Raw genomic sequence first — 113173 nt, forward strand, 5'->3', positions numbered from 1 at the left:
CGCTCACACCTCCGGGGAAGTCTTGAACATCTCACAAGGAGAAACCACAATGCGTAAACGTCTCACAGCCATCACCCTTGTCGCGATCGCGGCGTCCATTGTGCCCAGCGCGGCTCAGGAGGCCAACACGACGTTCGGCCTACTCGACTGCGTTGTCGAAGCTGGCACACGCTTCATCATCGGCTCGAAAAAAGCTCTGACATGCACCTTCACGTCGGGCAACCCGAAGGTCGCGCCCGAAACATACATAGGGGTCATCACGAAGTTGGGGCTGGACGTCGGCCCGACGCCGAGGGCAGTGCTGCGGTGGCGGGTCCTTGCGCCAGCCGGTAACGTCTACGCGCCCGGCGTGCTGGCCGGTGACTACAGCGGCGTCGGCGCCGAAGCAACGGTCGTTGTAGGCGTCGGTGCAAATCTTCTGGTTGGAGGATCCAACAGGACCTATACGTTGCAGCCACTCAGTGTCCAGGCGCAGACTGGCCTGAACGTTGCAGCCGGCGTGATCAGTTTCCAACTTCGCGCAGCCAAGTAGAGAGTTGGGCCCCTCGGCGCGTTCACACCGCCACGCCCGAGCCTATCACCTGCGTGGTCTATCGGTTCAGCGACAATCGGCGCGGGCAGGACATGTTGACGTCCAAGGACGAAGCGAAGGCCTCGCCTACATGTCCCTGTCCGCGATAGGTCGCCTCGACATAAGCTGCCTTTCCGGTGAGGCCCTTGGCTAGACCTTGCGCAAAGTGCTCGTGGCTCAATACGGGAACGGCTGCCACCTCACGGTCCGATGGCCCACCTGACGGAGATGACGACATGCACGGTGCCGTCATGCGAGTTCCTCCTCATTGTGTGCCTCTGGCGAAGCCGGCGGCGTTGGCCGTGGCTTGGGGCAACGCAGGCGAGGCCGGCGCTCGTCGGGATCGTTGCACCAAGGACAGTAGCGCCTGCGGATATCATCGGGATGGTAGGTCGTGCGCCTGCATTTCGGGCAGGTCCAGCTTCGCCGTTTTGGCATCGTCGGCTCCAATAAATCGAAAAACGCCTCAAGACGAGGTGACAAAACTGGCAAAACTCCCTACAGGCGTGAAGGTTTTGTCGGTTTTGTCAGTTTCTTCCTTGGCCGAATTTGAATTTTCTTCAGGTCGTTCCTCCTTCCAGCCTAGGGTTCCACTCGAATGCCGATGTCGGCCTTCCGACTGCGAATCCGGCAGGCTTGGGGATTTCTCGGCAATAGTTGGTTGTCACCAGAAGCTCGATCGCCGCCACCACCGCGTCGCGGTCGTGACGGCTGCCTCCATGGCATCACGCCTGACGCGCGCCTCAGCGATCACGCGTCCTTCTGGCGCGGCGGAGCCGATTGCATTAGCATCGCATCATGGATCCTGAGGTACAGCTTTAGCGGCGCGCAGAACGCCAGCTGCTGGGCACGTTCGGACCGGCAGTTGGATGCCGCGCGGGGAGGAAGGCCAGATGCAGAAACTGCAATCGCAAGGCGTTCATCACATCACGCTGGTCGGCGCCGGGCGACAGACCTCGATCGACTTTTGGGAAGGCGTGCTCGGCATGCCGTTCATCTTCGAGCAGCCCAATCTCGACAAGGCCAAGGAAAGCCATCTCTATTTCGATCCGGGCGACGGAAGGCTGATCACCATCTTCACCGATGAGAGCCGCACGCCGGAGAAACGGCGCACGCCAACCGATCCGGGCTGCGTCCACCACATCGCCTTTGCGGTGTCGCGCGTCACTTTCCTGCAGGCGGTCGCGCGGCTCGACGAGCGCGGCATCAAGCACAGCGGCGTCAAGGATCGCGGCTTCATGGATTCGATCTATTTCGAGGATCCGCTCGGCCTGCTTATCGAACTGGCGTCCTACCGCTTCGAGCCGCCGGCAGGCTTCACCCATGCCGACGTGCTGATGGAAGCGCACAGACTGCGCGTGGCGCGTGGCGACTACAACATTGCGGAAGCGCATCTCGCCGATGCGATCCAGGCGCTCGTCGAGCGTTCCCGCGCCACCTTGTCGGACGACCGGGCACCGAAGAACCCATATTGAACAAAAACCAGTGGGAGGAACACATGGCCAAGACAGCGACGAAGACTGCGAAGAAACCCGCGGCCAAGGTAGCCGCCAAGCCAGCCGCCAAGCCGGCAGCGAAAGCGTCGGCAAAGCCAGTGGCCAAACCGGCCGCGAAGGCGACGGCAAAAGCCGCGCAGGCGACGGCAAAAGCCGCGGCTAAGGCCAAGGCTAAGCCGGCGAAGAAACCTGCCGTGAAACTCAGCATGCTGAAGCCCAGCGTCAACAACATGACCGTTCGGGTGTTCACGCGCGCGGCCGGGCTGGATGCCGCGGAGACCGACGCCTGGGGCCACACCCGCTCGCCGGAATTCATGGCACGCAACCCGGCCCATCTGACGCCGATGATCGAGGACAAGGGCCTTCCCAGGGGCGTGCTGTGGGAAAGCTGCGCCATCATGCAATACCTCTCCAACAAGCATGGGCTGGAGAAATTCTATCCCAAGGCGCCAGCCAAGCGGGCGATGATCGACAGCGCCATGTTCTACCTGGTCGGCACGCTCTACCCCTATGTGGCGCGCGCCACATATCCGTTCCTCGGCTTCCCGCAATATGCCGGCGAGGTCGGCCACAGCGACGCCCACCCCGACAAGAAGTCCGAAGCCCAGAAGGCCGCGATGGCCGCGATCGCCGAGCCGCTGGAGGTGTTTCACAGCTTCTTCAGGGACGGCAAGCCGTTCATCGGCGGCAAGAACCCGTCGATCGCCGACATCCGTCTGGCGGCAACACTCGAATTCCTGGCCGTCATCGACTACGCCTTGCCCAAATGGGCGAAGGACTATGTGGCGGCGGTCGAGAAGAAGCTCGGCAAGGCCTATGCCGAGCCGGCCGCCGACGTCCGCGGCTATATCGCCTATGTGAAATCGCAGGCCAAGGCGTGACGGCGCGGCTCGAACGATAGGGATTCGTTAACCAAAGCCCTGTCTACTGAATGGCAATTCACCTCCGGCTTGCGACCACGGATGTACTGGCGCGATCGAGAGGTGGAAGGAAAGGTCGGCCAATGCGCCGGCCTTTTTGCTTTTCGGGGCCTTGTCCCGGGGGCGGTGAGCAGGCCAGTCAAGCGCTGCCGACTTCAAGTCCTTGCGAAGCATATTGTCATTGCCGGCGTCGACCCTATCATCGATTTCAGTTGTCCTGTGCGGACTGGCAACCGGTGGAAGAAACGAGGACCTGCAAATGAAAAGCGGCGCAGCACTGTCGGCGATTGTGGGAACAGTATTGATGGCGGCAATCGCTCAATCGAATGCCGCATCGCTAAACACCATGAACGATGTCGGAACGGCGATCCAGGCGTGCTGGACGCCGCCGGCGGATGCCGGCAATTCGACGGTGACATTGAGCTTCAGCTTCAAGCGCGACGGCACGCTCATCGGTCCGCCCAAGCCGACGGCCATCAAGGTGGCCGGTGATGAAAAGGCGCGCAAGGCCTTTGTCGATGCCGCGACTGCCGCGTTGCGGAACTGCCTGCCGCTGAGCTTTTCGCCGGCGCTTGCCAAGGGCATTGCGGGTAATGTCTTTACGCTGCAGTTCAAGTCGCCGAAGCAATAGGCGGACGCCTGCCGGCGCAGACCGCTCGTTTCACGACCTGGCTCAGTGGTGTGCGCGCCTGGCGTTGACGTGCCGTTGCAACTCGGGCGTCTCGAACACGTAATCGCTCCAGGCCGATTCCGGTATCTGGCCGGCCAGATAGCATTCCACCAACAGTTTCTGCTCCGGGGTCAGGGCTCTTGGCCACCACTGATGATCCAGTCCAAGTGAGTGGATCAGGTTCTTGGTCAGCCCCGAGACGGTGAAGTGTATAGACATCTTCGCCCTCCTTTTTACCTACAACGCGGGATGTCGGACAAAGGTTTCACAGGAAGCGGCGGACCACAGTGAAATTGGTCACGGTCGAAGCCGACGGTCGCGCGGCCGGTGGTCGGCCCGGCCCTTTTTCCCACCGGACTGACTTTTCGGCGGATGGCTGGCCGGCCGTCGCCCCCGATCCAGGCGAACGGGCTCCGCGCCGGAACGGCTTGCCGGCTGCCGCGTTGTGGCAGACGACCAACCGGAGCCATCGCCATGGTCACATTCAGGGAAATGAAGGTGCAGGAGATTGTCGAGGACCAGTCCCTGACCACGGAACAGAAGATCGCCAGGCTTCGCGACATCGAATCCGAAGCGCGCGGGTTGCAGCGTGCGGCGTCGGAAGGACCGATGGGCGACGATGACGGCTGGCAGGACGAGTTGCGGCAGGTTCGCATCGCGCTGGACAAGCTTGGCGCCAAGGAGCCCAAGAAGGGCGCGGCGTCGCTCTGACCCTGTCGAGCAAGTCTCGCTCGCCGAATCTAATCGCAGACGACGCGGTAGCGCGTGCCGGGTTTGCTAACATTCCTGCAGGCGAGCGTCGTGGCCGGGTCGGAAGAAGAGAGGGGTGGGGGACCGGATGTAACCTGTCTTGTCCGGGTGGGCGGCGGGGCGAGCCTGCGGGCCGCCGAGCGTGCTGGCGCCTGCGGTGGTGCGACCGGAAAGACACCCATCTGCGACTGGCTGGCTTGCGCATGGGGTGGAGGCTTGTCCCAGATACGCCTGACGTCGAGCGGCTTCGGGATGACCACCGTGCCGTCGCCGCTGCGCGCGCACCCGCCCGCTGCAAGCAGCGCCGGGCAAAGGAAAACAAGCAGGATCCGTCCGAACATTAGCAACACCCCAATATACTTATAACGCGGCTGAGCCGTGGCCGACAACCGATGCAATGCCGCAATCGAGACCGATCCGGAACCCCCAGCCGGAGGCCGGCCGCGATTGTTATGGTTAGCGGTCCGTTAATGCTTCTCGGGCACATTCCGCCGACGGGCCGCGAAGGGGGTTCGGTCCTGGGGGTGGGAGCGGCATGGCGGAAGTGGACGAAACAGTCGGGACGGCTGGCAAGGGCGGTCCCCGCAAGCCAGCGACACGTGGCGACGACGCGATTGCGCCCGCCGGGCAGGCGTCTTCGCCCGAGGCGCTTCGCGAGCTGCTCGACGCGGCTGCGGACTGGACCTGGGAAACCGATACCGAGCTGCGGTTTTCCCGGCTTTCGGACAATTATCAGGCGGCCACCGGCATTGAACCCGCCAGCGTTCTCGGTCGCTTCCGTTTCGATTTTCTCAAGCAGGTGCTGAAGGGTAGCCATAGTGCTGCCGCGCATCTTGAGGATCTGCAGGCGCACCGGCCGTTTCGTGACTTCGTCTATGAGCTGAAGGGCGGCCGCAGCGATTGCCGCTGGATCTCGATCACTGGCCTGCCACGCTTCGACGGCGAGGGTAAGTTTGCCGGCTATCGCGGCATCGGTCGCAACGTGACGGCACTCGCCGGTGCCTTCGAGGAACTCGGTCGGAACGACCTGCCCAGCGATGAGGGCAGCGAACAGCATCTCGCCGATCTCGAGCGGACGATGGATGCCATGCACATGGGCGTCGTGCTTCTGGACGTCAGGCTCGACACGCTGATCGTCAACAAGGCCTATCGCGAACTTTCCAGGATTCCGGACGGCGCCGTGACCGTCGGTGCTCCGTTCAGCCTGTTGATGGAGCTCAACCGCCACAACGGCATCTATGGCGACCTCGACGAGCAGCAATGGCAGCGTTACCTCGCCACCCGCATCGAGGAAATTCGCGCCGGCTCCGTCGCGCCGCGCGAGTTTCTCCACGCCAACGGCAGGACGATGATGTTCTCGGTCACCGCCTTGTCAGGCGGCAGGCGGCTGCTGACCTACTACGACGTCACCGAGGTCAAGCGTCGCGACGCCGAGATCGAGAGCGCCAACGCCAAGATCGCCGAGACCTTCGCCAATCTTCGCACCTTGGTCGATCAGATGCCGATCGGTGTCCTTGTCCTCGATGCGGATATGCGCGCGGAGGTGATCAACCACGCCTTCTATGACTTCTGGAAAATCGATTCCAGCAGCGCCGGGATCGGCTGCGGCTTTCGCGAGCTGATGCAGGCCAGCCGCGATATGGACCCGTACGGCGCCGACGACGCGGTCTGGCAGGGCCACATGGCCGAGCGCGAGGCCGAAATCATGGCCGGCGTGGCGGGCTCCAGGCAATTGCCGCGCAATGACGGCCGTACGTTGATTGCGTCGCTGGCGCCGCTGGCCGGCGGCAAGCGGCTGATCTCCTATGTCGACGTCACCGAGATGAAGGGCCGCGAGGCCGAACTCGCCGAGGCGCTGGAAAAGTCGCGGCTGGCCGAGGCGGTGATCAAGCGGCGCGAGACGGAAGCAGAGGAGGCCCGCAAGAACCTTGCCACCGTGCTGGAATCGCTGCCGGCCGCCGTCATCATCTACGACCGTGACGACAAGTTCGTCTTCGCCAACCGCAAGCTGCAGGACACGCTGCCGGCGCTGAAGCCGGCATGGCAGCCCGGTCGCAGCTTCCGCGAGGCGCTGGAACTTGGACATTCGGCCGGTTATTTCCGGCTTAGCGGCGATGCAGAGATCGACAGGCTCTACGATGGCGATCTCGACGTCTGGCTGGACGCCATCCTCGCCCGCTACCGCCTGCCGAACTCGTCCTACGAGCGCCTCAATCCCGACGGCCGCTGGTACCAGGTCTACGACATGCGGACCGACGACGGCACCTTCATCGGGGTGCGCGTCGACATTTCCGACATCAAGAGCCGCGAGAAGGCGCTGCATGACTCGATGCGCCAGATCGATTTGTTCCGCCACGTCATGGACGAATTACCGGTGGCGGCCTTTATCAAGGCCCACGATCTGAGCATCGAGTTCGTCAACAAGGCCTGGTGCGCGCTGACCGGCCTGACCAAGGACGCGGTCATCGGCCGAACCGACCGCCAGCTTTTCGGCGCCGCGGATGCCGAGAGCTACAGCCACGACGACACCGAGGTGGTGGTCACCGGCAAGGTGAGGGAGGTCGAGGAGCCGGTTACCCATCGCGACGGCACTGTGCGGCAATTGATGACGCGCAAGAGCCGGCTGGTGGCGCTCGACGGGTCGGTGCATCTGGTCGGCTCCAGCACCGACATCACCGACGTCAAGGCGCGCGAGCGGGCGCTGGAAGAGAGCATGCGCGAGAACGAGGTGTTCCGCAGCCTCATCGACAATGTGCCGGTGTCGATCTACGCCAAGCGCTCCGACCTCAGGCAGTTCTACGTCAACAAGGGTTGGTGCGATCTTACCGGTCTCAGCAGGGAAGACGCGATCGGCAAGACCGACATCGAGATATTCGGCAAGGACGGCGAAGCCTTCGTCGCCAGCGACCTCGCGGTGCTGCGTACGGGCGAGACGCAGGAGATCGAGGAGACGGTGACGATAGCCGATGACAGCGTGCGGCATCAGTTCGCGCGCAAGGGCGCGATGATCGCGTCCGACGGGTCGCTCTATCTGATCGGCTCGACCACCGACATCACCGAGCTGAAGCAGCGCGAGGCCGAACTCAGCGAGGCGCGCCAGCGCGCCGTGCTTGCCGACCGCGCCAAGTCGGAATTCCTGGCCAATATGAGCCACGAGATTCGCACGCCGATGAATGGCGTGCTCGGCATGGCGGAGCTGCTCGCCAAGTCCGACCTCGACCCGAAGCAGAAGACGTTCACCGACATCATCGTCAAGTCGGGCAACGCGCTCTTGACCATCATCAACGACATCCTGGATTTCTCCAAGATCGATGCCGGCCAGCTCGTGCTCGATCCGGCGCCCTTCAACCTTGCCGAGGCCATCGAGGACGTGGCGACGCTGGTGTCGACACGCGCCAAGGAGAAGGATCTCGAGCTCATCGTGCGCGTCCAGCCCGGCCTCGAAAGCCAGCTCATCGGCGATGTCGGGCGCGTAAGGCAGATCGTAACCAACCTGCTCGGCAATGCGGTAAAGTTCACCGACGAAGGCCATGTGCTGGTCGACGTCACCGGCGTCCGGGTTCCCGCGGGAACGAAGCTGACCATCTCGGTCACCGACACCGGCATCGGCATTCCCGAGGAGAAGCTGAAAGCCGTCTTCGAGAAATTCAACCAGGTCGACACCTCGTCGACCAGGCGGCATGAAGGCACCGGGCTCGGCCTCGCCATAACGTCGCGGCTGGTCGAGCTGATGGAAGGCGAGATCGGCGTGGAGAGCGCCGAAGGCAAGGGCTCGACCTTCTGGTTCACGGTGACGCTGCCCAGGGCAGAGCAGCAAAGCGGGCAACGGATCATGCCGGTGGACGTGACCGGCGCACGGGTGCTGATCGTCGACGACAATGCCGTCAACCGGTCGATCCTGAGCGAGCAGATGGCCTCCTGGACCTTCGATTCCTGCGCGGCCGAAAGCGGTGCCGAAGGGCTGAAGGTGCTGATCGCGGCCGCCGCCTATGGCGTTCCGGTCGACTGCGTCGTGCTCGACTACCAGATGCCCAACATGAGCGGCGCCGAAATGGCGCGGATCGTGCGCAACACCGCCGGTCTCGCCCATACGCCGATCATCATGCTGACCTCCGTCGACCAGTCGCTTGCCAACACCAGCTACCGCGACCTCGGCATCGACGCCCAGTTGATCAAGCCGGCGCGATCCTCGGTGCTCCTGGAGACGCTGGTCGCCACCATCCAGCGTCACCACCACAGCACGGAGGCCGGCCGCGTGCTGCCCTCGGCGAGCGGCAGGGGCACTCAGGTACCGTCGCCGGCACAGCCGTCCTCGGCGGCCTCGGTGCGGGCCCAGCTGCAACCGCCGCCGGTTCGGGCGCGCGCCCGGGCCACGGGCGAGCGCGGGCTCGACATTCTGGTCGCGGAGGACAATGAGGTGAACCAGATGGTGTTCACCCAGATCCTCGGTGAGACCGGCTATGGCTTCGAAATCGTTGGCAATGGCCGCAAGGCGCTCGACGCCTTCGGCAGGCTCAACCCGCGCATGATCCTGATGGACGTGTCGATGCCGGAGATGAACGGGCTGGAGGCGACAGCAGCCATCCGCCGGCTCGAGGAAGAGACGGGCACGCATGTGCCGATCGTCGGCGTCACCGCGCATGCGCTGAAGGGCGACCGCGAACGCTGCCTGGAGGCCGGCATGGACGACTATCTGCCCAAGCCGATCAGCCCAAGGGCGCTTCTCGAAAAGCTTGAGCGCTGGATCGGCGCGGACAGCCAGGCCCAGCGCAGCGCCGGCTAAGATCTTATCTCCGCGTGCGTCGTTGCACCGTCTGCAAGGCCGGTCGCCGTCGCACGCGATTTGCTCGCGGCGCCCCGGAAAACGCCGGGTGACCCAAAGGTATGGTGCGATCGCACCATACCAAAATCGGCGACCAGCCGTGACAATGGGTGCATCGAATTTGGCTCCCTCGGTTACGGGCGGGAGCAGCGACCGCCGACTAGAACAGCGTCGAATCTACCCCAACGGACCTGTTTTCGGCGATGGCTCGGCCATGACACGCTCTGGCCACGGGCAACGCGTTTCCGTCCGGCTTTTCTTTTCTCGGCGGCGCGGCTCGTGCCGCCGAGGCAGACGAGGCTAGAAAATCCCGCAAGTACCTGATTCCTGCGGCAAACCTCCGATGCGCCGCCAAGGCTGGAAGCCGGCGGTTTCCGACATGGCTGTCAGACGTTACCGGGCTGACATGAAACTGTCATGCGACTGTAATAATCGGGAGCTATTGGCCTCACCGGGCGCCTAGGACAAGGGTGCCGAGAGACCATCTTCCGAACAGGAGCAGGCCACATGAAGAAATTTCTCCTCACGGCGTCGGCCGCAGCGCTTGCGCTCGCCGCGTCGTCCGGCTTCGCCGCCGCGCGCGACCAGATCCAGGTCGCCGGGTCGTCGACCGTGCTACCCTATGCCAAGATCGTCGCCGAGCAGTTCGGCGAAACCTTCACCAACTTCAAGACCCCGGTGGTCGAGTCCGGCGGCAGCGGCGCCGGCATCAAGGAATTCTGCAAGGGCGTCGGCGAAGACACCATCGACATCGCCAACTCCTCGCGTCCGATCAAGAAGGACGAGCTGAAGTCCTGCGCCGACGCCGGCGTCAAGGAAGTCCAGGAAGTCCGCATCGGCTATGACGGCATCGTCTTCGCCACCGACATCAAGGGTCCGGACTGGGCGCTGGTTCCCGCCGACATCTACAAGGCGCTCGCCGCCAAGCTGGTTGTCGACGGCAAGCTGGTCGACAACCCGAACACCAAGTGGAGCCAGGTCAATCCGAAGCTGCCCGACTGGGATATCGCCGCCTACATTCCGGGTGAAAAGCACGGCACCCGCGAAGTGTTCGAGACCAAGCTTCTCGACGCCGGCTGCGACAAGGACGCCATCAAGGCCGCCGGCGTTGCCGACGCCAAGGAAATCGGCAAGACCTGCATCGCCATCCGCAAGGACGGCAAGGCTGTCGACATCGACGGCGACTACACCGAGACTCTCGCTCGCATCGACTCCAACAAGACCGGCGTCGGCGTGTTCGGCCTCTCCTTCTACGAGAACAATGCCGACAAGCTGAAGGTCGCCACCGTGGAAGGCGTCGTGCCTTCGACCGAGACGATCGCCAGCGGCAAGTACCCGGTTTCGCGCCCGCTGTTCTTCTACGTCAAGAAGGCGCATCTCGGCGTCGTTCCGGGCCTGAAGGAATATGTCGAATTCTTCCTCGACGACCAGATGGTCGGCCCGGAAAGCCCGCTCGCCGAATACGGCCTCGTGCCTGCTCCGGACGCCGAGCGTCAGGCCCAGCGCGACGCGTTCGCCGCCGGGAAGTCGATGTAATCTATCTTCCAAACCAGGGCGCGGACAAAGTCCGCGCCCTGGTTTTATCGCCTGCCGCATTGGCGCTAAGCTTCCCCGGGGGTGGGTCCATGTCGTCCTTGCTCGTACTGGCCGTTATCGTTGCCATCGGCCTGGTTGCATTCTTCATCGGCCGGCAGCGTGCCTCCACGCATGATAATGGTACGGTGAAGCCACATTCACGCGCCCACTATCACGGCTGGTGGGCTTTCCTGCTCGCCGTCCTGCCCGCCCTTTTGCTGCTTGCCGTCTGGACCATTGGCTCTTCCGTCTATCTCGACCGGCACATTCATGCCGCCCTGCCGGAGCGTACGGCCGACAGCAAGGTTGCCAGCGAGGCGCTTGATGTCAGCCTGGTGAAGAGCCTGGCCAAGGGCTTGCGCCAACTCGACGGCAACACTGTGCTGCCCGCCACCTTTGCCGAGCTGCAGCCGCTGCTTGCTGCCAAGGGCGTGGCGCTGGCATCGGATACGCAGGACTACATGATCCCGATCGCCGTCGAGACGAACAAAGTCCAGGGCATGCTCGGCCTGTTCGGCGCGGTCATCACGCTTGCTTTGTCGATTGCCGGCGCCCTTTATGCGCTGAGGCAGATCGCACCGCGGGCGCGCGCCAGGAACAATGTCGAGAAGCTGATGCTGTGGGGGCTGCTCGCCGCCTCGACCATCGCCATCCTGACCACTGTCGGCATCGTGCTGTCGATGCTGTTTCAGACGATCACCTTCTTCGAAAGCGTGTCGCCGATGAGCTTCTTCTTCGGCACCGTGTGGGATCCGCGCTTCGCCGCCGCGGGTTCGGGCGGCAGCCAGGGCCAGTTCGGCCTGATCCCGCTGCTCGCCGGCACGCTCTACATCGCCGCCGTTGCCCTGCTGGTGGCGGTGCCGGTCGGGCTGATGTCGGCGGTCTACATGGCCGAATACGCAACGCCCAAGGTGCGCGGGGTGGTCAAGCCGGCGCTTGAACTGCTCGCCGGTATCCCGACCATCGTCTACGGCATCTTTGCCGTTGTCACGCTCGGGCCGTTCCTGCGCGATCTCTCGGCGGCGCTGACCGGCGGCTCGCCCTTCATCCAGGGCCAGAGCATCTTCACCGCCGGCCTGGTCATGGGCGTCATGCTGATCCCGGTCGTGTCCTCGCTGTCCGACGACATCATCACCGCGGTGCCGCGCGCCATGCGCGACGGCTCGCTCGGTCTCGGCGCAACGCGCTCGGAAACGATCAAGCGGGTGATCCTGCCGGCGGCACTTCCCGGCATCGTCGGCGCCATCCTGCTGACCGCTTCGCGCGCCATCGGCGAGACGATGATCGTCGTGCTGGCGGCCGGCGTCGCCGCCAACCTCACCGTCAACCCGTTCGAAGCGATGACCACCATCACCGTCAAGATCGTCAACCAGCTTACCGGCGACCTTGAGTTCAATTCGCCGCAGACGCTGGTCGCCTTCGCGCTCGGCCTCACGCTGTTCGCGCTGACGCTGGTGATGAACATCGTCGCGCTGTACATCGTGCGCAAATACCGGGAGCAGTACGAATGACCGACATCCCCATGGATACGATGGTCCGGGCGGCGGCTCATCCGCGCCGCGACATCGGCCTCAAGGCCCGCTACGCCGCCGAACGCCGCTTCCGCATCTATGGCGCGCTGGCGATCTCGGTCGGCCTGGCGTTCCTCGCCATCATGCTGATCACCATCGTCTCGAAGGGCTACACCGCCTTCTGGCAGACGACGGTGACGCTGCCGATCAGCTTCGACGAGAAGCTGATCGATCCGTCCAACAAGCGCGCTACCGATCCGAGCGTGCTGATCAAGGCAAATTATCCCAAGCTCGCCGAACGCGCGCTGGTGGCCAAGCTCGGCATCGATCCCAGCAACAAGCCGATGGTCATGAAGCTCAAGGGCTTCCTGTCGGAAGGCGCCCGCGTCCAGCTGCGCGACATCGTCGCCGCCGACCCGTCGGTCATCGGCACGACGCGCGACGTCAACATCCTCGCCGCCGCCAATCTCGACTCCGCCTTCAAGGGCCAGATCGACCTCAGTGTCGAGGAGGCGCGCCGCAAGGTCTCGGACCAGCAGATCACGTGGATGAACAAGCTCAAGGCCGACGGGGCGATGGCCGAGCACTTCAACACCGGCCTGTTCTCCTATGGCGCCTCCAGCCGCCCGGAAACGTCGGGCATGGGGGTGGCGATCATCGGCTCGTTCTACATGATGGTGATCGTGCTGCTCTTGGCGCTGCCGATCGGCGTCGCCGCCTCGATCTATCTTGAGGAATTCGCCAAGAAGAACCGCCTCACCGACCTGATCGAAGTCAACATCAACAATCTGGCAGCGGTGCCGTCGATCGTTTTCGGCCTGCTCGGGCTTGCCGTGTTCATCAACTTCCTCGGCATGCCGCGTTCGGCCGCTTTCGTCGGCGGCCTGGTGCTGACGCTGATGACGCTGCCGACGATCATCATCGCCACGCGCGCCGCCCTTGCCGCGGTGCCGCCGTCGATCCGCTCGGCAGCACTCGGCCTCGGCGCGTCCAAGATGCAGATGGTGTTCCAGCATATCCTGCCGCTCGCCGCCCCCGGCATCCTCACTGGCACCATCATCGGGCTGGCGCGTGCGCTGGGCGAGACCGCGCCGCTGCTGCTGATCGGCATGGTCGCCTTCGTCGCCGACTATCCGAAGACGCCCTTCGATCCGGCGACGGCGCTGCCGGTGCAGATCTACATGTGGGCCAACGAGGCCGAACGCGCCTTCGTCGAGCGCATGTCGGGCGCCATCATCATCCTGCTCGTCTTCCTCATGGCCATGAACATCACAGCGATCGTGCTGCGGCGCCGCTTCGAACGGCGCTGGTAAAAGAAGGCATCTGGTATGAACATCATGACCGAACAGTCCCTCGAAAATGCAGTGGGCGACAAGATGAACGCCAAGTCGAACGAAGTGATCAAGATGCGCGGCGACAAGGTCGGCGTGTTCTATGGCGACAAGCAGGCGCTGTTCGACGTTAATCTCGACGTCCGCCTCAACCAGGTGACGGCGCTGATCGGCCCTTCCGGCTGCGGCAAGTCGACCTTCCTGCGCTGCCTCAACCGCATGAACGACACCATCGACTCGGCGCGGGTGACCGGCAAGATCACGCTGGACGAAGAGGACATCTACGACAAGAACATCGACGTCGTCGAACTCAGGGCCCGCGTCGGCATGGTGTTCCAGAAGCCCAACCCGTTCCCGAAGTCGATCTACGAGAACGTCGCCTACGGCCCGCGCATCCACGGGCTGGCCAAGCGCAAGGCCGACATGGACCAGATCGTCGAATCGAGCCTGAAGAAGGCGGCGATCTGGAACGAGGTGAAGGATCGCCTGCAAGAGCCCGGCACCGGCCTTTCCGGCGGCCAGCAGCAGCGCCTGTGCATCGCGCGTGCCATCGCCGTGTCGCCGGAAGTGATCCTGATGGACGAGCCCTGCTCGGCGCTCGACCCGATCGCCACGGCCCGCGTCGAGGAGCTGATCGACGAGCTGCGCCAGAATTACACGATCGTCATCGTCACGCACTCGATGCAGCAGGCGGCGCGCGTGTCGCAGCGCACGGCCATGTTCCACCTCGGCTATCTGGTCGAGGAGGGCGCCACCGACAAGATGTTCACCAACCCCGACGACAAGCGCACGCAGGACTACATCACCGGCCGGTTCGGCTGAGCGGTCCGGCGGCAATTTTCAGGCACGAGGACAGGATCATGGGTGAACATCATACCGTCGCCTCTTTCGACGAGGATCTCGGGGCGATCAGCAAGCTGATCTCCGACATGGGCGAACTGGCCGGCTCGATGGTCGGCGGGGCAACCCGTGCATTGCTGACATCGGACAATGCGCTGGCGCAGCGCGTCGTCTCAGACGACGCCATCATGGATGCGCGCCAGCGCGAGCTGGACGACCGCGCCATCACGCTGATCGCCAAGCGCCAGCCGATGGCCAACGATCTGCGCGCGGTGGTCGGTTCGATCCGCATGGCCGGCGATCTTGAGCGCATCGGCGACCTTGCCAAGAACATCGCCAAGCGCGTCGGCACCGTCGGCCTCAGCGTCACGCCGCGCGACCTCTCGCACTCCATCGATGTGATGGCGCAGCTGGTGCTGGTCCAGGTGCAACGGGTGATCGAGCAATACGCCGCCGCCGACGCTGCGGCACTCGCCAAGCTTCGGAACGACGACGAGCGCATCGACGTCAAGTACACGTCGGTGTTCCGCGAGCTGCTGACCTACATGATGGAGGATCCGCGCAACATCACGGCCTGCACGCATCTGCTGTTTTGCGCCAAGAATCTGGAGCGCATCGGCGACCATGTCACCAACATTGCCGAGAACGCCTACTACGTTCTGACCGGCTCGCAATTGCCCGCCAATCGTCCCAAACAGGACGAGACGGCGATGTCCGCGCCGGCGGCATGACAGGGGTAACCGACCGATGATCGCGCCACGCATCATGGTGGTGGAGGACGAGGAGCCGCTGGGGGTGCTGCTCCGCTACAATCTGGAGTCCGAAGGCTACCAGGTCGAGGTGGTGACGCGCGGCGACGAGGCCGAGATCCGCCTGCAGGAGAATGTGCCCGATCTTCTGGTGCTCGACTGGATGGTGCCGGCGGTTTCCGGCATCGAGCTTTGCCGGCGCCTGAGGATGCGGCCCGAGACCGAGCGGCTGCCGATCATCATGCTGACGGCGCGTGGCGAAGAGAGCGACCGCGTGCGGGGCCTCTCCACCGGCGCCGACGACTATCTGGTCAAGCCGTTCTCGACGCCGGAATTCATGGCCAGGGTCAAGGCGCTGCTGCGCCGCGCCAAGCCGGAAGTGCTGTCCAGCATGCTGAAGGTTGGCGACATCGTGCTCGATCGCGAGTCGCACCGGGTCTACCGCAAGAAGAGCGAGATCAGGCTCGGACCGACCGAGTTCCGACTGCTCGAATTCATGATGCGGCATCCGGGCCGGGTGTTTTCGCGCAGCCAGCTGCTCGACAATGTCTGGGGCGAGACGATCTATATCGACGAGCGCACGGTCGACGTGCATGTCGGCCGGCTGCGCAAGGCGGTCAACAATGGCCGCATGCCCGACGTCATCCGCACCATCCGCGGCGCCGGCTACGCCATCAGGGAAGATTAGGACCCTTCCATCCCGACAGATCGGGATTCACGCGCTACTTTCTAAGCGAGACAGTACAGCCCACAGAGCATCGAACTCGGGTTTGGTGGTCTCGCGGGTTTGCGCGCCATCTGGGTCGTCGACCTCTCCCACCGGCGGCAGTTCCCCTTCGGGCAAGTGATCGCCGTCGAGACCGCCGGGATAGGCGAGGAGCACGCGACCATCTGCGTAAATGTGCATTGCCCGACAACCAAGATTTTCGGCGTCGCATTCGAAGTAGGACACGACGGGAAGATCAGTTTCACGGGACGAGACATCGGCGCAAGAAAGCCAACGGACTGGCGGGCCGAAGTCCGGCAGGTAATATGTCACGCCATGCCGGTTACGGTAGCTCTTCATCATAGACGCTCACGATTGGGGGTCTGACGTTTCAGGCAACGCTCTTGCCGGCGACCGTTCGCTGCTGGACGCCCGGCGCAAAAATCTCCTGGTCGACGAAGCCGAGCGCGCGCATGGCGCAGCCCTCGCGGATCAGCGGCAACTCATTCGGCTCGGTGTCGAAGGAGATCGATTTCGAGTGCTGGCCGCCGGCAGTCTGGGCAATCGCCTCGCGCAGCGCCGGTTCGATCAGATCGAAGGCGGCGGCGCCGACGCCGACCATGGCGACCGGTGCCGGGTCGATCAGTGCGAACAGGCTGCCAAGGCCGAAGCCGAGCGCCTCGCCGGCCTTGCGATAGGCTTCGCGCTCCGGGCCGTCGGTCTCGCGCGCCCGCGCGGCGAGCGCGCGCATGTCGGCATCGCCGACATCGACCGGTTCGGCATCCTCGCTCATCATCCTGGCGTTGCGCCAGATGGCATAGTTGCCGGCATAGGCCTCGACGCAGCCGCGCCGTCCGCAGCGGCAGAGCGCACCGCCCGGCCGGTGGATCATGTGGCCGAACTCGCCGCCGGACGAATGAGTGCCGGTGAACAGTTCGCCCTTCAGCACCAGCCCCATGCCGATGCCGTGCGAGAGCAGGATGGCGATGAAATCGTCGCGGTAGCGGTCGGGATCGCGCCATTGCAGCGCCACCGCCATCATGTTGCAGTCGTTTTCCATGGTGGCGGGAATGCCGAATTCGCCTTCCAGAATGTCGGCAAAGGGGATGTCGGTCAGCGACGTGATCGGCGACCACAGCATGGCGCGGGCATGGGTGTCGGTGATGCCCTGGATGCCCATCGCGATGCGGGCGACGCTGCGCACATCGAGGTCCGGATCCTCGAACCGGCGCCGGACTATTGCCGTGCATTCGCCGATCAGCTCGTCGCGCGGCATGGTCAGCGTGTCGAGGCGGCGCTGTTCCTCGGCAATGACCTGTCCGGCATAATCGATGACGGCGACGGAGAGGAAGTTCAGCGACAGCACCACGGTCATCACCGCCGTGGCTTCCGGATTGAGGCCGAGGCCGACCTGCGGCCGGCCGCGCTTCAGTGAAGCCGTCTCGCTCGGCTTGCTCTCGGTGAGGATGCCTTCCTGGATCAGGTCCGACGAGATCGCCGAAATGGTCGAATGGCTGAGGCCGGTGGTCGCGGCGATCTCAGTCCGTGACGGCTGGCCGGCCCGGCGCACAGCCGAAATCACCATCGCCCGGTTGCGCCGGCGTAGATCGTCGTGGCGGATTCCAACCGACATGGCCTGCGTTCCTCCCTGCCGCCGCAGCCTTTCGTGACGTCGAAAGCCGTCGACGCGCTCATTGAATATTGGCAGAAGTGGGAAGCCCTGTCATTTATTTATTCCGAGACTCGAAAAAAAGTCACCGACCCATCAAAATCCATCAGAATCGATGTTGACAGCGCTTCATCGTTGCATCAGTATTTTTTCGAGGCTCGAAAAAATAGAGCCTTGTGCCGACCTTCGGGTCAGTTTTGTCGCGCCGCGCGCGGCGCAGGGAGGATATCATGAAGAAATTTGCAGTCGCCATGCTGGCGGGTGTCGCCATGTCGCTGACACTGGCGTCGGTCGCGCAGGCGAAGGACAAGGTCATTGGCGTGTCATGGTCGAACTTCCAGGAAGAGCGCTGGAAGACCGACGAGGCGGCAATGAAGGCGGCGATCGAGGCTGCCGGCGACAAGTACATTTCCGCCGACGCGCAGTCCAATCCCGGCAAGCAGCTGACCGACGTCGAAAGCCTGATCTCGCAGGGTGCGAATGCGCTGATCGTGCTGGCGCAGGACGCCTCGGCCATCGGGCCGGCGGTGCAGAAGGCGCTTGACGAAGGCATTCCGGTCGTCGGCTACGACCGACTGATCGAGAACAAGGACGTCTTCTACCTGACCTTCGACAACAAGGAAGTCGGCCGCATGCAGGCCCGCGAAGTGTTCAAGGTCAAGCCGGAAGGCAACTATGTCTTCATCAAGGGTTCGGGCGCCGATCCGAACGCCGATTTCCTGTTCGCCGGCTCCATGGAAGTGCTGAAGGAAGCCATCGACGGCGGCAAGATCAAGAATGTCGGCGAGGCCTATACGGATGGCTGGCTGCCGGCCAATGCGCAGAAGAACATAGAACAGTTCCTGACCGCCAACGACAACAAGGTCGATGCGGTGGTGGCGGCCAATGACGGCACCGCCGGCGGTGTCGTTGCCGCGCTGACGGCTCAAGGGTTGGCCGGAACCGTTCCGGTCTCGGGCCAGGACGGCGACCACGCCGCGCTGAACCGCATCGCGCTCGGCACGCAGACCGTGTCGGTGTGGAAGGACGCGCGCGAGCTCGGCAAGAACGCCGCCGAGATAGCCTCGCAGCTGGCCGACGGAAAGCAGATGACCGACATCGCCGGCGTCAAGGACTTCACCACGCCGGGCGGCAACACCGTCAAGTCGCTGTTCCTGACGCCGGTCGCGATCACCAAGGACAACCTCAATGTCGTCATCGACGCCGGCTGGATCAAGAAGGACGAGGTCTGCGCTGGTGTCGCCGCGGGCAGCGTCGCGGCCTGCAACTAAAGCCGGCCGATACCGGTAGCGAGTTCGGCGCCGCGGCCCTAAAGCCGCGGCGTTTCTCAAAGGGGCTTTCCGCTTCAATTGAGCCGGGAAAGCAAATAGCATCGTGTTCCGGCAACCGCGCCAGACGGCAGACCGGTGGGAGGACATCATGACCGATACGGCTTCCAACACGCCGGTCGCCAATGCGGCCGCGGATCGGGCGCGGGCTGCCGAGCTCAGCGCCGTCGGACGTTTCCTCAAGGCAACCGAACTCGACACGCGCATGCTCGGCATGGTCGGCGCGCTGCTGGTCATCTGGATCGGCATCCACCTCCTGTCGGGCGGCCTTTTCCTGACGCCGCGCAATCTGTGGAACCTGTCGGTGCAGACCTCGTCGGTGGCGATCATGGCGACCGGCATGGTGCTGGTCATCGTCATGCGCAACATCGACCTTTCGGTCGGCTCCGTCGAAGGCGTGATCGGCATGATCATGGGCGTGGCGCAGGCCGAATTCCTCATTCGGGTCATCGGCTTCCAGCTCGGTAATCCCTGGCTCTGGATCATCGCACTCGCCGTCGGCGTGGCGCTCGGCCTTTTGATCGGCGCGTTCCAGGGCTTCATCATCGCCTATATGGAGGTGCCGGCCTTCATCGTGACACTGGGCGGCCTGCTGGTCTGGCGCGGCATGGCGTGGCTGATCACCAGCGGCCGCACGGTCGCGCCGCTCGACGCCACCTTCCAGCTGATGGGCGGCGGCCCGCGCGGCTCCATTGGCGCCACCGCCAGCTGGATCGTCGGTGTCGTGGCTTGCGCGGCAGTCGCCTTCGCGTTGCTCAACGGCCGCTCGCAGCGCAAACGGTTCAACTTCCCGCTGCGCCCGGTGTGGGCAGAGACATTCCTTGGCGTGGTCGCCTGCGCCGCCATCCTTGGCGCGGTGTGGATTGCCAATTCCTATCCATGGCCGGTCGGCATCGTGCGCCAGTATGCGCAGCAGAACGGCATCACCATTCCCGAAGGCGGCCTGTTCATCGCCCATGGCATCGCCATCCCGGTGCTGATGGCGGTCGCGGTAGGCATCGTCATGACCTTCATCACCAGGCGCACCCGTTTCGGCCGCTACGTCTTCGCCATCGGCGGCAATCCGGAAGCGGCGGAACTCGCCGGCATCAACACCCGCTGGGTAACGATGAAAGTGTTCATGATCATGGGCGTGCTGGCGGCGATCAGCGCGGCGATCTCGTCGGCGCGCCTCAACGCCTCGACCAATGCGCTGGGCACGCTGGACGAGCTTCTGGTCATTGCCGCCGCCGTCATCGGCGGCACGTCGCTGGCCGGCGGCTCCGGAACCGTGCTTGGCGCCATGCTCGGCGCGCTGCTGATGCAGTCGCTGCAGTCCGGCATGGTGCTGCTCGGCATCGACTCGCCGCTGCAGAGCATCGTCGTCGGTGCCGTGCTGGTCGTCGCCGTCTGGCTCGACACCGTCTATCGCAAGCGAGTCTGAGGAGGACGCGCCATGGAAAAGACTACTCCCACGGGCACCCCGCTGATCGACATGCGCAACATCTCGATCGCCTTCGGCGGTATTCGCGCCGTCGATGATGCGTCGATCGATCTCTTCCCGGGCGAGGTGGTGGCGCTGCTCGGCCATAACGGCGCCGGCAAGTCGACGCTGATCAAGATCCTGTCCGGCGCCTACAAGCGCGATGCGGGCCAGATCTTCGTCAACGGCGAGGAGGCTTCGATCTTCAACCCGCGCGACGCCAAGAAATACGGCATCGAGACGATCTACCAGACGCTGGCGCTTGCCGACAATGTCGACGCCGCCGCCAACCTGTTTCTCGGCCGCGAGCTGATGACCGGCTGGGGCACGCTCGACGATGTCGCCATGGAGGCCGAGGCGCGCAAGGTGATGGGCCGCCTCAATCCACGCTTCCAGCGCTTCAAGGAACCGGTGGTCAAGCTCTCGGGCGGCCAGCGGCAGTCGGTGGCGATCGCGCGCGCTATCCTGTTCAATGCCCGCATCCTGATCATGGACGAGCCGACGGCCGCACTTGGGCCGCAGGAAACAGCCCAGGTCGGCGAACTGGTCAGGCAGTTGAAGGCCGACGGCATCGGCATTTTCCTGATCAGCCATGACATCCATGACGTGTTCGAGCTTGCCGACCGGGTCTGCGTGATGAAGAACGGCCAGGTCGTCGGCACAGCGCGCACCAGCGACGTCACGCAGGACGAGGTGCTCGGCATGATCATCCTCGGCAAATGCCCGCCCGGTGCCATTCCCGGGCCAGGCGCACTGAAAATTGCGGCCTGAAGCACAAAGTAAGCCGGCTAATTATCTTCTATGCGATATGCCAGCCGTCATGATGGTTTGGCCGCGCCATTGTGTTGGCGCGGGGACTTGCCCATAAAAGGGGTCCGAATCGCCCATGGACAACACCATCCATTGAAGAAGTTTTTCCCGATCGTCGCCTTCATCGCCGTCGCGCTGATCAGCCTGACGATGGCGGGCTTTGCCTATTTCGCCACGCAGGAGGCGGCGCGCATCAAGTTCGCGGCGACGGCGGATGACGCGCTCAATCGCATCGAGAGCCGCATCGATCTGCATCTGTCGCTGCTGCGCTCGACCCAGGCGCTGTTCGACGTCCGCAACGGCGACATTTCGCGCGGTGAGTTCAAGGCTTTCTTCAGCGCGCTCGATGTCGACAGCAATTTCGCCGGACTGCGCGGCATCGGTTATCTCAGGCTGGCCAAGACCGGCGACGAGGCCGCGGTCGAGCGCGACATACTGCGCGACCAGGGTGTCGCGCATGCGGTCTATCCGGCGACGACGCAGCCATGGCGCACACCGATCGTGCTGTTCGAACCGATGGACCCGTCCAACGAGGCCAGCATCGGCTTCGACATGTTCACCGAACCGGTCCGGCGGGTGGCGATCGAAAAGGCGATGGCCGACGACCAGCAGCACGCAAGCGGCCTGATCCAACTCGGCCAGGGGACGGGTGCCGCGCAAACCTTTACAGGCTTCCTGGTCTTCGTGCGGCTCAATGTCGAGACCGCGCCTGATGTCATCAACGCCACGCGCTCCTCGACGGCGGGTTTCCTCTATGCTGCCTTCCGCGCCCGCGACCTGTTCCAGATCGCGCTTAGCCGCGCGCCGCTGCTGCCGGTCAATACCGAAATCTATGACGGCGAGGTGGATGCCGGAAATCTTCTGTTCCAGTCTGAGACGCCGCCGGTTTCGATATTCGGCGACCGGCTGCTGGTCACCCGCAAGATCGTCGTGGCCGGGCGGCCATGGACCGTCCTGTTCAGGCCGACAAGCGCCTTCTCGCAGCCCTCGTCGCGCGCCATTCCGGTGATGCTCGGCCTGTTCGGGCTACTGCTTGCCGGCGCCATCGCGTTGGTGGCCCGCTTTCAGGAGCGGGCCTATGACGCGGTTTCACTGCTGCACGAGACGACCGAAAAGAGCCTGCTCGAAAAGGACCTGATGCTGCAGGAGATGAAGCATCGCATCAAGAACTCGATCACCAGGGTGCTGGCAATCGCCCGCCAGACGGCCTCGCACGCCACCGACGTGAAGGAGTTCTCGTCATCCTTTTCGGCCAGGCTGCAGGCGATGGCTGCTTCGCAGGACATGCTGACGCGCTCGCGCTGGCAGAAGGCCGATCTCGGCGACCTGCTGCGCATCGAGCTTGGCCAGGTGTTCGGCAAGGAGCTTCCCGAGGGGATATTGTCGGGGCCGGAAGTGCTGCTCGACGAGACGACGACGCAAGCGCTCGGCCTGACCTTCCATGAGTTGGCGACGAATGCGCTAAAATATGGCGAGGCCGGCAATTCGGTCGGCGCGCTCAAGGTCGACTGGTCGGTCGAAGGCCGTGGGCATGACAGGACGCTGGCGCTCAACTGGCGTGAAACCGGGGGCAAGAGGCTGGAAGCGCCGGTCAAGACCGGCTTCGGCACCAAGCTGATCGATCTCAACGTCACGCGCGAATTGCGCGGTACGATCAAGCGAGACTTTCAGGCCGACGGGCTGAGGGTGAAAATCAGGATCCCATTGGTCTGAATCGCTGGCCGGCTCTAGAGCGGTTCATCGTTGCACGGAAACGCAGAACCGCTCTATCTGTTTGTTTTGACGCAATTCCGGACGGAAAACCGTTTCACACTTTTCCTGGAATTGCTCTAACTATTTGTTTTTATGCAATTCCGGACGGAAAACCACGACGCAGAAAAACGGAGACCGGACGAACCGGTCTCCGTTGCTATGCTTGCATGCTGAAGCGGATCAGCAGCGGGCCGTGTAGAGACGACCGCGATTGTCGCGGTACTGGCAATAGCCATTGCGCAGGTTGCGCACGAGCAGACCGGATCCGGCACCGACGGCTGCGCCGATGAGCGCACCCTTGCCGCCGCCGATCAGGCCGCCGGCCACTGCGCCGACACCGGCGCCGACGCCAACGTCCTGCTCGGTCGTGCTGCAGCCGCTGATTGCGACCACGGCAACCATGGCAATAATCACTTTCCGCATAGAGTCTCTCCTCACTTTGTCCTCACTTTAGCGAGCACCAGCCGTCATTTAGCATGAAACATCGGCCTTTGCCCGCCCGATTTTACTGTTGGCTAAGATAGTCTTTTTCGGGGCGCGCAGCGTTCGATGCAACCACAAGGTTGGAAACCTGCAAGGAGGCGTCGAGCGTGCCGTCCGGGCGCACGTTCCAGACGATCTGGTCATAGTCATCCTCCAGCGCCGGATCGACAGCGAGGCACTCGGCAACGATATGCGGAGCCTGGCCCTGGACATCGGTCAGGGCAAAAGGCCTTTCGGCGGTGCATTCCGCGGCGGTCTCGAAGACACTGACCGGCACGGACAATTCATGGCACTCGGTCATGGTGTTCGAGCAACCGATGACCAGGAGCAAAGCAGCGATGTGTTCCATGGCGACAAACCTCTCGCCATAAGAACGGTCGAAATCAGCCAAAGTTCCTGCGCCGGCGGCGCGGCAGCCAACAATTGGAGGCAGCAGTTCGCCGAAGGCTCCGCAGCGATTTCAGACGAGCGCGAGATTGTTCGGGTTCGACGTCAGGTCAGTTGCCAAGCCGCCGCCAGCACCGCAGCAGCGACCAACACGACAGCGGCGAAACGAAGCATAGGGTGGAAGTGCCGCGAAGCCGCGGCCGAGGTCTCGGGATCCTGGAATCCACTCATCGAGACGCGGGCGGCTTGCTCAAGCCTGTTCATGTCGGCAACCGTCAAGACCAATCCTCCCCTAGAGCGGTTTTGATAGAAACGCTGCTCCGCTCTAAGTATTTGTTTTTGCGCAAATCCGAACGGAAAACCGCTGCGCACTCTTCCTGAATTGCTCTGTTGCGCTGCGACCGCGGCGGGACATCCGGCGGGTCGGCAGGCTCCAGCGCAATCCGGGTAAGGCAGCATCCAATTTTATGGTGAACAGCCGGTTAAGAACTGCAACTTCTCGGCGATATCCGGTCAGTCCGTTTCGAAATTGCCGTGCGGCACGACGAGGCGGTATTCGACACGGTCGCCGGTGATCTCGAGCGTCGCCGTTCCGTTCAGCGATGTCGGCACGACACGCTCGAGCGCAACGCTGCCGAAACGCTTCTCCCTGGGTTGCCGGTCACGGGCGCCGATGGCTTCGGCCCATGTCAGCGACAAGGCAGGCTTGTCAGCGGAAGCGGCGGTCAGTCTGGCTGTGACCTCGACAAAGCCATCCGGCCGCGACAGGGCGCCGTAGCTCACCGAATTGACGGCGAGTTCGTGCATCGCCAGGCCGATATGCAAGGCGGCATTCGGGTTGAGGTAGGGATTCTCGCCGGCGAAACGCAAGCTTCGCCGGGGGTCGGAGCCGTAGCGCGCAACCTGTCCGGAGACCAGCTCGCGCAGGGCTGCACCCCGCCAGTTGGAGGACGTCACCAGATCCTGGGATGAGGCCAGCGACTGCAGCCGGCCGCGAAAGCGCGTCAGGAAATCGCCGAGTGTCTCGGAATAGCGGCCGGTCTGGGTAGCGATGCTCTGGATGATGGCCAAAAGGTTCTTCGAGCGATGGCTGACCTCGCGCAGCAGTGTCTTCAAGGTCTGCTCGCGGCGTTTCTGCTCGGTCGTTTCCACCATGGTGGTGACGACGCCCTGTACGGCGCCGTTTTCGCCGTGATCGGCATCGATCCACACCTGGAACCAGCGTATGCCGTCCTCGGCGGGAACACCGAGTTCGAGACGCTCCGGATTGCCAGAGGCGATGACGTTGCGCTTGGCGGCGCCGATGCGCTCTGCCTGCGCCGGCGGCAATATGCCGTTGCTGTCGGCGCTGTCGGACGCCCATGGCGCGCGCATGTTGCGCGCCCACACGGTCTTCATCTCGCGATCCTGGTAGAGAACCGAAATGCCGGCATTGTGCAACGCGTGGAGAAGAGCCCGGCCAAGCTGCATTCCGCTTTCGGCTGGATGCAGAGCGATGACTTCATCACTCCGCGGGCTGTCGATCATTTCTGGCGCCTTGGAACGCATCGATCATTGCCACCGATCCCAGGCTGAACGGTTCACTGTGAATTGGGTTCCCTCAAACGGTCCGCCGGGCGGCACCTCGTTGGAGTGCACCGCCCGGCGGTGGCTGGAAACCGTTTGAGGGGTGCGGCTTCCAGTGTCCGTTCGCGCCTGCCCTCACGCCCGTTTGAACAGGCCGGCAAGCAGCGAAATGATCAGGAAGGCGAGAAAGATGAAGAACAGTATCTGTGCAATGCCGGCCGAGGTGCCGGCGATGCCGCCGAAACCAAGCGCGCCGGCGATGATCGCCACGACGAGAAATACCAGCGCCCAGTAGAGCATGATCCGTCTCCTTCCAATGCTGAGGCAAAACGTGGTTGGTTGGTGTTTGTTCCACCATTTGCCGAAAAAGACGATCCCTGGAAAACCGCTCGGGCGCGAAATTCAGTCGTGCAGCGCGAACCGCCAACTTGGCGGGCACCGAGGCACGAAGAAAGGTCATTTCATCTGGGAAACAGGCCAGCGCCGCGATGGCGCGGGCCTCGGCCCTATGCGGCCGCCTTGGCTTGCCTGTCGAAGAACAGCGCCTGGCTGATCAGCGCCTTGACCATATCCGGATTGAACGGCTTGGTGACGAGGAAGGCTGGTTCAGGCCGTTCGCCGGTCAGCAGGCGTTCTGGAAAGGCGGTGATGAAGATCACAGGCACCGATGTGGACGACAGGATCTCGTTCACCGCTTCGATGCCCGAGCTGCCGTCGGCAAGCTGGATGTCGGCCAGCACCATCTTCGGTCGCGTCTTGCCGAATATCGTCACCGCCTCGGCATGGGTGCGCGCCGTTCCGACGACGCGGTGGCCAAGGCTCTCGACCATTTCCTCGATGTCCATGGCGATCAGCGGCTCGTCCTCGATGATCAGCACATCGGTCGCCACCTGGCGGGAAATCTCGTTGCTGGCCTGGGCAAGCAGGTCCGAGAACTCCTGTTCGTCGGCATCGAGGATTTCTGCCGCCTCATCCTCGCTGAAGCCTTCGACGGCGACCAGCAGGAAGGCCTGGCGCGGGCGCGGGGCGATCGCGTTCAGATTGGCCGCCGCGCGCTGCTCCCATGCCGATTGGGCATGCTCCTGCGGAACACGGATGGCGATCGAGGTGAACAGCCTGGCGAAAACCTTGTACAGCGCAATGCGGTCGTTCGATGCATCGGGAAAGACATCGACGTCGGCGATGATGGCTTCGAGCATCGCGGCGACCAGTGCATCGCCACTTTCCTGTGATCCGGAAACGGCGCGCGAGAAGCGGCGCAGGAACGGCAGGTGCGGCGCGATGGTGGCGGACAAGCTCATGATGGACGTCTCCCTCAGATGACGCAATTGCATAGATCGCAGGTCAAGCCGAATGCAAGTCCCGAAGACCCAAACGCCAGCTTCCCGAAAAAGTTCCGATCAACGTGGAACTAACATAAGAGGAGGGCGTTCTGGGCTGGGATGGGCAAACCAGACGAGGGTGCCGCTTGCCTTGTGTTTTGTGTTGTTGGGGTGCGGCTCGGGTGCTGGAATCAAGGGCGAAATGAAAGATATGACGAAAAATACCAGGGCTGGCGCCGCAGGCAGGCGCCGGGCCGGTTCCGGTGACCCGCTCGGGCCAAACTCGGAAATCGGCCGCAAACTCAAGCAATATTACGATGAGCTGGTCTCCGATCATGTGCCGGATCGCTTTGCCCAGCTGCTCAGCCAGCTGGAGCGGACCGAACCCGCACCGAAGAAGGACTGAGCATGACGGCCGTTTCCCAGAGCTTCAAGACCGATCTGCTCGGCTCGATCCCGAGCCTGCGCGCCTTTGCCGTGTCGCTGACGCAGAACGCCGACAAGGCCGACGACCTGGTGCAGGAAACGCTGGTCAAGGCCTGGGACAAGCATGAAAGCTTCCAGCCGGGCACCAATCTCAAGGCCTGGCTGTTCACCATCCTGCGCAATGAATTCTACTCTCAAATGCGCAAGCGCGGCCGCGAGGTGCAGGACAGCGACGGCATCATGACGGCGAGGCTCGCGGTGCATCCGGCCCAGCACGGCCAGCTCGACCTCAAGGATTTTCGCGGCGCGCTCGAGCAACTGCCCGAGGACCAGCGCGAAGCCATCATCCTGATTGGTGCGTCGGGCTTTTCCTACGAGGAGGCAGCCGAGATCTGCGGCTGTGCGGTCGGGACGATCAAAAGCCGCGTCAGCCGCGCCCGGACACGGCTGCAGGAGATCCTGAAGATTTCCGGCGAAGACGAGTACGGTCCGGATGCCATCTCGGCGCAGGTGACAGGGTCGAACGCCGCTTGAATGGCGACGGGGCTTCGAAGCCGGGTTTCAGCACGTTCAGACGAGTGGTCCACGGCCGCAGGCCGCGGCCACGGCCTCGACGAGATCGTCTCCGGAATAGGGCTTGGCGACCAATCTGATGCCCGGAAAGGACGCCTTGATCTCGTCGGCGTCCGAATGGCCCGAAGCGAAGATGAAAGGCACGCCCTGCTGGCGCAGCCGCGAGGCAAAGTCGAGCGTCGAAGCGCCGCCCAGCATGAGGTCGACAATGGCCGCGTCGAATTGCGCAACGACATCCTGGGGCTCGATTTCCGTGAGGTCGCGAGCAATCACCACGTCGCCGGCGCCATAGTCGCGGCACAGCTGCTCGACATCCATGGCGATCAGGAATTCATCTTCGAGGACGAGGATCCGCAATCCGTCGAGCAATGAGGGCACAGGGCAATGTCTCCTTGAAACGGAGCGAGTCATGAGCGCTATTTGGCGGCCTGTCATTTAAAAAAGACATGGCCGGTTGAAAGGCTTGGTGATTGCCGGAACCTCGATCCCTTGCAAAGCGTTGCTGTCCACCCTCTTAAGGTGAGGGTTGGAAGAAGGGTCGAAATGTCCGGGCAAAACGGTCGTTCTTTTTCCAGCCGTCAGTATTCCTGCGAAAACTGCCCGCTGCGGCCGCTGCCTGCCTTTCGCGAATTCGAGAAGCAGGAACTGCTGTTCGTCAGCACGTTCAAAAAAGGAGAGCTGGCTGTCGACAAGGGCACCACGGTCCTGGTCGAGGGCAGCCACAGCGCGCATCTCTACACTGTGCTCTCGGGCTGGGCCTTCCGCTACAAACTGCTGTCGGACGGCCGCCGCCAGATCCTGAACTATTCGATGCCCGGCGATCTCATCGGCCTGCAGGGCAGCCTGATGGGCGAGATGCAGCACTCCGTCGAGGCACTGTCGCCGATGCTGCTTTGCGTCTTCGAGCGCGAACAATTGCATGAGCTCTATCGCAACCATCCCGGCCTTGCCTACGACATCACCTGGATCGCGTCGCGGGAGGAACGCATGCTGGACGAGAATTTGCTCAGCATTGGCCGTCGCACGGCGATGGAGCGCGCCGCCTATCTCATCGCCTTCATCTCCAGCCGCGCCCGCGCGGTCGGGCTGAACGGCAAGGCTCCGGTCAGCATCCCGATCACGCAGCAGCACATCGCCGATACGCTCGGCCTGTCGCTGGTCCACACCAACAAGACGATCCGCAAGCTGATGGACCGCAAGCTGATCGTCTGGCGCGATGGCGGCTGCCAGGTGGTCGACCACGAAAGACTGAAGGAGCTGGCGCACTGGGAAGGGCTGGGCGAGGATCGACGGCCGCTGATCTGAACATCGGGCCGGACTGGACTCGCAGGCGCAAACAGCCTTTCATGAAGCCGGATCCGATTTCGGAACCTTGGTGTGTGTAGGGCGTTTGAAATCAAGCAAACGCAAGGAGTTAAGCAATGGCGACTGCCACTGGAAAGAGCGCGAACGAAAGCCGGGCGAATTCGGATCTCGAAGCCGACATCAGGCAATTGAAAGCCGACATCGAAAAACTCACCAAGCAGTTGGCCAAGACCGGCGAACATGGGTATGGCACGGCGCGCCGTGCCGCCACCGAGAGCGTCGAGCAATTGCGCGCCCAGGGCGAAGCCGCCTTCGACAGCCTGCGCGGCAACGCCAAGGACATCGAAGCGCAGATCGCTGCGAACGTGCGCGAAAAGCCGGTGACCTCGCTGGCAATCGCCGCCGGGGTAGGCTTTCTTTTCGCGCTTCTGGCGCGGCGCTAGTTTCCGCACAGATGGGAATGCTGGCATCGCTGATCTCAGCCCTCGCCACGGGCGAAACGGTTGCGGCCCTGCACCGCGCGCGCACGGCCGCAATCGCGTATGCGGTTGCCGCGATAGCCGCGCTGTGCGGCCTCGGCTTCCTGATCGGGGCGGCCTATATCTGGGCGGCCGAACGCTATGGCCCGTTGCCAGCCGCCATAGCCTTCGGCTTCGGCTTCCTCGCGGTCGCAGGACTTCTCCTCATCGTCTATCAGCTGTCGGCCGGTGCGCGCGCACGGCGCCGGGCGCGCAGGCGTAGCGCCGACATGAAAGCGATCGGCATCACGGCCGCCCTTGCCGTATTGCCGGCGCTGCTCAAGGGCAAGGGCGGCCTGGGTGCCATTCTCGGCCCGGCGGTCGCGCTTGCCGCCTACGCCATCTACCGCGAGAACGTGAAACCCGATGCCGATGACAAGGATGGCGGCGAAGCGGACTGAAGCAATGCCAGGAAAAGTGTGTAACGGTTTTCCGTCCGGAATTGCGTCAAAACAAAGAGATTTGGGGCTTACTTCGGCAGATCCTCAAGCGGCATCGAGATTTCGGCGAAGACGCCTTCGGGGCGGAATTCGTGGGTCACCTCGCTGGAAATGACCTTGGCCAGGCTGCGGCGGATCAGGATCGAGCCGAAGCCGTGGCGGTCGGGGGGCTCCACCTGCGGGCCACCGCTTTCTCGCCAGGTCAGCACCAGGCGCCGCGCGCCCCGTTTGCCTTCGGCCTTCCAGGTTAGATCGACCTTTCCGGACGCCACCGACAGCGACCCGTATTGCAGCGCGTTGCTGGCAAGCTCGTGCAGGATCAGGCCCAGCCCAACCGCCTGATCAGGCGTAAGCAGGAGATCGGCGCCGGAAATGGTCATGCGCGGCCGCTCAGTGCTGTCGAACGGTTTGACCTCGATCTGCACCAGTTCCCTGATGCCGATGCCGCGCCATTCGCGGTCCGACAACAGATTGTGGGCGACGCCAAGCGCCTGCAGCCTGGCGCCGAAGGCTTCGAGGAATTCGCTGGGCTGGCGGGCATGGCGAACGGTCTGTGTCGCCAGCGCCTGCACGGTCGCCAGCGTGTTCTTGACGCGGTGGTTCAGCTCGCGCAACAGCAGCCGTTGCCGCTCGTCGCCGAGCTTGCGCTCGGTGATGTCGTAGTTGACGCCGAAGATCAGCGTCGGCTTGCCGTCGCCGTCGCGCTCGATGACGCGGCCGCGTGTGGCCACCCAGCGCGGCGGATGCATGCCCTTGACGCGATATTCGCCAAAGTAGTCATCGCTGCCGGTCAGCGCGTCGCGAAAGCGCGTCTCGGTCTGGTAGACGTCGCGCGGGTCGATGGCGGCCAGGATGTCGCGGGCTCGCAGCCGGTTGGAGCGCGGCAGGTTGAACAGCTCCGACAGCAGCACATCGCATTCGATGATATCGGTGCGGATGTCCCAGGCCCAGCTGGCGAGCGATGCGGCGTCGAGCGCGATGGCGCGGCGCTTTTCCTCGCGCTCAAGTGCGGCCGCGGCGATGGCGCCGCTGCGAGTGGCGTCCTTCAGCATGAACAGGCTGGCGGCAAGGCCGGCAAGCGCCTTCAATTGCTCGAGCTTGGCGGCAGACGGAAAGGCGTGCGGTTTGCGGTCGAGCACGCAGAGCGTGCCGATGCGGGTGCCGGCCACCACCATCGGCGCGCCGGCGTAGAAGCGAATGTGGTGCTTGCCGGTGACCAGCGGATTGCCGGCGAAGCGAGGGTCGAGGGTAGCGTCGGCCACCACCATCGGCTCGTCGCCAGCGGCGATCGCATGGGCGCAAAACGATATTTCGGTCGCCGTCTCAGTCTCGTCGAAGCCAATGCAGGATTTGAACCACTGCCGCTCGGCGCCAACCAGGGTGATCAGTGCAACAGGCGCCTGCATGACGGCCGCGGCGAGGCCACTGACGCGATCGAAGTCCGGATCGGCCGCAGTATCGAGCGCATCGAGGCCATGAAGCACGGCAAGCCGGTCCGGCGCGTTTACGGCGCCAAACACATCAGCCGGCAATGCCGGTGCGTTCTCAACCCTGTTGTCCACCGAGCCCCCGAATACCCGGGTTTGTGGTCGCAGGCCGCCACGCCGTCAGACGCGGCCGCCCGCGGAACCTTCGTAGCAAGGAATCGTTACCCGACCATGCTTTGCCAGACGCGCCTGCCGGCGCCGAACCATACGAAGGCCGATGATGATCAAGATCATTCCTGAAGACAAAGCTCGCCAGGGACATTGGGGGCGGCGTGTCTTGACCATCCTGATCGCAGCCTTGCTGCTGGCGTTCGTCGCCTGGGGCGGTGCCGAGATTTATGGTCGAATGATCGACCACACGCCGCCAGGTCAGGGGCAGTCGCCAGACGGCTAGGGTTCGAAATTTGGCCGGTTGGCGCATCACGCGGCCCTGGCCTGGGCGGTACGCGCGGGCACAAGCACGTTCAATGCGCCGGGGTGGATCTGGATTTCCGTTTCACGGTCGAGCCTGACCAGCTCGCCGTCCATGACGGCGCGGAATTTCTTCGCTGCCGAATGGATTTTCAGCATCGCCCTGTCGGCCTGGTGGATTTCGACATGCTCGCTGTCGCGCCATCTGCCGCGCACCATGTCGAGGAAGAACCTGGCCAACTCGCCACGCTGCCGCGCCACCGCAATGTAGATGCCGAGCATGCCACCGGTGGGATTGTCGGCGTAGGGCAGGTGGCCTTCGCCGAACAGGTTGTTGGTGATGCCGATGCCGGTGGTGCGGGTGATGATCTCGGCTTCGCCGATGGTCAGCGTCACGTTCATCGCCGGCGGGTTGTTGATGGTTGCCCAGGCGGCACGCACCGAGGCCCGCATCTTTCCCAGGCGTGAGCCGAACTCCATCTTCTGGCGCAGTTGCACCACTTTTGCATGCAGGCCGATCGAGAACTGATGCACGAATGGCCGGCCATTGGCGCTGGCAATGTCGACGGCGATCACCTCGCTATCGGCAAAGGATTTCACGGCAGCGTCGAGCGTTTGCGGGATGCCGAGCCCACGAGCGAAAAGGTTCATGGTGCCGGCGGGCAGGATGGCCAATGCCTTCTTGCGGTTCATCAGCAGGGCCGCCGCGGCCGAGATGGTGCCGTCGCCGCCACCGGCAAGCACGACGTTGACACCGCGCCTCGCCGCGGCTTTCTGCAGCGCGGCCTCGATCTCGCCACCGGCAACGATGTCGATGTCGATGGAATGGCCCGCTGCCTCCAGCGTCTTGCGCATCTGCTCGGAAAAGGCCGGGAGATCGGTCGTGCGCAAGGTGCCGCCGTCCCGGTTCAGCACCGCCGCAAATCGCATGCCCGCTCCGATTTTCTTCACAATCCATCGGGCCGGGAAGGCCCCAGCCACAGGCTGAAACGAAATGGCCGATGAAAGGTTCCCCTTGGCTCGGGCGAAATCCCGCAAGGTTTCCGGCGACTTATCCGGATGTGCCGAGCACGCCTAATTTCGGAACAACAGCGTGGTCACGACGTTGTGAACCAGTAGGAGGATGCCGAGGCTGACCGCTCGTCTGGCTCGGCGTGCAGAAATCAGGCACGAGGAGAGACGATCATGATCCGCACTCTTTTGGCGACGACAGCGTTGGCAACGCTGATTGCAACCGGCGCTTTCGCACAGACGGCAACAACCCCAGCGCCTGCACAGGCGCCCGCCACCGAGAATGCTCCCGCGGCTCCGGTGATGCGCGCGGAAGGCAGCCTGATGACCAACATCATCGGTGAATCCGTCTATAACGGTACGGCCGACGATGCCCAAAGCATCGGCCAGGTCAGCGATGTTGTCTTTGACGAAAACGGCAAGGCGAAATCCGCTGTCATCGGCGTCGGCGGCTTTCTTGGCATCGGGGCGAAGGATGTCGCGTTCGACTACGACAAGCTGCAGTGGGTCGAGAAGAACGGCGACCGCTGGCTCGTTGCGGAGACTTCGAAGGAAGCGCTGACGGCTCTGCCGGACTTCGACAGGAAGCCTTATGACCCAGCCCCGGCAGCCTCGACCGATACGTCGGCGACAGCGCCGACGGCTTCTACGGACGCTACCGGAACACAGAAGCCCGTCGACATGAACGCGGCGCCGGCTGAACCCGTTGTAAAGAAGGCAGATGGGAACCTGGCTACCAACATCATTGGCGAATCCGTCTATAACGGCACCGCTGATGACGCCCAGAACATCGGCGATGTGAACGACATCGTTTTGACCAAGGACGACAAGGCGCAGTCGCTTGTCATCGGCGTCGGCGGGTTCCTTGGCATGGGCGAAAAGAACGTCGCCTATGACTTCGCAAAGACGGAATGGGCCGAGCGGAACGGCGATCGCTGGCTGGTCGTGCAGACGACCAAGGAAGAGCTGGAGGCGCAGCCGGACTTCAACCGCAAGGCCTATGATCCGGCACCGGCGGCCAGCACGGCCTCGAACGAGGTCCCGAAGGCTGCCGCCCCAACAGCGACCGCTCCGGCCCCGGGGGAAAAGACAGCTGAGGCTCCGGCCACACCCGCGCCCGATGTGAAGGCAACCGACCCCACGCAGACCGCGGCGATCGACAAGTCGGCGCTGACAGAGATGCCGGTCGGCGAAATCAGAGGTGATGACCTTAAAGGGACGACCGTCTACGGCGCCAACGACGTCAAGGTCGGCGAGATCGGCGATGTCGTGCTGGCGCCGGACAACAAGCCTGACGCGGTCATCGTCGACGTTGGTGGCTTCCTCGGCGTCGGGGAGAAGGAAGTGGCTGTCGGCATGGACAATCTCAAATTCATGACCGACAAGGACGGCAAGAAGTATCTCTATACCACCTTCACCAAGGAGCAGCTCGAGGCACAGGCCGCCTACGACAAGGGCAGCTACGCCGAGAAGCGCGACCAGCAGCGGATGATGGTGAAGTAGGGAAGTAGGGAAGTAGGGAAGTAGGGAAGTAGGGAAGTAGGGAAGTAGGGAAGTAGGGAAGTAGGGAAGTAGGACTAGCTTAGTTCCTATTCCCTACTCCCCTATCAACGTACCCCACAACGCCGTCCTCCGTCAGTTCGGCCAGCGCCAGAGACTGGTCGAGATGGGCGGCCCGCCAGCCGAGCAGTTTTTCGGCAAACTCCAGCCGCACCGCGACATAGGCCGGATCGGTGGCGACGTTGGTCAGCTCGCCAGGGTCCTTCGCCAGGTCGAACAGCAGCGGCGGCAGGCCGCCTGCGAAATGTACGTACTTGAATTTTTCCGTACGGATGACGGCCAGATTGCACTGGCGCGGGCCGATGCCGAAATGGCGTTCGGGTTCGCCGCCGGCGATCGAGCGGAAATCGAATTCCCAGTGTGCCGCGTCGCGCCAGTCCTCGGGCGTCTCGCCCCCCAGGAACGGCTTCAGCGAAAATCCGTCGAGATGCGGCGGCGATTGCTCACCGAGAAGGTCGAGCAGCGTCGGCAGTATGTCCACGGCCTCGGTGAAGCGGTCGACCTGGCTGCCTGATGCCTCGCTGCGACGCGCGTCGCGGATGATCAGCGGGATGTGAAAGCTGCCGTCGAAGAAGCCGCCTTTGCCGAGCATCAGATGATCGCCCATCATCTCGGCGTGGTCCGACGTCAGCATGATGACGGTGTCGTCCCAGGCACCGGCCGCCTTGAGCGCTTGCCAGAGGCGGCCGAGCTGCGCGTCCACTTCCGAAATCATGCCGTAGTAGAGTGCGCGGATGGCGCGAAAATTGTCGTCGCCCCAGTCGCGCACCTTGCCTTCGCTGCCAGGGCGGAAGTTTTTCCGCTTCTGCCGGTCGAGAGCGTAGGCAAGATAAGGATGGCTCGCGGCCTCGGCCTGCCAGCTCTCGGCACGGCGGAAGGCGGGGCCGTCGGCGGGATCGTACATAGTGTTGTAGGGCTCCGGCACGATGAAGGGCGGGTGCGGGCTGATGAAGGAGAGGTGTGCGAACCATGGCGCGCCGCCTTCCTGTTCGCCGAGCCAGCGGATGAACTCGCCGGCGAGGAAGGCCGTCGGTGTCTCGTCCTTCGAATAGACGGGCGGCGTGGTGGTCACATCATCGCCGGCCTCTCCGCCGACGGGGCGATGGATGTCGGGAAAGCCAGCGCCGGTTTCGACGCCACGCGCCTTCAGCCATGACAGCCAAGGTTTTTGGTGCTCTGGCAGGAACTGCCGCACGCTGAAGCCGGGCAGCACGCCCTCGTAGCTCTTCAGCCTGGGGTCGCCAGGCGCCAGGCGGCGCGGATCGAGCGACACGTCGGTATAGCCGAACAGGGTCGGGTCATAGCCGAGGGCCCTGACCGCGAGCGCGATGTTGCCGTGGCGGGCATCGAGCGGCGTGCCGTTGCGGCAGACCCGGTTGTTCATCTGGTAGAGGCCGGTGTAGAGGCAGGCGCGAGCCGGCGAGCATGGTGCGGCCCCGCCATAGTGGCGCCGGAACAGGACGCCGTCGGCGGCAAGCGCGTCGGCGTTCGGAGTCTTCACCACGGGATGGCCGGCGGCGGACAGGCAATCGCCGCGCCATTGGTCGCAGGTGATGAGGAGAATGTTCGGGCGTCTACCGGACTTGGCCAATCTGGGTCTCCTCGCTGGATGAAGGCGCGCCGCTCATGGAGCCGAAATTCCGGACCGTTGCAAGCCGGAGTAGGTTCGTTGGTTGGTGAACAAAATGGGCTTCTTCGTTCACTTTTACAGCACAGTCCATTCTGTGTTTGCGTCCTTTGCCGCCGACGTGCCTATCCTCATATTGGCGTGGACAGCGGCATGGGCCGCACAAGTACCAAGGGAAGGAGCAAGACAATGCTCGACCAGATCAAGGGCCTGCATCACGTCACTTCGATGGCCAGCGATGCGCGCCAGAACAATGCGTTCTTCACCAAGAAGCTCGGCCTGCGCCGGGTCAAGAAAACCGTCAATTTCGACGCGCCCGACGTCTACCACCTCTACTATGCCGACGAGGTCGGCACGCCGGGTTCGGTGATGACCTACTTTCCGTTCCCGAACATCGGCAAGGGCCGCCATGGTGTCGGCGAAGTCGGCACCACCGTCTATTCGGTGCCCGAGGGCACGCTTGCCTATTGGGAGCAGCGCTTCGCCGATGCGGGCGTCGCCGGGCTGTCCCGCGAAGAGACTTTCGGCGAGAAGCGGCTGGCCTTTGCCGGTCCCGATGGCGATGGCTTCGCGCTGGTCGAGGACAGGGCCGACAGCCGCGCGCCATGGGTGAAGGGCGGCGTACCCGCCGAGGAAGCGATCCGCGGTTTCCACTCGGTATCGCTCAGGCTGAAGGATGGTGGCGCCACCGAAGAGCTCTTGAAGTTCATGGGCTATGAGGAGGTCGACAAGTCCGGCAATGTCAGGCGGTTGGCGGTCAAGAACGGCAACGGCGCCGATGTCGTCGACATCGAATCGTTGCCCGGTGCCGCCTTCGCCAATCTCGGCGCCGGCTCGGTCCACCATGTCGCCTTTGCCGTCGAAAACCGCGCCAAGCAGCTCGAAGTGCGCAAGGCGCTGATGGACACCGGCTACCAGGTGACGCCAGTGATCGACCGTGATTATTTCTGGGCGATTTATTTCCGCACACCGGGTGGCGTGCTGTTCGAGGTCGCCACCAACGAGCCGGGCTTCGATCGCGACGAGGACACTGCCCATCTCGGCGAGGCGCTGAAGCTGCCGACGCAGCACCAGCATCTCAGGCCATATCTCGAACAGCATTTGCAGAAGCTGGAAGGCTGACGGTCATGAGCAAGGACGCATACATCCACAAGCTGCTACCAGGTTCGCCTGGCGGCCCGCTGCTCTTCGTCTTCCACGGCACGGGAGCCGACGAGAACCAGCTTCTGTCGCTGGGGCGCGAACTCGCGCCCCAGGCGACGATCATATCGCCGCGCGGTGATGTTTCCGAACAAGGTGCCGCGCGTTTCTTCCGCCGCACCGGCGAGGGCGTCTACGACATGGACGACCTTGCGCGGGCGACCGGCAAAATGGTTGGCTTCGTCAAGGCGCAGGTCGAGGCAGCAAAGCCGTCGTTTGTGTTGGGCCTCGGTTACTCCAACGGCGCCAATATCCTGGCTTCGGTGATGTTCGCGGCGCCCGATCTGTTCGATGCATCGGTGCTGATGCATCCGCTGATCCCCTTCGAACCGGAGGTCAAGGGCAGCCTTGCCGGCCGCCACATACTGGTCACCGCCGGCAAGCGCGACCCGATCTGTCCGCCCAACCTGACGTCGCGGCTTGAGGCCTATTTGCGCGCCGATGGCGCCGATGTCACTTTGGAATGGCATGAGGGCGGGCACGAGGTGCGGCCGAATGAAATCGAGGCGGCGCGGCGGTTCTTCGCCGGCGCGCCAGTTGAAGGAGCCTAAGCAATGCCTGACCAACTGCCTGAGATCGAGCTCGAAGATCGTGGCTCCAAAGGTCGTTATCTCTTGCGCGGACCTGGCGGCGCCGAGGCGGAGATGACTTTCACCAAGATCGGCGAGCACCAGCTAATCATCGACCACACCGAGGTGCCGGATGCGTTTCGCGGCCAGGGCGCGGGGCTTCGGCTTGTCACCCGCGCCGTCGAGGACGCGCGCGCGGCCGGCAAGAAGATCATCCCGCTCTGCCCTTTCGCCAACGCCCAGTTCCGCCGCCACCCGGAATGGGCCGACGTGCTGAAGCAATAGGCGTTTGCCCGCGCGGGGACAAACGGCCGAGCGGGCAGTCACAAGTGCAATCACCCGTCTGGCATTTGCGCGATTTGGCCATCTTGCCTAAGTAGAGGTATTGCCCGCGGGCCGGTTCACGGTCCGCGGCCCTGCTTACCTCAACCGAATGGCTTCCTGATGACCGAAACCGATCTCGTCCCCGTCTTCGACGGCCACAACGACACGCTGCTCAGGCTCTATCAGTCGAAGGACGCGGATGTCGAAAAGCTGTTCATCGAGGGGACGCAGGGCGGCCATATCGATCTGCCGCGCGCCAAGAAGGGCGGCTTTGCCGGCGGCATGTTCGCGATCTTCCCGCCGCCGGCCGAGAAAACCAAACGCGCCGCGGTGCCGCCGGCGCCGAGCGACAACGAGCCCTTGCCGCCCGAGCTTCCGCGCGGTGAAGCCCTCACCTCGACCATCGCCATGGCCTCGATCCTGTTTCGGCTGGAGCGGGCCGGAGCGCTGACCGTCTGCCGCAGTGCCGGCGACGTGCGTGACGCGATGGCGAAGGACTCGATCGCGGCGGTATTCCACATCGAGGGCGTCGAGGCGATCGATCCCGAGCTTACCATGCTCGACGTTCTGCACGCCGCTGGCCTGCGCTCGCTCGGCATCGTCTGGAGCCGCCCTAACGCCTTCGGCAATGGCGTGCCGTTCCGCTTCCCGTCCTCGCCCGACACCGGCCCCGGCTTGACCGACGCCGGCAAGGCGCTGGTCAAGGCGTGCAACCAGCTCAGGATCATGATCGACCTCTCGCATCTCAACGAGAAGGGGTTTCGTGATGTCGCCGCCATCAGCGACGCGCCGCTGGTGGCGACCCATTCCAACGTGCATGCGATCTGTGGCCATTCGCGCAACCTCACCGACTGGCAGCTCGGCGCCATCCGCGAGACCGGCGGCATGGTCGGGCTGAACTTCGCCACCGGCTTCCTGCGCGAGGACGGAAGGATGAATGCCGACACCTCACTCGAGATCATGGTGCGCCATGTCGACTCGCTGTTGCAGGCGCTGGGCGAGGATGGCGTCGGGCTGGGATCGGATTTCGACGGCGCCATGATCCCGGCCGTCATCGGTGATGTCGCCGGCCTGCCGAAGCTGATCGACGCGCTCGCCGCGCGTGGCTTCGGACGGGCGCTGATCGAGAAGATCGCCTACCGCAATTGGATCGGCATGCTCGAGAAGACGATCGGGTAATCCACCCAGTCGCTATTTGTAGCCCATGCGCGTCAGCCAGTCCTGGCCGCCGCCGCGGTCGCGGATGATCGGCAACGGATCGGCGGAATCCAGGCGCGCGCAGATGCGGTAGACTTCGAGCGTCTCGGCGCTCATCTCGCCGCGCTTGTAGAAGAACATGGCGGCCGCGTAGCGCGCGCGGCCCGACCATTTTTCGCCGAGCGGCGTTTTGACCAGCTGCCACTGCTCGGCGGCTTCGAGCTCTGCCTCGTCGCCCATGGTTAGAAATCCGCTGGCGGATTGGCGGTGCGGCGGTCGAGCTTGATGAAAGGCCGTTGCACCACCTTGGCCCGCTTCATCAGCTTCTGATACTGCAATTCGCGCATGGCATAGATTTCGACCCAGAGGTCTTCGACCATCGTATCGCCAAAAGGTCGCTTGAGAGAGGCGATGGCGACATTGCGCTTGGCCATCGGCGACCACATGGCGGCGCTGACCAGCCCGACCTCCTGGCTTTTCTTGTAGTAGACGATGGCATGTTCGGCCGGGATGTTGCCTTCGATCTCCAGCCCGACCAGCACATGCCGCAGCTTGCGTTTGCTACGAGCCTCGAGAATGGCGCGGCGGCCGTTGAAATGGCCCTTTTCCAGATCGATCATGAAGCCGAGACCGATCTCGTCAGGCATGCGCAAACGGTCGGCGCGGATGGCGTGCTCGGCGGTGGTGAAATCCCCGTTGGCAACAATCAGCCCGGCTTCGAGACGAGCGCGATTCAGCGCGGTGTAGCCGATGGCGCGGATGCCGCGCAGTTCGCCCGCAATCATCAGCCGGTCCCAGAGGCTGAGCGCCTTGTCCGCCGACACGAACAGCTCGTAGCCGAGATCGCCGGTGAAACCGGTGCGCGAAATTGTGACGGTGCCGCCGTCATGCGGAAACTCGGCGAGGTCGAATATCCTGAGCTTATCAACGCCGGTGAAACCGGCATCGCGCAGCACGGCAAACGAGGTTGGGCCCTGTAGTGCCAGGCCAGCGACCGCTTGCGTCTCCTCTTCGACTGAGACCTCGAAGCCAATGGCGCTGTCGAGCAGCCAGGGCAGATGCCGTTCCTGCGAGCACAGCCGGAAGCGTGTCGGGGAAAGCCTGAACAGCGTGCCGTCGTCGAGGACGAAACCGTCGTCGTCGCACCAGGCGGTGTAGTGGACGCGGCCGGCTTTGAGCTTGGTCACGTCGCGCAAAGTGACGCGGTTAAGGAAGGCTTCGGCGTCGGGACCCTCGATGCGGTATTTCGACATCGGCGAGATGTCGAACAGGGCTGCCTGGCTGCGGATGGCGAAATATTCGAGCTCCTCGTCCCACAGCGAATGCGGGGCGCGATAGCCGGCCCAATTGTACCAGTCATTGGTCCTCGCCAACGCGTCGATGCGCGGCTGGAACGGCGTGCCGAGGCGCAAGGTGCGGAAATGCGATTGAGCGGCTGCGCGGGCATCGGCAGGCGCGTCGATCTCGGTCACGGCGGGCTTCTTCCTGGTTGCCTGTGCCATGGTCTATCCCCTTATCGCGATGATGCGCTTCGCCGCGTTCAACCCCGGTGCGCCGGAAACGCCGCCGCCCGGATGCGAACCGGCGCCAGCAAGAAACAGCCCTTGGACCGGCGTGTCGTAGCCCGACCAGCCGGAGACAGGGCGCGACATCAGCATCTGGTCGGCCTGCAATTCGCCGTGGTGCCAATGGCCACCGGGCATGCGGTAGCGTGCCTCGATGTCGGCAGGCGTCAAAAGTTCGGTGTGAAGCACACTCTTGCCAATCCCCGGCGCATAGGCCTCCAGCTGCGCCATGATCGCCTTCAGGAATTTCGGTTTGCCGGCACGCCAGCCTTCCTTCAGCGTATAGGGTGCGTACTGCACGACCGCTGAAAGCACGCAGGCACCAGCTGGAGCGAGCGAGGGGTCGGTCAGGCTGGGCAGCGTCATCTCCATCACGGGCTCGGGCGAGAACTCGCCATATTTGCAGGGATTGAAGGCGCGCTCGACATGGTCGGGCGAGGGCGCGATGACCAGGCGGCCCTTGTGGCCAGCGGCGTCGATACCGGCAAATTGCGGCGGCCGGTCGAGCGCCAGATGCAGCTTGGCCGCATCGCCTTTCATGCGGATATTTTTCACCTTGCGCACGAAGCCTGTGTCGACCTCGCGCGGTCCAACGAGATCGAGGATGGTTGTTGCCGGATTGACGGCGGAGACGATGGTTTTCGCATGCAGCACCTCGCCGCCGTCGAGCGTGACGCCGACGGCGCGACCTTTTTCGACGATGATCTTGGCAACAGGTGACGCGGCGCGGATGGTCACGCCGGCCCTCTCCGCCGCTGCGCGGATGGCGGCGACGACCGCGCCCATGCCACCTTTCGGCACGATCTGCGCGCCCGCCTTGCCGCCCACCTCGCCCGCCAGGCGGTAGTAGAGGCCGAGCAGCGAGGTCGGCGAACGCGGACCGAGATGGCTGCCGAGCGTCGCGTCGAAGGCGAGCAGACCTTTCAGCCGATCGTCGGTGAGCTGCTCGTCAAGCAGGTCGGCGACATTCATTAAAAGCACGCGCAGGAAATCGCGCATGTCCTCCTTGCCGAGTTTCTTCAGCGCCAGCGCTGTCTGGCCAAGAGCTGCCGTCTCAAGCAGCGACATGGCGCCAAGGTCAGGCGGACGGCGCGACAAGAACGGCTTCAAAATGCCGGCATAGCGCAGCAGCTGGGCACGCAGTTCCTTCCAAGCGGTTTGCTCGGACGAATTGGCGCCGGTCAGCACCTCGCCATAGGCGCCATGGAGGACGAGCGGACCGTCCTTCGACAGCGCAACGGTCGGCACGAAATCGCCGCGCGCGACCTGTAGCCCGTGCCTTTCCAACTCAAGCGTCTTCGCCACATCGGGATGCAGCCGGTTCAGCACATGGGCGACAGACGAGACGCGAAAGCCCGGTGCGAACTCTTCGGTCCGTGCCGCACCGCCGATATCGGTTGCGGCTTCCAGCACCAGCACCTTGCGGCCGCTCTTTGCCAGCGTCGCGGCGGCGACAAGGCCGTTGTGGCCGCCGCCGATGATGATCGCATCAAATGACGTCATGGGCCGGCCTCATATGCGAGGTTGACTTGGCGAGGTCCCGCAGGATCTCGGCGGCGGCGTTGCGGCCGGGCGCGCCCATGACGCCGCCGCCGGGATGGGTCGACGAGCCGCACATGTAAAGCCCACTGAGCGGCGAGCGGTACTGCGCGTAGCCCGGTACCGGACGGTTGAACAGAAGCTGGTCGAAGGTCAGCTCGCCCTGGAATATGTTGCCTTCGGTGAGGCCCACCTCGGCCTCGATCTCGCGCGGCGTGCGCACCTCCATGTGGACGATGCGGTCGCGGAAACCCGGCGAGTATTCGGCGATCTGCGAAATCACGCTTTCCGCAAAACCGTCGCGGTCGGCATCGGTCCAGTCGTGACCGTCCACCTTCGGCGGCGCGTACTGCACGAAGCAGCTCATGAAATGCTTGCCCGGCGGCGCCATGGTCGGGTCGAGCGTGGTCGGGATGACCATGTCGAGGAAGGGGTCGGCCGACCAGCGACCGGCCTTCCAGTCGTCATAGGCGCGCTCCATGCGCTCCATGGAATCGGTAAAATGCATGTCGCCGCGATAGACCGGCGAATCCTTCGGCAGTGCCGGGAATTCGGGCAGCGAATCGAGCGCTATGTTGACCTTGCCGGACGAGCCACGGATCTTGAAGTTCTTGACCCGGCGCAGGAAGATGGCGGGCAGTTCCTTTTCCTCGACCAGCTTGAGGAAGGTGCGCTTCACGTCGGCGTTGGAGACGACGAGCTTGCCGTAGATCTCCTCGCCGCCGGCGAGCACCACCCCCTTGGCCTTGCCGCTGATAACCAGCACGTGGTCGACCTCGGCGCCGGTGCGGATGGTGCCGCCGGAAGCCTGGAAGGACGCGGCAAGCGCCTGGGTGACGGCGCCCATGCCGCCGCGCGCATAGCCCCAGGCGCCGACCGAGCCGTCGACCTCGCCCATATAGTGGTGCAGCAGCACATAGGCCGTGCCTGGCGACATCGGCCCGAGCGCGGTGCCGATGATGCCGGACAGCGCGAAGTTCGCCTTGATGACGTCGGTCTCGAAATATTCGTCGAGGAAGTCCGAGATCGACATGGTCCAAAAGCGCAGCGTCAGCGCCATTTCTTCCGCCGACAGGCCGGCGAATTTCTTGCCGAGATAGAGCAGCTCGCTGATATCGCGTGGTCGAAAACTGGTCGGGTCCGGCGCGGTGCGCATCAGCAGCGGCTGAATGAAGCGGCATTGACGCGTCACGTCGCGGGCGTAGCGGTCATAGGCCTCGGCGTCGCGCTTGGAAAAACGGGCGAACTCACGCCGGTGGGCGTCGTGGTCGCGGTAGTTGGCGAGATAGTCGCCGTCGCGGGTGAACACCGCGCCACCCTCATAGGAAATCACCTGCAGGCCAAAGCGCGGCAGCTCGAGGTCTCGCATGATCTCGGGCCGGAACAACGAGCAGACATAGGAGCAGTTGGAATAGAGGAAACCAGGCGTCAATTCGCGGCTGGTGGCCGCGCCGCCGACCCAGTCGTTCTTCTCGACCACCAGCACGTCGAGGCCGGCGCGCTGCAGGTAGCAGGCATTGACCAATCCGTTATGGCCGCCGCCGATGACGATCGCATCCCACGCCTTCATATACGCCGAGCCTTCATGGCAATCTCACCGTTCATTTTATGTGATCTGTTCCCGAATGCGCGGAATTTGGCACGGCTTCAGTCATTTTGTCCAGCCATATTGAATGAATGTTCAACAAATGGTGTTGCGTTTTCCTGTTTATGCGCTAGGCTTTGCCGACATTCTGGACTGTCTGCAGGCAGTTGGAGCTGAGGTCAGATGATCGAAACGGCGGACGCCGAGCCGGAATATGACGACACCGCCATCCGCTTCCTGGAGGCGCTCTGGGGCGACGGCTATCTGTCGCCGGGCGGGCCCGACGAGGTCGACCTGGTCGTCGAAGGCCTGTCGCTCGCGGGCAAGACGATCCTCGACATCGGCTGCGGTGCCGGCGGCATCACATTGCATCTTGTCGAGCGCCATGGCGCCGCCCACGCCACCGGCTTCGATGTCGAACGGCCAGTGATCGAAACGGCACGCCGACGCGCTGCTGCGCAGGGTCTCGGCGACCGCGTCAGCTTCGTCCAGGCGCCGCCCGGTCCGCTGCCTTTCGCTGATGCTTCCTTCGACGTCGTCTTCTCCAAGGATGCGCTGCTGCATGTGCCCGACAAGGACGCTCTGTTTGCCGAGGTTTTTCGCGTGCTGAAGCAGGGCGGAGTCTTTGCGGCATCGAACTGGATGATCTCGCATGATGGCGAGCCGTCACCCGAGATGAAGGCCTATGTCGCGGCGGAAGGCCTGTCCTTCGCCATGGCCTCGCCTGAGCGTTATGCGCTGGCGATGCGCCGGGCAGGCCTTTCCGATGTCACCATTCGCGACCGCAATCCCTGGTATCGCGAGGTCGCCCGCGGCGAGTTGGAGAGGCTGAAAGGTCCGCTCTATCCGACGGTCGCGGACGCGGTCGGCGCGGCCTATGTCGACAAGAACATCCGGACCTGGGAAGCCATGCAGAAGGTGCTTGACAGCGGTGAGCACCGTCCCACTCATCTTCGCGGTCGAAAGCCGGCTGGGTAGCCGGCAATGCTGGAGATCAAGACGCCGATGAAGACCGCAGAAGCAAGGGATGTTCGCCCTGAACCAGCACGAAAAGGCGACGCCGAAAAGCGCGGCCGCAAGGCGTCGAAGGAAGTCCGGCAGCAGCAGCTGATCGAGGCAACGATCGATTCGCTGGCCAAGCGCGGCTATTCGGAGACGACGATGGCCGATGTCGCCGATGGCGCGGGCCTGTCGCGCGGCATCGTCAACTTCCATTTCGAGAGCAAGGACAAGCTCCTCGTCGCCACGCTGCAGTACATGGCCGACGAGTACGCCGCGCACTGGCGCACCGCGCTGACCAAGGCCGGCGAAAATCCAGCCCACCAGTTGCGGGCGCTGGTCGCCGCCGATTTCGACCGTTCGATCTGCAATAAGCGCAAGCTGGCCGCCTGGTGCGCCTTCTGGGGCGAGGCCAAATCGCGCCCGACCTATCAGTCGCTCTGCGGCGCGCGCGACGCGGCCTACCAGAAGATCTTCATCGACCTCTGCGCAACGCTCAAAGAGAGTGGCGGCTATGCCTATGAGCCGCAAGTCATCGCCCTGGCGCTGAGCGCCATGCTGGAAGGTCTGTGGCTGCGGCTGATGATGGGGACCGAGGACGTCACCCGCGAGAGCGCGCTGCAGGCGGCGAACGCGTTTTTGGCCGCCGCCTTTCCGAAGCACTACGGTTAGCAACAGCCGGCCAGCAAGGCCGGCTGAACCATAAAAGAGGATGGAACAGCAATGAAGACTTTCAGCCGACGCCTGACTCTCACATTGGCACTGACTGGTGCGCTGGCGACTTCTGCGGCGGCGCTGGCGGTTGCCGCCGACAAGGACCTGATCGTGTTCGACTGGTCCGGCTACGAAGACCCCGGCTTCCACCCGAAATATGTCGAGAAGAACGGCGACTCGCCGACATTCACCTTCTTCGGCGACGAGGACGAGGCGTTCGAGAAGGTCCGCTCCGGCTTCAAGGCCGACCTCGGCCATCCCTGTTCGCAGAGCGTGGTGAAGTGGCGCGAGGCAGGGCTGCTGCAGCCGCTCGACACCTCGAAGATCACGGGGTGGAAGGATCTCAATCCCGGCATCATGGCGATGAAGGATCTTGCCACCACTGCCGACGGCAAGGCCTGGTTCATGCCCTGGGATTGGGGCAACACGCAGCTCACCTACAATTCCGACAAGGTCGACGAGAAGGACGTGCAGTCGCTGAGGGCCTTTGCCGATCCCAAGTTCCAGGGCAAGGTTTCGATCGGCGACAATGTCGACGACGCCTATGCGCTGGCGAGCCTCGCCATCGGGCTCAAGGACTGGACCAAGATGACGGACGACCAGTTCAAGCAGGCATCCGACTTTCTGCGCCAGGTGCACAAGAATGTCCGCTCCTACTGGACCGACACCACCGACATCGTCCAGCAACTGAGCGGCGGCGAGGTCGATCTCGCCTGGGCGTGGAATGATGCGACGGTGCAGTCAGTTGCCGCCGGCGTGCCGATCAAGTCCAAGAAGGATACCGCCGAGGGTATTTCGACCTGGGTCTGCGGCTATGTGCTGTTCAAGGATGCGCCGGACAATGTCGACAAGGCCTATGACTATCTGAACGCCATCAACGATCCGGAGATCGCCAAGGTGCTGGTCAAGGATTGGGGCTACGGCCAGGCCAACGCCCAGGGCATGGCTGGAGTCGACCAGGCGATCCTGAAGGAAAAGGGCTATGACGACGTGCAGAAATTCGTCGACAAGACGCTGTTCCAGTCGCCGGTTCCTTCCGATCTCAAGCTCAAGATGATCGCCGAGTTCGAGAAGATCAAGGCCGGCTATTGAGCAAAGAAATCGAAAGAACCGGCGTCGTCATCGCCGGCGCCGGCTTCACCGGCCTGTCGGCCGCACTCGAATTCAAGAAGGCCGGCATCGATTTCCTGCTGCTCGAAGCACGCGACCGCGTCGGCGGACGCGTCGAGGCTAGGTTGAACGGCCTTGGCGAACGCATCGACAGCGGCGGTCAGTTTCTGTGCGAGGACATGCCGGAATTGATGGCCCTGGTCGAGGCGCGCGGCAAGACGCTGGTCGAGACCTATGTCGAAGGCGATTTCATCGCGCGGCCGTCAATGTCACCGCAAGCAGCCGAGAGGACCTATGTCGCCGCGATGGCGATCCGCGAGCGCATGAATGCCATCGCGCCTGACGATGCCTCGATTGCCGGCCTGACCGTCGCAGCCTGGCTCGACCGCCAGAACGATACCGGCGATGCCAAGGCAGCCTTCCGCTCGATGATCGAAGGCCTGTGGTGCCTGGCGCTGGAAAAGGTGCCGCTCTGGCACCTGATCGACAATGACCGCCGCATCACCAACGAGGTGCCGGAGCTGCAGTATTCTTTGCGCGAGACCATGCAGTCGCTGGCCGATGATCTGACCGGCGACCTCGGCGACCGGTTGCGGCTGAACGAGCCTGTGACGCAGATCGAGCACAGGCCGAAAGGCGTCCGTGTCATCTCGGCCAGCGGCGCGATCGAAGCGCGCCAAGTCCTGGTCGCGCTGCCGCCGGCGAAAGCTGCGAAACTCGATTTCGCACCATCTCTGCCGGTCAACTTGAGGAGGGCGCTCGGCGTCTGGGAGAGCGGTGCGGTGATCAAGATCCTCGTGCGCTATCCCGCGCCGTTCTGGCGCGACCGCGGCTTGAGCGGCATGGTGATGTGGCGCGACCGGCCGGGACTGTTTGCCTGCGACGCCAGCAAGGATGCGGACCATGCCGCGCTTGTCGTCTTCGTCGGCGGGCCACTGGCACTGCGCTGGCGCGAGCTGAGCGACGCAACGCTGCGCGCCGAAGTGACGGCTAGGCTGCAAGAAGCCCTCGGCCCGGAGGCGTCAGATATCCTCGATTTCAGTCATCGCGACTGGACGCATGATCGCTGGAGCGGCGGGGCCTACAGCGACCTTATTGTCGACACCACGGCGAAGGATGCCGAACGCACGATTCTCGCGGGCGCGCCGCCCGTCCATTTCGCCTCGTCGGAAGTGTCGCCGTCATTTCCGGGCTATGTCGAGGGCGCGATCGTGGCAGGGCGCATCGCCGCCAAGAAGATCGCCGCCGAACTTCAGTCTGCCATCGCCACTAAAGCTTCAGGATCATAAGCGAGGCGGATCGAGGTGCCCACCGGGATGTCGTCGGCGCCGAAGTCGTTGGTCTCGGTCACCGACAGCGGCTTTTCCAGCCCGGGGATCTCGACGATCAGGTGGGTGATCTCGCCGAAATAGTGGCGCTCGACCACCTTGCCGGCGACTTCGAATTTCGCCGTGGCATTGTCCCACAGCACGCGCAGGCGCTCCGGCCTTATGCCGAGCGTCGCGGCGCCGCCATTGCGGACAAAGGCCTTCGGCTTGTCGGTCTTGACGCGGCCGAAGCCCAGCGTGTCGACGACCAAGGAGGCGCCGTTCTCCTCGACAATCTCAGCCTTGACGAAATTCATGCCGCCGAGGAAGTCGGCCACCTGGCGGTTGACCGGCCGCTGGTAGATTTCCTTGGGCGAGGCGACCTGCGCGATCTTGCCGCCGAACATCACGGCGATGCGGTCGGACATGGCCAAAGCCTCGTACTGGTCGTGGGTGACCAGCACGAAAGTAATGCCAACCGCCTGCTGCAGGCGGCGCAATTCGACCTGCATCTGCTCGCGCAGTTTCTTGTCCAGCGCCGACAGCGGCTCGTCAAGCAGCAGCACTTTGGGCCGCATCACCAGTGCGCGGGCGAGCGCGACGCGCTGGCGCTGGCCGCCGGAGAGTTCGGTGGCGAGCCGCTTGCCGAGGCCGGTCAACGAGACCTGCGCCAGCGCCTCCTCGACGCGGCGTTTTTCCTCCGTCCCCTCGAGCCTCAGCCGCTTCAGCCCATAGGCGACATTCTGCTCGACATTGAGATGCGGGAAGATCGCATAGCTCTGGAACACCATGTTGGTCGGCCGGCGGTTGGCGGGAATGCCCTCCATTGGCTGGCCGCCGACCGCGATCGAACCGGTGGTCGGATTGTCGAAGCCGGCGATCATGCGCAGCAGCGTGGTCTTGCCGCAGCCGGATGGGCCGAGCAGCGAGAAGAATTCACCTCCCCTGATGGTCAGCGTGGCATCGTCCAGCGCCTTGAAGGCGCCGTAGCTGCGCGTGACGTTGCGGATCTCGATCATGGGTCTTTCGGATAGCGGGGGCCGTTCGGACTGATGAGGCCGTGCGGCCTGCGATTGCTCAGGCATAGAGGCCTCCCTCGTTCTGGGTGCGCCTGGCCGCGCGGCGGCGCAGGATTTCGGCGACGGTCATCAGCAGGAAAGAGGCGACCAGCAGCAAGGTTCCCAGCGCCAGCACGCCCGGCAGTTTCGACGCAAAACGCAGCTGTCCCCAGATGTAGATCGGCAGTGTCGCGTCGGTGCCAGTCAGGAAGAAGGCAATGATGAACTCGTCGAGCGAGATGGTGAAGCAGACGAGCAGGCTGGAGATGATCGCCGGCGCCACCATCGGCAGCGTCACCCGCCGGAAGGTGCCGAAGGCGCTCTCGCCGAGATCGGCTGAGGCTTCCTCCAGGCTGCGGTCGAACCCCTCGAAACCGGAGGTCAGCACCGTCATCGAATAGGGGATGCAGACCAGCACATGGCCGAGCACAACGGTGAAAAGGGAGAGGCTCAAGCCCAGCTGCAGCAGCACCAGCAGCATCGAGATAGCGACGATGACTTCCGGCAGCACCAGCGGCGCCATGATCAGGCCGTTGATGGCGCGGCGGCCGGGGTAGCGGTAGCGGGTGATCGAGCGGGCGGCGAGGATGCCGAAGACGGTGGCGAGGATGGAGGCCGAGACGCCGACGACCAGGCTGTTCCAGGCGGCGTCGAGCAGTGCCGGCGTGCGCGGCAGGTCCTCGTACCATTTCAGGGTGAAGCCGGAGAGCGGGAATTTCGGCGTTGCCGCCGTGTTGATCGAGAAGATCGGCAGGAAGATGACCGGCAGATAGAGGAACACCACGTAGAGGAAGGCATAGGCCGACAGCCAGCCGCCGCCTGGCAGGAAACGCCGCAACGCCGTCATCGCGCCAGCCTCTGGGCGGCTCGGATGGCCAATACCATGGCGCCGGCGATCAGCGTCACGATCACCATGGTGGTGACGGAAAGTGCCGCACCCAGCGGCCAGTTCGACGCCTTGCCGAACTGCGCCTGGATGGCGTTGGCGATCATGACGCCGTCCTTGCCGCCGACCAGCTTCGGCGTGACATAGTCGCCGACGGTCGGGATCATGACGATCAGCGCCGCCGAAATGATGCCGGGCACCGACAGTGGCAGCGTCACGCGCAGGAAGGAGCGCAGCGGACCGTCGCCGAGGTCCTTGGCCGCCTCGACCAGCGTGCGGTCGACTTTCTCCAATGACACAAAGATCGGCAGGATGGCGAAGGCTGCCCAGGCATGGGTCAGCGTGATGATGACGGCGGTCGAATTGTAGAGAAGTGCTGTCGACGGCTCGTCGATGATGCCGAGGCCCATCATGCCGGAATTGAGCACGCCGTTGTAGCCGAGGATGACCTTCCACGACATCACGCGCAGCAGATAGCTGGTCCAGAACGGGATGGTGATCAGGAACAGCCAAAGGCTCTTGTGGCGGCCGCCATGGAACGAGATGAAATAGGCGATCGGGTAGGCGAGGATGACAGTGAAGAAGCTCACCATCAGCGAGATGTAGAGCGAGCGCCAGAGCAGGTCGCGATAGATCGGCTCGGTCAGCGCGATGCGGTAATTCTCCAGCGTGAAGGTGCGGTCGATGGTGAGGTAATTCTGCGTCCAGAACGAGTGGGCGATGACCACCAGGATCGGCAGGACCAGAAGGATGAGGGCATAGAGGAAGGTGGGGCTGATCAGGGCAAAGCCCTGCACGGGTTCGGACTGCAGAAGGGCGTTTCGCCTGGCCCGCGTCATGCGCCGTACAGGCGACCCTTCGGCAGCTGCCGTCATTGTAGCGCCCCCGGCGTGATTTCCGTTGCGGGCTCGGACTGTCCTGCCATGCAGTCTTCCATCCTCCAAGGCCGGCGGCATGTTCCCCATTCTGCCGAGCGCGCCGCACGGTGAACCCGTTCTCTCGATCGCGCTTCAAGCTTGCCGGCTTTCTTTCATCATGCGCGCATCCGGCGATTGAAATCAAGCGCTATTTCTGTAATATTGATTGAACGGACATTCAAAATGAAGTGAAGAAAGCCGCTTTTACCGAGGCTTGGAGTTTGCTTCGTGTCCGCTGAAAATTGTCACGAGAGCATGTGAGGCGAAGATGGCGGCTGCAAGAGACCTGAAGGCGATGGAAGCGGCCGATGCTGGTACCGACGCCGTCGAACTGGCCAAGCGCCATCTCGTCCAGCCCTGGCCGTTCGCCGGCTCGGTCGGCGCCGAGGCGCGCGCTTTGATCGGCGAGGGCGAGGGCATCTACATCACCGATGCTTCGGGCAAGCAGCTGATCGACGGACCGGCCGGCATGTGGTGCATCAATGTCGGCCACCGCCGCGAAGAGCTGGCCAAGGTGATGTACGACCAGGCGATGGCGCTGTCCTACAACACGCCGTGGTACACGATGAACGCGCCGTCGGCGGAGCTCGCCATGCGCATTGCCGGCCATGCGCCCGGCGATCTCAGCCATGTCTTCTTCACCACCGGCGGGTCCTCGGCGGTGGAGACGGCGCTCCGCTTCATGCAGTTCTACAACAATGTACGGGGGCGGCCGGAAAAGAAGCTGATCCTCAGCCGCGGCGGCGCCTATCACGGCTCGACCTATCTGTCGGCCTCGCTCAACGGGCGTCCGCGCGACCGCGACTGGATGGACGGCGCCGACGAACTGGTCGTGAAGCTCTCTTCGCCGGACCCGTTCCGCCGGCCGCAAGGCATGAGCATCGAGGCGTTCACCGATTTCCTGGTCGATCAGTTCCGCGACACGGTTGCCCGCGTCGGCGCTGACAGGATCGGCGCCTTCGTCGGCGAGCCGGTGCAGGCCTCGGGCGGTGTCATCGTGCCGCCGGATGGCTACCTGAAGCGCATCCGCGAGATCTGCCGCGAGAATGGCATCCTCTTTGTCTCCGACGAGGTGGTGACCGGCTTCGGCCGGCTCGGCCACGCCTTTGCCTCCGGCGAAATCTTCGGCATCGACCCCGACATGATCACCTTCGCCAAGGGCGTGACCTCAGGCTATTTCCCGCTCGGCGGCGTCATCATCTCGGAGCGGATTTTGCAGGAGTTGCGCCGTTCGAACCACCCCGACGCGCTGTTCGGCCACGGCCTGACATATACCAGCCATCCGATCGGCTGCGCGGTGGCGCTGAAGAACCTCGATATCCTCGAGGAGAGCGTGCTCGCCCATACGAGAGAGGTCGCGCCCTACTTCCAGGCGCAACTGAAGACGCTGGAGGAACTGCCTCTGGTCGGCGAGGTGCGCGGCATGGGGCTGATGGGCTGCGTCGAATGCGTCGCCGACCGCGAAAGCAAGGATCCGCTGAAGCTCGACAAGGACGTCGGCAAGCGCATCGATGCGCACTGCCATGAACTCGGCCTGTTGGTCCGGCCGCTGATCAACATGTGCGTGATGTCGCCACCGCTGATCATTTCGCGCGAGCAGATCGACGACATGGTGGCGATCCTGCGCGAAGGCATCTCGCGCACAATGGACGATCTGAGGAAGGAAGGGGTGTGGCGGGGGTAGTTCCCTTCGTCCCTATCTACGTTTTACGGGAAGAAAGTGCCGGCAGGCGGATGAGGGGCGGCGCTGTCCGATCCGGCAGCTATTCGCCTGGCGAGCGGCCGGCGGCGCAGGATCGCCGACGTGGGCCAGTCTGCAGGCGGCGCGGCGAAGCTCAGCTCGCGGCCCAGCCGGTGCCGTGAATTGCCCTGCTGGATCGTCGCCCATCGGCAGCTCGCCTTGGTGGCCAGCTCGGCATTATAGCAATTTTCCCCAAGCCCTGGACACCGCAACGCTGCAAGCTGTGGCGGCCATGTTCCGGCGCCGAACACGGGCTTCTGTCGCAAATCCCACAAGGCGCGCTTGCGGCAGGCGGGCGCGATAATGGGCCGGCGGGCTGCGCTGGCAGTTCAGTCCGTCTGCCTGGAAACGAAAGGCAGTATGACGATGACGATTTCTCCGTTTCTTACCGCTCTCGGATCCGAAGGTCCCCCAGCCGACCGAGCGAAAGACATGGACCTGTATGGATGGCTAATTGGAAGCTGGGAAATAGACTCGGTCCACTACCTCGACGACGGCACAATCCAGAAATGGGATGGAGAATGCCATTTTGACTGGGTGCTCGAAGGCCGCGCGATTCAGGACGTTTGGATCAGGCCCAAGCGCCCTGCGCCGTCAACGATGTATGGCACGACTTTGCGCATCTTCGATCCTGGGATCGATGGCTGGCACATCATATGGAACGACCCGCTCAACCAGGATCACTCGCGCCAGATCGGGCGGGCCGAAGGTAAAGACATTGTCCAGCTCGGCAATGATTCGCGCGGTCTGAAAACGCGATGGCGTTTCACCGAGATCACTGCCAACAGCTTCCATTGGATCGGCGAGGAAAGATCTTCCGAGAGCCACCCTTGGCAAATCACGTATGAGCATTTTGCACGCCGAACAAAACCCTGAAGCTGGTGGTTACTCAGGCTTCATTTGGATTCGATTCGCGGTGCGCGGTCCGAAATGGGTTGCCACGGGATCGTGCCGAGTTCCGCGTGCCTGAATGTACCTGTCGGGCCGTCCGGGCCAAGCGGCCCGCACGTGGTCCGGCTTCGCCATCCTACGACCGCGACCTTAGCGCGTCGTTCAGCGCCCACATGTCCTTTTCCTCAGGCGCTGTCTCCAGCCCGAGCACTGGGATCTGCTTGCGCAGATGGTCGTGGTGGGTGCGCACGCCGTATTCGAGGTCGGAGAGGTAAAAGCCCTCGAAGGCTTCCGACAGCATCGATTCGTTCGACCACACCGACAGCTGCACGTCCTCGTTCATGGTGTCGCGGTCGATGCGGTAGGCGAGATAGCGTGCCGCTGCCTGCTCCCTGGTCTCGTCGGGGTAGCGGTAGATGGCGCCGCGCAGCAGCGTCTGCCCGGTCGACAGCGGGAACTCCTGATAGAACTGCACGGATTCCGGCATGATCGACAGGGCGTTGTTGGGGAAGACGCCGTAGTAGACCCAGGCCTTGCGCAGGTGCTCCGGCAAATGCGACGCGTGGGGCGCGAGCTTGATGTATTCGCGCACGCTCCAACGCCGCCCGGCATGCGGATTGTAGGTGGCGAAGGAGCGCGACACGCCGTTGATGAACGGCTCGTCGAAATAGGTCGTGCCGTAAAGATCCTGCAGCGCCGGATGCGCCATGGCGACGTGGTAACCTTCATTGTCGACGTCGCGCACCGACTTCCAGTTGACCGGCGATTGCTGCGTCCAGATGCCCCAGGACGGTACCATGTCGGCAATGCCGTAATGGGCCATCTCGGCCTCGATCGGCTTCAGCAGCTCGGCCACCGAAGGCTGCGGGCCGCCCTTGCGAAAGCGGATGAAGATGAAGCCCATCCAGATTTCCAGATCGAGCGGCATCAGGCCGAATTCCGTCTTGTCGAGCTCGGGGAAGGAGCGCGGACGGGCCGCACCGCGCAGCGTGCCGTCGAGATTGTAGACCCAGCCATGGAAGGGGCAGACCAGAGCGTTCTTGCAGGTGCCTTGGCTGTCGGCGACGACGCGGCTGCCGCGGTGGCGGCACATGTTGTTGAAGGCACGCACGACGCCGTCCTTGCCGCGCACGATCAGCGCGCGCTCGCCGACCACATCCATGGTCAGATAGTCGCCGGCATTCGGCACGTCGGAGACATGGCCGGCGATCTGCCAGTGGTTGCGGAAGACGTATTCCTTCTCGAGGTCGAGAAGGGCGTCGGAGTGGTAACTCCAGCCCGGCAGGCCCCGCCGGTCCCAATTGTTGGGGATCGCCACGTCACGGAGGTGCGGGTTCATCAAAGGCTCTTCATTTGTTGAATGCTCATTCAATAAAATCATATTTTTCTTTGAAATGCAATGGCTTGTTGAAATACGAAAATTTCAAGATAGCTGAATTGAGCAGACCTGGATCTGGCCCGGCGAGAGAAAATCCCGGAAATTCCGGGCCTTAGCGCCGGTTGTGGAAGATGCGCCGGGCGCGGGGATTCGCGGGCGCCGCGCCTGGAAAAATGAAACCCATTTCCGAGGAAAAAGCCCCGGCGCCGGCAGATTGCCGCCCGGAGTGTGATCTTGCTCATAGTCGGACCGGGCAGGTCCGGGCATAGCTCAACGCTCTAACCGTCAAGGCAACATCCTGATCATGCACATGAAACAGCTTCGCAAACGAAACAGACCATCGGCGCTTGACCGAATATGCCCGATTGTGCCCGGTTTTCTTGTTTCATCTCTGTTACACGGGCACCCTTCGCGCGTCGTTCGTCCGTTACCAGGCGCGATTATGTTCGTTTTATAGCAAAGACAAAAATAAACGAAGGGAACGGCGATGTTTACGAAGGTTCACGCCAACAGCGACCGCGGCAGGCAAGTGCCGGAGCGCAATGACAGGCGTCCGAAGCTGGCACTGCGCCAGCGCGCCAGCGATCATCCGATGGTGATGTTCATGATGATGGGCGCCTGCGCCTTCGCCATCATGGCATTCACGCCGGCGGCCGGTCCGGCCTTCGCCTCGTTCAATCCGCCAGCCAACGTCATCGACGGCGCCTCGACCACGGTCAAGACGGCGCGGCTGCCGAAGCCGGAGATCGATTTTGCCTGCAAGGGCCAGGCCTGGGGCGCCGAGAGCGCAGATTGCCTGCGCGTCATTGCCGCCCAGTCCGGCGTGCATAGAGACCGCGCCGTCCGCATGATCGCCAATGCCGCGCCGCTGAGCAGCACGCCGAATGTTTTTTGAGTTCTGCTAGGCATGATCCGACAGTAGGTATCTAGTCTTCGGATCATGCTTGGACCTCCCAGAGCGCGCCTCCAGCGCTCAGTCAGGCTCCCGCCGCACGTCGGTCGGGAGTCTCTTTTTTTGGGGGTCTATTGATATTCAGGTGAGGCCGGCCTGACCTGATCTCAAACAGACCCAGGAAGGGGTCAGCCGGCGGCCACGGCGACCTGCTCGGCAATGGCCGAGAGCACGCCGCGGACGTCCAGCGTGCTGAAAGGCTTCTCGAGGATTTGCGGGCGCTGTGGCGCCGGCAACGCCTCGATCTCGGCCTTGGCGCCGATCAGGTCGCCGGTGACGAGCACGAAGCGCTGCGCCAGGTCAGGCCGTTCGGCAAGCAGTTCGCGATAGATGGCGATGCCGCTGGTGCCGGGCATGCGCAGGTCGGAAAAGACGATGTCGGGCGGCATATGCCCGGCGAGGGTCGCGGCAGCCGATGTCCAGGCCGCCACCACCCTCGACTTCAAGCCCATCAGTTCCAGAATGTCGGACAGCGAGCCGGCGACATCGGGCTCGTCGTCGATGATCAGCGCATGGCGCAGGCCGCTCGAGCGCGCCGGGCCTTCGCCGGTCGTGGCAGCACCGGCGGCGATCGCCGGCAACTGGACGACGAAGCGGGCGCCCCTCGGCAGGACTTCCTCGAACCAGATGTTGCCGTTGTGCCGTTCGATGATCGATTTCGAGATCGACAGGCCGATGCCGGTGCCGACGCCGACCGGCTTGGTGGTGAAATAGGATTCGAAGATGCGCGAACGGATCGCTTCCGGCACGCCCGGTCCGTTGTCCTCGACCGAAAAGCCGGGATTGCCGCGGTCGGTGCGAAATGTGTGCACCTTGATCAGCCGGTCTCCCGCGACGCCGGCCAAAGCATGCTGGCTGTTGATCAGGAAATTGGCCGCCACCTGTGTTACGTGGTCGGCATCGGCCATGGCCAGCAGCGGACCGGCGGCGAAATCGGTGTCGATGATGATGCCGCTCGAGCGGGCGCCATAAGCGGTCACTTCGAGCGCTGCGCGAATCACCTGGTTGAGATCGGTCTCGGCCTGTGCTGCCGGATGCAGGCGCACCATCGACAGGAAGCTCTTGACGATGCGGCCGCAACGCTCGGCGGCGGCGCGGACCTTTTCGGCGCGCACCTTGGTCTGCGGATCGGTGGCGAATTCGTGCAGCAGCGTCGACTGCGCGACGACCACCGCAAGCGGATTGTTCAATTCGTGCGAGACGCCGGCGAGCAGCGAACCCATCGCCGCCATTTTCTCGTTCTGGTGCAGTTTCTCGCGCTGGCGGCCGATCTCCTCCTCGGCGCGCAGCTTGTCGCGCAGGTCGCGGATCGAGCCGAAGATGAGACGGCGGTCGGCGACCCGCATCTCGGTCGCCGTCAATTCGATCGGAAAGACCTCGCCGGCCGCATTCTGGGTGACCGTTTCGAGCCGCTGGCCAACCATCGGCGAGCCGCGGCCCGACATGTAGTCGGCGCCCGACGCATAGCCCTTGCGATAATATGCCGGAACCACCGTATCGAGCAGGTCCTTGCCGAGTATGTCGGAGCGCCGGAAGCCGAACATCTTTTCGGCGGCCGGATTGAATTCGATGATCGAGCCGGTCTCGTCGATGACGATGATGGCGTCGAGCGAGGCCTGTAGCATGGTGCGGCGGATGACTTCGCTGGCATGGGCGTCCGAGGGCGAGCGCTCGATGGCGTCGCCGATGGCGAGCGCGATGATGTGCAGTGTCGCCTCTTCCTCGTCGGTCCAGCCGCGCTCGTCGACGCAGTCGTTGACCGCGAGCGTGCCCCATAGATGGCCGTGCGCGAAGACCGAAACCGACAGGAACGACTTGATGTTCTGCTTTTCGAAGTCAACTCTGAGAAAGCCTTCCAGATCGCGCGTATGACCGGCAAAGACCTTGCCCTGACGCTCATCCTCGGCCAGCCGCTCCAGCAGCGGATCCGAATTGACGACCGTCTGCATGATGACCGTCGGCGATGCCAGTTCGCCGCCGAAGTCGGGGTCGATCCAGTAGGCCGAGACCGACTGGGCAAAGCCCTGGCCAGGCAATTCGCGCAACCGGAACAGGATGCCGCGCTGGCAATCCATGGCGTTGCAGAGCGTCTCCAGGATGGTCTCCATCTCGCGCTGCCAGTCGCCGGCCTCGCGCAGCCGGCGAACGACGCGCACAGCCGCCATCGCGGCGCCCTGGCGGTCGCCCTTCATGTCCGTGTTTGCTGCGTCGGCAGTCATGATCAGCAATTATCCAAAAGCCACATCCGGTAAACTACGGAAATTCAGCACATAACCCCGAAAATCGATGCCGATTTCCGGAAGCGTCATTACGCAAAATCAGAATGCTACAGCTTCCCTTGCGTGTCCGAAAGGACGCGTGGCGCTGTCTTACGGTTTTGAATCCCTGAAATTTGAACGCTATCGCCGAAATAGCGAGAATTTCAAATCCACGACACCGGGCTGGTAGCTCAGTTGCCGTCGCCGTTCGGCAGCGAGAAGATATAGCCTTCGCCGCGCACCGTGCGCAGGAATTTCGGATTGGCGGGATCGGCCTCGATCTTCTTGCGCAGCCGCATGATGCGGATGTCGACGGCGCGCGAGGATTCCGGATCTTCGACAAACCCGATCGCTTCGGAGATCGCGGCGCGCGTCAAAAGACGGTTGGCGCGAGTCAAAAAGACCTCCAGCACGTCGAACTCGCTCTTGGCCATGTCGATGACCACGCCGTTGGCGCCGGTAACGAGCCTGCCGTCGAGATCGGCCTGGAAGGAGCCGAAGCTCAGGCGGCGCCCGGCGCCCGTCTCGGCCTTGGCGGCCTGCGGCACGGTCGGCTGCGGAACGCGGCGCAGCACGCTGCGCACCCTGGCCAGAACTTCGCGCAACTCATACGGCTTGACGATGTAGTCGTCGGCGCCGAGCTCCAGTCCGACGATGCGGTCGAGCGCGGTGCCGGCGGCGGTGGCGTAGATGATGCCGATCGGGGTTTTGGAGCGCAGCCAGCGGCCGAACGACAGGCCGTCCTCGCCGGGCATGGCAATGTCGAGAATGGCCAGGTGGAAGGATTGCGTTTCCAGCAAAGTCCGCGCCTCGGCGGCACTTTCCGCCATCGCCACCTCATAGCCGCTGGCGCCAAGATACTCGGCGACCGCCTCCCTCAGGTCAGGCTCGTCCTCGACGACTACAATCCGTGCCCGCACTATGCTCTCGCTCCCGCTTTCAGCGGAAAGTAGATTGGGTATAAACATCATGTCCAGCACTCATCTTGAGATGTCTGTCGCGGGGTGGAAAAACATGGCACGATCGGTCATCGCGCTCGTATCTGTTGCCGACGTGGTGGCGAGCGCCCTCGCCGACCATCTCGAGCGGCGTGGCCACGACGTGCGCGAAGCGCGCCAGCCCTGGGAAGCGGAATCGCTGCTTTCGGCCAAGGGCATCGACGTCGTGGTTGTCGGCGACAGCCTGAGCCAGGCCGAGGGACGCGATCTGCTCAGGCGCCACGGCGGTGAGGGCGGACCTGATTTCATCCTGATCTGCCGGCCGGCCGACCTTGTCGACAAGGTGCTGGCGCTCGAGCTCGGCGCCGCCGACGTCGTCGAAAGTCCCCTCAACGTCCGCGAGCTTGCCGCGCGCATCGGCGGCCTGTTGGCGCGGCGCGGCAGAGGTGTGGGGGAACTGGTCGTGCTGGAGAATGCGACCGTCGATCTGAGGTCGGCCATGGTCATGCATCGCTCGGGCACTGAGGACCAGCTCTCGCCGGGCCAGGTGGCGCTGCTCAGGCTGTTTCTGGCCAGCCCGCGCAAGGTGCTGACGCGCGACGACATCATTGCCGCGGCACCTGCCGAAAACGCCGACGCCTTCGATCGCTCGATCGATTCGCGCATCGTGCGGCTGCGCCGCAAGCTCGATACCGAAACCATCACCACGATAAGGGGAGCCGGCTACCGGTTCGACCCGCCGACGCAGCGCGCCGACTGAGAACAGGGCGGTCATCCTGTTTCTTTGCTTCAGCATCGGACCGGCTTTCATCTTCTTGGTCCGATGCAATCGCTCAGCGCACCACGAGTACGGAGGGCCCTGACGGCATATCGCTGGCGAGGCTGACCTCATAGGTCTGGGCACGATCCCGCAACAGCACCGCGGCAAGGCCGGCAAAGCCCAGCAGGGCTTGGGCATAAAGCAATGCGGAAAGCACCGCGGCAGCAGATTTCGTGTTCATTCTTTCCATCCCTTCAGATCAGCCCAAACTATGTTGGCGCTTCAGGAAACCCCCGAAGTGCCCGCGCCGCCCACGGAGCCCCCCGTCGCGGCGCGGGCCTTCGGTCCTCTCGGCAGCAAGTAGCCGGAGGCGCCGCGCATCCACTTCAGCCCAAGGCCGACCCGCCAGAGGGCCTTGAGCCGGTTAATGCGCAGGCTGGAGACGATCCAGACCGTGGCAATGAACAGTGCGGCATGCAGTGTCGAAACCTCACCCGTGTTCATCGCCGCAAGCGTCGTCATCGGGCTTCCGGCAACTGTGCCGACGCCGCCGACGATGACCGCCGCGATGCTCATCCTGAGGATCCAGGACGGGATGTTCGTTTTCCTGCTCATTTTCGTTTGGTGCCGACTGCTTTTCGTTACGTCAACTGTGCGGCCGGGCTGTATCCAGATCATGCCGCGCGGGCCGCGCTTTGTAGCAGATTGGTTTCGAGCCGACTTAAGTCATTTTCATATAAAGGAAAATCGCGCTTTCGATTCGCAAAAGCGTGGGAACTCGGTTGTATCGGGTTGCAAGGCCGCGAGACCGTGACGGCCTGAACCGGTCGGCTGGGTAACCATTCTTGTTAATCTTAGGAAACAGATTCGAAACAAAAACGAGCATCATGCGAACTAAGCCTGAAACATGACGCTGCGATAAGTCCGCCATCGAATTGGAGCCGGCCGGACCGGCAGAGAGAGGGGACATCATGCACACCACCATTTCCGCCAAGCTTATCAACATCATCGCCGCTGCGCTCACCGGTGCGGCCCTGCTCTTCGGCAGCGGCGCCGCCCACGCCAACCAGATCCTGGCCCGCGTCTCGCTTTCGCAGCAGACCATGGAAGTGCTGGTCGACGGCCGGCCGACCTTCGCCTGGAAGGTGTCGACCGGCGGCAGGGGGTATGTCACGCCGACCGGCTCATTCAAGCCGACCCGCATGCATGAGATGTGGTACTCGAAGAAATACGACAATGCGCCGATGCCGCATTCGGTGTTCTTCAACGGCGGCTATGCCGTGCATGCGACCTATGCCATCAAGAATCTCGGCCGGCCGGCCTCGCATGGCTGCGTGCGGCTGCATCCTGACAATGCCGCCGATTTCTACCAGCTGGTCGAGGCTTTCGGCCCCGCCAACACCAGCATTGTCATCGTCAAGTAGCAGGCTGTGGTTGGAGCCGTCTGTGAAGCCTCGGCAAGCTGCTGCGCTTCACCGTTTCAGGCTCCCGCCGGAAGGCGCTGGAAGCGGCGTCCGCGGTAAAACAACTCAGTCAAAAAGAGGCCGGAATTTCCGGCCTCTTTTTTTGTCTTTTGTCTTTGTCAGTCCACCGGCACCGGCATCAGCTTCGGATCCGGCTTCTCGGCGTGATGCGGCAGGTCCTTGCTGGCGATGAAGGTGTAGAACATCGGCACCACGAACAGCGTGAACATGGTTCCGACCAGGATGCCGGTGAAGATCACCAGACCCATCGAGTAGCGCGCCGCGGCGCCGGCACCACTGGAGATGATCAGCGGCACCACGCCCAGCGCCATCGCTGCCGTCGTCATCAGAATCGGCCGCAGCCGGACCTTGGCCGAGGCGACGATCGCCTCGCGCCGCGACATCTGGTGCTTCTCGCGCTGCTGGTTGGCGAACTCGACCAGCAGGATGCCGTGCTTGGTGATCAGGCCGATCAGCGTGATCAGGCCGACCTGCGTGTAAATGTTGAGCGTTCCGAGGCCCAGATTGAGCGGCACGATGGCGCCGAAGATCGACAGCGGCACCGCCATCATGATGATCAGCGGATCGCGGAAGCTTTCGAACTGCGCCGCCAGCACCAGATAGATGACCAGCACGGCGGCCGCAAAGGCGATCAGGATCGTGTTGCCCTGTTCCTTCTCCTGCCTGGACTGACCGGAATAGTCGACGAAGAAGGTTTCGGGCAGGCTCTCCTTGGCGATGTCCTCCAGGGCCTTCAGTCCGTCACCGGTGGTGACGCCAGGCAGCGGCAGCGCGGAAATCGTCGCCGAGTTCAGCTGGTTGAACTGCTCGATGGCCGCCGGCGACGCGTTGGTGGAGATCGTTACCACGGAAGAAAGCGGCACCATCTCGCCCGAGGCGCTGCGCACGAAATACTCGGCCAGCTTTTCGGGATTGTCACGGAACTCCTGCGGCACCTGCGGGATGATGTCGTAGCTGTTGGAGTCGCGGTCGAACTGCGCCACTTCGGCGCCGCCGACGAGCAAGGTCAAGGTGCGGCCGATGTCGGCGATCGGCAGGTTGAGGGCCGCGGCGCGATCGCGGTCGATGGTCACCGTCACCTGTGGCGCGTCGTAGGACATTGAGTTCTGTACGACGATGAAACGACCGGAAGCCTGCGCCTTGTTCTTGATCTGCTCGGCCGCCTCGTAAACCTCCGAGGCGGCGCCGGTCGATCGCACCACCATGGAGATGGGCAGGCCGCCGCCGGAGCCCGGCAGCGTCGGCGGCGCGAAGACGAAGGCTTCGACACCGGCGACCTTGCCGAGACGCCCCTGTATGTCGGCCTGGAGCTCCTTCGAACCGCGGGCGCGCTCGGCCCAGTCCTTGAACGCGAAGCCGACGAAGGCGCCGTTGGTCTGGCCGCCGAAGGCGACCGCCGAGAACTGCGCCCGCGTTTCCGGGATATCCTTGACCAGGCCCAGGATCTGATTGACGTAGGTCTCGGTGTAATGCGACGTCGCGTAGCGCGGCCCGGTCACGATCGACAGCAGGAAGCCCTGGTCTTCTTCCGGCGCCAGTTCGCTTGAGGTTTTTGTGAACGCGAAGCCGGTGACGCCGACCAGCGCAAAGACGATGATCAGTGTCACCGGGCGATAATTCAGCGAGCCTTTGACCGCCTTCTCATAGACGCGCTCGACCCATCCGAAGGTGCCATCGACAACGCGCTGGAAACGGCCGGGCGCGCCGGCCTTCAGCAGGCGCGCCGACATCATCGGCGTGATGGTGACGGCGATGATGCCCGACAGCACCACCGAACCGGCAAGGGTGACCGCGAATTCGCGAAACAGCGCACCGGTCAGGCCGCCGGTGAAAGCCAGCGGCGCGAACACCGCAGCCAACGTGATCGTCATGGCGACGATGGCGGAAAAGATCTCCCGCATGCCGTTGAAGGCCGCCTGCATCGGCGACATGTGGTCCTCTTCCATGTGGCGGTGGATGTTCTCCACCACTACGATGGCGTCGTCGACGACCAGGCCGATCGCCAGCACCATGGCCAGCAGCGACAGGAGGTTGATCGAATAGCCGACCGAAAAAAGCAGGAAGCAGACGCCGATCAGCGACAGCGGGATGGTGACGATCGGCATCATCACCGAACGGAACGAACCGAGGAAGAGCAGGATGACGACGATGACGATGGCGACCGCCTCGGCGATGGTCTTGAACACCTCCTCGATCGAGGCGCTGATCTGCTCGGTGGAATCGTAGACGATTTCGATCGTCATGCCTTTCGGCAGCGTGTCCTGGATCGTCGGCACGATCTTGTGGATCGCCGCCGCCGTCGTCAGCGGGTTCGCTGCCGGCGTCGGGAAGATGGCGAGGAAGGTGCCGGGCTTGCCGTTGAAGCTGACCCGGGTGTCGGTGTTCTCCGCGCCCAGTTCCACGCGTGCAACGTCGCGCAACCGCACCACGTTGCCATCCTTTGAGCGAAGCGGAAGCTCGGCGAAAGCCTCCGGGGTCTGCAATGTCGAGCGTACGGTGATCGACGAGACGACATACTCGTTCTGGGTATTGCCGGGCGCGGAGAGGAAGTTGGAATCGTTGATGGCGGTCAGCACGTCAGACGCGGTGACGCCGCGCGCGGCAAGCTTGACCGGGTCGATCCAGACGCGCATCGAATATTCCTGGGCGCCGAAGATCTGCACCTCGGCAACGCCTTCGACCGTCGAGATACGGGGCCGGATGACGCGCTCGATGTATTCGGTCAGCTGCTCCTTCGTCATGTTCGGATTCTGCATCGAGATGTACATCATCGCGAACTGATCGCCGGTGCCCTTGACGATCACCGGGTCCTTGGATGCATCCGGCAAGGTGCCGCGCACGCCCTGGACCTTTGACAGCACTTCGGTCAGCGCGACATCGGGATTGGAGCCAAGCTTCATCTGCACCGTCACGGTGCTGGAAGACGGCCGGCTCGCCGAGGTGACGTAGTCGATGTTTTCGGTCGAGGCGACGGCACGTGCGATCGGCGCGGAGATGAAGCCCTGGATCAGGTCGGCGCTGGCGCCGGGATAGGCGGTCGTGATCGTGATCGCGGTTTCATCGACCTTCGGGTATTGCCGGATCGACAGGTTGAAGATGCCCTGGAAGCCCAGGAGCAGGATCATGCAGGCCAGAACGGTCGACAGGACCGGGCGGCGGATGAAGATGTCGGAAATGCTCATTGCTGGGCGGCCTGGTTGTTTGCCGATTTGGTCGGGTCGATCGTGTTGTCGACGGCAACGGACATGCCGTTGTAGAGCCGGTTCTGACCGGCGGTGACAACCGCGTCGCCAGCGGCGATTCCTTCCAGGATCTCAACCATGCCGTTGTTGCGGCGGCCCGGCTTGACGAAGGCCTGGGACAGGACAAGCTCCGGCTTCGGCGCTTCCGTTGCAGGCTTGGCCGGGTCTGCAGCCGCCTTGTCGGCTGGCTTTGCCGCAGCACCTTCGGCAGCGGGTTTCATCGCATCTGCCGTCGGCTTGGCGGCATCCGCCGCAGGTTTGTCGGCGGGCTTTTCGTCCGGCTTGGCTGCCGGGGCCGGAGCGGCTTCGGCGGCCTTGGCCGGACGCACGACGAAGACGAAGTCGCCATAGAGGCTGGACGTCAATGCCGTCTGCGGCACCGCCAGCACGTTGTTTTCCTCGGGCAGTTCGACACGCACCTGCACGAACTGGCCAGGCGTCAGCTTGCCTTCGTTGTTGGCGACCTCGGCGCGGATGGTGACGAGCCGGCTCGCGGGGTCGATCTTGGGATCGATGCCGCGGATCTTGCCGGCAAAGGGCATGTCGCCGCCGCCGATTCCCAGCCGCACGGTCTGGTCGATCTTCAGCAGTGGCAGCTGCTGTTCGGGAACCGAGAAATCGACCCGCATCGTGTCCAGGTCCTGCAAGGTCACCACGGACGTGCCGGGCGCCAGGTACTGACCGAGATCGATCTTGGGGATGCCCACCGTGCCGCTGAAGGGCGCCCTCAGCTGCTTTTGGTTGAGCACCGCCTGCAGCTTGTTCACTTGGGCGGCGGTGGCCGATGCCGCTGCCCGCGCCGTGTCGAGCGTAGCTTCCGCATTAACGCCACGCCGCTGCAGTTCGATGGCGCGCGTCAGCGCCGTCTCGACGAGCGCCACCTGCGCCTTGGTTGCCTCCAGATCGGCACGCTCGACGGCATCATCGAGCTGCAGCAGGGTCGCGCCGTCCGCCACCTTCTGGTTGGCGTGGAAAAGGATCTCCTTGACGATGCCGGCGGTCTCGACGGTCAGGTCGACGCCACGCACGGCGCTGACCGTGCCGATGGCCTCGACGCCCGGCGTCCAGCTCGACGGCTTGACGATGGTCGTCGAGACGGTCGCCGCCGGCGGCTTCATCGTGGCGAAGTACTGCTTGATGCCGTTGTCGCGCAGGAAGTTGAAGCCGACGATGCCGCCACATACCACCGCGAGCACGAGCAAAACCAAGGCGATGACGATTGTCTGGATTGTGCGCTTGAACAAGAGTGTCCCCTCAACCGGCGACCGGCATGGCGGTCGATCCCGGGACAGATATTCGTCTCATGTCCCGATTTCAAATGATGGCGGTCTTACTGTACCGTCTGGACGGTCTTGTCAATTCCACATAGGCTAATGTAAGGGGAGGCGCCGATGAAAACCCGCAGAGCAAATTCCCGCGACAAGATCCTCGCCGCCGCCGCCGAGGTGGCGCGCGAGACCGGTCCCGGCAGCCTGTCGCTCGACGCCGTCGCCAGCCGCGCCGGCGTGTCGAAGGGCGGCTTGCTCTATAATTTCCCGACCAAGGCGAAACTGATGCAGGGCCTGGTGGAGGACTATCTGCGCGAATTCGAGCAGGCGCTGGAGTCCCGCGCGGCCGACAATGGCGGCGAAAGCCGGCTTGCGGCCTATGTCAGGCTTTCGGCCGACGATTGCGAGGAGCCGAAACCCTCGGCGTCCTGGATATTTTCGGCAATCGCCGAGGACCCCGATTTCATGACGCCGATAAAGACCTTCAAGCAGCAGCTGTTCGAGCGGCTGAAGGATGAGACGCCTGATATCAAGGCGCTGCTGGTCTGCTTTCTCGCCATCGAAGGGCTTCGCAGCATGAATCTCTTCGATTCCGACGTGCTCTCGCAGGACGAGCGCCGGCTGCTGGTGGCGTCGCTGCTGGAGATTGCAAAATGAGTTGCCGGGCCCGCTAGCCTAGAGCGGTTCATCAGTTTCACTGAAACGCAGAATCGCTCTATCTCTTTGCTTTGACGCAATTCCGGACGGAAAACCGTTTCACACTTTCCTGGAATTTGCTCTAGGTCGGATCCTCACGATGCAGATCGTGGATCGCGACGCCCTCGACATTGGTCGGCAGTGTCAGCCACTGGCGATGGCGCAGCGTGCGCTGCGTGTCCTCGAGGCCCATCTCCCAATGTTCGCGCATCGAGGTGCCGGAGAATTCGTAATCCTTGGCGTGCCCCTCATAGCCTTTGTGCTGGTAGATGAGGTGAACAATGTTGACCACGCCGGCGTCCGAATAGTCGGCGATCAGCTCCTTCTCGCCGTCCCTCAGTTGCTCCGGGGGTACGCGCTTCAGCACATCGAGCAGCTTCATCTTCAGTGCGTGGATGCGCTGGAAATTGTCGGTGTTCTGGCGCGTGCGGCTGGAATACATGATGTCCTTGTGACGCGACAGCACGTCGGCCATGCCGCGCGGCAGCACGCCGCGGGCGCTGAACAGGTCGACCTGGAACACCAGCGACGAGCGGTCCTCGTCCTGGTCGAGCAGATATTGCAGCGGCGTGTTGGAGACGATGCCGCCATCCCAGTAATACTCGCCTTCGATGCGGACCGACGGGAAGGCGGGCGGCAGCGCGCCGCTGGCCATGATGTGCTCCGGGCCGATGCGCACATTGTCGGTGTCGAAATAGACGAAATTGCCGGTCCGGACATTGACCGCGCCGACGCTGAGCCGCTTCCTGCCGTCGTTGAGGATGTTGAAGTCGATCAGGCTTTCCAGCGTGTCCTTCAACTCGGCGGTGTCGTAGAAGCTGGTGGCGCCTTCGGCCCCCGGCTGTTCGAACCATGGATTGGGACTGCGCGGCTTGAAGAAGCCGGGCTGGCCCATGGCCATCGTCATCCACGAGGAGGTGCGGTTGCGGATGTCGCGGGTAGATGTCGCCTTCGGGCGTATAGGCCCAGATCTTGCGCCCCGAAATCGTCTGCCAGAATTGCTCGAGACGCTGCAGCCGGCGGCTCGGCTCGTTGCCGGCGATGATCGACGCGTTGATGGCGCCGATCGACACGCCGGACAGCCAGCTCGGCTCGCAGCCGGCTTCGGCCAGCGCCTGATAGACGCCGGCCTGATAGGCGCCGAGCGCGCCGCCGCCTTGGAACACCAGCGCGATGCGATCATATTGCGCCGTGATTTCCTCGATGGTGGCGGCGAGCGCCTTGTTGCGGGTGCGTTCAAGCACGAGCTTTCTCCGGCTGGGATGCGCTGGCAGCGGGCTGGCTGTGGTCGGCGAGGTAATCGTGGACGACTTCGCCCAGCCCGAGCGTCAGATCGGCGGTGAAATGGACGGCGGACACGATGTCGAGCACCGGCAGCTTTGCCACGTCGGCCATGACATGAGGCCGAAGGTCGAGCGCGGCGGGCGCCGTCCAGGCCTCCTTCAGCGTCACATCGGTGAGGTAGTAGCGGACCAGCTCGCAGATACGCGGCGTGCCGTCGACATGCGGTATGATCTTGAGAAGGAAATTGGGCGCGGCAAGCGAAGCCAGTACCTGATCGTGGTCGGCCTCCCGGTGCTTGTAGCCCATCGTGCCGGTGGCGCAGAGCACGCTGCCATAGTGCAAGGTGCCGACCACGACCTCGCCCTCATGCACCATCTTGGGGTTGGCGAGTTTTTTCGGGAAACCCCAGAGCTCGCGGCCGCCGGCGATCGGCGCGTCGTCGTCGAGCTACATCGAATGGACATAGCCGCCGTGTTGGCCCTTGTAGCGCACCGGGATGACCTGGCCGGTCTCGGTATAGTCGCCGAAGCCGGTCGAATCCGGCATGCGGATGAACTCGTATTTGACCAGCGGCTCGCCGATCTCCAGCGGCGCCGGAACGACAGCCTCGAGCGCCTCGCGCGTCGTGCGGTAGGTGATGATGACATATTCGCGGTCGAAGAAACGGTAGGGACCGGGCGGGAAGGACGGATTGGTGAGCGGCATCGCATAGGCGCGCTTCACGACATCGGCGATTTCCAAGCTTGTACCCCATTCATTCGGGAATGACCGCGCGAATGCGCAGGCAATTATGTTGCACGGCACCATGACAGTCCCGTGTCGGCCGGGCGACCACGGCCGCAAGGTCAATCGCGGACCGGGTTGGGCCGCAATCTGGCTGTAATCGCATCGATATATGGCGCTGGCATTGTCATGCTGCAATGCACAAATATATGATCGTATCTCCCTCCCACTTCTCGCGAGATCCCCCATGGGTTTGCTGTCTTCGAAAAACGCCCTCGTCACCGGTTCGACCAGTGGTATCGGCCTGGCCATAGCCCGCGCCTTCGCCGCCGAGGGTGCCAACATCACCATCAATGGGCTGGGCGACGCCGCGGCAATCGAGCAGGAGCGAACCGGTATCGAGAAGGATTTCGGCGTCAAGTGCCGTTACTCCGGCGCAAACATGATGGACGGCGCGGCGGTGAGTGCCATGGTGCGCGAGGCCGAGGAAGCCTTCGGCAGCCTCGACATACTGGTCAACAATGCCGGCATACAGCATGTCGCGCCGATCGAGGAATTTCCCGACGACAAGTGGGAAGCCATCATTCGCATCAACCTGCTTGCGGCCTTCTATGCGATCAAGGCCGCACTGCCCGGCATGAAGGCACGCAAATGGGGCCGCATCATCAACACGGCTTCCGCGCATGCGCTGGTCGCCTCGCCGTTCAAGTCGGCCTACGTCTCGGCCAAGCATGGCATAGCCGGCCTGACCAAGACCGTGGCGCTGGAGGCGGCGCAGGACGGCGTCACCGTCAATGCGATCGCTCCCGGCTATGTCTGGACGCCGCTGGTCGAAAAGCAGATTCCCGACACGATGAAGGCGCGCGGCATGACCGAGGAACAGGTCAAGCACGACGTGCTGCTCGCGGCCCAGCCGACCAAGGAATTCGTCACCGTCGAGGAGCTTGCCGCACTTGCGCTGTTCCTGTGCTCGGACGCGGCCAGGCAGATCACCGGCACGACCTTGCCGATGGATGGCGGCTGGACGGCGCAGTAGGCGCCGCGGCAGGCGATCCGGTTTTTCGCGGATCCGTGCAGGCGCGGCCGGCGTCGTTGGCGCGCCATGCAGCCTTGGTCTTCGTCATTGCCAGGTTCAGCCTATTGCCGGCCGGATGCCGTAACGGCTATGCCTGCGCCGACAAGCGAAACGACGCGCGGATGAGCCAGGCATGAGCGAAATCAGGGTGGACCGCCTCACCAAGCGGTTCAACGACACGGTTGCGCTGGACGCCGTTTCGCTCGATTTCCCGGCAGGCACCTTCACGGCTCTGCTTGGGCCGTCGGGATGCGGCAAGACCACGATGCTGAGGCTGATCGCCGGCTTCGAGGCGCCCAGCGATGGCCGCGTGTTCTTTGGCGAAGAACTGATGGCCGATCCGCAGCGGCAGGTGGCGCCGGAAGCGCGCGGCATCGGCGTTGTCTTCCAGTCCTACGCGCTTTGGCCGCATATGGACGTGGCCGCTAACGTCGCCTATCCGCTGAAAGCTCGCCGTGTCAAAGCCGGCGAGATCGCCGTCCGCGTCGGCGCGGTGCTCGAGATCGTCGGGCTCGCCGGTTTTGAAGGCCGCCGCATCGAGGAACTGTCCGGTGGCCAGCGCCAGCGGGTGGCGCTGGCGCGCTGCCTGGTGGCCGACGCCAGGATCATCCTGTTCGACGAACCGCTCGCCAATCTCGACATGCATCTGCGTGCCTCGATGGTCGAAGCGTTTCGCGACGTCCATCGCCGCACCGGCGCCACCATCGTCTACGTCACCCACGACCAGGCCGAAGCCCTGGCACTGGCCGACCGCGTCGCGATCATGAGCCAAGGCAAGGTGCTTCAGGTGGCGCCGCCGAAGGAGGTTTATCGCGCGCCGGCCGACACAATGGTCGCCGGCTTCGTTGGGCGTGGCAGCGTCATTGCCGCGACGGCGGTCGATCATGACGAAACGAGCGCGAGGATCGACATAGCGGGGCATCGCGTCACGGCGCGCAGTGCCGGGGGTGCTGCCGGCGCGGTCAAGGTGCTGTTGCGGCCGGAAGCACTGCGGCTTGCCCCCGAAGGCCTGCCGGCAACGGTGCTCGACAGCATCTATCGCGGCCCGGTCCATGAGGTCAGGCTGGCCTTGCCGATGCCAGGACAGGAATTGGTGATCGACAGCGCCGATGCGCTGGCGGTCGGCCAGCAGGTGCATGTGGCGGTTGCGGACGCCTGGGTGATCCCCGGCGCCTGAATCTCGGAATTTGTTTTTGCGCAATTCCGGACGGAAAACCGCACCGCACTTTTCCTGGAATTGCTCTACCTCCAGGGCAATACGCCTGCCGGAAGCCGGCGCCCGAACCGGTCCAGCACCAGCAGCAAGGCGATGACGACGGCGATCGTCGACACGGCGATCGCCGAAGCCTGCGTGCCCAGCCCTGCTTCCTCGAGGCTGAACAGCACGACGCCGAGCGTCTCGTTGCCGCTCGACCAGAGCAGGGCCGAGACCGTCAGCTCGTTGAAGGCACTCATGAAGACGAGCAGCCCGCCGGCCACCGCCGCGGGTGCGGCGAGCGGCGCGGCAATTGTTGCCAGCCGGCGAAGCGGGCCGGCACCGGAGATCGCTGCCGCCTCGTCGAGATCGCGCGAAATCTGCCCGACGGCGGTCGCCACCGGCTTCATGGCGAGCGTGAAAAACCGCATCGCGTAAGCGATGACGATGATCGATGCGGTTGCGTAGAGGCTGCCGATCAGCGGCAGCGGGCGCAGGAACAGAAGGATGCAGGCGATGGCAAGGACGACGCCGGGAACCGCATAGGGCAGGTCGACGATGCCGCTGGCAAGACGCTGCCAGCGCCGGCCGAACCGGTCGAGCACAACGCTGACCGGAATGACGCCGATCGCCAGGATCAGCGCCGCGCTGCCGGCAAAGAGAGCGGAGTTGCGGAAGGCTCGAACGGTCGAGGCCTGCCGGACCAGCACCTCCGCATAGTTGGAAGCGGTGATCGTGCCCCAGCCAAGCGGCACGCCGAAGGAGGGGATGAGCGAGGTCGTCAAAAGCGCGCAAGCCGGGAGGACGAGGATCGCGCCGATCACCAGCCAGGCGAGCCCCGCGAGCGGCAGGCGCCAGCCGCCGAGTTCGAAACGAGCCGAGGTGCCGCCGGTGAAGCGATGGGCCGCACCGCGCAAGGCCAGCGACTGGCAAGCGACGCCAGCCAGCGCCAGCACGCCGACCAGCACCGACAGCGCCGCGATCTGCGGCAGCACGCCGGGGCCGAAGCTCGACAGATCCTGATAGATCAGCGTCGGCAGCGTCAAATAGTTGACCGGCATTCCGAGCAGGGCCGGGATGCCGAAATTGCCGACGCCGGAGACGAAGGCGAGTGCCGCGGCGGCGACAACATATGGTCGCACGACCGGCAGCGCGATGGTTCGCAGCGCGTAATGCGGTGTGGCGCCCGAGGCCCTGGCGGCCTCGATGAGATCGCGCGGCACCCGGGAAAGCCCTGCTCGCAGCGTGATGAACACGATCGGCGCGTGCTGGACGGCGTAAAGCAGGATGATGCCGTTGCGGCCAAGCATCGGGTTGGGCGTGCCAGGTGGCGGCGCCAGGCCGACCATGCCGAGCAGCGTGCTGGAAGGGCCGAACAAATGCAGCCACGACAGCGCCGTGACCTGCGGCGCGATCATCAACGGCAAAAGCAGCAGGAAGCCGAGCGCCTTTCGCCCGGGCAGGTCGGTCATGGTCACCGCGACCGCGAAGGGGCCACCGAGGCAGACGGCAAACACGGCGCCGAAGAAGGCGGTGTCCAGCGTGTGTCCCATCGCCCGCAGGGCGGCAGGCCTGGCGAGGCGATCGGCGAAGGCGCCGACGTCGAGTTCGCCACCCGGCGCGACGGCCGCGACGACAAGCCTCGCCATCGGTAACAGGCTGAGCAACGCGATCAACAGCAGAACGGCCAGCGCCGAAACGCGAAAGCCTGACGTCGCTCGTCCGGCGGTGTACCGGCGACTTGCCGGCGCCGATACAGGCCGCCCGGGCAGGATATCCTGCGCGGATGACATTGCCGGCTAGTGGACCGGCTACTGGCTCATCACGGCGCCGAACTTTTCCTTGTTGGCGGCGTCGTTGGCAAGTGCGGCGGCCGCATCGTAGCCCAGCACCTTGATCGAGCCGCGATCGGGATAGCCGGCCGGCAAGGCGACGTCGGTGCGCGCCGGGATGTAGCCCATCTTGGCGGCAACTTCCTGTCCCTCCTTGGACAGCAGGAAATCGACGAAGGCCTTGGCGGCGTCGGTGTCCTTGGCTGTGGACAGGATGGCCACCGGCTCGGTGACGGCCGAAACGCCTTCCTTCGGGAAGACGAACTCGACCGGAGCGCCCTTGGCCTTCTCGCGGATGGGCATGTAGTCGACGATCATGCCGAACAGCTTGTCGCCGCCGCTGACGGCTTTCAGCACGTCGCCATTGCCGCCGCTCGCCTGGGCGCCGTTCTTGGCCAGCGCGCCATAATAGTCCCAGCCTTCCGGCAGATTGCCGGTCAGCGTCACCGCATGGATCATCGCCGCACCCGAGGTCAGCGGGCTGGGCATGGCGACGAGGCCTTTTGCTTCCGGCTTGGTCAGATCTTCCCAGCTCGTCGGCACGAAGGGCGCCTTGGTGTTGTAGACGATGCCGGTGGTGATCAGCTTGGTCGAGAAATAGGTCTTGTCCTTGTCGTAGAGGGCCGCATCGATGCCGGAGACATCGGCGCCGGGGTAGGCGAGCAGGCGCCCTTCCTTCTTCAGCCCTTCCATGCTCACGACGTCGGCGATCAGGAGCACGTCGGCCTGCGGCTGGCCGGCTTCGATCTCGGCGCGCAGCTTGGCCAGGATTTTCGGCGTTCCATCACGCACCCACTCGACCGTGATGCCGGGGTTCTTGGCCATGAAGGCATCGACGGTCTGCTGGGCGTCGGTGTTGGGCTGGCTGGTGTAGAGCACGAGCTTGCCTTCAGCAGCCGAAGCGCCTGTGACGGCCGATGCCAGCATCATGGCGGCGAAAATGATCTTGTGCATGGAAAGCTCCAAAGAATGAGAGAACCGGCCCGCGGGCCAGCTAAAGCACTGCCTATCGCTGCAGGATAACTGTATTGTGACGGTGTTGGGGAATGAAGCGCATGGCCGCCGCCAACTGCTCCTTCCTTGACAAAGGCCGGGGATCGTTCCAGCATTGTGGCAAGGGGTTCATCGCGATGACCCCGTGAGGCGTCAGCCCAACGATCGCGTCCAAGCTCTCTTGTCATGGAGGTGGACGCCATGCCGTCAACAACCGCAATCACCGTAGCGCAGCTCTCCCGGCTCGTCGGCCTGCCCGATGCGCCCGATTTCGTCGACGTTCGCATCGACGAGGATTTTGATGCCGATCCGCGCCTGCTGCCGGCGTCGTGCCGGCGCGATTTCAGGACCGTCTCGACCTGGGCGGCCGATTTCGCCGGGCGCCGGGTCGTCGTCATCTGTCAAAGAGGGCAAAAGCTCTCGCAGGGCGTCGCCGCATGGCTGCGCCATGAAGGCATCACCGCGGAATCGCTGGAAGGCGGCTTCGAGGCCTGGGTCGCGGCCAAGGGGTTTTTGGTCAAGGCCGACGCGCTGCCGCCGCGCGACGACAAGGGCCGTACGGTGTGGGTGACGCGGGCGCGGCCCAAGGTCGACCGCATCGCCTGTCCGTGGCTGATCCGCCGCTTCGTCGATCCATCGGCCGTGTTCCTGTTCGTCGAACCGCCCGAGGTGCTGGCGGCGGCCGATCGCTTTTCGGCGGTACCCTTCGACATCGACGACGTATTCTGGAGCCATCGCGGCGAGCGCTGCACCTTCGACACGATGATCGAAGAGTTCGGGCTGCGGTCGGAGGCGCTTGATCGCCTCGCTCTGATCGTGCGCGCCGCCGATACAGCGCGCCTCGATCTCGTGCCGCAGGCGTCGGGGTTCCTCGCCGCGTCGCTCGGCCTGTCGCGCATGTTCCGCGACGATCTCGAACAGCTCGAGGCCGGCATGCTGCTCTATGACGCCTTTTTCAGGTGGTGCCGCGACGCGACCGACGAAACGCATAACTGGCCGAGCGGGAGCAAAGCGCCATGAACTCCCTTGTCGTGGACAACGATGCGCAAGTGGACCAAATTCCGGCCGTGCCGACCTTCAAGGAGGCGGTGAGGCTGTGGGCGAAGATCGGCCTGCTGTCTTTCGGTGGGCCGGCCGGACAGATCGCCCTGATGCACAAGGAACTGGTCGAGGAGCGTCGCTGGATCGGCGAGCAGCGGTTCCTGCATGCGCTCAATTACTGCATGCTGCTGCCTGGCCCGGAGGCGCAGCAGCTCGCCATCTATATAGGCTGGCTGCTGCACCGGACCCTCGGCGGCCTTGTCGCCGGCATCCTATTCGTGCTGCCGGGGGCGTTCGTCATGCTGGGTTTGAGCAGCTTCTACATGCTCTACAACGATGCGCCGGTCGTCGAGGCGCTGTTCTTCGGCGTCAAGGCGGCGGTGCTCGCCGTGGTCGTCGAGGCCGTCATCCGCATCGGCAAGCGGGCACTGAAGAACCGGGTGATGGTGGCGATCGCGGTCGCCGCCTTCCTCGCCATCTATGTGATCAAATTGCCGTTTCCGCTCATCATCCTGGCAGCCGGGCTGACCGGCTGGATCGGCAACCGCTTTGCGCCGGTGCCGTTCTCCGGAGCGGCGCACGGCAAGGGCAACGCGCCCGACATACGCGGCGTGGTCGACCTGATGTTCGAGCGCGGCGAACTCGACCATACAAGGCCGACGAGATGGCACGCGCCGCGCACCGTCGCCACCTGGCTGCCGATCTGGCTCGGGCCGGTGGCGCTGATCGCAGCTCTGACCGGCTCGACCAGCGTCTGGACGCAGCTTGGCGGCTTCTTCAGTGTCATGGCGGTCGTCACCTTCGGCGGCGCCTACGCGGTGCTCGCCTATGTCGCGCAGGCGGCTGTCACCTCTTTCGGCTGGCTGGCGCCCGGCGAAATGGTCGACGGTCTCGGTCTCGCCGAGACGACGCCCGGGCCGCTCATCCTGGTGCTGCAATTCGTCGGCTTCGTCGCCGCCTATCGCCACGCCGGCGCGATGAGCCCGCTCATCGCCGGCTCGCTCGGATCGCTGCTGACGCTGTGGGTGACGTTCGTGCCCTGCTTCTTCTGGATATTCCTCGGTGCGCCCTACATCGAGCAGTTGCGGCAGAACAAGGCGCTCTCGGCGGCGCTCGGCGCGATCACCGCGGCCGTCGTCGGCGTGGTGATGAACCTTGCCTTGTGGTTCGCGCTGCATGTCGTCTTCGGTCAGGTGCGCAGCGTTGGCCACGGGATGGAGATCCCGGTGCTTGCGTCGCTGGATTGGCGTGCTGCACTGCTGGCAGCCGCCGCAATGGTCGCCATGCTCAGGCTGAAGCTCGGCATGCTGCCGACGCTGGCCGGATCGGCGCTGGCCGGGCTGGTGCTGCAAGCGCTGTGAAGCCTGGCCCTTGAAGGCGTCACATCACTCTTGCCTGTGAGGCTGTGATGCGCTCGCCATCGCGGCGGGACACGTCATTTCGAAAAATGCACCTCTCCTGTTTACAACTGACATGTTAGTCTGATATCACTGACTGCAGATTGATATCTGGAGAGCATTCTGGTGGTTTCGCGCTTTGGTCTTTCGGTTGCGCTTGCAACGCCCTTTGATGCGTCCGGGCAGATCGCGGTTCCCGCCATGGTCGCGCAGGCCAAGGCCTGCCTTGGCGCCGGCTGCAGCAGCGCGACGCTCTTCGGCACCACCGGCGAGGGTGCTTCCCTGGGCACCGAAGAGCGGCGAAAGGTCATCGAGGCCATGCTCGGCGCCGGCATCCCGGCGCATCAGCTTGTCGCCGGCGTGCTGGTCGATGCCGCCGAAGATGCGGCTGAGCAGGCGCGCCACGCCCTGCAGCGCGGCGCCCGCAACATCCTTCTGGCGCCGCCAAGCTATTTCAAGAATGTCGGCGAGGACGGGCTGTTCGGATGGTTTGCCGCCGTCTTTGCCGCGCTCGGCCCGCTGGCGCGCGATGTGCTGCTCTACAACATCCCTTCTGTCACCATGGTGCAGCTGCCGCTCAGCCTGATCGGCCGGCTGCGCGCCGCCTTTCCGGCCGTCGTCGCCGGGGTCAAGGATTCGGGTGGCGACTGGAGCTACAGCGAGGCGCTGCTTGCCGCCCATGGCGACCTGGTGATCCTGATCGGCGATGAGCGGCATCTGGCGCGAAGCGTGCGCCAGGGCGGACAAGGCGCCATTTCCGGCATGGCCAATTTCGTCACAGCCGAAATCCGCGCCATGGCGGTGGACGGGCGCGACGATAGCCGTGTCGAGAACTTCGTGCTCGAATTGCTCAAATATCCGGTCACGCCGGCGGTGAAGGTGATGGTGGCGCGCAAGACCGGCGATGAAGGCTGGCTGGCGGTCCGCCCGCCGCTGGAGCCGATCGCTGCGCAGGGGCGGCAGCAGCTTGCCGCCGCCTATGACAGGCTGTTTGCGACAGAGCCGGCCTGACCGGCAAGGAAGCGCTGAATGGACGACAGCAGCGAACCGGGAACCCTCAGGGAAAAGGCCTATGCCAGCTTTACGCGGCATCTCTTGGCGCGTGACCTGAGGCCCGGGCAGTTCGTGTCGCAGCGCGAGCTGGTCGCCTTCACGGGGCTGCCGCTTGGCGCCATCCGCGAGATCGTGCCGCGCCTTGAGGCCGAGGGGCTGCTGACGACCATCCCGCAGCGCGGCATGCAGATCGCGCATATCGACATCAACCTGATCCGCGAGGCCTTCCAGTTCCGCCTGTTCATGGAGCGCGAGGCGGTGGCGCTGTTCACGGTCAACGCGCCCGATGCCGAACTCGCCCGGCTCAGGCGCGAGCACGAGGAGATGCTGGCCCACGCTTTGGCACAGGCCGCGACGCCGGAAATGGAAGCAAAAGCGCAGACCATCGACTGGGCCATGCACGACACCTTCATCGACGCGCTCGACAACGAGATCATCGCCAAGGCCTATCTGGTCAATTCGGTGAAGATCCGGCTGATCCACCAGGAGCGCTTCCGCATCGACGGCCGTGTCGTGCCGGTCATGCGCGAGCACCTGACGGTGATCGAGGCCATGGAGAGCCGCAATCCGCAAAAGGCAGTCGAGGCGATCAGCCAGCATATCGACAACGCGCGCCGGCTGGCGCTGCAAATCTGAGGAAGCATGAGCCGCGCCGCAACCGCGGCGCAACCCACAACGACAGCAACCGGGAGGAAGAAATGTCGTCCAATCTGTTCAACCCAACCAGGAGGCAACTCCTCGCAGGAACCGCGGCCCTCGCCGCCGCCGGCCTCGCCGGCCTGCGCCCGAGCTTTGCCGCGGGCGTCGACTGGAAGCGCTTTGCCGGCAGCACGCTCGACGTCAATCTGGTGAAGAGCCCGCGCAGCGACACGCTGATAAAGTATATCGCCGAGTTCGAGGAACTGACCGGCATCAAGGTCAATGCCGAGGCGACGCCCGAACAGCAGCAGCGCCAGAAGACGGTGATCGAGCTCAGCTCCGGCAAACCGAGCTTCGACGTCGTGCATCTGAGCTACCATGTGCAGAAGCGGCAGTTCGAGAAGGGCGGCTGGCTGGCCGACATCTCCGGCTATCTCGCTGACGCCACGCTCACCGATCCGGCGCTGGTCGAAACCGACTTCGCCGATGCCGGCATGGTGTTCGCCAAGGACGGGCAGGGCGCGCTGCGCTCGCTGCCTTTCTCGGTCGATTACTGGATCCTCTACTGGAACAAGGAATTGTTCGAAGCCAAGGGACTCAAATACCCCGAAACGTTCGAGCAATTGGTGGCCGCCGCCGAGGCGCTGACCGACCCGTCGACCAACACCTATGGTTTCGTCGCCCGCGGGCTCAAGAACGCCAACACGCCGGTGTGGACGTCGCTGATGCTGGGCTATGACATGACGCCGCTCGACGCCGAGGGGAAGCTGCGCACCACCTCGCCGGAGGCGGTCGAGGCCGCCAGCCTCTACCAGCGGCTGATGACCAAGGCTGCTCCTCCCGGTGTCACCGGCTTCAACTGGGCCGAGGCGCAGTCCGCCTTCCTGCAAGGCAAGATCGGCATGTGGTTCGACGGCGTCGGGTTCGCCCCGCCGATGGAAAACCCCGAGAAATCGCGGGTGGTCGGCAAGGTCGGCTACGGCGTCATGCCCAAGGGCCCCAAGGCGCATGCCTCGGGCACGTTCGGCGACGGCATCGGCGTGACGGCGGCGAGCGAGAAGAAGGAGGCCGCCTATCTGTTCTGCCAGTGGGCGGTGTCGCCGGCCATGGGCGCGCGGCTGCTGCAGGCCGGCGCCGGCGTGCCGTTCCGCAAGTCGGTTCTGGAAGACCCCAAGGTGCGCGAAGGCGTCACCATGCCGGCGAGCTGGCTCGATGCCGTCGTCGGCTCCGGCAATGTCAGCCGGCTGGCGCTGCCGGTCATCATCCCGGTCACCGAGTTCCGCGACATCTATGGCGTGGCGCTGAGCAACATGATCGCCGGCGCCGATCCGGCGGAGGAGCTGAAGAAGGCGACCGAGCAGTTCCAGCCGGTGCTCGACAGGAGCGAGCAGGGCTGATGTCCGCAACCACCCCAGAACAGGCCGGGGTGACGATGGAAACCATGGACGGGAGCCAGACTGTACGCCTGGCTCCCAACTACTGGCCCTTCGTCGTGCCGGCACTCGTCGTCGTCGGCGCGGTGATCGTCTTTCCCTGGGCCTTCACCCTGTGGATGAGCGTCAACAGCTGGACGCTCGGCCAGTCGCGGAGCTTTGCCGGCGCGGAAAACTATCTGCGCCTGGCGAGCGATCCGCGCTTCTGGGAATCGCTCTGGCATACCTTGACCTACACCTTCCTGTCGGTGGTCGCGCCGATGTTCTTCGGCACCGTGGCTGCCCTGATCTTCGACGCGAAGTTTCCGCTGCGCGGCCTGCTGCGCGGCGTCTTCGTGATGCCGATGATGGCGACGCCGGTTGCCGTGGCGCTGGTCTGGACGATGATGTTCCATCCGCAGCTTGGCGTGCTCAACTACCTTCTGTCGCTGGTCGGAATCCCGGCCCAGGAATGGATCTTCAACGCCAAGACGGTCATCCCGTCGCTGGTTGCGGTCGAGACCTGGCAATGGACGCCGCTGGTGATGCTGATCGTACTGGGCGGGCTGGCCTCGGTGCCGCGCGAGCCGTTCGAAAGCGCCGAGATCGACGGCGCCAACGCCTGGCAGCAGTTCCGCTACCTCACTCTGCCGATGATCGCGCCGTTCCTGATGATCGCCGTCATCATCCGCTCGATCGATGCGCTGAAGAGCTTCGACATCATCTACGCCATGACCCAGGGCGGGCCGGGCACGGCGTCCGAAACCATCAACATCTATCTCTACAACACCGCCTTCTCCTACTACGACATCGGCTACGGCTCAGCCATGGCCGTGGTGTTCTTCATTGTCATCGTGGCGCTGTCCTTCGTCCTTTTGATGCTGCGCCAGCGATCGCAATGGATCGATGCGGAGGGCAAATAGATGACGTCACGGCTGCTCAACCGGATCGGGCTGTTCTTCGCGGCACTGGTCTTCGTCTCGCCGGCGATCCTGTTTTTCCTCTGGATGATCTCGCTGTCGCTGAAGTTCGAGATCGACAACGGCGCCTATCCGCCGATCCTGGTCCCCGAGCGCTTCGCCTGGTCGAACTATGCGAAGGTGTTCGAAGAGAACAATTTCCTGCTCTATCTGTGGAATTCGGTGCTGGTGACCGGCACGGCGACGCTATTGGCGCTGCTGATCGGCGTGCCGGCCGGCTATGGCATCGCGCGGCTCAAGGCCGAACGATCGGCCGTCGTCATCATGATCGCCCGCATGACGCCGGGGCTTTCCTATCTGATCCCGCTGTTCCTGCTGTTCCAGTGGATCGGCATCCTCGGCACGCTGTGGCCGCAGATCATCATCCACCTGGTGGTGACGGTGCCGATAGTCGTCTGGGTGATGATCGGCTATTTCGAGACGACGCCGATGGAACTGGAAGAAGCGGCCAACATCGACGGCGCCAGCTCTTGGCAGGTGTTCCGGCTGGTCGCGCTGCCGATCGCCAAGCCTGGCATCGTCGTCGCTTTCATCCTGTCGGTCATCTTCTCGTGGAACAATTTCGTCTTCGGCGTGGTGCTCGCCAGCCGCGAGACGCGGACCTTGCCGGTCGCCGTCTACAACATGCTTTCCTACGAGCAGGTGAGCTGGGGGCCGCTCGCCGCCGCCGCACTGGTGGTGACGCTGCCGGTGCTGGTGCTGACCATGTTCGCGCAAAGGCAGATCGTCGCGGGGCTGACCGCCGGCGCCGTCAAGGGCGGCTGAGGCGTGGCCCGAGCGGACATTACTCTTTCTGGAGGAATCCAATGGCATCGGTAACCATCAACAACGTGCAGAAGGCCTTCGGCGCCACGCGGATCATCCACGACGTCAGCGTCGATATCGCCGATGGCGAGTTTGTCATCCTGGTCGGGCCGTCGGGCTGCGGGAAGTCGACGCTGCTGCGCATGATCGCCGGGCTGGAGACCATCTCGGGCGGCAAGATCGCCATCGGCGAGCGCACAGTCAACAATCTGAGGGCGCGGGACCGCAACATCGCCATGGTGTTCCAGAACTACGCGCTCTATCCGCACATGACGGTGGCCGACAATATGGGCTTCGCGCTCAAGATCAAGAAAGCCGATCCGGCCGACACCGCCGGTCGTGTCAAAAGGGCGGCAAACATCCTCGGGCTGGAGAAGTTGCTGGATCGTTTTCCGCGCCAGCTTTCCGGCGGCCAGCGCCAGCGCGTCGCCATGGGCCGCGCCATCGTGCGCGACCCGCAGGTCTTTTTGTTCGACGAGCCGCTCTCCAATCTCGACGCCAAGCTGCGCGTCCAGATGCGCGGCGAGATCAAGGCGCTGCACCAGCGGCTGGGCACCACCACCATCTACGTCACGCATGACCAGATCGAGGCGATGACCATGGCCGACAAGATCGTCGTGCTGCATGACGGCCTGGTCGAGCAGATCGGCGCGCCGCTCGACCTCTACGACCGCCCGGCCAATCTCTTCGTCGCCGGCTTCATCGGCTCGCCGTCGATGAATTTCATTGCCGGCCGGCTCGAGGAAGGCATCTTCCGCAGCAACGGCGGACTGATCCTGCCGCTGCCGGAAGGCATCCACCCGGCGCACGCCACAGGCGGCGAACTCATCTACGGCATCCGTCCCGAGCATATCCGTGCAACCGCGCAGGGCATTTCCGGCACGGTCACGCTTCTGGAAGCGACCGGTTCGGAAATCTTCGCCAAGGTCGATTGCGCCGGCGAGGAGATCTCCTGCCTGTTCCGCGAGCGGCTGGCGCTGAAGCAGGGCGAGACGGTGCGGATCGAAGTCGACCGCGCCTGCGCTCATTTGTTCGACGCGAAGACCGGCCGGCGTATCTGACCGAGGCGGGCGATGCCCGCCGGCAATCGCAATGATGCGAGCTCAAGGGGGCGTGCAGGCAAGCGCGATGGCGTCCGCGACTTCCTCACAACGATCCGAGAGATTTCCCGTCGCCACCCTGATGTGATTGCTCGGGGAAATCGAGAACTTTGCGCCCGGATGGACGGCAATGCCTCTGGCAGCCATCGTCACCATCGCGAACGGTTCCGATGCCACGGGAACCCAGGCGCAAAGTCCCATCCCATCCTCCACGGCGACATCGCGTGCGCGCAACGCGCCGGTCAGATCGTCCCGCCGTTTCCGATAGATTGCTCGGGCACGCTCCAAGGTCTCCTCAGTGGCCGGATCGCGAAGCAGCCAGGCGGCCGCGGATTGCAGGATTCTGCTGGTCCATCCGGCACTGAAACTTCGATAGGATTGGATCTGCTCCACGATCGCCTTCGAACTCGAGAGAACGGCCAGACGCAGATCGGGCCCCAAGGTCTTCGAATAGGACAGGATATGGATCACCCGGTCGGGGAAGCGGCCCCCCATGGAATGGCGCGGCGCACTGGAAATATCGGCCACGCCGTCATCCTCGATGATCAGCGCGTCGCTTGCTTGCAGTACGTCCGCCAGGGCATCCAGCCTTGCCTTGCCGACACTTTGTCCCGTTACCGAATGAAGGCGCGGCTGGAACAGGAAGGCAATCGGCTTATACTTCATCGCCTCCTGCAGCGATGACGGCAACGGCCCATTGCGGTCGCATTGCACCGGCACGATGCGAACGCCGCGATCTTCCAGAATGTCGAGCAGACGCATGGCGGTCGGGTTCTCGATCGCCACCGAAGCGCCCGGCGTCACCAGGGCATGAAGCAAGGTGTAGACCGCATTGTAGCCGCCGTTCGTTGCGAGGAAAGCCTCAGGCTCATAGGGCCATGTCAGCCGCGCTGCTGCCTCGAGTTCCGGTAGGATACGGCTGCGCTCATAACTATTCAGGTTCTCGGCGGACGCGCCATAACCCAAGGCCGTCGCCAGTTGCGGCAAAAGGCGCACGTCCGGCACGGCAGCGGTCAGATTGAGCACGCTCTCGCCGTAATTGCCCGAACTCGCCAGCCGCTGCGGCTTGGCGATGAAGCGGTCGCCGCTGACCCAGGTGCCGTTGCGGCCACGACCGCTGATGATTTTCTGATGGCGCAATTCGCTCCAGGCTTCGGAGATGGTTGCCGGGCTTATGCCAAGCACGAAGGCCAGCTCGCGGATCGCGGGCAATTTTGTCCCGACGGGCAAGGCGCCAGAGCGGATCAAGGCGCTGGTTTCCAACGCGATTCCGCGCATGGTCCTGTCGCCCAATTTTTCGGCAAACCATTCAGCGCTGTGAATTTCGCTCATTTTCACGCCAGATTTAATGTTCAGTAACGTAATAGCATTTGATCAGTGAAAATTGAACATTTATTTACACGCTCAACATCCATTTTTGGTGAGCGACTTGCATGCCTGTCACCATACGTCTGGCTCTGCGCGATTGGGATTATATGACCCCGCTCGTGCTCGGAGATGTTTCGTCGCCTCGCCTTGAGGTGAAGGTCGACAGGGTCGGCACGCTGGTGTCGCATGTAGGCAAGGACGAAGCCCATGATGCCGCCGAAATGTCCTTCAGCCGCTATGCCCAGCTTCGTGCCGATGGCGACAACACGGTCGTTGGCGTTCCCAACTTCATCATGCGCGGCTTTCGTCATCGCTGCATCATCACGACGAAAAACAGCCAGATCACGCAGCTCAGCCAGCTTGCGGGCAAACGCATCGGCGTCACCGGCTGGCGTGACTCCGGCAACACATGGACGCGCGCGGCCCTGCGCCGCGAAGGCGTGGGCGTCGAGGATGCGACCTGGTTTGCCGGCCGGTTGACTGAAGCCCATCCAATCGTCGACCGTCTCGACGGCTTTGGCCGCCCTGGACGCATCGAAGCCGCACGCGGCGAACGGCCGATGATGGATCTGCTTTACGAAGGCGGCCTCGACGCTGTTTTCACGCCCTTCATGCCGGACGGGTTCTTCAACGCAAACTCTCCCTTCCGCCAGGTGTTGAGCGACTTTCGCGGCGCCGAGCTCAACTATTTCAATGATGTCGGCTACGTGCCCGGCATGCATCTGATCGGCATCAAGGCGGCGATCCTTGAAGAACATCCCTGGCTTGCCGCCGAACTGAGCGAGCTGATCGATGAATCTCAGCGCGTCTGGACCGCCAAGCGGCGCAAATACGCCGAGACGAGTCCATGGACGTTTGATGAGATTCTCAGGGTTTCAACCGACCTTCCGGCGAATTGGCGTGACAGCGGCTTCAACGCCAATCGGGCGATGATCGCGGACTTTGCCGTCGAATTGCACACGCAAGGCATCCTGGCGCGGACTCTGACGCCGGAAGAGCTGTTTCCACTTTGCGAAAATTCGGATCGCCCGCAACTCGCCGCGACCGGATCCTGAACCAATTTAACAAAGCCAAAAAAGGGGAATACGACATGCTATTGAGATCCATCACGTCCTTCATGCTTGCCACCGTCCTGCTGTCAGGCGTCGCCATTGCTCAGGAAGTCCCGAAATTGGCTGTAGACGAGGCATTGCGGGCAAAGCTGCCGGAAAGCATCAGAACCGCCGGCAGCATGATCTCCGTCAACAACGGCTCCTTCCCTCCCTACGAGATAGTTACGGGCACCGAGATGACTGGCGCGAGCGCCGACCTGACGGATGCACTCGGACAGGTGCTCGGCGTCAAGATCGAACACGCCACGGTCGGCGGCCTCCCGGCGCTTCTCGCAGGCATCAATTCCGGCCGCTATCAATTCGCCTTCGGCCCGGTCGGCGACTTCAAGAGCCGCGAGGAAGCCAACGACTTCGTCGACTGGGTTCAGGAATTCGTGGTTTTCGCCGTCCAGAAGGGCAATCCCAACGGCATCACCTCGCTGGATACAGCCTGCGGACAGCGCATCGCAGTCATGGCGGGTGGATCGGCGGAGCGCGTGATCCAGGCGCAACTGGAAAAGTGCAAGACGGACGGCAAGAAGCCCGTCGAGATCCAGTCCTTCACCGACCAGCCAAGCTCGATCCTTGCCGTCCGGTCCAAGCGTTCGGATGCCTTCTTCTCGTCGCAGGCCCCCCTTACCTATTTCGTGGCGCAGGCCAAGGGTCAGCTCGAGCTTGCTGGCGTCGGCCAGAAGAACGGCTTCGACAATCTCTACCAGGGCGCGGTGGTGCCGAAGGGATCGCCGCTCGGCGAGGTGCTTCGCGACGGCATCAAGGTCCTGATGGCCAACGGCACCTATGCCATCATCATGAAGAAATGGGGCCTTGAGAACAACATGATCAAGGAGCCCGGTATCAATCTCGGCGGGACCCTGCCCAAATGAGCGCCAATACCCGGACAAACGCATCGCCGTCTGGCGGTGCGGAGCCTCGCGATGTCGTAAACGCCCACCAGCCGTTTCGCGCGGGTCGCCTCTTGCTGTGGATCGCAACCCTGGCGATTGCCGCAAATTTTGCGTGGATCGTTGCCAACAACGAAAACTTCGGTTGGCCCGTGGTCGGCAAGTATTTCTTCGATCCGACCGTGATCAGCGGCCTTTACGTCAGCCTCGGGCTGACGGTCGTCGCCATGGCGATCGGCATTGTGCTGGGCCTGCTTCTTGCGATCGCGCGGCTGTCCTCGGATCGGCTGGCCTATTCGCTTGCCGGTCTCTTCATCTGGTTCTTCCGCGGCACGCCGCTGCTGGTCCAACTGATCTTCTGGTACAATCTGTCGACGCTGTTTCCCACCTTGTCGATCACGATCCCCTTCGGCCCGACGTTGGCCAGTTGGGATACCAATTCGGTGATCACGCCGATGACGGCTGCAATCGTTGGACTTGCCCTGAACGAAGCTGCCTACATGGCCGAAATCATCCGCGGCGGCCTTCTGTCCGTCGACAGGGGGCAGGCGGAAACGGCGGAGGCTTTCGGGATGACACGCGCCCGCGCCCTTCGCCGGATCATCATTCCGCAGGCGATGCGCTCCATCGTTCCGCCGACGGGCAACCAGCTGATCAGCATGATCAAGGCCACCTCCCTGGTCAGCGTCATCGCCATGGCGGACCTGCTCTATTCCGTGCAATCGATCTACAACAGCACCTTCGAGGTCATCCCGATGCTGCTTGTGGCCGTGATCTGGTATCTCCTCATCACCTCGGTGCTCAATGTCGGCCAAGGCTATATCGAACGCTATTACGGCCGCGGTGACAGGCGTTCGGGCGACACCGCAAACCCGATCAAGAATGCAAAAGACAAGGTCGTTTCTGGCACCCTGTCACCGGCCCTCGCGCAGGAGGCAAGCCATTGACTGTCGCCGCATCTGTCGAGCCGCTCGTGCGGGCGCGCAACGTGCACAAATCCTTCGATCGGCTTGAGGTCCTGAGGGGCCTAGACCTTGACGTCATGCCGGGCGAGGTCGTGGTCATTCTCGGACCCTCCGGTTCCGGAAAGTCGACCTTTCTGCGCTGCATCAATCACCTCGAGGCGATCAACCGGGGTTCGATCGAAGTCGATGGCGAGCAGATCGGCTACCGGTTGCGAAAGCAGCGGCTGGAGAAACTGTCGAACAACGCAATCGCCGCGCAGCGGCGCAAGATCGGCATGGTCTTCCAGCAGTTCAATCTCTATCCGCATATGACGGTCCTGCAGAATATCATCGAGGCGCCGGTCGGCGTTCATGGCGAAAGCCGCAAGGCCGCGACGGAAAATGCACTGAGGCTTCTGGAACGCGTCGGCCTTTCAGCCAAGGCTGACAGCTATCCGCGCCATCTTTCCGGTGGCCAGCAACAGCGCGTCGCGATTGCCCGTGCGCTGGCAATCAAGCCGAGACTGATGCTGTTTGACGAACCGACCTCGGCGCTCGACCCGGAGCTCGTCGGAGAGGTGCTTTCGACCATGCGGGATCTTGCCGGCCAGGGGCTGACGATGATCGTGGTGACCCACGAAATCAGCTTTGCGCGGGAGGCGGCGGACCGGGTCATCTTCATGGATGGTGGTCAAATCGTTGAACAGGGCAAGCCGGAAGACGTGCTGGGCAACCCGCAACATCAGCGCACCAGAAGCTTTCTGGCGCGTTTTATTTAGCCGTCAAGCTAACAGTTCGAGACGCGCACTCTCAGCGTCGAGCAAGGGCGGTGTGACGGCCTTGCGCCTTCTTGTTCAATCTGGAATGGAATATCCGATGATCCGCGACAATGCTTTCGCTCGTATCTCAGACTTCGAACCGCTCAGGGACGAGCTGGTCGCGACCCGGCACTATCTTCATGCTCATCCCGAGCTATCCTTCGAAGAGGTGGAGACGGCGCGCTTCGTCGCCGAAAAGCTTGAGGGCTGGGGCTACGAGGTTGCCCGCAATGTCGGCGGCCACGGCGTCGTCGCCCGCCTCAAGGTGGGAACAGGGACGCGCAGCATCGCAATCCGGGCGGATATGGATGCCCTACCGATCCATGAGGACACCGGCCTCGCTTACGCGAGCCAGACCGCGGGCAAGATGCATGCCTGCGGTCATGACGGCCATACCACGATGCTGCTGGGTGCCGCCGAATACCTGGCGCGCACCCGGCGCTTCGACGGGACGGTGAACCTGATCTTCCAGCCGGCGGAAGAAGCTGGTATCGGCAGCGGCGCCCAGGCGATGATTGCCGATGGCCTGTTCGAGCGTTTTCCATGCGATGCGATCTTTGGATTGCACAATCATCCCGGCGCGCCGGAAGGCAGCTGGCTGACGCGGAGCGGGCCTCTGATGGCTGCCTCCGATACGGTGAAGATCACCGTCACCGGCAAAGGCGGACACGCTTCCCGGCCGCATCTGACGGTGGACCCGGTCGTCGTTGCCTGCAATCTCGTCGTTTCATTGCAGACAATTGTTTCGCGCAATGTCGATCCGACGCAAACGGCGGTTATCACCGTCGGCTCGATCCATGCAGGCGAAGCGTCCAATGTCATACCGAACACCGCGACGCTTTCGCTGAGCGTCCGCTCCTTCGAGCCCAAGATACGGGAGTTACTCGAAGCCCGGATCAAGAAACTCACCGCCGCCGTCGCGGAGGGACATGGGGCGCGTTCCGAAATCGACTACCTCCACGGCTACCCGGTCGTCGTCAATTCGGAAAAGGAGACCGAGTTCGCCCGCAGCGTGGCGGAGGAACTCGTCGGCACGGACAGAGTTTCGACATCCCATCTGATCCCTGGAAGCGAGGATTTCGCCTATTTCCTGGAGCACAGGCCGGGAAGCTTCCTTCGCCTTGGCAATGGGATGAGCTCGGAAATCCTGCACAGCTCGAAATTCGATTTTGCCGACGAAAACCTGACAGTCGGCGCGGCACTTTGGTCGCGTTTGACTGAACGGTTCTTGAGCTGAGGCATTTCGCAATGCCTGCAGCTTAATTCGCGGATAGAGGGCCAAGCGTGCAGCCGGCGTGACGCGGCTGTGCCGGGGCATCCCGGATACCCCAGCAAACATGCATCGCAATGAAATGCCGGAAGGTGAGAACCGTCCCGGTGGGGACGCGACCGTCGCTTTCGGCAAAGTCGCTTATCCACATCGACGGGAGGATTTGCGACCGATCCTATCTGTCAACCTTGGGACTAACCTGGCCTCCCTGCTCCAGCCGGTCGCGCAGCATGCTCCAGGCGAGCAGCATGTTTGGCGCGTGCCGCATCAGGCCATGGAAGGGGATCGGCGAAGGCGGCGCGAACGGCAGCGGCAGATCACGGGCGTCGGTTCCAACAGCCCAGTCGGCGAGCACCTTGCCCATCGCCGTGGTCATGGCGATGCCGCGGCCGTTGCAGGCGCGACCGGCGATCAGGCCCGGCCCGAGATCGACGAGGTGCGGCAGAAAATCCGGTTCGACCGCGGCCATCCCCGACCAGCTGTAGGCAAGCGGGGGCAGGTCCGGCAGATCGAGATGCCTGGCAAGCCGCCGCCAGATCGCCCGCGGTACGCGCATATCGGCGCCGGCGCCGACAATGTGCATACCGCCGCTGATCAGCCTGTTTGCGCTGTCGAAGCGGAAGGTGATGAGGTTGCGCCTGGTGTCGCCGACGCCCTGCCCACCGGGAAGCAGGCGCGTTCGTATGTCGCGCGGCAGCGGCGCCGTGGCGATCTGGAAGACCTTCAGCGGGACGTAGGTTCGCGGGAGCATCGGGTTCAGCACCTCGCCATAGGCGTTGGTGGCGATCAGCACCTTTTCCGCCCGCACCAGGCCGGATGCGGTCTTCAACGCCCAGCCGCCCGCCTCACGGTCGGCCGAAGTGACGGGCGTATGCTCGAAAATACGTGCGCCGGCCTTCTCGGCCGCATCGGCGAGACCGCGCGCATATTCGACTGGATTGAGGACGCCGCCCGAGCGGTCCATCCAGCCGCCGGCGTAACCGCGAACGCCGGTCAACTCGGTGACTGCCCTGCTGTCCAACGTGACGGCCGGCCTGCCGCGCTGCGCCCATTGCTCGGCGCGCGATCTGGTCTTTTCGAAGGCGGCCGGCGAATGCGCCGGTTGGATCCATCCGTTCTGCAAGGCGTCGCATTCGATGCCGTGCCGCCTGATCAGGCCGAAGACGAGGTCGGCGCTGCCGGCGGCGAAATCGATCAGCCGGTCGCCGCGCTCCGGCCCCAGATAGGCGATGATGTCGCTGGGGTCCATCTTGGCGAAATTCGGTACGACGAAGCCGGCATTGCGGCCGGTTGCGCCCCAGGCGATGATTTCAGCTTCGAGGACAGCGACTGAAAGCCCTCTCTCGGCGGCGTGCAGCGCGGTTGAAAGGCCGGAAAAGCCACCGCCGACGATCGCAAGGTCGACGTCGAACTCGCCTTGCAGCGCGAGCCGGTCGCGGCGGTTGCGGCTGACGACGTGCCAGAGCGAGGCGCCATGCGCGTCCTGCCGGACCAGAGCATTCATGACCCCGAGCTGCTCTCGCCCGCGACCACCTTAGCCCGCTTGCCGAAGCGTGGCCGTCGCGGCCTGTCGCCGAACAGGCCGTTCGGCCGGATCAGGAGGATGACGCATAGCATCACGCCGATGGCGACGATCTGCAGCGAGGCGGCGCGTGCCTGCTGCTCCGGCGGGAACAGGATGCTGGTCATGGTGCCTGACCCGGCCCATATCGCCCAGACCAGGACGCTGCCGACGACAGCGCCGGCATTGCTGCCTGAGCCGCCGACGATCAACATGACCCAGACCTGGAAGGTCAGGATCGGCAGGTAATTGTCGGGCGCGATGAAGCCGGTGAAATGCGCCTGCAGCGCCCCTGCCAGCGCCATGATGGCGCCTCCAACGGCGAAGGCCTGGACGCGGTAGAAACGCGCGCTCTTGCCAAGCGAGATCGCCGCCCGCTCATCCTCCCGCAGCGCCTTCAGGACCCGGCCCCAGGGGCTGCGCGACAGGTGCTCCAAAGCGAGATAGGCGATCAGCGTGACGGCAGAGACGATGGCAAGATTGGACAGATTGAACAGCAGCGGCGTCTCGGCAAGACTGCCGAAGGGGCGCGGAATGAAACCGATGCCGAAGGGGCCGCCGGTCAGCTTCTGCGCGTTGAGCGCGACCAGTTGCACGACGACGGCTACACCGAATGTGGTGATCGCCAGATAGTCCGATTTCAGCCGCAGCGTGGCCACGCCGGTAAGCGCGGCGGCGATGCCGCCGACGATCATGGCGCCGAACCAGCCGACAAGGATCGGCAGGCCGAAGCCACCCAGCCGCGCGGCGTCGTCGGGCGTGGTCAGCAGCGCGGACGTGTAGGCGCCAATGGCGATGAAGCCCGCAAGGCCGACATTGACGAGGCCGGTCAGTCCCCACTGCAGATTGAGCCCCAGCGTGACCAGTGAAAAGATCAGCGCGGTGGTCAGAAAGAAGGCGCCATAGCCGAGCAGGTCCATCATCTTTCCCTCACGCCGAAGAGGCCGATCGGACGCACGAACAGCACCGCCATCAGGATGATGAAGGAGATGGCGGCGCGCCATTCGGCGCCGATCAGCTGCACCGCGCCGGCCTCGGCCAGGCCGATGATCAGGCCACCGAGCACGGCGCCGGGCACGCTGCCGATGCCGCCCAGGATGGCGGCAGCGAACATCGGCAGCAGCATGTCGAAGCCCATGAGCGGGCGGATCTGCACCAGAATGCCGATCATCACGCCGGCGACGCAGGCCAGTGCCCCGCCGATGATCCAGGTGACACGCACCACGCCGGCGACGTCGATGCCGACAATGCGGGCAAGTGCTGCGTTCTGGCTGAGTGCCTGCATGGAGCGGCCGGTCTGGGTGCGCGTCATCACAAGATGCACGCCGAGCACGAGCACGGCGGTGAGCAGCAGCAGCGCGATCTGGTCGGGCGTGATGCGGATGCCGAAGCCGACCGGCGTGGCGATCTGGATGGCGCGGCTGAAATAGGTCGGGCGCGAGGTGAAGGCGAATTCGAGCAGGCTTCTGAGCGCCATCGAGGCGCCGAAGCTCGCCATCACCACGATGATCGCCTGGTCTTGTCTGCGCAGCCGCGAGAACAGCACCTTGTCGAGCAGCAGCGCCAGCAAGGCGGTGAACGCCATGCCGACGACCAGCGCAACAATGAGCGGCCAGCCGAAGGACAGCGGGGCGATCGGCGCCACCTTGCCGAACATGGCGCCAATGGCGCTGACGGCAGCGAGCGTTGCGTAGGTGCCCCAGGCCATGAAATCGCCATGGGCGAAGTTCGAGAAGCGCAGGATAGAGTAGGTCAGTGTCACGCCGATGGCGCCAAGGCCGATCATCGAACCCGCCAGCAGGCCGTCGACGACAAATTGCAGGCTCACGCGGCACCTCCCGTTTCCGGCTTGAGGGGCCGCTGACCAAGATAGAGTTCGGCGACGACCGGATCGTTCCACAGGTCCGAGGCGACGCCCTCGTGCCGGTCCTTGCCCTCGACCAACACATAGGCGCGGTCGCCAATGGCAAGGGCCGCCTTGGCGTTCTGTTCGACCAGCAGGATGGTGACGCCGGATCTGCGGATGGCGGAGAGCATCTCGAACACCATCGACACGAATTTGGGCGACAGGCCGGCCGACGGTTCGTCGAGCACCAGCACCTTCGGGTGGACGACCAGTGCGCGAGCCACGGCAAGCATCTGCCGCTGTCCGCCCGACAGATTGCCGGCCGCCGTCCGGCGTTGGCGAACGAGATCGGGGAAGGCGGCGTACATTTCCTCGATGCGGGCAGGCGCCTCGCGCCGCTCGAGGATGCCGCAGGCGACCTTCAGATTGTCCTCCACCGACATCAGCGGAAAGACGTTTTCGGTCTGCGGCACGAAGGCAAGGCCGAGGCGGACCATGGTGTGCGCCGGCGCCGCCGTGATGTCCTTGCCGTCGAGGAGCACGGTGCCGCGGCTGATCGGGACAAGGCCGGCGACGGCCTTGATCAGGCTCGACTTGCCGGCGCCGTTGGGGCCGAGGACGACGACGATCTCGCCTTTGTTGACGGTGATCGAGGCGCCGCGCACGATCGGCACGCCCGGTTCGTAGCCGGCCTCAAGATCGCGAACATCGAGCACGACCTCACTCATGCCGCGCCCCCGAGATAGGCCTCGATGACGCGCGGATCGCGCGCCACCTCATCGGCGCTGCCTTCGCACAAAAGCTCGCCGCTCGCCATCACCAGCACCCGGTGGCAGAGCCTCGCCACCATGTCGATATTGTGCTCAATCAAAAGGAAGGTGATGCCGCTTCTGTTGATGTCGCGGATGCGGTCGATGATCACCTCGAGCAGGGTCGCGTTAACTCCGGCCGCAGGCTCGTCGAGCAGGATGATCGTCGGATCGGCCATCATCACGCGGGCGAGTTCGAGCAGCTTGCGCTGGCCGCCGGAAAGCACGCGCGCCGGTTCGTGCGCCAGCCGGGCAAGGGAGACGAGTTCCAGCAGTTCGGCGGCCTTCATCGCGGCGGCCATCTCCTCGGCGGCAACCCGCCGCGGCGACAGGAAATTGGCGAGCAGCCGCTCTCCGGTCTGCCCTTGCGCGGCAAGCATGACATTCTCGATCAGTGTCAGATTGGGCAAAGGCCGGGGGATCTGGAAGGTCCGTCCGAGGCCGCGTCCTATGCGACGATGGGCAGCCTCTCCCGAGACGAGCGTGCCGTTGAGACGGATCTCGCCGCTGGTTGGCAGGATGCTGCCGGCCAGCAAGTCGAACATCGTCGTCTTGCCGGCGCCGTTCGGGCCGATCAGTCCGAGGATCTCGCCCGGCCGCACTGAGAACGACACATCGTTGACCGCGACCAAGCCGCCGAAGCGCCTAACGACGTTCGTTGCTGTCAGAACCGGCGCACGGGTCTCCGTCCCATGCTGTCTCGCCGTCTCGCTCATCAGTCCCTCTGGCCGAAGACGATCGTTGCCGCCTTCTGATTTTTTTGATCTGTGATCACACTTGCTTTGATCACGATATTCGGCTTTAATCCCGTCCGCAAGCCCCAAAACGGGCCAAAGGCTGACCAAAACCGGCCATCACGGGAACCCCATGCAAAAGGCCGCCAGCGAAAGAAACCACGAGGCGATTGCGGCCCAGCTGGCGCCGGTCGGCCGCGAGACCGTGCAGGATCGCGTCTATTCAGAGTTGCGGCGGGCTTTGATTGGCGGTCTTTTCGAGCCAAGCCAGGTGCTGACCATTCGCGGCTTGGCCGATGCGCTGGTCACATCGACCATGCCGGTGCGCGAGGCACTCGGGCGGCTGATCACGGAAAAGGCGCTGGAGGCGCTGCCCAACCGCTCGGTGCGCGTGCCGCCGATCACGCTGGAGCGGCTCGATGATCTTTTGCGCGCCCGCATCCTCATCGAAGGGGAGGCGATCGCGCTGGCTGCCGAACGCATGGGGCCTCGCCAGATCGCGGCGGTGGAGGCTCTGCTTCGCGAATGGGACGAGATGCGTGCGCTGAAGCACAAGAAGGACGTCGATCGTGAAGTGACGCTCAACCAGAGCTTTCACTTCGAGATCTACCGCTCCTGCGGTTCGGCCGTGCTCATCCCGATGATCGAGAGCCTGTGGCTGCAGTCCGGGCCTTGCATCCGTCTCGCCATCTACGCATTCTCGGAAGCCGGTGAGGTCGACACCGCCTACTATCATCGCAGCATCGTCACGGCACTGTCCGCGCGGGATGCGCAGGCGGCACGCGAGTCGCTGATCACCGATATCAGCCGGCCCTTCACCTTCCTGCGCAACAAGCTGCAATCCACCGTGACGAAGGACCAGACATGACGAACCCTGCCATCAGGATCACCGAGCCGCGCTCGAAGCTTTCCGTGACCGCGCTGTTGCTGCCGGAAAAAGCGCCGGAAAATGCCGCCTTCCTACTGGCATATCTCGACAAGCCGCGCGTTGTTGCCGGCATCCATGCGATGTGGACGGGACCCGAAATCTCCTGTCCCGTTCCCGTTGCCGATCTTGAGGGCCAGTCCTATGCCCGGCCTTTGCCGGCGGAGAATGCGACGCTGACGCCGCAGCCGGGTGACATCGTGCTGTCCTACGTGCCGCCGCGCGTGTGGGGCGGAACGCCCAATGCGATCTTTGATATCGGCCTCTATTACGGGCCGGGCGCGCGCCTTCTGTTCCCGATCGGATGGCTGGCAGGCAGCGTCGTCGCCCAGGTGCTTCCCGACGAGCGCGAGCACCTGGCCGCCGCCTGCGGCGTCATCCGCCGCAACGGTGCCTGCGATGTCACGTTCAGCCTGGTGGAGGTCTGAGTGGCCGACGACAGTTTCGAACTCTTCGATCTCCGCGTCGAGGCGGTCATCCCCGAGGGCAAGCCGATCTATTGCGGCGCAAGGGCTGGCGACTATTTCGAGCTCAAGGGCGAGACGCTGTCGATGCCGGCAGGGCAGGGTTTTTCGATCTATTCGATTGCTGCCGTGTTGCCGCTGCTGGCGGCCAAGCAGCGCCCGACCGATAAGAACGACTGGATGACGTCCGACACCGAAATCGCCTGTCCCGATCCCAACTGCGCTAGCCGGCTGAGAATCGTCAGGACCGGCAAGCGGCTGTTCAGCCATGCCGAGACGACGGCAGTGCCGCTGCCGAAGGAGGATGACCAGAAATGACCGGCAAGACCTTCGAGCTCGGTCCCGGCTACACGATCTCGCGTGTCATTCGCGGCGGCTGGCAGCTTGCCGGCGGCCACGGAGCCATCGACCGCGAACAGGCGGTGACCGACCTCATCGCCACCTTCGACGCCGGCATCTGGACCTATGATTGCGCCGATATCTATACGGGCGTCGAGGAGCTGATCGGCGCCGCCCGGCTCCGGCTTGCCAACGAGCGCGGTCTCGACGCCGCCGCGCGGATGAAGGTGCACACCAAGCTGGTGCCCGACCTCGAAAGGCTTGCCAGCATCAACCGCGACTACATCAGAGGCATCGTCGACCAGTCGCTGCGGCGGCTGAAGACCGAACGGCTCGACCTCGTGCAGTTCCACTGGTGGGACTACGCGCTCCCCGGCTACGTCGATGCGACAGGCTGGCTCAACGAGCTGCTCCTCGAAGGCAAGGTGCGCAATGTCGGCACCACCAATTTCGACACGCCACGCCTTGCCGAGATCCTGGCGGCCGGTGTGCCGCTGGTCAGCCAGCAACTGCAATACTCCGTGCTCGACCAGCGACCGGCGGGCAGGCTTGCCGCACTCGCTGCCCGGAACGGAGTCAGTTTCCTTTGCTACGGTTCGGTGGCCGGCGGCTTCCTGAGCGACAAATGGCTTGATGTCGCGGAGCCGCAAACGCCGCTCGAGAATCGGTCGCTGGTCAAATACAAGCTGATCATCGACGACTTCGGCGGCTGGGATCTTTTCCAGGCCTTGCTGAGCACGCTGAAGGCGGTCGGCGACCGCCACGGCGTCGACATCGCCACCATCGCCAGCGCCTGGGTGCTCGAGCAGCCGCAAGTGGCAGCTGTCATCGTCGGCGCCCGCAACCAGGCGCATGCGCTCGCCAATGCTGGGATCATGGACGTCGCGCTGACGCCGGATGACAAGACGGCGATCGGCGCCGTGATCGCTGAGAGCAGGGGACTTGAAGGCGACGTCTACACGCTGGAGCGCGACCGTCACGGCCGCCACGGCTCGATCATGCACTACAATCTGAACGCGGGCCGGATATGAACACACAGTCTTCCCTGTTTTCACGCGCGAGTGCCGAGGTCGTCGACCTGCATCGCTTCTTCGTCGACTGGTTCGTCGAGGCCCGCGCCGGCACTGTGGATTTCAGTCGCTTCGAATCCGTCATGGGCGAAGGTTTCAACATGATTGCACCGAGCGGCATGATCCTCGACCGTGATGCGGTCATCGGTCATGTCAGGGACAGCCGCGCCACCTGTGACGACGGCTTTGCCATCTCGATCGAGGACATCCGTCCCGGCTGGCAAACCGCGGACACCATCGCCGTCCTCTATGTCGAGGCACAGCGGCGCGGCGGCAAGCACAGCCGCCGCCAGTCGAGTGCCGTTTTCACCACCAGTTCATCGGCGCCCAACGGCGTCGAATGGCGACATCTGCATGAAACCTGGCTGCAGGTGTCGGAAGGCTGAACAGGCTCCACAGATGAAAATTAGAGTCGAGTAACGAAAGGGGAACAACAATGACAAAGACGATACTCCACATCACCACCGCGCTCGCCTTGCTGACGGCGGCCGGTGCGGCACACGCCGCCGATTGCAAGATCACCGTCGGCCTCGTCATGGAGCTGACCGGCCCGGCCGGCGAATACGGCCAGGCCGGCGCCAAGTCGGTCGAGATGGCCTTCCGCGACATCAATGCAGCCGGCGGCGTGCGCGGCTGCGATCTCGCCGCCGACACCCGCGACAGCCAGAGCCAGGGCAACATCGCCGTCGACGCCGCGACCCAACTGGTTCAGGTCAAGAAGGTGCCGGTGATCATCGGAGGCATCATTTCCTCGGTGTCGATCCCAATCCTGACCTCAGTCACCGCGCCGGCGAAGATCGTCCAGGTCTCGCCCGCTTCCTCCTCGCCGACGCTGACGGCACTCGGCCGCGACGGCAAGACCAACGGCTTCTTCTTCCGCACCATTACCTCGGATGCACTGCAGGGTGTCGCCGCCGGCAAATATGCCGTCGACAAGGGCTTCAAGAAGCTGTCGATCATCCATGTCAACAACGACTTCGGCGTCAACATGGCGGCGGAGTTCTCGCGCGCCTACAAGGCGCTCGGCGGCACCATCGTCTCCGACACGCCCTACAATGAAAAGCAGTCGAGCTATGCCTCGGAAGTCACCGCCGCCATGGCCGGCGAGCCGGACGGGCTCTATCTCGTCAGCACGCCGGTCGATGGCGCAACCATTGCTCGCACCTGGATCTCGCAAGGCGGCGTGCAGAAATTCCTGCTCAATGACGGCATGAACAGCCCGGACTTCATCGAATCCGTTGGCGCCGACTATCTCAAGGATGCCTATGGCACGTCCTCGGGCACCAGCCCGACGGCCTCCACCGACTACTTCATGAAGAACTACAAGGAGTTTTCCGGCATCGAGCCGTCGAATCCGGCGGCCGATCGGTCGTATGATGCCGGCGCCATCGTTGGCTTGGCAATCGCCATTGCCGGCTCCGAGGATCCGGCCAAGATCAAGGACGCAATGCACAAGGCCGTGGACCCGGCCGGCACGCCAATCTTTGCCGGCAAGGAGGAGTTCGCCAAGGCGCTCGGTCTGATCAAGGACGGCAAGCCGATCCGCTACGAAGGCGTCATTGGCCCGGTCGCCTTCGACAAATACGGGGACATCACTGGCCCGTTCCGCCTCTGGAAGATCGTCGACGGCAAGGTGACGACGGACGGCGAGATGACCACGGATGACGTCAACGCCCTGCAGGCAAAGCTGCAGTAAGGCGCCGATATCTTGCTTGGCGCGACCACATTCTTGCTGTGGTCGACGCCAGGCAGCTGGAGGATGGGCCGATTGCGCCAAAAAGCGGCCAATGGGACACAACTTTGGAAATGACGGCTACGGGCCGGGAGCTGTAGGTCCGCTTGTGGTGCAGGGAAGAACGATAGCGGACGTTAAATCTCGAGGATCCGATGTCCTGAGTTGACCCAGGACAGACCTTTGGCGGTCGCTCGGTGGTCGACCGCACCTCTGCGGACATTCGAAACCATGAGTTGCTTGAGATGCAATGCGCTCCAGGGTCGGCACTGCCAAGCGGCAAATCAGGCCGGGAGCCGCCACATTCGCACACGACCTGTACCACGCAATTCCGTTTCCGCGAGTGGGTCGCAAGCAAAATTTGGTCCAAGCAGTTGGTGAGTTGCATCAGAAATACGAATTTCATCGGGCTCCGCGGACGTTTGAATACGTGCGGCGAGATTAACGGTCTCGCCCCACAGGTCATACGCGAACCGCCTCTTGCCTATGACGCCCGCGACGATTGGTCCTGAGTGAATTCCAATTCTGAGTCTCAGCGGTTCTCCTGCGAAGCGTTCGCGCTTAACCGCCTTCCGCAGTTCAACTGCATAGTGCGCGAGGGCTTCTGCATGATCGGATCGCGCGGTGGGCAGGCCAGCGACCACCATCACGCAATCGCCGATTGTCTTGATCTTTTCGCAGCCGTATCGTTCCGAGAGCCGATCCGCCGCCTTGAAAAAGTAATTTAAAATAGCGAGCGTCGTCACGGCTCCGACGCTCCGCGCTCTTTCCGTAAAACCGACGATGTCGGCAAAAAGCACACTCACCTCTGCGTGGTTGTCAGCAATTTTTTTGTGCGCTTTTAACCGCTCCGCGATCGACGCCGGAAGAATGTTGAGGAGTAGGGTTTCGGCGCGCTGGTATTCACGCGACAATCCCTCTTGGCTCTTCCTCAACGCCTCGTTCGTCGATTGTAATTTCTCGTTGAGTTGACGCTCCCTCTCTTGCAGGAGCGTCATTTCATAAGCCTTCTGTTGAAGCCGCTGCCTATTGTCGCGTTCGGCAGTGGCGTCAAGAAAGAGCAGCCACACGCAGGCATTGTCAGCAAAAAGATGAAGGTCCGCGACACGCCCGCTGGGCAGTTCGACCATTTCCATATGATATGGAAGCTCCGGGCAAGGCAGCAAACCTTCCATGAATTCAAGCTGCTCGGCAACAGGCTTACCAATGCGAAGTGATGAGAGTCCGTAATGTTCGACACTTCCGCCCTTCGCAGCTATGCAATGCTGGGCGTCAATTTCCAGATATGCGATAGAGTGCTCATTGTAGAAGAAATTGTAAATCCAGCTTCTGACTTCTCTTGGCAATCCATGCATGGTCTATTTGGTGACCATCGAAGCAAGCTGACGAAACGCATCATCAACATGTTCACCCGAAAGCGCACTTGTTAGATAGATTTGCCATCCAAGTTGCCTGAGTTCGTTAATCTCACTATCCGATATTTCCCACCGATCGGCCAGATCGGATTTGTTGAACAGCAATACAGACGGCATAGCGCCGAATTCGGCCTCGGCCCGCTCGCGTAGCGTGAGCGCCACGGCAAGAGTAGCGGCGCGGGTTCCATCGACGACAAGCACGAGTCCGGTCGCACCCCGCACATAGCTGACGCGGAATGAGCCGATATCGTCTTCGCCGGCCAAATCCCACAAAATCAGATCCACGGTTTTGTCCGGGAGTGCGACACTCTTCTTGTCGATTTTCACTCCCACCGTGGTCAAGTAGGTTTCTGAAAAGATGCTTTGCACAAACCTGCGAACCAGACTCGTCTTTCCGACAGCGAACCCGCCCAACATGCAGATCTTTTTTTGCAATATCCCAGGCTCCCCACTAGTCCAGGTTTACCGTAACCGAAACCCGGCGATTGGTGGAGCTCCCAGTTTGACTATTTTCAGGCACCGCCGGCTCAAAGGTGCCCGCGCCCCGAACCAGCAGCAGTTCCGGAGCGACGCCGCGCTTGTTGAGAAGCGCACGAACTGTCTCGGCGCGGGCGGCGCTGATCGACACGTTGGCCGTCTCACGGCCCGTGGCGTCCGAATGGCCGGTCAACATGAACCGCGCTGTTACGCCTGACTTGCGGGCTTTTTGGGCGAATTCCTTTATTTGATCCGCCAACCTGTCGAGAACCGGGATCTGCTCTGGTCCCGGCACAGCTTTGCCGGAATAGAAGAAAATATCGGTTGCCTGAATGGCCTCTCTCAAATGATTGAGTTCTGCAAGGCTCAGCTCACGCAGCTGCGAGACATCCAGAGCCACTCCGTCCGCCGAAAGTTGTTGGGCGGCGGCCCGCGCCCGGTTGATCCAGGCGGCAGGAGCCTCACCCACGACAACGATGCGGCCCTGGACGATCGAGAGCAGAACCGATTTCGGCGGGGTCAGCGACGCCGTCAGCCGCTTCACCACGAACTTCGGATCAAGGCTCTGATAGAATTGCCACTGCGAATGAACGCGGGCAGGATCGACCTGCGTTCCGGACAGCAGAGCTTGCGGGTCGGCGGCAAGCGGGTCTCTCAGGCCGGAAATGTAGAAATGTCCGCCCCTCGTCGTTTGTTGGGCGACGATGATTCCCGGTTGGGCCTCAAGTCGCGACACATAATGCTGCCAGTGCTCCGCCGCGCGTGCTTCGGGGCTCACATCACGAACCTTGGAGATGTCGAATTCCGGTCCGCCTGCCGAAAGCTGTCGGGCCGCTGCGCGCGCCCGATCTATCCAGGTGTCGGGAGCCTCACCCTCGGCAACGATGCGATCCTCGACGATCGAAAGCCGAACCGATTTCGGCGGGGTCAGCGACGCCATCAGCCGCTTCAGCACGAACTCCGGATCAAGGCTCTGATAGAATTGCCACTGCGAATGAACGCGGGCGGGATCAACCTCCGTTCCGGACAGCAGAGCCTGCGGGTCGGCGGCAAGCGGGTCTCTCAGGCCGACAATATAGAATTGGCCATCGCGCACCTTTTGTTCGGCAACGATGATGCCCGGCTGGGTCTCCAGTCGCGACACATAGGCCTGCCAGCGCTCCGCTTCGCGTTCTTCGGGGCTCACATCACGGACCCTGGAGATATCGAATACCGGTCCGCCTGCCGAAAGCTGTTGGGCGGCGGCACGCGCCCGGTTGATCCACGTGGCAGTAGCCTCACCCTCGGCAACGATGCGATCCTCGACGATCGAAAGTCGTACTGAATCCGGCGGAGCCAGCGACGCCGTTAGCCGCTTCAACACGAACTCCGGCTCAAGGCTCTGATAGAATTGCCAGCGTGAATGAACGCGGGCGGGATCGACCTGCGTTCCGGACAACAGCAACAGCGGGTCGGCGGCAAGCGGGTCTCTCAGGCCGGCAATATAGAATTGGCCATCGCTCACCTTTTGTTCGGCAACGACTATGCCCGGCTGGGTCGCCAGTCGCGACACATAGGCCTGCCAGCGCTGCCCGGATTGCCAGGAAAGAAAGAACCAACCGCCTGCCGGAATCAAAACCAGCAGGACTGCAGCCACCACCAGCCACGGAAATCCCTGGTTTGAGTCCTCCTGCTTCAGTTCAACGCAGGTCTGCAACTGCGTCTCTACGCCGATCAACTGCGAACTGTCGCCGTCAAACTGCTCTAAAGCCTGTGAGCATTCATCATGGATGCGAAGCAACACATCGCGAACTATTTCATGTAATTCCTCTGGCGGATTTCCCCGGATCACCGCAACCAAGGTCGCAAACGGTCCAACTTCTGACCAGAGACGAAGCTCCCCAAAACGGATAGTGTCCAGGCCGCTCTGTTCTTTCTCGTTAAATGAGTCTTTCACAAAATCTTGAATTGCACTAAGCATCGAAGAAATGAGTTGAGGATCTTCGCTAGTTGCATTATCGGCAGTTACATGCGCTATCAAAAGCCCGGAATTGCGATTAATGAGAAAGACATGTTCTACGCGATAGACAAGAGAATGCTTAAGTACAACTTCCGAGAAGCTTGCACCTGTTCTCCAAGCTTCAAATCTCCACTTGAGCCCATGCCAGGTAAATATATGTCTTAGAGTTTCATTCAGCGACTGAAAGGTCTGGTCGATCTTTTCCCCGATCGACTTGCGAATTGCCGGCAGAAATACCGGGTATAATATATCCGTGAGCGTACGCGGGCTCTTCTGGATGGACCGTTGCACGGCCCTCTCGACAGCTGGCGCAAGGGCCTCGCCGAGTTGCGCATGAGACGCACGTGCGGCAGCACTGGGGAGAACGCCCCCCACTGCAGCCGCAAGCTGCTCAGGTTCGTCGAGCAGGTGCGTAACTCGTGAAAGCTCCGAAATTTCTCCGCCGACCAGCAACTGGCGCAGCGTTTCCATGCGAGGATCGGCGGTTGGAACACCGTCGAAACGCGCACGGTAGTCCGGATCAACGTTCCGGGCAATTTCGATCAAAAGACTAGCCAGAGCCCCGCGATCAATCTCTGTATCGTTCGAAGCTGGTCTTTGAGGAAGGCTGATTGGGTCGACGGTCGACGTCAAGTTCCGATCAACTCGCTTTCCAATTACGTTCCGAGTTGCTCTTGCTGCCGACGGGATCCTGATTTAGACATTTTGCAACCTCGACAAACAGGCCAGCCAAAAGATTTCGGTCGGTCTTGACGTTGCCGAGATCGGAAAACATTTTCTCCATTACCATCTGAATGGTCTCATTCTTTTGCTTGATTTCCTCACGCAGCAAATGATCGTTTCGATTTATCCGGTCCGCAACTTCGCGCTCAAGCTCGCTCAATTGATCCGACAACGCGCGCACCTGCTTTTCAAGCGCCTGATTGTGCTCGCGAAGATTCCGGTCGATCTCCTTGTCGGCCTCGGCTCGTGCATCTTTTTCGTTCCGCAATTGCGCCGCGAGCGATTCGACCTGCTTCTTTGCATTTGACTCATACGTTTCAAGATTCCGCTTGGCCTCGGATTCGACATCCTTGAAGCGCTGCAAGAACCGGTCTTCAAGCTTGGAAAAACGGCGGTCATAGTCCTGCATCTGGTTGCCGAACAGCAGATCACGTATCTTGTCGACACCTACAGCGTCGCCGGGGGCCCCGCTCTCGCGAGCCTGGACCGCCATGAAGTTTAGCCCGTTTCCCTCTGCATTACCTATCAGATTTGCGTCCGCTTTACTTGCAGAAGAAGCGGTACTCGAAGTTTCCTTAGCCATCCTTATGCCCCTTCAGTTGAACAACTGCCCCAGTGCAAAACTCAGAAACAGGCGAGCATGTCAGCAAAATACGCGGCCCGCAAGCCGGACTTTTGGCCTAGGCCGATTCGTGCGTCCCTTTTACGTCTCTGGAATGGCAACAAATGCAGAAGTTCCGATGGGTGTCACTCTAGTGTCTCTTCGTGACAGCGGCCATAGCCGGCTAATCTAATCGACCATTGGGCGCAATCTAATAGCGAAATGAGCAATACTATGTCAGGCTATAGCTGCAAGAGCGCAATTACGTTGCGAAGACTCTTTAGATACATCGCAATTCGTTGGTCAGGCGGTGCACATGCTGCCTCGCGCCCGGCTGTATACTGCGACCATCAGCTTCCTTGCCGGCGGGAATGAGCAAGCCGATCGTTTTCATGATCCCTCGGATCTGGTTGGAAAGCTTTCGCGATCTTGTCGAGCGCAGCGGTCATGCGACGTCACCGTCAGCGCCCGCGCCAGTACAACCCTCCTGCAAGCCCTCCTGCAAGCCAGGTCAGGCTTGTTTATAAATCGGAGTGGCGGGGACCAGATGATCCTCACCCGAGCGGTGAAGAAAAGCGCGAGCGGAAATGCCCCGGCGCATCGACCTCAGCTCTAAGCCGTCGGGCATCAGCGCTTGCCATTCAAGCCTGTCTTCATGTCGTTTTGCCTGCCTCTAATTCGCCCCGATCTTGAGAGAGCAGTGCTGCCATCCGATGCCGTCATCCGTTTTTGACATTCGCCGACTCTTGCCGAAGAAAACGAAAGCTCGATGATCCAGGTCCATGCTACCGGAGGCGTTGTGGTACCGATGTTCAATGCCGAGCAAACCATCGGCGCAATGCTTGCCAGACAGGCGCGGGTAAGACGGCGTGGCGCATAATCCCTTGGTCTCCATCGTGGTTCCTGCGCACAACGCGGAGGCAACGCTGGCGCGCGCACTCGATTGCCTTCTCGATCAGGAAATAGTGGATTGGGAGGCGATCATCGTCGACGACGCCTCCACGGACCGCACCCCCGCGATCATCGCCGGTTATGTGGAGCGCGATGCCCGATTTCGGACCTTGAGCTCTTGCGCGTATAGCGCCGCCGGCGCGCGCAATAGCGGGATTTCGACAGCGCGCGGCCACTGGCTCATGTTTCTTGATGCGGACGATTGGGTGGATGCCAGCTTCCTTGCGAAAATGCTGGCAGCACTGAAAACCGCCCCCGATGCGGTGGCCGCCTATTGCGGTTCCCGGTGCGTGATGCCCGATGGCGAACTCACCCCGTCGAGCATCGCAACGGAGGTTGCAATCCAGCCTTTCGAAACATTTGCCCGCCGGTGTGCCATCCGCACTCACGCGCTGCTGGTCGACCGGGAGACAATTGTCGAGTTGGGCGGTTTCGATGTGTCGCTGCGCACCTGCGAGGACTGGGATCTGTGGCAGCGCCTCGCACGTCTGGGCAAAAATTGGGTGATGGTCGACGAGCCGCTCGCTTTCTATCGGGCCAGCCCCAACTCGCTCGCCCGCAATTCGACGCAGATGCTGGTAGATGCGGAAATCGTGATCGCCCGCGGCTTTTCTGCTGATCCCAGGGTCAAACACCCAGCATCGGCTCACGCCAATGGAGCGATCGAGGCGAACGGCCACACCGCTTCCGAAGCACTCGCGTGGTTCGCCTTGTGGAACGCCGCATCGGATTGCGGCTGCGGCTTGCGCGCGATCAACCCGCAGTCCCTGCGCGCGCTCCCGGCAGGACGTAAGTGGGCGCGTGAGATCGCCCAGGTGGCCGTCGATGGCCTTATGGTAGGAAGCCTGTCGGCGCCGGCGCAACTGGCTGCCAGGTGGGACAGGTTCGGCGGCTCCCTCACCGAGTTGATCATCGAACTCGGCAAGGTCTGGGACAATCCCGTCGCGGCTCGCCGCGTCCAGTATCAGCTTGAGCAAATGCTTCTCGACGTCGACGATCTTGCCGCGCCGCGCAGGCTGGCGCGGACACTTGGAATTCGCGTCGACGCTCGAAATCCGACCTCGACCGAACTGCCGGAAAGAATCGATCAAATTTATGCCCATCTGATGATTGATGGCCAGATCGAAGCTGTCGTGCAGTTCGGCGTACTCGGGACAGTGACAAGGGATCATTGGATTGAATTGATCTTGAATGTCGTGCCCGCCAAGCGGCTTGTAGACAGTGCCGCAAGGCTTGCGAGACGATCACCTGTACCGCAACAGGCCGCCGGCGCCGCCACGTCAAACACGCTCGCAGCCGAGGCATTGTTGTCCACAGCGGAACGCGGGCCCGATCCGGACGGCCATTTCGGCAAACTCGCCCAATTGGCGGCGGAAGCGCGGGAGCTGGTTCGGTCGAGCGCCGAACCTGCGGAGCCTCCTGCAGCGCCGCGCCGCGCACGGGCCAAGCATGACAAGGATCGCACGTCGTTCTGGAATGGCTATTTCGCGACCGAGGATCCCTGGAATTACGGTTCGCCCTATGAGCAGGAAAAATATCAGCGGCAGCTCGAAATTCTGCCTGCCGGTCCCATCGGACGGGCGCTTGAGCTGGCCTGCGCGGAGGGCCATTTCACGCGGCAGCTGGCGCCGCGAGTGGGCCGTTTGACCGCAACCGACATCTCCGCCATAGCCATTGGGCGGGCCAGCGCGCGATGCAGCGATCAGCCGAATATTGAGTTCGGTGTACTGGATTTCTCGGCCGACACGCTGCCGGGTGAGATGGATCTGATCTTCTGTTCGGAAGTGCTCTACTATCTGGATGACCTCGCCGAGCTGCGGCGCATCGCCAAAAAATTCGCTGAGGCGTTGGCGCCTGGCGGCAGTTTCATCAGCGCACACGCATTCGTGCTGCGTGACAATGTTGAAAGGACGGGCTTCGACTGGAACACATTCGGTGCGCAAGCGATCTCGGAGACGCTGGCAGCGACCGAAGGCCTCGTGCTTGAGCAATCGATCCAGACCGAGCTCTACCGCATAGACCGCTTCCGCCGCCTGTCGCCAGATGACGTGGCGACGGAACCGATGATTGATCATGTGCCAATCCGCGCGCCCATCGAAATCGGGGTCGCGCGAAATATCGTCTGGGGTGGGGCGCGGGCCTTGCGCCGCGACGTCGCACGTAGCGAGCGGCGGCAGCGTATCCCCGTCCTCATGTATCACAGCGTCGCTGTTGAAGGTCCGGCCGCGCTCGCCCGTTTTCGGCTCACACCGGCCGCATTCGCCAGCCAGATGGCATGGCTGCGCGCCAATGGGTTCCACGCGATTGGGTCCGAGCAGTTGGAAGGGTCCATCGCCAACCGTCAGCCTTTCGTTGGCCGCCCAGTGGTCATCACCTTCGATGACGGCTTCCAGAACTTTGCCGACCATGCCTGGCCGACCTTGCGCGCAAACGACCTGACCGCGGAAGTGTTCCTGGTGACGGACTTGGTGGGTGAAAGTGCACAGTGGGACGCCGACAGCGGGACGCCGACGCAGCTTATGGACGCCGGGACGGTGCGACGCCTCTCCGGCGAAGGTGCGTTCTTCGGAAGCCATCTGGCGACGCATCGCGCGATCGATGGTCTGTCGAGCTCTGACTTGGCCGCCGAGCTCCTGCGCTCTCGTATGTTCATCGAACGGTGGACCGGTCGGCCAACCACGGCGTTCGCGGCACCCTTCTCTGTCACCGACCGACGGCTTGGCCGGCTGGCCAAGGAGTGCGGCTATCGAATCGGCTTCGGCCGCAAACACGGGCCGGCGGACCTCGATTGCGATCCCATCGACCTTCCGCGCATCGAGATTCGCGGGGACCGCTCGCTCGATGACTTTGTTGCCACTGTTGAGGCCGTGCTCGAATGAACGGTGAAACTTGTCACCCGCTCACAATGCGCAAGGATGCAATCGACGAGACGCTCCGCAGCGTGCGCGCTCAGTCCTATCGTGCGCTCAGATTATTGTTGTTGACGATGGCTCACGCGACCAGCCTGCCGCGATCGCCCGATGTCACGCGGAGATCGACACGCGAGTGCGGCTGATCGAGTGGGCAAACGCCAGTGTGGCCGCCGCCCGCAATACGGGTTGGCGAGCGGCGCGATCCAACCTAATCGCATTCGCAAGTCTATTGGGCGACTTGGGACACGGCTGACATCAGCTCCTGCGGGCTTGGCGCCCCAAACATGTATTGCCCACCCTCTGGAACCTCCGTGAAGCTCCAGCGGACGATGCCCTGCCGGTCCAGCAGGAATTGACCTATCAGTTGTCCGTGTCCCGTTGCCATCATCTGCTCGTCGGCTTCGGTCACTTCGTAATTGTCCTTCTTGTTGAGGATTTCGCTGGCCGCAAAAGGATCCATAGGACCGGGCAACTCGCTTGGCATGTCGACTCGCATATCCTTTGCCGCTGCCATCGAGACCTTGTACGGCCAGTTCGTTTCGTTTTGGGTGAATTCGAGATTGGGCAGTCCAAAAGCACGATGTGAAGCGCGTTCAGGGTCGGAGGCCGCAAGCAGATTCGGCATCGGGTGGTAGCGGAAATAGAGACGCGCCCGTTCGATCGGCGTGTTCACCACCGTCAGGCTCCCCACGCCCTTTTCGCGCAGCTCCGGATCAAGCCGCGCCTGGGCGGCGATATGGCGCCGGCAAAACGCACAATGCAGACCTCGAAACAGCCCGACCAGCACCGGTTTTTGTCCGCGAAAATCGTCAAGCGCGATCTTGCCCTCCCGGGTAATGGCGTCGAGCACCAAGTTCGGCGCACGGTCGCCCGGTTGAAGCGGTACCAAGTCACTACCCGCGGACATCTCCAACCTCCAACCCGGCTAGTCGAGAAAAGGCAGCACCACAAGCGCTTCCGGGTCGAGCCCGTGCTGGGCGCATATACCCTGCGCCAGGGAAAAGTAGCGTTCGGCCTCGGCCAGATTGTCGAGGTCGAGATTAAGCGTTGCGAGACCATCATAGCACGGAAACAGCAGTTGGGGCTCGCCCGTTTCGCGGGCTACGTCCAGTGCTTCGTGGAACAAGCCAACCGCCAGGTCCGGACGGCCGTTGCACTGGTGGATCTGCCCAAGCACGATCAACGGCACCGGCAGGTGCTCGCGCTGGTCGAGCGCCCGGTCGATCTCGATGGCCTTCTCGGCAGCAGGCACGCCCTCCGTTGGACAGCGATCCGTGAAAGTACAACAAGCGACCGCCAGATTGGCGAGAAGGCGCGCCTGGAAGCCCAAATCACCAATATGGCGCGCCACTTCAAGACCGCGCCGACAGACCTCCATCGCGTGTACCGGATCCATGGTCGTGTAAAGCACGCCGAGATTGGTGTAGCCGCGGCAGGCCGTGCCCAGCAAACCGGCGGCTTCGGCTAATTCAATGCTACGCTCAATCTGATGCACTGCTTCACGGTTTCGCCCAAGGCGAGCCAGCGCAACAGCCTTGGTATTAAGTGCCTCGGCGGTCACAAGAGTGGCATCACACCCTACCTCGGAGACATGCTCCGTTGTCAGAGCCTGTACGCAATCCAGCGCCGCGTCTGCCCATTTTGCCGCGAGAGCGTGTTCTCCGCTTCGGAACGCCTGTCGGCCACGTTCTTGCCAGAGATGCGCCTGCTCGATCGGGGCATCGGCGCCATCGAGGAGCGCTGCCGCTTCAGCATAGCGGGATTCTGCGTTGTCCCGCTTGCCAACGTCCCAGAGCAGCCGGCCGATCTTACGCAAAACTCGCGCCGAAGCGACACGATCGGCTGACTCTTGGTATGCCTGCAACACCGTCTCGTAGTGGCGGTGCGCGATCTCGCGGCGGCCTGCCGCGCCGCTCAAATCGGCAATGCGCTCTGCAATTGCCAGTTTGAGCGGTGTTTGCCCGATCGCGCCCAACGCAGCCAGTGCTCGCTCGTAGAGACGAAGAGCGTCATCGTTGGCGTATATCATGCGAGCGCGATCGCCCGCCACCTGCAGGTAATGCGCGCCCCTCTCCCGCTCGGCGCTCTGTGCGTAATGATGACCGAGCACGGTCAAATCCTCGAGCCGTTCCGGCTTGTCGCCGCACAGTTGCTCCAAGGCAGCACCAACTCGCCCGTGGATGTCGGTCCGGCGTTGCAGGAGCAGATTCTGGTAGATCACGTCCTGCAGCAACGTCTGCGTAAAGCGGTAGCTTTGCGACGAGACCGAGCCTGATCCGGCAACTTCCTCGATGATTTCCGCATCGCAAAGCAGTTCGCAGCCGGCCTCTACGCGGCCGGGGTCTGCTGTCACGGTTTTCAGCAGTGTGGCATCGAAGCGCGGGCCGATTACCGCAGCTTCCTGGGCCAACCGGCGCACCTCTTGGGGCAGCCGGTCGACGCGAGCAAGCAACATTGCCTGGATAGTGGCGGGAATACCGGTTGCGACTTCGCCTGCCACAGTCCGCCATCGCTGGCCCTCGCGCATCAGTACACCGCGATCGATAAGGCCGCGAACGATCTCCTCTACAAAAAGGGGGTTGCCGCCCGCGCGCTCGAGGATCTGGTCGACAAGCCCTCCTGCGGAGTTTACCCAGCTCTCGCCGAAAAGCGCCGCCAGCAGGCTGCGTCCGTCATCACTGTTGAGCGGCGAAAGCCTGAGCGCTGTGTGACTGACCCGACTTGAGTCGAGCTGGCCGTTGTCCGGCGCCGGACGATGCGTGACCAGCACCATCAACCGCGTGCGTTCCAACCTGTCCATCACGAAACGTAGTGCCTCGAGCGACACGGCGTCGGCCCAATGCAGGTCTTCGACGACAATCAACAGCGGCGACAACGCAAGCCGCCGCTCGATGATTGTGCGGACTGCGTAGAGAATTTGCCGTCGTAGCTGCTCGGGTTCGACATGCTGCAAGGTGGCATCGGGGTCGCCAAGGCCAAGCACATGGTAGAGCAAAGGCATCAGCCGCTTCGCCTCCTCGCCCTGCAGGCCGAGATCGGCAAGCAAGCCTGCGAGCTTACCCCGCATTTCGTCCCCATTGTCGTTTTGCATCATCCCGGCAGCGCTGCGCACCACTGCGCCCAAGGCGCCAAATGATTGTTCGCCCAGCGGTGAGCACGTGGCCTGCCGCACGGCGACGTTGCGAAAACGATCCTCGTCGCCGACGCGGGCGACGAACTCCTTCACCAGCCGCGATTTCCCGATACCGGCTTCTCCGACGAGGCGGACAAGTTGGGCCGAGCCGCCGCACGCCTGGTCAAGGCTCGCCAACATTCTATGGAGCTCCGCACCACGACCTATCATCGGTGCGCTGAGGCCGAGCGCCTCGAGCCCACGCGCTGCACGCGGCGCCGCAAGCGGTGCATCCAGTCGATGGACGAGCACACTGCCAGCCTTGCCGCGAAGCACGACATCACCCAGCGGCTCGTAAGAGAAGGCATGCCGGGTCAGCCTGTGGGTGAGCTCGCCTACCAGCACCTCACCCGGTGCGGCCAGCGATTGCAGGCGTTGCGCCGTATTCACGGTGTCGCCGGTGACCGAATAGGATTTGGCGGTGCCGATGCCCAAGCCGCCAGTGACGACCGGACCAGTGTTTATGCCGATGTGGAGTAGCAAAGGCGAGCCGGAGTGGGGCGCGCTTTCGCCGAGCCGCGCCGTCCGGGCGATCATGTCGAGAGCGGCGCGAAGCGCACGTTCCGGATCGTCCTCATGCGCAACCGGCGCACCGAACAAAGCGAGCAGTGCATCGCCGATGAATTTGTCGACGAAACCACCAAAGTTTCGCACGGCCGCCGTCAATTCCTTGAACAGTTCGTTCTGCAGCGCTTGCATGACCTCGGGGTCGAGCTGCTCGCTGAGTGTCGTGAAGCCGCAAAGGTCGGCGAACAGGACCGTTACCGTCCGGCGATCGGCGTCAGAGACGGGATGCAGCCCATCTTCGCTTTCGATGTTCGGAAGCAGCGACGGAGTTCGAGAAGGCGACACAATGGTCCGGCTTGGCGTCGGAGCAGGCCGTTCGACGGCCTTTGCGGGCGCACCAACGCTTGCCCCACATTTCGGACAGAACTCGAAATCAGGTGCGCACTGGTAGCCGCAACTGGCGCATGGCACGGGCTGGCGCCTGCCGCACCTCGGACAGAAAGCGTAACCGCCCTCAACCTCGAAACCGCAGCCCGAGCAGTCCATAGAACAAAGACCTCACTAGGGGCCGTGACGGCGTGATCTCGCTACGCACTTCACGGCCAGGGTATTCACAAGGATGAACCGATAGCCGTCGACCAGCAAGCGGCAGCGCAAATGGGCATCGAGCGATCCGTGTGGGACCGGTGGCAGAGCGCTGCCGATTCTGGCGGCTGCGTGGCTGTCGTTTGCGTCGAAGCAGCGTTGACAGCCCTGTTCGAGGATTTTTAGCAAGCCCATCCGCTATCGTTCCTCCCTGACCACAAACGGACTTACAGCTTACGCCCAAAACAAGACGCTCATTTTCTGGCGCTGAGCGTCGGCAGTTGGCGCTACTTGCTCGTTCCCATGGACCCGACAAACGGCACCATTCAACCCCGTTGCGGACGCTCGTTCGCAGAAGGCGTACGGTGAAGTTTGACCCGATGCTGCCGTTCAGTCTCACGATCACGAAGGTCCGATAATGTGAGAAAAGGCGACATGGGATCGCGACGGAAAACTGAAATATCGGAAAGTCGCTTCACTCGAGCCCGATCCACACAAAGCCGTCCTGCTTTCGGCAGGGAAATACGATCAGCTTTGCGCGGTTTTTCGAAATGTCACCCAAATATTCAAGGCCCGCGCTGGTACCATCGTGCTCCAATTTCGCCCACTCCCTGATTTCGCCGGTAAGCAGGTCGAAACAACTCTGATGCCAGCGGCAGACCAGGCCAAGATCTGCGGTGATCGTGCTCTCCGTGTGTGGGAGCTTCAGCGCTTCGGCCTGAGCGGAACTTCGGCGTTCGTAGAGCGGCAGATGAAGATGCGGGCAGGCATTGTTGAAGGCGCAATAGTTGTCGGATCCGCGAACGACAACGATATCGTAGTCTTCAAAATCGAGAATCCGGCGTTCGTAGGGCTGAAGCTCGTCTTCGGCAAAAGCGCGAATCCACCTCCTGCCGCCCTGACGGATGGTTTCGCGAGGCCGTCTGGCATTCAGCTCGGCGTCAATTTCGGGCTTCAGCCTGACGATTTCGAATAGGCTTGTGCGCTCGCCGGTACCGCGAAGGCGCACCCTGACGAAGTCGGCGATTTCCACCTTTTCGGCGATCTGGTCGCGGAGGGCCTCGGATATCAGCAAGCGCGTACCAGCATCTTTGTTGGCCGCCTCGACCCGGCTGGCCAGATTCACCACATCGCCGATTGCCGTGAGACGTTCGTGTCCGGCGAAACCCAATGTGCCGATGACGGCTTCGCCATAGTTGAGGCCGATACGAATATCGAAATCGATGCCATACATCGAGCTGAAGAACGGCTTCAGACGATCGACTGTGGCGAGGGTCTGGAGCGCGGCGTTCACGGCGCGGAGCGGAGCGTCGGGCTGGTCGTCGATGCCGAATATTGCCATGAGCCCATCGCCGATGAGTTTGTCGATGAAACCGCCATTCTGCTCGATGATGTCGCCGACCTGGGCGAAGTAGCGATTGAGCAGATACATCACGTCGTAGGGCGAAAGCCGCTCAGACAGCGCCGTGAAATCGACAATGTCACTGAAGAAGACCGCAACATGCTTTGCTTCGCCACAACGCGTCGCGGCGGAACCGCCAAGCTGGCTGGTGATCATCATATCGGTTTCGTCCAGCACCAGGCGTCGGACGCGAAGCTCGCCTTCCGGCCTGAGCTGACAGGCCAGCCTAACTTCATCCGCCAATCTCAACCGGTCCGCCATCGAAGTCTCAGCGGAATTCCGGTCCGGGCAGGCCTCCAGGCCATCGAGCACCCAGACGCGGCAGGTCGAGCATTTCGCCCGGCCGCCGCAGGCATGGGCGAACGGCACGCC

103 protein-coding genes and 2 pseudogenes (1 of these 105 running past the window's edge) are annotated in these 113173 nt (G+C 63.1%); 61 read left to right on the forward strand and 44 right to left on the reverse strand.

The window, feature by feature from the left end:
- The first annotated feature begins 49 nt into the window (after positions 1–49).
- The 5 genes from AC1RUK_RS31580 to AC1RUK_RS31600 all read left to right on the forward strand — a co-directional run bounded on the left by AC1RUK_RS31580 (position 50) and on the right by AC1RUK_RS31600 (position 3618).
- On the forward strand, positions 50–532 hold the full coding sequence (locus tag AC1RUK_RS31580; RefSeq protein ID WP_481837498.1) for a DUF992 domain-containing protein: 483 nt from the start codon (positions 50–52) through the stop codon (positions 530–532).
- 433 nt (positions 533–965) lie between these two features.
- Positions 966–1124, forward strand: a complete 159-nt coding sequence (locus AC1RUK_RS31585; RefSeq protein WP_481837497.1) for a hypothetical protein — start codon at positions 966–968, stop codon at positions 1122–1124.
- 340 nt (positions 1125–1464) lie between these two features.
- The gene (locus tag AC1RUK_RS31590) at positions 1465–2046 is read left to right on the forward strand and encodes a VOC family protein (protein WP_481837496.1); all 582 of its coding nucleotides are present in this window, start codon (positions 1465–1467) and stop codon (positions 2044–2046) included.
- A 23-nt stretch (positions 2047–2069) separates the two neighbouring features.
- The gene (locus AC1RUK_RS31595) at positions 2070–2948 is read left to right on the forward strand and encodes a glutathione S-transferase family protein (RefSeq protein WP_481837495.1); all 879 of its coding nucleotides are present in this window, start codon (positions 2070–2072) and stop codon (positions 2946–2948) included.
- A 298-nt stretch (positions 2949–3246) separates the two neighbouring features.
- The gene (locus tag AC1RUK_RS31600; protein WP_481837494.1) at positions 3247–3618 is read left to right on the forward strand and encodes a UCP034077 family protein; all 372 of its coding nucleotides are present in this window, start codon (positions 3247–3249) and stop codon (positions 3616–3618) included.
- A 42-nt stretch (positions 3619–3660) separates the two neighbouring features.
- Here AC1RUK_RS31600 and AC1RUK_RS31605 read toward each other — a convergent pair whose 3' ends face one another.
- Positions 3661–3876 carry a hypothetical protein gene (locus AC1RUK_RS31605; RefSeq protein WP_481837493.1) on the reverse strand — a complete coding sequence of 72 codons (216 nt, stop codon included), beginning with the start codon at positions 3874–3876 and terminating at the stop codon, positions 3661–3663.
- Between the two features lie 255 nt (positions 3877–4131).
- Here AC1RUK_RS31605 and AC1RUK_RS31610 point away from each other — a divergent pair, with 255 nt between their 5' ends.
- The 8 genes from AC1RUK_RS31610 (at position 4132) to phoB (ending at position 15923) form a co-directional block, all read left to right on the forward strand.
- A complete protein-coding gene (locus AC1RUK_RS31610) occupies positions 4132–4368 on the forward strand; it encodes a hypothetical protein (RefSeq protein WP_436169503.1) in 237 nt (78 codons plus the stop codon).
- Positions 4369–4942: 574 nt separating this feature from the next.
- The gene (locus AC1RUK_RS31615) at positions 4943–9190 is read left to right on the forward strand and encodes a response regulator (RefSeq protein WP_481837492.1); all 4248 of its coding nucleotides are present in this window, start codon (positions 4943–4945) and stop codon (positions 9188–9190) included.
- Positions 9191–9736: 546 nt separating this feature from the next.
- Entirely contained in the window at positions 9737–10765 is a 1029-nt protein-coding gene (locus AC1RUK_RS31620) for a PstS family phosphate ABC transporter substrate-binding protein (RefSeq protein WP_436169501.1), read from the forward strand.
- Between the two features lie 89 nt (positions 10766–10854).
- Positions 10855–12315 carry a phosphate ABC transporter permease subunit PstC gene (gene pstC, locus AC1RUK_RS31625; protein WP_481837491.1) on the forward strand — a complete coding sequence of 487 codons (1461 nt, stop codon included), beginning with the start codon at positions 10855–10857 and terminating at the stop codon, positions 12313–12315.
- Complete coding sequence (gene pstA, locus AC1RUK_RS31630; RefSeq protein ID WP_436169499.1) at positions 12312–13628, forward strand: phosphate ABC transporter permease PstA; 1317 nt, start codon at positions 12312–12314, stop codon at positions 13626–13628. Before pstC ends, pstA begins: the two co-directional genes overlap by 4 nt.
- Before the next feature lie 15 nt (positions 13629–13643).
- A complete protein-coding gene (pstB, locus tag AC1RUK_RS31635; RefSeq protein WP_006203874.1) occupies positions 13644–14468 on the forward strand; it encodes a phosphate ABC transporter ATP-binding protein PstB in 825 nt (274 codons plus the stop codon).
- Positions 14469–14506: 38 nt separating this feature from the next.
- Positions 14507–15217 (forward strand): phosphate signaling complex protein PhoU, encoded by a 711-nt coding sequence (gene phoU, locus AC1RUK_RS31640; protein WP_481837490.1) that lies wholly within the window; start codon positions 14507–14509, stop codon positions 15215–15217.
- A gap of 16 nt (positions 15218–15233) precedes the next feature.
- Entirely contained in the window at positions 15234–15923 is a 690-nt protein-coding gene (gene phoB / locus AC1RUK_RS31645; protein ID WP_006203872.1) for a phosphate regulon transcriptional regulator PhoB, read from the forward strand.
- A 27-nt stretch (positions 15924–15950) separates the two neighbouring features.
- Here phoB and AC1RUK_RS31650 read toward each other — a convergent pair whose 3' ends face one another.
- Together AC1RUK_RS31650 and AC1RUK_RS31655 are read right to left on the reverse strand one after the other, a co-directional pair.
- Entirely contained in the window at positions 15951–16304 is a 354-nt protein-coding gene (locus tag AC1RUK_RS31650; RefSeq protein WP_481837489.1) for a DUF6881 domain-containing protein, read from the reverse strand.
- Positions 16305–16332: 28 nt separating this feature from the next.
- A complete protein-coding gene (locus AC1RUK_RS31655; RefSeq protein WP_436169496.1) occupies positions 16333–17574 on the reverse strand; it encodes an ROK family protein in 1242 nt (413 codons plus the stop codon).
- 266 nt (positions 17575–17840) lie between these two features.
- Here AC1RUK_RS31655 and xylF point away from each other — a divergent pair, with 266 nt between their 5' ends.
- From xylF to AC1RUK_RS31675, 4 genes are all read left to right on the forward strand, one after another.
- The gene (gene xylF, locus AC1RUK_RS31660; protein ID WP_481837488.1) at positions 17841–18881 is read left to right on the forward strand and encodes a D-xylose ABC transporter substrate-binding protein; all 1041 of its coding nucleotides are present in this window, start codon (positions 17841–17843) and stop codon (positions 18879–18881) included.
- Between the two features lie 148 nt (positions 18882–19029).
- A complete protein-coding gene (locus tag AC1RUK_RS31665) occupies positions 19030–20361 on the forward strand; it encodes a sugar ABC transporter permease (protein ID WP_481837487.1) in 1332 nt (443 codons plus the stop codon).
- A gap of 12 nt (positions 20362–20373) precedes the next feature.
- Positions 20374–21171, forward strand: coding sequence for an ATP-binding cassette domain-containing protein (locus tag AC1RUK_RS31670; RefSeq protein WP_481837486.1), 798 nt, complete (start codon positions 20374–20376; stop codon positions 21169–21171).
- A gap of 132 nt (positions 21172–21303) precedes the next feature.
- Positions 21304–22923, forward strand: a complete 1620-nt coding sequence (locus AC1RUK_RS31675) for a CHASE domain-containing protein (protein WP_481837485.1) — start codon at positions 21304–21306, stop codon at positions 22921–22923.
- A gap of 219 nt (positions 22924–23142) precedes the next feature.
- On the opposite strand, the gene AC1RUK_RS31680 is transcribed toward AC1RUK_RS31675, so the two are convergent.
- From AC1RUK_RS31680 to AC1RUK_RS31705, 6 genes are all read right to left on the reverse strand, one after another.
- Positions 23143–23385: a YMGG-like glycine zipper-containing protein gene (locus tag AC1RUK_RS31680; protein WP_481837484.1), complete on the reverse strand. Its 243-nt coding sequence runs from the start codon at positions 23383–23385 to the stop codon at positions 23143–23145.
- 82 nt (positions 23386–23467) lie between these two features.
- On the reverse strand, positions 23468–23794 hold the full coding sequence (locus tag AC1RUK_RS31685; RefSeq protein ID WP_481839341.1) for a hypothetical protein: 327 nt from the start codon (positions 23792–23794) through the stop codon (positions 23468–23470).
- Between the two features lie 143 nt (positions 23795–23937).
- Positions 23938–24111: a hypothetical protein gene (locus tag AC1RUK_RS31690; RefSeq protein WP_481837483.1), complete on the reverse strand. Its 174-nt coding sequence runs from the start codon at positions 24109–24111 to the stop codon at positions 23938–23940.
- Positions 24112–24345: 234 nt separating this feature from the next.
- Positions 24346–25380: a sensor histidine kinase gene (locus AC1RUK_RS31695; RefSeq protein WP_481837482.1), complete on the reverse strand. Its 1035-nt coding sequence runs from the start codon at positions 25378–25380 to the stop codon at positions 24346–24348.
- A 153-nt stretch (positions 25381–25533) separates the two neighbouring features.
- Entirely contained in the window at positions 25534–25698 is a 165-nt protein-coding gene (locus tag AC1RUK_RS31700; RefSeq protein WP_140554166.1) for a DUF1328 domain-containing protein, read from the reverse strand.
- A gap of 206 nt (positions 25699–25904) precedes the next feature.
- Positions 25905–26699, reverse strand: a complete 795-nt coding sequence (locus tag AC1RUK_RS31705; RefSeq protein ID WP_481837481.1) for a response regulator — start codon at positions 26697–26699, stop codon at positions 25905–25907.
- A 223-nt stretch (positions 26700–26922) separates the two neighbouring features.
- Between AC1RUK_RS31705 and AC1RUK_RS31710 the strand changes: the two genes are divergently transcribed.
- Both AC1RUK_RS31710 and AC1RUK_RS31715 read left to right on the forward strand, forming a co-directional pair.
- Positions 26923–27126, forward strand: a complete 204-nt coding sequence (locus AC1RUK_RS31710) for a NepR family anti-sigma factor (RefSeq protein ID WP_481839340.1) — start codon at positions 26923–26925, stop codon at positions 27124–27126.
- A gap of 2 nt (positions 27127–27128) precedes the next feature.
- Positions 27129–27680 (forward strand): RNA polymerase sigma factor, encoded by a 552-nt coding sequence (locus AC1RUK_RS31715; protein ID WP_006203856.1) that lies wholly within the window; start codon positions 27129–27131, stop codon positions 27678–27680.
- 36 nt (positions 27681–27716) lie between these two features.
- Here the strand turns inward: AC1RUK_RS31715 and AC1RUK_RS31720 are convergent, their stop codons facing one another.
- Positions 27717–28037: a response regulator gene (locus tag AC1RUK_RS31720; RefSeq protein WP_436171799.1), complete on the reverse strand. Its 321-nt coding sequence runs from the start codon at positions 28035–28037 to the stop codon at positions 27717–27719.
- 225 nt (positions 28038–28262) lie between these two features.
- On the opposite strand from AC1RUK_RS31720, the gene AC1RUK_RS31725 reads away from it, so the two are divergent.
- The 3 genes from AC1RUK_RS31725 to AC1RUK_RS31735 all read left to right on the forward strand — a co-directional run bounded on the left by AC1RUK_RS31725 (position 28263) and on the right by AC1RUK_RS31735 (position 29943).
- A complete protein-coding gene (locus tag AC1RUK_RS31725) occupies positions 28263–29024 on the forward strand; it encodes a Crp/Fnr family transcriptional regulator (RefSeq protein ID WP_481837480.1) in 762 nt (253 codons plus the stop codon).
- 116 nt (positions 29025–29140) lie between these two features.
- Positions 29141–29467, forward strand: coding sequence for an ElaB/YgaM/YqjD family protein (locus AC1RUK_RS31730; RefSeq protein WP_481837479.1), 327 nt, complete (start codon positions 29141–29143; stop codon positions 29465–29467).
- A gap of 11 nt (positions 29468–29478) precedes the next feature.
- The gene (locus AC1RUK_RS31735; RefSeq protein WP_481837478.1) at positions 29479–29943 is read left to right on the forward strand and encodes a hypothetical protein; all 465 of its coding nucleotides are present in this window, start codon (positions 29479–29481) and stop codon (positions 29941–29943) included.
- 68 nt (positions 29944–30011) lie between these two features.
- Here the strand turns inward: AC1RUK_RS31735 and AC1RUK_RS31740 are convergent, their stop codons facing one another.
- Complete coding sequence (locus AC1RUK_RS31740) at positions 30012–31544, reverse strand: sensor histidine kinase (protein WP_436169483.1); 1533 nt, start codon at positions 31542–31544, stop codon at positions 30012–30014.
- A gap of 142 nt (positions 31545–31686) precedes the next feature.
- Between AC1RUK_RS31740 and AC1RUK_RS31745 the strand changes: the two genes are divergently transcribed.
- The gene (locus AC1RUK_RS31745; protein WP_481839627.1) at positions 31687–31863 is read left to right on the forward strand and encodes a hypothetical protein; all 177 of its coding nucleotides are present in this window, start codon (positions 31687–31689) and stop codon (positions 31861–31863) included.
- Between the two features lie 26 nt (positions 31864–31889).
- Here AC1RUK_RS31745 and AC1RUK_RS31750 read toward each other — a convergent pair whose 3' ends face one another.
- Positions 31890–32810 (reverse strand): diacylglycerol/lipid kinase family protein, encoded by a 921-nt coding sequence (locus AC1RUK_RS31750; protein WP_481837477.1) that lies wholly within the window; start codon positions 32808–32810, stop codon positions 31890–31892.
- 255 nt (positions 32811–33065) lie between these two features.
- On the opposite strand from AC1RUK_RS31750, the gene AC1RUK_RS31755 reads away from it, so the two are divergent.
- The gene (locus tag AC1RUK_RS31755) at positions 33066–34394 is read left to right on the forward strand and encodes a PRC-barrel domain-containing protein (RefSeq protein WP_481837476.1); all 1329 of its coding nucleotides are present in this window, start codon (positions 33066–33068) and stop codon (positions 34392–34394) included.
- A 79-nt stretch (positions 34395–34473) separates the two neighbouring features.
- On the opposite strand, the gene AC1RUK_RS31760 is transcribed toward AC1RUK_RS31755, so the two are convergent.
- On the reverse strand, positions 34474–36042 hold the full coding sequence (locus AC1RUK_RS31760) for an alkaline phosphatase family protein (RefSeq protein ID WP_481837475.1): 1569 nt from the start codon (positions 36040–36042) through the stop codon (positions 34474–34476).
- Between the two features lie 225 nt (positions 36043–36267).
- Here AC1RUK_RS31760 and AC1RUK_RS31765 point away from each other — a divergent pair, with 225 nt between their 5' ends.
- The 4 genes from AC1RUK_RS31765 (at position 36268) to AC1RUK_RS31780 (ending at position 39350) form a co-directional block, all read left to right on the forward strand.
- Positions 36268–37200 (forward strand): VOC family protein, encoded by a 933-nt coding sequence (locus AC1RUK_RS31765; RefSeq protein WP_436169479.1) that lies wholly within the window; start codon positions 36268–36270, stop codon positions 37198–37200.
- A gap of 5 nt (positions 37201–37205) precedes the next feature.
- Entirely contained in the window at positions 37206–37829 is a 624-nt protein-coding gene (locus AC1RUK_RS31770) for an alpha/beta hydrolase (protein ID WP_481837474.1), read from the forward strand.
- A gap of 3 nt (positions 37830–37832) precedes the next feature.
- Positions 37833–38132: a GNAT family N-acetyltransferase gene (locus AC1RUK_RS31775; protein WP_263783377.1), complete on the forward strand. Its 300-nt coding sequence runs from the start codon at positions 37833–37835 to the stop codon at positions 38130–38132.
- 159 nt (positions 38133–38291) lie between these two features.
- Positions 38292–39350 carry a dipeptidase gene (locus AC1RUK_RS31780; RefSeq protein WP_481837473.1) on the forward strand — a complete coding sequence of 353 codons (1059 nt, stop codon included), beginning with the start codon at positions 38292–38294 and terminating at the stop codon, positions 39348–39350.
- A gap of 12 nt (positions 39351–39362) precedes the next feature.
- On the opposite strand, the gene AC1RUK_RS31785 is transcribed toward AC1RUK_RS31780, so the two are convergent.
- Genes AC1RUK_RS31785 through AC1RUK_RS31800 form a run of 4 tightly spaced genes read right to left on the reverse strand, consistent with a single transcriptional unit; the run spans position 39363 to position 44042 of the window.
- Positions 39363–39608 carry a hypothetical protein gene (locus AC1RUK_RS31785; protein ID WP_481837472.1) on the reverse strand — a complete coding sequence of 82 codons (246 nt, stop codon included), beginning with the start codon at positions 39606–39608 and terminating at the stop codon, positions 39363–39365.
- A 2-nt stretch (positions 39609–39610) separates the two neighbouring features.
- On the reverse strand, positions 39611–40870 hold the full coding sequence (locus AC1RUK_RS31790; protein WP_481837471.1) for an aminomethyl transferase family protein: 1260 nt from the start codon (positions 40868–40870) through the stop codon (positions 39611–39613).
- 3 nt (positions 40871–40873) lie between these two features.
- Entirely contained in the window at positions 40874–42436 is a 1563-nt protein-coding gene (locus AC1RUK_RS31795; protein WP_481837470.1) for a phytoene desaturase family protein, read from the reverse strand.
- The gene (locus AC1RUK_RS31800; RefSeq protein WP_481837469.1) at positions 42423–44042 is read right to left on the reverse strand and encodes a phytoene desaturase family protein; all 1620 of its coding nucleotides are present in this window, start codon (positions 44040–44042) and stop codon (positions 42423–42425) included. Before AC1RUK_RS31800 ends, AC1RUK_RS31795 begins: the two co-directional genes overlap by 14 nt.
- Before the next feature lie 198 nt (positions 44043–44240).
- Here AC1RUK_RS31800 and AC1RUK_RS31805 point away from each other — a divergent pair, with 198 nt between their 5' ends.
- Genes AC1RUK_RS31805 through AC1RUK_RS31820 form a run of 4 tightly spaced genes read left to right on the forward strand, consistent with a single transcriptional unit; the run spans position 44241 to position 48169 of the window.
- Positions 44241–45035: a class I SAM-dependent methyltransferase gene (locus AC1RUK_RS31805; RefSeq protein ID WP_481837468.1), complete on the forward strand. Its 795-nt coding sequence runs from the start codon at positions 44241–44243 to the stop codon at positions 45033–45035.
- 6 nt (positions 45036–45041) lie between these two features.
- On the forward strand, positions 45042–45728 hold the full coding sequence (gene betI / locus AC1RUK_RS31810) for a transcriptional regulator BetI (protein ID WP_481837467.1): 687 nt from the start codon (positions 45042–45044) through the stop codon (positions 45726–45728).
- Positions 45729–45779: 51 nt separating this feature from the next.
- Positions 45780–46862: an ABC transporter substrate-binding protein gene (locus AC1RUK_RS31815; protein ID WP_481837466.1), complete on the forward strand. Its 1083-nt coding sequence runs from the start codon at positions 45780–45782 to the stop codon at positions 46860–46862.
- Complete coding sequence (locus AC1RUK_RS31820) at positions 46859–48169, forward strand: flavin monoamine oxidase family protein (RefSeq protein ID WP_481837465.1); 1311 nt, start codon at positions 46859–46861, stop codon at positions 48167–48169. The genes AC1RUK_RS31815 and AC1RUK_RS31820 overlap by 4 nt, the downstream gene beginning before the upstream one ends.
- Here the strand turns inward: AC1RUK_RS31820 and AC1RUK_RS31825 are convergent.
- From AC1RUK_RS31825 to AC1RUK_RS31835, 3 genes are read right to left on the reverse strand one after another with little or no spacing between them, the layout of a single operon-like run.
- Positions 48133–49206: an ABC transporter ATP-binding protein gene (locus AC1RUK_RS31825; protein WP_481837464.1), complete on the reverse strand. Its 1074-nt coding sequence runs from the start codon at positions 49204–49206 to the stop codon at positions 48133–48135. The two genes, AC1RUK_RS31820 and AC1RUK_RS31825, sit on opposite strands and share 37 nt — an antisense overlap.
- A 58-nt stretch (positions 49207–49264) precedes the next feature.
- On the reverse strand, positions 49265–50092 hold the full coding sequence (locus tag AC1RUK_RS31830; RefSeq protein WP_481837463.1) for an ABC transporter permease: 828 nt from the start codon (positions 50090–50092) through the stop codon (positions 49265–49267).
- Complete coding sequence (locus AC1RUK_RS31835; RefSeq protein ID WP_481837462.1) at positions 50089–51006, reverse strand: ABC transporter permease; 918 nt, start codon at positions 51004–51006, stop codon at positions 50089–50091. The genes AC1RUK_RS31830 and AC1RUK_RS31835 overlap by 4 nt, the downstream gene beginning before the upstream one ends.
- Positions 51007–51316: 310 nt before the next feature.
- Between AC1RUK_RS31835 and AC1RUK_RS31840 the strand changes: the two genes are divergently transcribed.
- Together AC1RUK_RS31840 and AC1RUK_RS31845 are read left to right on the forward strand one after the other, a co-directional pair.
- Positions 51317–52732 (forward strand): aminotransferase, encoded by a 1416-nt coding sequence (locus AC1RUK_RS31840; protein ID WP_481837461.1) that lies wholly within the window; start codon positions 51317–51319, stop codon positions 52730–52732.
- Positions 52733–53149: 417 nt separating this feature from the next.
- The gene (locus AC1RUK_RS31845) at positions 53150–53665 is read left to right on the forward strand and encodes a hypothetical protein (protein ID WP_481837460.1); all 516 of its coding nucleotides are present in this window, start codon (positions 53150–53152) and stop codon (positions 53663–53665) included.
- Between the two features lie 151 nt (positions 53666–53816).
- On the opposite strand, the gene AC1RUK_RS31850 is transcribed toward AC1RUK_RS31845, so the two are convergent.
- Positions 53817–55019: an aromatic ring-hydroxylating oxygenase subunit alpha gene (locus tag AC1RUK_RS31850; RefSeq protein ID WP_481837459.1), complete on the reverse strand. Its 1203-nt coding sequence runs from the start codon at positions 55017–55019 to the stop codon at positions 53817–53819.
- A gap of 526 nt (positions 55020–55545) precedes the next feature.
- Here AC1RUK_RS31850 and AC1RUK_RS31855 point away from each other — a divergent pair.
- Entirely contained in the window at positions 55546–55953 is a 408-nt protein-coding gene (locus AC1RUK_RS31855) for a hypothetical protein (protein ID WP_481837458.1), read from the forward strand.
- 185 nt (positions 55954–56138) lie between these two features.
- Here the strand turns inward: AC1RUK_RS31855 and AC1RUK_RS31860 are convergent, their stop codons facing one another.
- Positions 56139–58229 carry a GAF domain-containing sensor histidine kinase gene (locus AC1RUK_RS31860; protein ID WP_481837457.1) on the reverse strand — a complete coding sequence of 697 codons (2091 nt, stop codon included), beginning with the start codon at positions 58227–58229 and terminating at the stop codon, positions 56139–56141.
- 230 nt (positions 58230–58459) lie between these two features.
- Positions 58460–59236, reverse strand: coding sequence for a response regulator (locus tag AC1RUK_RS31865; protein WP_481839339.1), 777 nt, complete (start codon positions 59234–59236; stop codon positions 58460–58462).
- A gap of 46 nt (positions 59237–59282) precedes the next feature.
- Here AC1RUK_RS31865 and AC1RUK_RS31870 point away from each other — a divergent pair, with 46 nt between their 5' ends.
- Positions 59283–59966: a winged helix-turn-helix domain-containing protein gene (locus AC1RUK_RS31870; RefSeq protein WP_481837456.1), complete on the forward strand. Its 684-nt coding sequence runs from the start codon at positions 59283–59285 to the stop codon at positions 59964–59966.
- A gap of 73 nt (positions 59967–60039) precedes the next feature.
- On the opposite strand, the gene AC1RUK_RS31875 is transcribed toward AC1RUK_RS31870, so the two are convergent.
- Positions 60040–60207 (reverse strand): hypothetical protein, encoded by a 168-nt coding sequence (locus AC1RUK_RS31875; RefSeq protein WP_006202193.1) that lies wholly within the window; start codon positions 60205–60207, stop codon positions 60040–60042.
- A 41-nt stretch (positions 60208–60248) separates the two neighbouring features.
- Positions 60249–60581 (reverse strand): hypothetical protein, encoded by a 333-nt coding sequence (locus AC1RUK_RS31880; protein WP_481837455.1) that lies wholly within the window; start codon positions 60579–60581, stop codon positions 60249–60251.
- A 356-nt stretch (positions 60582–60937) separates the two neighbouring features.
- Here AC1RUK_RS31880 and AC1RUK_RS31885 point away from each other — a divergent pair, with 356 nt between their 5' ends.
- The gene (locus AC1RUK_RS31885; RefSeq protein ID WP_481837454.1) at positions 60938–61390 is read left to right on the forward strand and encodes a L,D-transpeptidase; all 453 of its coding nucleotides are present in this window, start codon (positions 60938–60940) and stop codon (positions 61388–61390) included.
- A 158-nt stretch (positions 61391–61548) separates the two neighbouring features.
- On the opposite strand, the gene AC1RUK_RS31890 is transcribed toward AC1RUK_RS31885, so the two are convergent.
- A complete protein-coding gene (locus AC1RUK_RS31890; RefSeq protein WP_481837453.1) occupies positions 61549–64632 on the reverse strand; it encodes an efflux RND transporter permease subunit in 3084 nt (1027 codons plus the stop codon).
- Positions 64629–65936, reverse strand: a complete 1308-nt coding sequence (locus AC1RUK_RS31895) for an efflux RND transporter periplasmic adaptor subunit (protein WP_481837452.1) — start codon at positions 65934–65936, stop codon at positions 64629–64631. Before AC1RUK_RS31895 ends, AC1RUK_RS31890 begins: the two co-directional genes overlap by 4 nt.
- Positions 65937–66083: 147 nt before the next feature.
- On the opposite strand from AC1RUK_RS31895, the gene AC1RUK_RS31900 reads away from it, so the two are divergent.
- Positions 66084–66617, forward strand: coding sequence for a TetR/AcrR family transcriptional regulator (locus AC1RUK_RS31900; protein ID WP_120013416.1), 534 nt, complete (start codon positions 66084–66086; stop codon positions 66615–66617).
- Between the two features lie 121 nt (positions 66618–66738).
- Here AC1RUK_RS31900 and AC1RUK_RS31905 read toward each other — a convergent pair.
- Positions 66739–67900, reverse strand: a pseudogene (locus AC1RUK_RS31905) (patatin-like phospholipase family protein).
- Positions 67893–68681: pseudogene (locus AC1RUK_RS31910) on the reverse strand (acetoacetate decarboxylase). The pseudogenes AC1RUK_RS31905 and AC1RUK_RS31910 overlap by 8 nt, the downstream one beginning before the upstream one ends.
- A gap of 229 nt (positions 68682–68910) precedes the next feature.
- Between AC1RUK_RS31910 and AC1RUK_RS31915 the strand changes: the two are divergent.
- Positions 68911–69699, forward strand: coding sequence for a 3-hydroxybutyrate dehydrogenase (locus tag AC1RUK_RS31915; RefSeq protein ID WP_436169453.1), 789 nt, complete (start codon positions 68911–68913; stop codon positions 69697–69699).
- A gap of 172 nt (positions 69700–69871) precedes the next feature.
- Positions 69872–70915: an ABC transporter ATP-binding protein gene (locus AC1RUK_RS31920; protein ID WP_481837451.1), complete on the forward strand. Its 1044-nt coding sequence runs from the start codon at positions 69872–69874 to the stop codon at positions 70913–70915.
- A gap of 65 nt (positions 70916–70980) precedes the next feature.
- Here the strand turns inward: AC1RUK_RS31920 and AC1RUK_RS31925 are convergent, their stop codons facing one another.
- Both AC1RUK_RS31925 and AC1RUK_RS31930 read right to left on the reverse strand, forming a co-directional pair.
- The gene (locus AC1RUK_RS31925) at positions 70981–72726 is read right to left on the reverse strand and encodes an ABC transporter permease (RefSeq protein ID WP_481837450.1); all 1746 of its coding nucleotides are present in this window, start codon (positions 72724–72726) and stop codon (positions 70981–70983) included.
- An 18-nt stretch (positions 72727–72744) separates the two neighbouring features.
- Positions 72745–73719, reverse strand: a complete 975-nt coding sequence (locus AC1RUK_RS31930; RefSeq protein ID WP_481837449.1) for an ABC transporter substrate-binding protein — start codon at positions 73717–73719, stop codon at positions 72745–72747.
- A 240-nt stretch (positions 73720–73959) separates the two neighbouring features.
- Between AC1RUK_RS31930 and AC1RUK_RS31935 the strand changes: the two genes are divergently transcribed.
- The 8 genes from AC1RUK_RS31935 (at position 73960) to AC1RUK_RS31970 (ending at position 82145) form a co-directional block, all read left to right on the forward strand.
- Positions 73960–74778 carry a chromate resistance protein ChrB domain-containing protein gene (locus AC1RUK_RS31935; protein ID WP_481837448.1) on the forward strand — a complete coding sequence of 273 codons (819 nt, stop codon included), beginning with the start codon at positions 73960–73962 and terminating at the stop codon, positions 74776–74778.
- Positions 74775–76160: a chromate efflux transporter gene (chrA, locus tag AC1RUK_RS31940; RefSeq protein WP_481837447.1), complete on the forward strand. Its 1386-nt coding sequence runs from the start codon at positions 74775–74777 to the stop codon at positions 76158–76160. Before AC1RUK_RS31935 ends, chrA begins: the two co-directional genes overlap by 4 nt.
- Before the next feature lie 162 nt (positions 76161–76322).
- Positions 76323–77207, forward strand: coding sequence for a dihydrodipicolinate synthase family protein (locus tag AC1RUK_RS31945; RefSeq protein ID WP_481837446.1), 885 nt, complete (start codon positions 76323–76325; stop codon positions 77205–77207).
- Between the two features lie 18 nt (positions 77208–77225).
- Positions 77226–77885: a GntR family transcriptional regulator gene (locus AC1RUK_RS31950; protein WP_006206449.1), complete on the forward strand. Its 660-nt coding sequence runs from the start codon at positions 77226–77228 to the stop codon at positions 77883–77885.
- Between the two features lie 62 nt (positions 77886–77947).
- Positions 77948–79285, forward strand: a complete 1338-nt coding sequence (locus AC1RUK_RS31955) for an ABC transporter substrate-binding protein (protein WP_481837445.1) — start codon at positions 77948–77950, stop codon at positions 79283–79285.
- Between the two features lie 35 nt (positions 79286–79320).
- Positions 79321–80223 carry a carbohydrate ABC transporter permease gene (locus AC1RUK_RS31960; protein ID WP_436171798.1) on the forward strand — a complete coding sequence of 301 codons (903 nt, stop codon included), beginning with the start codon at positions 79321–79323 and terminating at the stop codon, positions 80221–80223.
- Positions 80224–81045, forward strand: a complete 822-nt coding sequence (locus AC1RUK_RS31965; RefSeq protein WP_481837444.1) for a carbohydrate ABC transporter permease — start codon at positions 80224–80226, stop codon at positions 81043–81045.
- Between the two features lie 41 nt (positions 81046–81086).
- On the forward strand, positions 81087–82145 hold the full coding sequence (locus tag AC1RUK_RS31970; RefSeq protein ID WP_481837443.1) for an ABC transporter ATP-binding protein: 1059 nt from the start codon (positions 81087–81089) through the stop codon (positions 82143–82145).
- A gap of 42 nt (positions 82146–82187) precedes the next feature.
- Here the strand turns inward: AC1RUK_RS31970 and AC1RUK_RS31975 are convergent, their stop codons facing one another.
- Positions 82188–83516 (reverse strand): aminotransferase-like domain-containing protein, encoded by a 1329-nt coding sequence (locus AC1RUK_RS31975; RefSeq protein ID WP_481837442.1) that lies wholly within the window; start codon positions 83514–83516, stop codon positions 82188–82190.
- Positions 83517–83617: 101 nt separating this feature from the next.
- Between AC1RUK_RS31975 and AC1RUK_RS31980 the strand changes: the two genes are divergently transcribed.
- The 5 genes from AC1RUK_RS31980 (at position 83618) to AC1RUK_RS32000 (ending at position 88544) form a co-directional block, all read left to right on the forward strand.
- Positions 83618–84607 carry a substrate-binding domain-containing protein gene (locus AC1RUK_RS31980; RefSeq protein ID WP_481837441.1) on the forward strand — a complete coding sequence of 330 codons (990 nt, stop codon included), beginning with the start codon at positions 83618–83620 and terminating at the stop codon, positions 84605–84607.
- 35 nt (positions 84608–84642) lie between these two features.
- Positions 84643–85527 (forward strand): ABC transporter substrate-binding protein, encoded by an 885-nt coding sequence (locus tag AC1RUK_RS31985; protein WP_481837440.1) that lies wholly within the window; start codon positions 84643–84645, stop codon positions 85525–85527.
- Complete coding sequence (locus AC1RUK_RS31990) at positions 85524–86492, forward strand: amino acid ABC transporter permease (RefSeq protein ID WP_481837439.1); 969 nt, start codon at positions 85524–85526, stop codon at positions 86490–86492. Before AC1RUK_RS31985 ends, AC1RUK_RS31990 begins: the two co-directional genes overlap by 4 nt.
- Positions 86489–87268 carry an amino acid ABC transporter ATP-binding protein gene (locus AC1RUK_RS31995; RefSeq protein ID WP_481837438.1) on the forward strand — a complete coding sequence of 260 codons (780 nt, stop codon included), beginning with the start codon at positions 86489–86491 and terminating at the stop codon, positions 87266–87268. Before AC1RUK_RS31990 ends, AC1RUK_RS31995 begins: the two co-directional genes overlap by 4 nt.
- Before the next feature lie 97 nt (positions 87269–87365).
- Positions 87366–88544, forward strand: a complete 1179-nt coding sequence (locus AC1RUK_RS32000; protein ID WP_481839338.1) for a M20 aminoacylase family protein — start codon at positions 87366–87368, stop codon at positions 88542–88544.
- 208 nt (positions 88545–88752) lie between these two features.
- Here the strand turns inward: AC1RUK_RS32000 and AC1RUK_RS32005 are convergent, their stop codons facing one another.
- From AC1RUK_RS32005 to AC1RUK_RS32025, 5 genes are read right to left on the reverse strand one after another with little or no spacing between them, the layout of a single operon-like run.
- Positions 88753–90081 (reverse strand): NAD(P)/FAD-dependent oxidoreductase, encoded by a 1329-nt coding sequence (locus AC1RUK_RS32005; RefSeq protein ID WP_481837437.1) that lies wholly within the window; start codon positions 90079–90081, stop codon positions 88753–88755.
- Complete coding sequence (locus AC1RUK_RS32010; protein ID WP_481837436.1) at positions 90078–91061, reverse strand: branched-chain amino acid ABC transporter permease; 984 nt, start codon at positions 91059–91061, stop codon at positions 90078–90080. The genes AC1RUK_RS32005 and AC1RUK_RS32010 overlap by 4 nt, the downstream gene beginning before the upstream one ends.
- A complete protein-coding gene (locus AC1RUK_RS32015) occupies positions 91058–91966 on the reverse strand; it encodes a branched-chain amino acid ABC transporter permease (RefSeq protein ID WP_481837435.1) in 909 nt (302 codons plus the stop codon). Before AC1RUK_RS32015 ends, AC1RUK_RS32010 begins: the two co-directional genes overlap by 4 nt.
- Positions 91963–92712: an ABC transporter ATP-binding protein gene (locus AC1RUK_RS32020; protein WP_481837434.1), complete on the reverse strand. Its 750-nt coding sequence runs from the start codon at positions 92710–92712 to the stop codon at positions 91963–91965. Before AC1RUK_RS32020 ends, AC1RUK_RS32015 begins: the two co-directional genes overlap by 4 nt.
- Positions 92709–93509 carry an ABC transporter ATP-binding protein gene (locus AC1RUK_RS32025; protein WP_481837433.1) on the reverse strand — a complete coding sequence of 267 codons (801 nt, stop codon included), beginning with the start codon at positions 93507–93509 and terminating at the stop codon, positions 92709–92711. Before AC1RUK_RS32025 ends, AC1RUK_RS32020 begins: the two co-directional genes overlap by 4 nt.
- A 151-nt stretch (positions 93510–93660) precedes the next feature.
- Between AC1RUK_RS32025 and AC1RUK_RS32030 the strand changes: the two genes are divergently transcribed.
- Genes AC1RUK_RS32030 through AC1RUK_RS32055 form a run of 6 tightly spaced genes read left to right on the forward strand, consistent with a single transcriptional unit; the run spans position 93661 to position 98021 of the window.
- A complete protein-coding gene (locus tag AC1RUK_RS32030; protein ID WP_481837432.1) occupies positions 93661–94395 on the forward strand; it encodes a GntR family transcriptional regulator in 735 nt (244 codons plus the stop codon).
- Positions 94392–94880, forward strand: a complete 489-nt coding sequence (locus AC1RUK_RS32035) for a DUF3830 family protein (RefSeq protein WP_436169430.1) — start codon at positions 94392–94394, stop codon at positions 94878–94880. The genes AC1RUK_RS32030 and AC1RUK_RS32035 overlap by 4 nt, the downstream gene beginning before the upstream one ends.
- Positions 94881–95234: a TIGR04076 family protein gene (locus tag AC1RUK_RS32040; RefSeq protein ID WP_481837431.1), complete on the forward strand. Its 354-nt coding sequence runs from the start codon at positions 94881–94883 to the stop codon at positions 95232–95234. It abuts the gene before it with no gap.
- Positions 95231–96286, forward strand: coding sequence for an aldo/keto reductase (locus AC1RUK_RS32045; RefSeq protein ID WP_481837430.1), 1056 nt, complete (start codon positions 95231–95233; stop codon positions 96284–96286). The genes AC1RUK_RS32040 and AC1RUK_RS32045 overlap by 4 nt, the downstream gene beginning before the upstream one ends.
- Positions 96283–96711 carry a DUF4440 domain-containing protein gene (locus AC1RUK_RS32050; protein WP_481837429.1) on the forward strand — a complete coding sequence of 143 codons (429 nt, stop codon included), beginning with the start codon at positions 96283–96285 and terminating at the stop codon, positions 96709–96711. Before AC1RUK_RS32045 ends, AC1RUK_RS32050 begins: the two co-directional genes overlap by 4 nt.
- Before the next feature lie 50 nt (positions 96712–96761).
- Positions 96762–98021, forward strand: a complete 1260-nt coding sequence (locus tag AC1RUK_RS32055; protein WP_481837428.1) for an ABC transporter substrate-binding protein — start codon at positions 96762–96764, stop codon at positions 98019–98021.
- Between the two features lie 320 nt (positions 98022–98341).
- On the opposite strand, the gene AC1RUK_RS32060 is transcribed toward AC1RUK_RS32055, so the two are convergent.
- From AC1RUK_RS32060 to AC1RUK_RS32075, 4 genes are all read right to left on the reverse strand, one after another.
- Positions 98342–99412: an adenylate/guanylate cyclase domain-containing protein gene (locus tag AC1RUK_RS32060; RefSeq protein WP_481837427.1), complete on the reverse strand. Its 1071-nt coding sequence runs from the start codon at positions 99410–99412 to the stop codon at positions 98342–98344.
- A gap of 3 nt (positions 99413–99415) precedes the next feature.
- Positions 99416–99907, reverse strand: coding sequence for a Rab family GTPase (locus tag AC1RUK_RS32065; protein WP_436169424.1), 492 nt, complete (start codon positions 99905–99907; stop codon positions 99416–99418).
- Positions 99908–99923: 16 nt separating this feature from the next.
- The gene (locus AC1RUK_RS32070; protein WP_481837426.1) at positions 99924–102494 is read right to left on the reverse strand and encodes an OmpA family protein; all 2571 of its coding nucleotides are present in this window, start codon (positions 102492–102494) and stop codon (positions 99924–99926) included.
- A 94-nt stretch (positions 102495–102588) separates the two neighbouring features.
- Positions 102589–103254 carry a hypothetical protein gene (locus tag AC1RUK_RS32075; protein WP_481837425.1) on the reverse strand — a complete coding sequence of 222 codons (666 nt, stop codon included), beginning with the start codon at positions 103252–103254 and terminating at the stop codon, positions 102589–102591.
- An 887-nt stretch (positions 103255–104141) separates the two neighbouring features.
- Between AC1RUK_RS32075 and AC1RUK_RS32080 the strand changes: the two genes are divergently transcribed.
- Positions 104142–107102, forward strand: a complete 2961-nt coding sequence (locus AC1RUK_RS32080; RefSeq protein ID WP_481837424.1) for a trifunctional glycosyltransferase/class I SAM-dependent methyltransferase/polysaccharide deacetylase — start codon at positions 104142–104144, stop codon at positions 107100–107102.
- Positions 107103–107112: 10 nt separating this feature from the next.
- Positions 107113–107388 carry a glycosyltransferase family 2 protein gene (locus AC1RUK_RS32085; RefSeq protein WP_481837423.1) on the forward strand — a complete coding sequence of 92 codons (276 nt, stop codon included), beginning with the start codon at positions 107113–107115 and terminating at the stop codon, positions 107386–107388.
- On the opposite strand, the gene AC1RUK_RS32090 is transcribed toward AC1RUK_RS32085, so the two are convergent.
- From AC1RUK_RS32090 to AC1RUK_RS32100, 3 genes are all read right to left on the reverse strand, one after another.
- Positions 107362–108042, reverse strand: a complete 681-nt coding sequence (locus tag AC1RUK_RS32090) for a redoxin domain-containing protein (RefSeq protein WP_481837422.1) — start codon at positions 108040–108042, stop codon at positions 107362–107364. The two genes, AC1RUK_RS32085 and AC1RUK_RS32090, sit on opposite strands and share 27 nt — an antisense overlap.
- 18 nt (positions 108043–108060) lie before the next feature.
- Positions 108061–111360 carry an ATP-binding protein gene (locus AC1RUK_RS32095; protein ID WP_481837421.1) on the reverse strand — a complete coding sequence of 1100 codons (3300 nt, stop codon included), beginning with the start codon at positions 111358–111360 and terminating at the stop codon, positions 108061–108063.
- 514 nt (positions 111361–111874) lie between these two features.
- On the reverse strand, positions 111875–113173 hold the 3' portion of the coding sequence (locus AC1RUK_RS32100; RefSeq protein WP_481837420.1) for an adenylate/guanylate cyclase domain-containing protein. 201 nt of this gene lie beyond the right edge of the window; only the last 1299 of its 1500 coding nucleotides appear in the window; its start codon lies beyond the right edge, outside the window; its stop codon occupies positions 111875–111877.

This window comes from Mesorhizobium monacense (assembly GCF_056781675.1).

Bases quoted from the DNA above. Each gene is read 5' to 3' on its own strand.
- AC1RUK_RS31580 (WP_481837498.1), top strand. From the start codon at position 50: ATGCGTAAACGTCTCACAGCCATCACCCTTGTCGCGATCGCGGCGTCC.
- AC1RUK_RS31590 (WP_481837496.1), top strand. From the start codon at position 1,465: ATGCAGAAACTGCAATCGCAAGGCGTTCATCACATCACGCTGGTCGGC.
- AC1RUK_RS31595 (WP_481837495.1), top strand. From the start codon at position 2,070: ATGGCCAAGACAGCGACGAAGACTGCGAAGAAACCCGCGGCCAAGGTA.
- AC1RUK_RS31600 (WP_481837494.1), top strand. From the start codon at position 3,247: ATGAAAAGCGGCGCAGCACTGTCGGCGATTGTGGGAACAGTATTGATG.
- AC1RUK_RS31605 (WP_481837493.1), bottom strand. From the start codon at position 3,876: ATGTCTATACACTTCACCGTCTCGGGGCTGACCAAGAACCTGATCCAC.
- AC1RUK_RS31610 (WP_436169503.1), top strand. From the start codon at position 4,132: ATGGTCACATTCAGGGAAATGAAGGTGCAGGAGATTGTCGAGGACCAG.
- AC1RUK_RS31615 (WP_481837492.1), top strand. From the start codon at position 4,943: ATGGCGGAAGTGGACGAAACAGTCGGGACGGCTGGCAAGGGCGGTCCC.
- AC1RUK_RS31620 (WP_436169501.1), top strand. From the start codon at position 9,737: ATGAAGAAATTTCTCCTCACGGCGTCGGCCGCAGCGCTTGCGCTCGCC.
- pstC (WP_481837491.1), top strand. From the start codon at position 10,855: ATGTCGTCCTTGCTCGTACTGGCCGTTATCGTTGCCATCGGCCTGGTT.
- pstA (WP_436169499.1), top strand. From the start codon at position 12,312: ATGACCGACATCCCCATGGATACGATGGTCCGGGCGGCGGCTCATCCG.
- pstB (WP_006203874.1), top strand. From the start codon at position 13,644: ATGAACATCATGACCGAACAGTCCCTCGAAAATGCAGTGGGCGACAAG.
- phoU (WP_481837490.1), top strand. From the start codon at position 14,507: ATGGGTGAACATCATACCGTCGCCTCTTTCGACGAGGATCTCGGGGCG.
- phoB (WP_006203872.1), top strand. From the start codon at position 15,234: ATGATCGCGCCACGCATCATGGTGGTGGAGGACGAGGAGCCGCTGGGG.
- AC1RUK_RS31650 (WP_481837489.1), bottom strand. From the start codon at position 16,304: ATGATGAAGAGCTACCGTAACCGGCATGGCGTGACATATTACCTGCCG.
- AC1RUK_RS31655 (WP_436169496.1), bottom strand. From the start codon at position 17,574: ATGTCGGTTGGAATCCGCCACGACGATCTACGCCGGCGCAACCGGGCG.
- xylF (WP_481837488.1), top strand. From the start codon at position 17,841: ATGAAGAAATTTGCAGTCGCCATGCTGGCGGGTGTCGCCATGTCGCTG.
- AC1RUK_RS31665 (WP_481837487.1), top strand. From the start codon at position 19,030: ATGACCGATACGGCTTCCAACACGCCGGTCGCCAATGCGGCCGCGGAT.
- AC1RUK_RS31670 (WP_481837486.1), top strand. From the start codon at position 20,374: ATGGAAAAGACTACTCCCACGGGCACCCCGCTGATCGACATGCGCAAC.
- AC1RUK_RS31680 (WP_481837484.1), bottom strand. From the start codon at position 23,385: ATGCGGAAAGTGATTATTGCCATGGTTGCCGTGGTCGCAATCAGCGGC.
- AC1RUK_RS31685 (WP_481839341.1), bottom strand. From the start codon at position 23,794: ATGGAACACATCGCTGCTTTGCTCCTGGTCATCGGTTGCTCGAACACC.
- AC1RUK_RS31695 (WP_481837482.1), bottom strand. From the start codon at position 25,380: ATGCGTTCCAAGGCGCCAGAAATGATCGACAGCCCGCGGAGTGATGAA.
- AC1RUK_RS31700 (WP_140554166.1), bottom strand. From the start codon at position 25,698: ATGCTCTACTGGGCGCTGGTATTTCTCGTCGTGGCGATCATCGCCGGC.
- AC1RUK_RS31705 (WP_481837481.1), bottom strand. From the start codon at position 26,699: ATGAGCTTGTCCGCCACCATCGCGCCGCACCTGCCGTTCCTGCGCCGC.
- AC1RUK_RS31710 (WP_481839340.1), top strand. From the start codon at position 26,923: ATGAAAGATATGACGAAAAATACCAGGGCTGGCGCCGCAGGCAGGCGC.
- AC1RUK_RS31715 (WP_006203856.1), top strand. From the start codon at position 27,129: ATGACGGCCGTTTCCCAGAGCTTCAAGACCGATCTGCTCGGCTCGATC.
- AC1RUK_RS31720 (WP_436171799.1), bottom strand. From the start codon at position 28,037: ATGGATGTCGAGCAGCTGTGCCGCGACTATGGCGCCGGCGACGTGGTG.
- AC1RUK_RS31725 (WP_481837480.1), top strand. From the start codon at position 28,263: ATGTCCGGGCAAAACGGTCGTTCTTTTTCCAGCCGTCAGTATTCCTGC.
- AC1RUK_RS31730 (WP_481837479.1), top strand. From the start codon at position 29,141: ATGGCGACTGCCACTGGAAAGAGCGCGAACGAAAGCCGGGCGAATTCG.
- AC1RUK_RS31735 (WP_481837478.1), top strand. From the start codon at position 29,479: ATGGGAATGCTGGCATCGCTGATCTCAGCCCTCGCCACGGGCGAAACG.
- AC1RUK_RS31745 (WP_481839627.1), top strand. From the start codon at position 31,687: ATGATGATCAAGATCATTCCTGAAGACAAAGCTCGCCAGGGACATTGG.
- AC1RUK_RS31750 (WP_481837477.1), bottom strand. From the start codon at position 32,810: ATGCGATTTGCGGCGGTGCTGAACCGGGACGGCGGCACCTTGCGCACG.
- AC1RUK_RS31755 (WP_481837476.1), top strand. From the start codon at position 33,066: ATGATCCGCACTCTTTTGGCGACGACAGCGTTGGCAACGCTGATTGCA.
- AC1RUK_RS31765 (WP_436169479.1), top strand. From the start codon at position 36,268: ATGCTCGACCAGATCAAGGGCCTGCATCACGTCACTTCGATGGCCAGC.
- AC1RUK_RS31770 (WP_481837474.1), top strand. From the start codon at position 37,206: ATGAGCAAGGACGCATACATCCACAAGCTGCTACCAGGTTCGCCTGGC.
- AC1RUK_RS31775 (WP_263783377.1), top strand. From the start codon at position 37,833: ATGCCTGACCAACTGCCTGAGATCGAGCTCGAAGATCGTGGCTCCAAA.
- AC1RUK_RS31780 (WP_481837473.1), top strand. From the start codon at position 38,292: ATGACCGAAACCGATCTCGTCCCCGTCTTCGACGGCCACAACGACACG.
- AC1RUK_RS31785 (WP_481837472.1), bottom strand. From the start codon at position 39,608: ATGGGCGACGAGGCAGAGCTCGAAGCCGCCGAGCAGTGGCAGCTGGTC.
- AC1RUK_RS31790 (WP_481837471.1), bottom strand. From the start codon at position 40,870: ATGGCACAGGCAACCAGGAAGAAGCCCGCCGTGACCGAGATCGACGCG.
- AC1RUK_RS31795 (WP_481837470.1), bottom strand. From the start codon at position 42,436: ATGACGTCATTTGATGCGATCATCATCGGCGGCGGCCACAACGGCCTT.
- AC1RUK_RS31800 (WP_481837469.1), bottom strand. From the start codon at position 44,042: ATGAAGGCGTGGGATGCGATCGTCATCGGCGGCGGCCATAACGGATTG.
- AC1RUK_RS31805 (WP_481837468.1), top strand. From the start codon at position 44,241: ATGATCGAAACGGCGGACGCCGAGCCGGAATATGACGACACCGCCATC.
- betI (WP_481837467.1), top strand. From the start codon at position 45,042: ATGCTGGAGATCAAGACGCCGATGAAGACCGCAGAAGCAAGGGATGTT.
- AC1RUK_RS31815 (WP_481837466.1), top strand. From the start codon at position 45,780: ATGAAGACTTTCAGCCGACGCCTGACTCTCACATTGGCACTGACTGGT.
- AC1RUK_RS31825 (WP_481837464.1), bottom strand. From the start codon at position 49,206: ATGATCGAGATCCGCAACGTCACGCGCAGCTACGGCGCCTTCAAGGCG.
- AC1RUK_RS31830 (WP_481837463.1), bottom strand. From the start codon at position 50,092: ATGACGGCGTTGCGGCGTTTCCTGCCAGGCGGCGGCTGGCTGTCGGCC.
- AC1RUK_RS31835 (WP_481837462.1), bottom strand. From the start codon at position 51,006: ATGACGGCAGCTGCCGAAGGGTCGCCTGTACGGCGCATGACGCGGGCC.
- AC1RUK_RS31840 (WP_481837461.1), top strand. From the start codon at position 51,317: ATGGCGGCTGCAAGAGACCTGAAGGCGATGGAAGCGGCCGATGCTGGT.
- AC1RUK_RS31845 (WP_481837460.1), top strand. From the start codon at position 53,150: ATGACGATGACGATTTCTCCGTTTCTTACCGCTCTCGGATCCGAAGGT.
- AC1RUK_RS31850 (WP_481837459.1), bottom strand. From the start codon at position 55,019: ATGAACCCGCACCTCCGTGACGTGGCGATCCCCAACAATTGGGACCGG.
- AC1RUK_RS31855 (WP_481837458.1), top strand. From the start codon at position 55,546: ATGTTTACGAAGGTTCACGCCAACAGCGACCGCGGCAGGCAAGTGCCG.
- AC1RUK_RS31860 (WP_481837457.1), bottom strand. From the start codon at position 58,229: ATGACTGCCGACGCAGCAAACACGGACATGAAGGGCGACCGCCAGGGC.
- AC1RUK_RS31865 (WP_481839339.1), bottom strand. From the start codon at position 59,236: ATGTTTATACCCAATCTACTTTCCGCTGAAAGCGGGAGCGAGAGCATA.
- AC1RUK_RS31870 (WP_481837456.1), top strand. From the start codon at position 59,283: ATGGCACGATCGGTCATCGCGCTCGTATCTGTTGCCGACGTGGTGGCG.
- AC1RUK_RS31875 (WP_006202193.1), bottom strand. From the start codon at position 60,207: ATGAACACGAAATCTGCTGCCGCGGTGCTTTCCGCATTGCTTTATGCC.
- AC1RUK_RS31880 (WP_481837455.1), bottom strand. From the start codon at position 60,581: ATGAGCAGGAAAACGAACATCCCGTCCTGGATCCTCAGGATGAGCATC.
- AC1RUK_RS31885 (WP_481837454.1), top strand. From the start codon at position 60,938: ATGCACACCACCATTTCCGCCAAGCTTATCAACATCATCGCCGCTGCG.
- AC1RUK_RS31890 (WP_481837453.1), bottom strand. From the start codon at position 64,632: ATGAGCATTTCCGACATCTTCATCCGCCGCCCGGTCCTGTCGACCGTT.
- AC1RUK_RS31900 (WP_120013416.1), top strand. From the start codon at position 66,084: ATGAAAACCCGCAGAGCAAATTCCCGCGACAAGATCCTCGCCGCCGCC.
- AC1RUK_RS31915 (WP_436169453.1), top strand. From the start codon at position 68,911: ATGGGTTTGCTGTCTTCGAAAAACGCCCTCGTCACCGGTTCGACCAGT.
- AC1RUK_RS31920 (WP_481837451.1), top strand. From the start codon at position 69,872: ATGAGCGAAATCAGGGTGGACCGCCTCACCAAGCGGTTCAACGACACG.
- AC1RUK_RS31925 (WP_481837450.1), bottom strand. From the start codon at position 72,726: ATGTCATCCGCGCAGGATATCCTGCCCGGGCGGCCTGTATCGGCGCCG.
- AC1RUK_RS31930 (WP_481837449.1), bottom strand. From the start codon at position 73,719: ATGCACAAGATCATTTTCGCCGCCATGATGCTGGCATCGGCCGTCACA.
- AC1RUK_RS31935 (WP_481837448.1), top strand. From the start codon at position 73,960: ATGCCGTCAACAACCGCAATCACCGTAGCGCAGCTCTCCCGGCTCGTC.
- chrA (WP_481837447.1), top strand. From the start codon at position 74,775: ATGAACTCCCTTGTCGTGGACAACGATGCGCAAGTGGACCAAATTCCG.
- AC1RUK_RS31950 (WP_006206449.1), top strand. From the start codon at position 77,226: ATGGACGACAGCAGCGAACCGGGAACCCTCAGGGAAAAGGCCTATGCC.
- AC1RUK_RS31955 (WP_481837445.1), top strand. From the start codon at position 77,948: ATGTCGTCCAATCTGTTCAACCCAACCAGGAGGCAACTCCTCGCAGGA.
- AC1RUK_RS31960 (WP_436171798.1), top strand. From the start codon at position 79,321: ATGGAAACCATGGACGGGAGCCAGACTGTACGCCTGGCTCCCAACTAC.
- AC1RUK_RS31965 (WP_481837444.1), top strand. From the start codon at position 80,224: ATGACGTCACGGCTGCTCAACCGGATCGGGCTGTTCTTCGCGGCACTG.
- AC1RUK_RS31970 (WP_481837443.1), top strand. From the start codon at position 81,087: ATGGCATCGGTAACCATCAACAACGTGCAGAAGGCCTTCGGCGCCACG.
- AC1RUK_RS31975 (WP_481837442.1), bottom strand. From the start codon at position 83,516: ATGAGCGAAATTCACAGCGCTGAATGGTTTGCCGAAAAATTGGGCGAC.
- AC1RUK_RS31980 (WP_481837441.1), top strand. From the start codon at position 83,618: ATGCCTGTCACCATACGTCTGGCTCTGCGCGATTGGGATTATATGACC.
- AC1RUK_RS31985 (WP_481837440.1), top strand. From the start codon at position 84,643: ATGCTATTGAGATCCATCACGTCCTTCATGCTTGCCACCGTCCTGCTG.
- AC1RUK_RS31990 (WP_481837439.1), top strand. From the start codon at position 85,524: ATGAGCGCCAATACCCGGACAAACGCATCGCCGTCTGGCGGTGCGGAG.
- AC1RUK_RS32000 (WP_481839338.1), top strand. From the start codon at position 87,366: ATGATCCGCGACAATGCTTTCGCTCGTATCTCAGACTTCGAACCGCTC.
- AC1RUK_RS32005 (WP_481837437.1), bottom strand. From the start codon at position 90,081: ATGAATGCTCTGGTCCGGCAGGACGCGCATGGCGCCTCGCTCTGGCAC.
- AC1RUK_RS32010 (WP_481837436.1), bottom strand. From the start codon at position 91,061: ATGATGGACCTGCTCGGCTATGGCGCCTTCTTTCTGACCACCGCGCTG.
- AC1RUK_RS32020 (WP_481837434.1), bottom strand. From the start codon at position 92,712: ATGAGTGAGGTCGTGCTCGATGTTCGCGATCTTGAGGCCGGCTACGAA.
- AC1RUK_RS32025 (WP_481837433.1), bottom strand. From the start codon at position 93,509: ATGAGCGAGACGGCGAGACAGCATGGGACGGAGACCCGTGCGCCGGTT.
- AC1RUK_RS32030 (WP_481837432.1), top strand. From the start codon at position 93,661: ATGCAAAAGGCCGCCAGCGAAAGAAACCACGAGGCGATTGCGGCCCAG.
- AC1RUK_RS32035 (WP_436169430.1), top strand. From the start codon at position 94,392: ATGACGAACCCTGCCATCAGGATCACCGAGCCGCGCTCGAAGCTTTCC.
- AC1RUK_RS32045 (WP_481837430.1), top strand. From the start codon at position 95,231: ATGACCGGCAAGACCTTCGAGCTCGGTCCCGGCTACACGATCTCGCGT.
- AC1RUK_RS32050 (WP_481837429.1), top strand. From the start codon at position 96,283: ATGAACACACAGTCTTCCCTGTTTTCACGCGCGAGTGCCGAGGTCGTC.
- AC1RUK_RS32055 (WP_481837428.1), top strand. From the start codon at position 96,762: ATGACAAAGACGATACTCCACATCACCACCGCGCTCGCCTTGCTGACG.
- AC1RUK_RS32060 (WP_481837427.1), bottom strand. From the start codon at position 99,412: ATGCATGGATTGCCAAGAGAAGTCAGAAGCTGGATTTACAATTTCTTC.
- AC1RUK_RS32075 (WP_481837425.1), bottom strand. From the start codon at position 103,254: ATGGCTAAGGAAACTTCGAGTACCGCTTCTTCTGCAAGTAAAGCGGAC.
- AC1RUK_RS32090 (WP_481837422.1), bottom strand. From the start codon at position 108,042: ATGTCCGCGGGTAGTGACTTGGTACCGCTTCAACCGGGCGACCGTGCG.
- AC1RUK_RS32095 (WP_481837421.1), bottom strand. From the start codon at position 111,360: ATGGACTGCTCGGGCTGCGGTTTCGAGGTTGAGGGCGGTTACGCTTTC.